This is a genomic window from Pseudomonas sp. GW821-FHT09A09, assembly GCF_059418405.1.
Genome location: NZ_JBWKPU010000027.1, coordinates 1 through 90,509 on the forward strand (window position 1 = coordinate 1; position 90,509 = coordinate 90,509).

The window sequence follows — 90,509 nt, forward strand, 5'->3', positions numbered from 1 at the left end:
CCCCCCCCCCCCCCCCCCCCCCCCCCCCCCCCCCCCCCCCCCCCCCCCCCCCCCCCCCCCCCCCCCGTGCTCCTACAAGTGGGCGTTGTGTGTCAGATCGCGGCGAAGCGCTTGTCCAGGTAATCGATGATCACCTTGGAGTCGTACATCCAGGTGGTCTGGCCGTTCTCTTCGATGCGCAGGCACGGCACCTTGATCTTGCCGCCTTGCTCCAGCAGGGTCTGGCGGTCCTGCTCGTTGTTCTTGGCGTCCTTCAACGCTACCGGCACATTCAGGCGGTGCAGGGTGCGGCGGGTCTTCACGCAGAACGGGCAAGCGTGGAACTGGTACAGGGTCAGGTCCTTGGCAGCCTCGTTCACCTGTGCCTGCTGTTCGGCAGGGCGCTGTTTTTTACGTGGACGGGTCAGGAAGTCGCCCGCGATGATGACGTGGCCGAGGCCCACTCGAAGTGCTTTGACGAACATGGCTTGAACCTCTTGCCCAGAACAGAAGGGGCCGCAGCTTACAGCAATTCTGCGGGCGAAAAAAAACCGGCAATGAACGCCGGTCTTTTCCTGCCCCGCCGATTACTTGATCAGGCTGAGGAATTCGCTGCGGGTGGCCGCGTTTTCACGGAACTCACCGAGCATCACCGAGGTGATCATCGACGAATTCTGCTTCTCGACACCGCGCATCATCATGCACATGTGCTTGGCTTCGATCACCACGGCAACGCCCAGGGCACCGGTCACCTGCTGGACCGCATCGGCGATCTGGCGACTGAGGTTTTCCTGGATCTGCAGGCGGCGGGCGTACATGTCGACAATTCGCGCGACCTTCGACAGGCCCAGCACTTTGCCGCTCGGGATATACGCCACGTGGGCCTTGCCGATGAACGGCAGCAGGTGGTGTTCGCACAGCGAGTACAACTCGATGTCCTTGACCAGCACCATTTCGCTGTTGTCGGAGCTGAACAAGGCACCGTTGGTGACTTCTTCCAGCGTCTGTTCATAACCGCGGCAGAGGTACTGCATCGCCTTGGCGGCACGCTTTGGCGTGTCGAGCAGGCCCTCGCGGGAAACGTCCTCGCCGAGCTGGCCGAGGATCGCGGTGTAATTCTGTTCCAGGGACATGAAACTACCTGTGGGATTTTCGCAAAGCGCAAGGTTACGGTGGCGGACACATCGCTGCAAGCCTGACGATGGCAGTTGTTACTCGTCGCGGCCTTCCATCATGGTGCGCTTGAGCATCACATACACCGCACCCGCGCCGCCGTGGCGGGCCTGGCACGAGGTAAAGCCGAGCACCTGGGCATGCTGGCGCAGCCAGGTGTTGACGTGACTCTTGATCATTGGCCGCTTGCCATCGAGCCGCACGGCCTTGCCGTGGGTGACGCGCACGCAGCGGATTTCGAACCTAGTGGCTTCGGCCAGGAACGCCCACAGGGTTTCCCGGGCTTTCTCCACGCTCATGCCGTGCAGGTCCAGGCTGCCCTCGAACGGGATCTGGCCGATCTTGAGCTTGCGCATCTGGCTTTCCTGTACGCCATCGCGGGCCCACATCAGCTCGTCTTCGGGGCCGACGTCGATCACGAACTGGTCCGACAGGCCATCCACCGTGGTGGCATCGGTGCGCACGGTCGCGGCCTGGCGCAGCTTGGCGATCTGCGCGCGGTCAGCCTTGGGTTTACCGGTGTCGGCACGGTCGTGCTTGATCGGCTTGACGCCGCGCAGCTCGTTTTTGAACAGGGAAAAATCGTCGTCTTGCATGTCAGCCTCCGCGAAGGGCGGGCAGTTTACCTAAATCGCGGCGGCCGGGGCGCAGGAAACGCTATCCAAGCGCCATCAGTCGTGCTTTTTCATCAGGTGCGAAGCGATGTTGAGTGACAACGGCTGGCGCATTTTCCGACGGCTACGGCGCCACAACCACACGCCCAACCACAGCACCAACAGCCCGATCGCCAACAGGATAGCCGAACCGCCAGGGCTGGCGTTCAATTCGCCCAGGGCGGGCGAGTGACCCAACAAACCGGCGCCACCAGCGCCAGCCATCAACAAACCTACAATCGCCAGCAGCGCGGCAAAGCCCGCCACCAGGCGCAGACGCCAGTTGCTCGGGCCCTTGGGGCGCAAGCGACGAGCATCAAAACCATCGGATATCTTCATTCCGACCTTTCCTCCAGGGTATCGGCCCTTCGACCGGACAATACACAGGTTGTTCCGGGGGGAGGGGTAAATGCGCCAAAGTGAGAAGGCTTTGCGGATGAGCGGGGCCGTAAACAGGCCGCGCCGCTCACCGGAAGGTCGATCAGATCAGATCTTTGGTCAGCGCCAGGGTGGCGAAGTTGTCGGCCATGATGGCCATTTCGGTCTGTTGCACGTGCTCGGCGCTCAGGATGCCGCCTTTGTAAGGCAGGTCGCGGGTGGCGCAGGCGTCTTCCACCAGGGTGCAGCGAAAGCCCAGGTTCTTGGCGGCGCGCACGGTGGTGCTGACGCTGGAGTGGCTCATGAAACCGCACACGATCAGGTCCAGGGAGCCAAGGTCTTGCAGGTGTTTTTCCAGGCCGGTGCCATGGAACGCGCTGGGCAACAGCTTGCCGATGACGGTTTCGTCACCTTCGGGTTCCAGGCCGGGAATGAACTGACCGCGCTCGCCCTGGGGGTCGAACAGGCCGCCCACGGTACCGAGGTGGCGCACATGCACGATGGGGCGTCCGGCGTTACGTGCTGCAGCGACCAGCTGCTTGATGTTGCCAACCGCCGCATCCATGCCCGAGAGGGCGAGTGGGCCGCTGAGGTATTCCTTCTGGGCGTCGATGATCACGAGGGTCGCATGGTTCAGGTTGGCTGCTGCGTAACCGCGACCGCTGAGTTGAAACATCGTCTTTGGAACGGACATTCTGGGGCTCCTGTGAGGGGGGCTTTTGCGACATTGTCCACTGGCTGAGCGGTTCTGTGAACCGCTACCATCGTAAGGTACGCCGTTGTTGACGTGCAGCCATGTCAAGTGGGCGGCTTGTTTAGCGCAATGATGGCAAAATGGATGAAATCCGACGGATGGCGAAGGGTTTTCGTACATCGAAGGGACAGGCGAAGGCTGTTAGAATCGCCAGTCGTTTTTTCCAGGAGTTCTCCCCCGTGATCACATCCCGCCTGCGCACCTTGCGCGACCACATCCGTTGGGCTGTCAGCCGTTTCCATGGGGAAGACCTGTTTTTCGGCCATGGCACCGACAATGCCTGGGACGAAGCCCGGCAATTGGTGCTCGGTGCCTTGCACCTGCCTTGGGAAATTGCTGACAGCTACCTGGACTGCAACCTCGAAGAAGAGGAAATCTCCCACGTGCAGCGTCTGCTGCATCGTCGTATCCATGAGCGCGTGCCCACCGCCTACCTGCTGAAAGAGGCGTGGTTCTGCGGCCTGTCGTTTATTGTCGATGAACGCGTGTTGATCCCGCGCTCCCCGATTGGCGAGCTGATCGAAAACCGCTTCGAGCCTTGGCTGGGGCAACCGCCCGCGCGCATCCTCGACCTGTGCACCGGCTCCGGTTGCATCGGTATTGCCTGCGCCTATGAGTTCCAGGACGCCGAAGTGGTGTTGGGGGACTTGTCCTTCGAAGCGCTGGAAGTGGCCAACCAGAACATCGAGCGCCATGGCGTCGATGAGCGCGTCTACACCGTACAGGGTGATGGCTTCGATGGCCTGCCGGGCCAGCGTTTTGACCTGATCGTGTCCAACCCGCCGTATGTCGATGCCGAAGATTTCGCCGACATGCCCGACGAATACCAGCACGAACCGGAACTGGGCCTGGCCTGCGGCGATGATGGCTTGAACCTAGTGCGGCGCATGTTGGCCGAAGCGGCAGACCACCTGACCGAGAAGGGCTTGCTGATCGTTGAAGTGGGCAACAGCCAGGTGCACGTCGAGGCGTTGTACCCGGAAGTGGACTTCGCCTGGCTGGACTTCCAGCGCGGCGGTCACGGCGTATTCATGTTGACGGCCGAGCAGTGCCGCCAGCATCAGGCCATCTTCGTCACCCGCATTTAACCAAATCGCAAGGTAGAAACGCGGTCACTGTGGGAGCTGGCTTGCCTGCGATAGCGATGGTGAATTCACTGCCGCTATCGCAGGCAAGCCAGCTCCCACATGGTTGACCGCATTTCAGCCGCTGTCAGCGGTGCGTGGCAATCCAGATCAACAGCCCCGCCTGAAACACGGTAAACGCCACCAGGCAGGTGATGGTAAAGCGCAAGCCGCTGTCTTCACGCTTGAACTTGGTGACCTTTTCCTCTTCCTTGCGCAGCTTCACTTCCTGCTCTGCCAGGTTCTGCTCGGCCTGTTGCAGCATCTGCGCGGCTTCGAGGATCTCCACGAACTGCAGCTTCTCGGTGTTCCAGCTGTCCAGCACATCGCTGACCTTGCCCGGCTGTACGTTGCCCTTGAGGTGCTGCACATCGGCGTAAGCCACATCAAACCCCTGGATACGCAGGAAGTGATCACGGCGCAGGCGCGTGGCTTCGTTTAGCGCGTCCTTATTGGCCAGGTCCACGCCGTCGACGCGGTAGTGGGACCATTTCTTCTTCGCCCACGCCGCACCTTGTGCGACCAGGAAGCGGCCGATACCACGGTTGGCGGGTTCGATTTCCAGGCTGTTGCCCGGGCCGAAATGCACGCGATGGGTGTCGTGGTCGACCCAGATGTCCAAGTGGTTCTGCTCGCGGCGCACCCGTTGCCCTGGCAGTTGAATCACCATGCGCAACAGGCTGTGGCGTTTATCGTGGCGCTCGGCGTAGCCGAACTGCACAAAGCGCAGCGGCCGCACGCCGGTGGCGCGGTCAGTGGCCAGGGGCGCCAGGCGCAGCATCTTGAAATGCTCGGCCTGCACGTCCGCCCACGGCAAGGCGGCCGCGTCGTTGGCCTCGGTTTTTTCAGCCGGGGTTTCGGCGGTCGGTTCCGGTGTTGCTTCAGTGGTTGTCATGCGGCGCGATCCTGTCCAAGCCCAGCGAGTCGGCAGTCTTTTTACTGTCGACACTGGGCTTATCGGCCGCTTTCTCCAGGACTGGAGGCAAATAGTCGCTTAACGGGGCCCAAGTCCGCCGATAAAGCGCACCACCCGCTCACCCAGCTCTGCGGCGAGAGGTAATTGCGGGTCGTTGTAGGAGGCCAGTTGTTGCTTCACGTCGTTGGGCACGATGCGCATCACGTGGTTCATGCCTTCGATTACCGCCAACTGCGCATCGGGCTTGGCCTTTTTCAGTTGCCGGGCATCGCCCACGCCCACCTGGATATCGTTGGTGCCCTGGAGGATCAGTGCCGGCATCTTCAACTTCGCAAAGGCCTCGGAGGGATCGGCGCGAAACAGGCTGATCAGATAAGGCTGTACGCTCGGCCGGAATATCCCCTCCAGCGGGCCGGGGACATCGGCGTCCACCTGGCCAGCCTTGAGGTGGTCGAGGATTTCATTGCTGCGCAGCAGCAGGGCAGGGGGCAGGTGGTCGGCCAACTGCTGGCGGATCACCTGGTCGACCGGGCGGGCGCTGCCTGACAGCGAAATGACCCCGGCCGGATCGAGTTGCGGCGCGGCAAGGGCCGCCACCAACGCGCCTTCACTGTGGCCCAGCACAATCAGCGGGCCCATGCGTTTGTCAGCCTTGAGCAGCTTGCCCCAGGCCACGGCGTCAGCCACATAGGCGTCGAGGGTCAGGTTGCGTTCGTCCGGGGTGGCGGCCAGGCTGGCGGCCACCCCGCGCTTGTCGTAGCGCACGCTGGCGATGTTATGCCGGGCCAGTACCCAGGCCAGGCGTTTGAGGCTGTCATTGCGTGCGCCGTCGGCGCTGTTGCCATTGCGGTCCGTGGGGCCGGAACCGGCGATGATCAGCACCACCGGCACGGGCTTGTCGGACTGGGGCAGCAGCAACGAACCAAACAGCTCGCCACTGCCGGTGTCCAGGCTGATGGGGCGTTGCAGTACAACGGGGGAGGCGGCCTGGGCCACGGCGGCAAACAGGGTGAGGGTGAACAGCAGAACTCGCAGCATCATCGCGCCATTATGAGAAAGGTGCCGGTTGGACAAAGGTCTACCGGTAAGGTTTCGAGGATGAACTACTCGGTTAGCCTGCGTATACTGGCCGCCTTAAGTTATTACGGTTGACTTGATTCAACTGATTTCACGGAGCGCCCTGCATGTCCGGCAATACCTTCGGCAAACTGTTCACTGTCACCACCGCGGGCGAAAGCCATGGCCCGGCGTTGGTCGCCATTGTCGACGGCTGCCCGCCGGGTCTGGAGCTGTCCCTGGACGACCTGCAGCGTGACCTCGACCGCCGCAAGCCCGGTACCAGCCGCCACACCACCCAGCGCCAGGAGCCCGACGAAGTCGAGATACTCTCCGGCGTGTTCGAAGGCCGCACCACCGGTTGCGCCATCGGCCTGCTGATCCGCAACACCGACCAGAAGTCCAAGGACTACTCGGCCATCAAGGACCTGTTCCGCCCGGCCCACGCCGACTACACCTACCACCACAAATACGGCGAGCGCGATTACCGTGGCGGTGGCCGCAGTTCCGCGCGCGAAACCGCGATGCGCGTGGCTGCGGGTGCGATTGCCAAGAAATACCTGGCCACCCAGGGCATCGTGATTCGTGGCTACATGAGCCAGCTGGGCCCGATCGAAATCCCGTTCAAGACCTGGGACAGCGTCGAAGACAACGCCTTCTTCAGCCCCGACCCGGACAAAGTGCCGGAGCTGGAGGCCTATATGGACCAGTTGCGCCGCGACCAGGACTCCGTCGGTGCCAAGATCACCGTGGTGGCCGAAGGCGTCAAACCCGGCCTGGGTGAACCGATCTTCGACCGCCTGGACGCCGAACTGGCCCACGCGCTGATGAGCATCAACGCGGTCAAGGGCGTGGAAATCGGCGCCGGTTTCGCCTGCGTGTCCCAGCGTGGCACCGAGCACCGTGACGAGCTGACCCCGGAAGGTTTCCTCAGCAATAACGCGGGCGGCATCCTCGGTGGCATTTCGTCCGGCCAGCCGATCGTGGCGCACCTGGCGCTCAAGGCCACGTCGAGCATCACCACGCCGGGTCGTTCGATCGATGTGCACGGCAACCCGGTGGACGTGATCACCAAGGGCCGTCACGACCCCTGCGTGGGCATCCGTGCCACGCCGATTGCCGAGGCGATGATGGCCATCGTGCTGATGGACCACCTGCTGCGCAATCGTGGGCAGAATGCGGATGTGCGCGTGAGTACGCCGGTGCTGGGCCAGCTGTGACGGTTCGGCTGTGACAGCCCTTCCATACTGGCGCCTCTCCAGCTTCTACCTGTTCTACTTCGCCCTGCTGGGGGCGACGGCGCCGTTCCTGGCGCTGTACTTCGATCACCTGGGGTTCTCCAGCGCGCGCATTGGCGAGCTGGTGGCCATCCCCATGCTGATGCGCTGCGTGGCGCCGAACCTGTGGGGCTGGCTGGGGGATTACACCGGCCGGCGCCTGGCCATCGTGCGCTTCGGCGCGGTGTGTACCCTGGCCAGTTTCTCGCTGATCTTCGTCAGCAAGACCTACGCCTGGCTGGCGCTGGTGATGGCGCTGCATGCGTTCTTCTGGCACGCGGTGCTGCCGCAGTTTGAAGTGATCACCCTGGCCCATCTGCACAAGCAGGCCTCGCGCTACAGCCAGGTCCGGCTGTGGGGCTCCATCGGTTTCATCCTCACCGTGGTCATCATGGGCCGGCTGTTCGACTGGCTGAGCCTGGACATTTACCCGGTGGTGGTCGTGGTGATCATGGCCGGCATCATCGGCGCCAGCCTGTGGGTGCCGAACGCGCAGCCCGCCACCCACGGCAACCGCCTGGCCGGTGACGGTTTTCTCAAGCAATTGCGCAGTCCTGGCGTGCTGGCGTTCTACGCCTGCGTGGCGCTGATGCAACTGAGCCACGGCCCGTATTACACCTTCCTGACCCTGCACCTGGAACACCTGGGCTATAGCCGTGGCGTGATCGGCATGCTCTGGGCGCTGGGGGTGGTGGCCGAAGTGCTGATGTTCCTGGCCATGAGCCGCATCCTCAATCGCTTCTCTGTGCGCAGGGTGTTGCTGGCCAGCTTCCTGCTGGCCGCGCTGCGTTGGCTGTTGCTGGGTTCGTTTGCCGAACACCTGTGGGTATTGCTGCTGGCGCAAGTCATGCACGCCGCGACGTTCGGCAGCTTTCATGCGGCGGCGATTGCCTTTGTGCAACGCAGCTTTGGCGACCGCCAGCAAGGCCAGGGCCAGGCGCTGTATGCCGCACTGGCCGGCACCGGTGGCGCGTTAGGCGCCCTGTATGCCGGTTACAGCTGGAACCTGCTGGGGCCGACCCTGACATTCAGTATCGCCAGCGTCGCGGCCCTGGCGGCCGCCGTTATCATTGGCCTGCGCTTGCAAGAGCCGAATAGAGGAACCGTGCAATGAGTTATGTCGCCGTTTATCACATCGCCACGCCTGATACCCCGAACAAGGTGCTCACCCACTTCGACGATATCGTGTCGACCCTGGCCGAGCACGGCGTGCGGTTCGAGCGCTGGCAACCCAGCCCGATAGAAAAGGGCGCCAGCGCGGCTGAAATGATCGCGGCCTACCAGCCGCAGATCGATGCCTTGGGCTACCGCTCGGTCGAGTTGCTGAGTGTCACGGGAGACCACCTGCAGGCGGCCGAAATGCGTGCCCAGTTCCTGGATGAGCGTCGCTACCCTGAAGACGATGCGCGTTTTTTCATTGCCGGTCAGGGGCTGTTTTGCCTGCATGTAGGTGACTATGTCTACGCGGTGCGCTGCGAAAAGAACGACTTGCTGGTTGTCCCGGCCGGTCTGCCGCACTGGTTCGACATGGGCGAAAACCCGCACTTTGTGGCGTTGCGCTTGTTTGATTCCGCGCAGGGTGGGGTGCCCGTCCTGACCGGTGACGCCATTGCCTCAGCGTTTCCTGGTTTGGACGACTAAGCATAAGCGTAAAAATGATCAACCCCGGCAGGTTGGAAGTTGCTGTGGGAAGAAGCCTAGTTATCTGTAAGGTGCAGCTGTTTATTCGAGGTCCTACGTTTTCACGCCATCGGTTATGTAACTCTCTCTTGCCTCAATGTTTATAGCGCCTGTCAATCGGAGTAATCCGAAGATGGGCGGGGCGTCCGCTAATAATAAGGAGAGAGTAATGAATGGCCCCGAGGAGTCATGCCGTGCACTGGGTGCTGTACCCATGGCGATCAGAAGACGCCTGAGCTTGTCTGGCAAACCCCTTACACCGACCGAACTGGTCATCCTGCGCTGGGCTTCGGAAGGGAAGACCGTCTGGGAAATCAGCCAGATTCGCGCGATCTCCGAAGCCACCGTGAAATTCCACCTGCGTAATATCTACGGCAAGCTGGAAGTCACCAACCGGGTTCAGGCGATGAACGAAGCGGCCCGCCTGGGCCTGTGCTGAGGGCATGAAAAAGGGCCGCGACGCTCAACGGCGTCGCGGCCCTTTTTTGTGGCGGATGCTTAAGCCGAATGGTAGGTCGGCAGGGCAAAGCGGTTCTGGCTTTGCAGCATGGAAATCTGTGGCAGGTCACTGGCTTGCTCGGCCAGGTCGCGGCGAATGGCGCTGATCACCCAAGTCAGTTGATCGGCCGTGTGCAGTTGTTGGTACGAGATCGAACGCTTGACCTGTTTGCCTTCGCTGTTGCGCAGGGTCAACAGGATGCCACCGTCTGGACGTGGCTGGGTGGTGACGTCGTACTGGGAGAATACAGAAGCGAATTTATCTTGGATCAGGCTCATGTCTATCAGCTCCGTTGGCTCAAGTTGGCAAGCATGGAGAGATAGGTGCAGTGATTGTGCCAGTATTTGGTTTTCTATAAAAACCTTATAAAACAGTAACTTATAAAAATAGATGATTTTCGTTTTCGTGCAAATTGCATGAAGGGCCATCGTGCATCCTGCATTTTGCGTTATCCGGGCCGCGCTTTATCCCATGACGCGCCGACGTCCTTCATGGATATCGACTGCCGGCTGCGAGGGTAAATTCCATTTAAATGAAGGCGTGGCACCGGGATACAAAACTTTTCAAATCCCACATGTACAGCCCAAGAATGGCTGGCGTATTTTCCTTCAAGACATCCGGCCTTCTGCCTACAGATGGGTCGCTGTTTCTGGATCATACGAAGAATAAGAAAAAGGACGTTCCTCCATGAGCCATCCGCAAAACGACATGATCACGTGGGGCATGATGCTGCGTAAGGTGCCCGCCATTGTTCGCGCCCTGCCACGGGTGGTGCGCGGCATGCGCGCGGCGAATGTCACCGACCCCGCGCAACCCTGTGGCCTGGGCTGGCAGTTTGAACAGGCCACCCTGCGCAACCCGGATGGCATTGCGTTGCTGTCTGCCGACCGCCAGCTCACGTACCGTGAAGCCAATCAACGCGCCAATCGCATCGCCCATTACTTGCAGGCCCAGGGCATGCAAAAGGGCGATGTCGTGGCGTTGTTCATCGAGAACCGCCTCGAATTGCTGCTCAACGTGCTGGCGGTGGCCAAGTTGGGCGGCATTTGCGCGATGCTCAACACGGCGCAGACCCAGGCGGCACTGGTGCACAGCCTGAACCTGGTGAGCCCGGCGGCGATTGTGGTAGGCGCGGAACTGGTGGCGGCCTATGAAGCTGTGCGTGAACAGGTGCAGATTCCCGCCGAGCGCACCTGGTTTGTCGCGGAGCAGCAGGACAACGCATTACCCCACGGTTACATCGACCTGATGACGGCCAGCGCCGAGTGCCCGGTGGATAATCCTTCCAGCACCGCGCAGATCTTTTTCAACGACCCCTGCTTCTATATCTACACCTCCGGCACCACTGGCCTGCCCAAGGCCGGCATCATGAAGCACGGCCGCTGGACCAAGACCGCGGTCAGTTTCGGCAGCATCGCCCTGGACATGGGGCCAGAGGACGTCCTTTATTGCACCCTGCCGCTGTACCACGCTACTGGCCTGTGCGTGTGCTGGGGCTCGGCGATTGTCGGCGCCTCGGGGTTCGCCATCCGGCGCAAGTTCAGCGCCAGCCAGTTCTGGGAGGACGCGCGCAGGTTCAAGGCGACGACTCTCGGTTATGTCGGCGAATTGTGTCGCTACTTGCTCGACCAGCCCGCCAGCGAAAAAGACCGTGATCACCGCGTGACCAAGATGGTCGGCAACGGCTTGCGCCCTGGGGTGTGGGCGCAGTTCAAGGCGCGGCATGGCGTCGAGCATGTCTGCGAGTTGTATGCCGCCAGCGACGGCAATATCGGCTTCACCAATATTTTGAATTTCGACAACACCGTCGGCTTTTGCCTGCAACACTGGGCGCTGGTGGACTACGCCCACGACACGGGAGAGCCGATCCGTGGCAGCGATGGTTTCATGCAGAAAGTGAAGAAAGGCGGGCAGGGCTTGCTGCTGGCCCGGATCGATGAAAAGTCACCCTATGACGGCTACACCGACCCGGAAAAGAACCGCAAGGTGATCCTCACTGACGTGTTCGAGAAGGGTGACCGCTACTTCAATACCGGCGACCTGGTGCGCAGCATCGGCTTCGGCCACGCGCAATTTGTCGACCGGCTGGGGGATACCTATCGCTGGAAGGGCGAAAACGTGTCCACCACGGAAGTGGAAAACGTCTTGCTGCAACATCCGCAGATCGCCGAAGTGGTGGCCTATGGGGTGGAGATCGAAAACACCAATGGCCGCGCCGGGATGGTTGCCATCACGCCCAGCGAGTCCCTGGCTTCACTGGATATGCGCGAGTTGCTGCAGTTCGCCCACGGCCAGTTGCCGCACTATGCGGTGCCGCTGTTCCTGCGCATCAAGGTGAAGATGGAAACCACCGGCACCTTCAAGTACCAGAAGGTCAAGCTCAAGGAAGAGGCGTTCGACCCGGAGAAGGCCGGTAATGACCCGGTCTACGCGTGGTTGCCGGGTTCGGACTGCTACGTACCGGTGACCGGTCAACTGTTGGCGCAGATCCAGGCTGGCCACTTTCGTTACTGAAAGCAGCCTTATTGATTCTGCCTATGGCCGCTTTTGACAAAAAAGCCATGACAGGTGGGAACTCCCTCGCGACACTGGGCGCCATATACAGCACTAGACAAGGAGCCCCCACATGTCAGACCAAGCCAAACAGATGACTGAAGATGAAGCCGCCGAATTTGCCGAACAGGTCTTCGACGTGGCCCGCCGCGGCGACGCAGCCATGCTCGCGGCGTTGCTGGCCAAGGGCTTGCCCGCCAACTTCCGTAACCACAATGGCGACACGTTGCTGATGCTCGCGGCCTACCACGGCCACGCCGATGCGGTGAAAGTGCTGCTGGAGTTCAAGGCCGACCCACAGATCGCCAACGACAAAAACCAATTGCCGATGGCCGGTGCGGCGTTCAAAGGCAACCTGGCGGTGGTCAAGGCGCTGATCGAGGGCGGCGCACCGGTGGACGCGGCGTCTTCCGACGGGCGCACCGCATTGATGATGGCGGCGATGTTCAACCGAGTTGAAATGGTCGAATATCTGCTCGCCCAGGGCGCCAACCCCAAGGCTGCCGATGCCCAGGGTGCCACTGCGCTGGCTGCGGCCCAGACCATGGGTGCAGTGGATACGGCGGCGCAGCTGCAGAAACTGGTGTAGGCTACGCGCCCTCGAAAACCAGCCCGTCACAGGATCGCCATCATGAAAACCGCCCTCGTCGAACTCATCAGCAAAATCAGCGCTGGCGTCATGGGGGCGGAGGAAGTGGCGCGCATCGCCGATGAAGCGGCGCAGGCCTACGCAGACCCTGCGGCGTTTCTGGCGGCCAACCCGGATATCAACTACGACGACACCTTCCCGATTCCGTTGGGGGAGTGGGTGGTGGTCGGCAGCCTGCCCGACACCGTGCTGTTCCAGGCCGATACCTATAGCGACCTGTTCGCCCAGATCGTCGCCTCGTTCGGCCCTGGTGTCGCCTTCAACCTCAAGCCCAAGCAACTGGCCAAGACCGAAGACCTCACGGCCCTCAACCGTATCCAGATCCAGATGAGCGCCCTCAGCCCTGAAGACGGTGGCTACGTGCTGCTCAACTTCAGCCAGTTGCTGGATGACGAGATCCAGGCCGTGCTGGTGTACGGCAACGACCTGCCGCGCGTGCTGGAACTGTGTGCCGAAGTGGGTATCAAGGGCGAGCCGTCTTTGGAAGCGTTGCGCATTGCCCTGCACGTCTGAAATAAAACGGAACCCTGGCCAACGCTGAACATCCTAAGCAAACAAGCACCCACTTAGGAGCGACACCATGGGTTCCACTTTTAATGGTCTGATCGGGCTGATCATCCTCGCGCTGGATATCTGGGCGATCATCAACGTGTTCAAAAGCGGCGCGAGCACGGGCGCCAAAGTGCTGTGGATCCTGCTGATCCTGTTGTTGCCGGTATTGGGCCTGATCATCTGGGCCATTGCCGGGCCGCGCGGTAACGTTCGGATCTGATCGTGCCCTTGTAGCAACTATGCAAATAGTTGCTACATCCCTTCTTATATGTGGATTTTGTGTGTCGAAATATTCGCTGCACAGAATTTTCACATCTTATCCAAGACAATTCTGCGGCTCGATCACCCAGCCAAGGCTTTAGCTTGCGGGCTATTAAAGCCCGGGCAGCGGTGTCCGTTCAGTAATTAATAGCGTTGATGCCATTGATCGGGCACCATTTGCGCCACCGCGTTAACCGCCTACCCCAGCCAGCCTGGGCGAGGGACGGACGCCACTGCATTATTTCGCAACTTAAACTTCCAATGGGTCCTGAAACGACATGGCAAACCCGGACGCCCTGAGTCAGCAGCGAGCTTCTAATCGCCTGCTGCAACCGACCGTCAAATCCCATCTGGCTTACACGCTGCTCTGCGCACTGGTCATGATGGTGATGTTCTCCCTGCTGCGCCTGGCGCTGCTGGTCTACAACCGCGAGATGATCCTCGACACACCGGCCTCGACATTCCTGGAAGCATTCGCCAACGGCCTGCGCCTGGATATCCGCCTGGTGATGTACGTGCTGGTGCCGCTGCTGCTGGCCTTGTTCAGCGTGCGGGCCATGGCGGCACGTGGGTTCTTCCGTTTGTGGCTGACCGTCGCGTCCAGCATTTGCCTGTTCCTGGGCCTGATGGAAATGGACTTCTACCGTGAGTTCCACCAGCGCCTCAATGGCCTGGTCTTCCAGTACGTGAAGGAAGACCCGAAAACCGTGATGAGCATGCTCTGGTACGGTTTCCCGGTGGTGCGCTACCTGCTGGCGTGGGCCTTGGGTACGCTGATCCTGAGCATCGCCTTCAAAGGCGCCGACCGCGCAACGCGCCCCCGTGGCCCGTTCAGCGGCGGCAGCATCGGCACGCGCCAGGTGGCCCCTTGGTACACCCGTATCGCGGTGTTTGTGGTCTGCCTGTTGATCGCCGTGGTCGCCATCCGTGGCACCTTGCGTCAGGGTCCGCCGCTGCGTTGGGGTGACGTCTACACCACCGACTCGAACTTCGCCAACCAACTGGGCCTCAATGGCACCCTGTCGTTGATTGCTGCGGCCAAGTCGCGCTTCTCCGAAGAACGTTCCAACATCTGGAAGGCCACCCTGGAGCAGCCGCTGGCCACCCAGACCGTGCGCGACATGTTGCTGTTGCCGACGTTCGAGAAGCTGGTGGATACCGACACCGCTGCCGTTCGCCGTGACTTCACGCCACCGGCCGAGAAGACCCTGCCGATCAAGAACGTCGTGGTCATCCTGATGGAAAGCTTCGCCGGTCACTCGGTGGGCGCCTTGGGCCGTCCGGGCAACATCACGCCGTACTTCGACAAACTGTCCAAGGAAGGCCTGCTGTTCGATCGCTTCTTCTCCAACGGCACCCACACCCACCAGGGTATGTTTGCCACCATGGCGTGCTTCCCAAACCTGCCGGGTTTCGAATACCTGATGCAGACGCCGGAAGGCAGCCACAAGCTGTCGGGCCTGCCGCAGCTGCTCAGCGCGCGCAAGTTTGACGACGTGTATGTCTACAACGGCGATTTCGCCTGGGACAACCAGTCGGGCTTCTTCAGCAACCAGGGCATGACCAACTTCATCGGCCGCAATGACTTCGTCAACCCGGTGTTCTCCGACCCGACGTGGGGCGTGTCCGACCAGGACATGTTCAACCGTGGCCTGGAAGAGCTGAAGACCCGTGGCGAAAGTGGCAAGCCGTTCTATGCGCTGTTGCAGACCCTGTCCAACCACACCCCGTATGCCTTGCCGACGCCTTTGCCGGTCGACAAGGTCACTGGCCGTGGCAGCCTGGACGAGCACTTGACCGCCATGCGCTACTCCGACTGGGCCCTGGGCCAGTTCTTTGAAAAGGCGCGCAAAGAGCCGTACTTCAAGGAAACCCTGTTCGTGGTGGTGGGTGACCACGGTTTTGGTAACGAGCAGCAGATTACCGAGATGGACCTGGGCCGCTTCAACGTGCCGATGCTGATGATCGCACCGGGCATCCAGGAAAAATTCGGCCAGCGTGACCACACCGTGGGCACCCAGATCGACATCGTGCCGACCATCATGGGCCGCCTCGGTGGCGAAACCCTGCAACAGTGCTGGGGCCGCGACCTGCTGAACCTGCCGGAAGGCGACAAGGGCTTCGGTGTGATCAAACCGTCGGGCAGCGACCAGACCGTGGCCTTGCTCACCGGTGACCGTGTGCTGGTACTGCCTAAGGAAATGCCGCCCAAGCTGTGGGAATACGAACTGGGTGAAAACCCTACCGGCAAAGTGATTCCTGAATCGCCGGACGAGGCTGCCCTCAAGCAGAAACTCGAGTCGTTCCTGCAGACTGCCACCAAGAGCCTGTTGGATAACACCGCAGGTGTGGTTGATGGCAAGCCGGACTAACTAACCGGCAATAAAAAAGAGGCCTCTTGGAGGCCTCTTTTTTTTTGCTCATTTTTTAATGGACGAACTGGCGTTTATATCCGGCCAAGCAACAACAGCACCAACAGAACCACCAGTACGACACCGAGGATACCCGACGGGCCATAACCCCAGTTACGGGAGTGTGGGAATACCGGCAGGCCACCGACCAGCAGGAGGATCAGGATAATGATCAGAATGAGGCTCATGGTTTATCTTCCTTATAGGCCTTCTGCAAAGACCGGTTATTTAAAGTCAGGTCCGTTTATTTACGGACGCCTTAACAACTCCGACTCTGGCCATTCGCAGAAAATTCACTATTTTTTTAAAGCATTTCGCAAACATGCTTATTTCTTTTAATGCGTTCCCAACTTCAGCTGCCTAGTTGAAAAAGATTGAACTTAGGCTATAGAGCGTCCTCGCACCCGGGCGCCGGTTTGCCTGAGGCATTCATCAATTGGATGGTACGTGGGTGCAGGAAAAACCTTCGCTACACTGCCGATCACTTCTTCTGTGAACCACAAGGCAACTTCCTATGCAAAATCGCATGATGATCACTGGCGCCGGATCCGGCCTGGGTCGCGAAATCGCTCTGCGCTGGGCCCGCGAGGGGTGGCAGTTGGCCTTGTCGGATGTCAGCGAGCCTAGCCTGCAGGAAACCCTGAAGCTGGTTCGCGCAGCCGGTGGCGATGGTTTTGTGCAGCGTTGCGACGTGCGCGACTACAGCCAGCTCACGGCGTTTGCCCAGGCTTGCGAGGTCAAGCTCGGCGGCATCGATGTGATTGTCAACAATGCCGGTGTGGCCTCGGGCGGCTTTTTCGCCGAGTTGTCCCTGGAAGACTGGGACTGGCAGATCGCAATCAACCTGATGGGCGTGGTCAAGGGCTGCAAGGCGTTCCTGCCGCTGCTGGAAAAGAGCAAGGGGCGCATTATCAACATCGCGTCGATGGCGGCCCTGATGCAGGGCCCGGCCATGAGCAACTACAACGTGGCCAAGGCGGGTGTGGTGGCGTTGTCGGAAAGCCTGCTGGTGGAGCTCAAGCAACAGGAGGTGGGTGTGCACGTGGTCTGCCCCTCGTTCTTCCAGACCAACCTGCTGGACTCCTTCCGTGGGCCAACCCCTGCAATGAAAGCCCAGGTGGGCAAGTTGCTGGAAAGCTCGCCGATCTCGGCAGCCGATATCGCCGACTACATTTATCAGCAGGTGGCACAGGGCGAGTTCATGATCCTGCCCCACGAGCAGGGCCGCATGGCCTGGGCGCTGAAGCAGAAAAACCCGCAGTTGCTGTACGACGAGATGACAACCATGGCGGACAAGATGCGCGCCAAGGCGCAGGCTGCTAAAGCCTGATTGAGGTGCGGTCTGTCAGGTAAATTACCTGGCGGTGTAGGCGGGGGCTGTTTTTGTCGCAAGGCATTGATGACCCCTACCTGAGCGCGCATGGTCAAGGTCCTGTCATTGAAAAAGGACAACCGCCATGCTGGTTTTAAGCCGTGCCGTAGGCGAAGTCATCTCCATCGGCGATGACATCACGCTTCACATTCTCGAGTTGAACGGGCCCCAGGTGAAGTTTGGTGTGGAAGCACCGACCGGGGTGCACGTGCACCGTGCCGAGGTGTATCAGAAAATCCTTGAGCGCCAACGCGCCGCCAGCCATCCAGCGGCGGTGCCCAACCCCTGAAACCGTTGTCAGTCGAACAGATGCTTGGGCACATCGTGCTTGAGCATCAATTGGCACTGCTCGCTTTCAGGGTCGAATACGATCAGTGCCTGGCCTTTGGTCAACGCCTGGCGCACGCGTAATACGCGAGTTTCCAGAGGCGTTTCGTCGCCATTGTCAGTGCCGTCGCGGGTGACGAAGTCTTCGATGAGGCGCGTCAGGGTGTCGACTTCAAGTGCATCGTGGGGAATCAGCATACAAGCCTCGTGGATAGAGTCCCGGCGATCCTACTGCGCCGGGGCTCTTGTGACCAGCCGTTGCCCGCGTCAGGACTTCTGCCCGACCAGGCTGTCCACCGACGGCACCCGTGTATCGCTCTCCATTTGTGTCTCATGTTCCAGCTGATGGCTGAACCGGTCCAGGGAGCCCTGGGCGGGCTGCGCATCGCTGGCGAACACGGGCGGGCTGAGGATGTAGGCACCCAGCAAGCGGCTCAATGCCGCCAGGCTGTCGATGTGCGTGCGCTCGTAACCATGGGTGGCATCGCAACCGAACGCCAGCAAGGCGGTGCGGATATCGTGGCCGGCCGTGACCGCCGAGTGCGCATCGCTGAAGTAATAACGGAACAGGTCACGGCGTACCGGCAGTTCGTTATCCGAGGCCAGGCGCAGCAGGTGGCGGGACAGGTGATAGTCGTAAGGCCCACCAGAATCCTGCATCGCCACGCTGACCGCATGTTCACTGGAGTGCTGGCCGGGGGCGACCGGGGCGATGTCGATGCCGACGAACTCACTCACGTCCCACGGCAAGGCGGCCGCTGCACCGCTGCCGGTTTCCTCGGTGATGGTGAACAGCGGGTGGCAGTCGATCAGCAAGGGTTCGCCGCTGTCGACGATCGCCTTGAGCGCCGCGAGCAGGGCGGCCACGCCGGCTTTGTCATCCAGGTGACGGGCGCTGATATGCCCGCTCTCGGTGAATTCGGGCAGGGGGTCGAACGCCACATAGTCGCCGACGCTGATGCCTAGGGAATCACAGTCGGCGCGGGTGGCGCAGTAGGCGTCGAGGCGCAATTCCACGTGGTCCCAGCTCACCGGCATTTCATCCACGGCGGTGTTGAATGCATGCCCGGAGGCCATCAACGGCAGCACGCTGCCACGGATCACGCCGTTATCGGTAAACAGGCTGACGCGGCTGCCCTCGGCAAAGCGGCTTGACCAGCAGCCCACCGGCGCCAGGCTCAGGCGCCCGTTGTCCTTGATGGCGCGCACGGCGGCGCCGATGGTGTCCAAGTGTGCCGACACGGCGCGGTCGGGGCTGTTTTTCTGGCCCTTGAGGGTGGCGCGAATGGTGCCGCGCCGGGTCATTTCAAAAGGGATGCCCAGTTCTTCCAGGCGTTCGGCGACGTAGCGCACGATGGTATCGGTGAACCCGGTGGGGCTGGGGATGGCGAGCATTTCCAGCAGGACTTTCTGCAGGTAGGTGAGGTCGGGTTCTGGGATGGTTCGGCTCATAAAGACTCCTGTTGGCTTGTCAGGATGCAGTGCCTGTAAAGGCCTCATCGCGGGCAAGCCCGGCTCCCACAGGTGATCGCATTCCAATGTGGGAGCTGGCTTGCCTGCGATGGGGCCAGTGCAGGCACCCCACCTCTCAAGCAGTCAGCTAACTGTGGGGAAACAGCAGGTCCACAAACCGCTCAGCCGTAGGCTGCGGCTCATGGTTGGCCAGTCCGGCCCGCTCGTTGGCTTCAATAAACACGTACTCGGGTTGATCGGCGGCCGGCACCATCAGGTCCAGGCCCACCATGGGGATATCCAGCGCACGGGCGGCGCGCACGGCGGCGTCCACCAGCGTGGGGTGCAGGATCGCGGTGACGTCCTCCAGGCAGCCGCCGGTGTGCAGGTTGGCGGTGCGGCGCACGGCCAGGGTCTGGCCACGGGGCAGGATGCTGTTGTAGTCGTAACCCGCCGCGTGGAGCGTGCGCTGGGTTTCGGCGTCGAGGGGGATCTTGCTCTCGCCATCGGTGGCCGCCTGGCGGCGCCGGCTCTGGGCCTCGATCAACGCGCCGATGGAGTGGTGGCCGTCACCGGTCACCTCGGCTGGGCGGCGGATGGCGGCGGCGACCACTTCAAAACCGATCACCAGGATGCGCAGGTCCAGGCCTTCGTGGAAGCTTTCCAGCAGCACCCGGCTGTCGAACTGCCGCGCTGCCTCGATGGCCTTCTGCACCTCTTCGATACTTTGCAGGTCCACCGCAACGCCTTGGCCCTGTTCGCCGTCCAGCGGCTTGACCACGATGCGCTGGTGCTCATCGAGAAATTCCAGGTTGTCATCGGCACTGCCCGCCAACTGCTGCGACGGCAGTTTCAAACCGGCGGCCTTGAGCACCTTGTGGGTCAGGCTTTTGTCCTGGCACAGGGTCATGCTGATGGCGCTGGTCAGGTCGCTCAACGACTCACGGCAGCGCACACGGCGCCCGCCGTGACTCAGGGTGAACAGGCCAGCGTCGGCGTCATCCACTTGCACATCGATGCCACGTCGATGGGCTTCCTCGACGATGATCCGCGCATAGGGGTTGAACCCCGCCTTGGGGCCGGGGCCGAGAAACAACGGCTGGTTGATGCCGTTCTTGCGCTTGATCGCAAAGGTGGTCAGCGCACGAAAACCGAGCTTGGCGTAAAGGCCCTTGGCCTGGCGGTTATCGTGCAACACCGACAGGTCCAGGTAGCTCAGGCCCCGGCTCATGAAGTGCTCCACCAAGTGGCGCACCAACACTTCACCGACGCCTGGGCGCGTGCATTGCGGGTCGACCGCCAGGCACCACAGGCTGCAACCGTTCTCCGGGTCATGGAAGGCTTTCTGGTGATTGAGGCCCATCACGCTGCCGATCACCGCGCCGCTGTCTTCGTCTTCGGCCAGCCAGTACACCGGGCCACCTTGATGGCGCGGCGTGAGGCGTTCGGCGTCCACCGGCAGCATGCCGCGTCCCTGGTACAGCTGGTTGACCGCTGCCCAATCCGCCTCGGTCTGCACTCGGCGAATGCGAAAACCGCGAAACACCCGGGTGGCCGGGCGGTAGTCGGTAAACCACAGGCGCAGGGTGTCGGAGGGGTCGAGAAACAGTTGCTGAGGGTCGATCCCCAGGATCTGCTGGGGCGCGGCCACGTACAACGCGATATCGCGCTCTCCGGGCTGCTCGTTGAGCAGCTCCTGGGCCAGGCTCGCGGGGTCGGGAAAGGTGTGCCCGATCAGCAACCGGCCCCAGCCGCAATGCACGGCAATCGGTTGGTCACTTGAAGGGCTGCCATCTTCGGCGAGCCGGGCTTGCAGGCGCTCATAAGACGGCGCCTGGCCCTTGAGCAGGCGTTGGCTGTAAGCCGCTGCATGGGGTTTCATCGATCAGATTCCTTGTTCACTGAGCCACAGGTTCAGCGCCGCCAGTTGCCACAGCTTGGAGCCGCGCAGCGGAGTCAGTTGGCCTTGCGGGTCGGTGAGCAGACGGTCGAGCATCGCAGGGTTGAACAGGCCACGATCCTGGCTCGGGTCCAGCAGCAGTTCGCGCACCCAGTTCAGGGTGTCGCCCTGCAAATGCTTGAGGCCCGGCACCGGGAAGTAACCCTTTTTGCGGTCGATGACTTCACTGGGAATGACCCGGCGCGCCGCTTCTTTCAAGACCTGCTTGCCGCCGTCAGGCAGTTTGAATTTACCGGGTACGCGGGCCGACAGCTCCACCAGGCGGTAGTCCAGGAAGGGCGTTCGCGCTTCCAGGCCCCAGGCCATGGTCATGTTGTCGACGCGTTTGACCGGGTCGTCCACCAGCATCACCGTGCTGTCCAGGCGCAACGCCTTGTCGACCGCAGCGTCCGCGCCGGGCATCGCAAAATGTTCACGTACGAAGTCGCCAGCGGCGTCATTGGCGGTCAGCCATTTAGGCGCGACGGTGGCGGCGTAGTCGTCGTAACTGCGATCAAAGAATGCCTCGCGGTACGCCGCATACGGGTCGCTGGCGCCGTCCACCTGCGGGTACCAGTGGTAACCGGCGAACAGCTCATCGGCGCCCTGGCCGCTCTGCACCACCTTGCAGTGCTTGGCCACTTCCCGCGACAGCAGGTAGAACGCGATACAGTCATGACTGACCATCGGCTCGCTCATGGCGCGGAAGGCAGCTGGCAGTTGCTCGATGATCTCGCTTTCGGCAATCCGCAACTGATGATGGCGCGTGCCGTAGTGCTTGGCGATCAGGTCCGAATACTGGAACTCGTCGCCGCGTTCGCCACCGGCGTCTTCAAAGCCGATGGAGAAGGTCGACAGGTCTTCCACGCCGACTTCGCGCAACAGGCCGACGAGCATGCTCGAGTCCACACCACCGGACAGCAACACGCCGACATCCACCGCCGCACGTTGGCGGATGGCCACGGCTTCGCGGGTGCTGTCCAGCACGCGGTCGGTCCAGTCTTCCAGCGTCAGGTGTTTTTCGTCCTCACGCGGACCGTAGGGCAGGGTCCACCAGGTTTTCTGCTCGGTCTTGCCGCTGGCGTCGATGCGCATCCAGCTGGCCGGTGGCAGTTTTTCAATGCCCACCAGCAGGGTGCGCGGGGCCGGCACCACGGCGTGGAAGTTCAGGTAATGATTCAGCGCCACGGGGTCGAGGATCGGGTTGATGTCGCCACCCTTGAGCAATGCCGGCAACGCCGAGGCAAAACGCAGGCGCTGGCCGGTGCGCGACAGGTACAGCGGCTTCACGCCGAGACGGTCACGGGCGATGAACAGGCGCTGGGTGTCACGCTCCCAGATGGCAAAGGCAAACATGCCGTTGAGCTTGGGCAGCAGGGCTTCGCCCCAGGCGTGATACCCCTTGAGCAGCACCTCGGTGTCGCCACCGGAATAGAAGGCGTAGCCCAGGGCTTCCAGCTCTTCTCTCAATTCCGGGAAGTTGTAGATGGCGCCGTTGAAGGCCAGGGACAGGCCCAGGTGGGCGTCGACCATCGGTTGGGCCGAGCCGTCCGACAGGTCCATGATTTTCAGGCGTCGGTGGCCCAGGGCAATCGGCCCTTGGGCGTGGAAGCCCCAGGCGTCGGGGCCACGGGGGGCCAAATGATGGGTGATGCGCTCAATCGCAGCCAGGTCGGCCGGTTGGGCATCGAAACGTAATTCTCCAGCTAATCCGCACATAAATTCCTTACCGGTTTTTCCGTTGGGGAGGGGTCAACACTCAATACGCCCCGAAGGGCGCGTACCCAGAAACTGACCCAGTGCTATCCGTGGAGTTTTAGACCGATAAGTTATAAGGCAAATAGCCGTAACCTCCTGTTGGTCGGTCTTTGTCTGGCGGGGGCTGCGGCGACATGGCGGTAAATAACGCCAGTTAGCATGGAAAATCCGGGTTGATCGGCTGGCTCAATGCGGGGTTATTCGAATCTGTTTTCCGGCACTTCGCGCTTATCTTGATCCACCATTATTCAACGCAAAGGAAGACGTTGCTGATGGCGCATAAACGCGAATCACGGGATGCCGAAAACACCGTGAGCCCGGCTGAAATGGAAGCCGCCCTGTTGGAGATGACCGGTGACCTGGGCAAGGCACGAGTGCTGCAAGCCACCCTCCCACAATGGCTGCTGGGGGCCAGACCCACGACGTTGCAGGCGATCAAACGCACCCATCGGGACGGGCGGGAGACGTACCAGCGGGCGCAGAACGTGTTTGAACGCCTGCAGCCGCTCGATAGTTTTTGCATCAAGCAGCTGCAAGCCTTTTTGGTGAGCAAGGGTGTGACTGGCGTGGATGTAGAACGTGACAAGCTGGAGCTGCCCAAACGCAGCTTGTCGGGCGTTGGCGCAGACCTGGGTGGCGCCCTGCAAACCACTGTTACCCTTGAAACACTGAGCCTGGTGCAGGCGGCCATGCGCAATTTTTCCGAGGACCAGGCTCAACCTGGCGGCCTGTCGGCTTCGGCGCTGTTGCGCAGTGCGGCTACCGGGCAGGCGATCGTCGGTATGACGGTGAACGAGTTTGTCGGGTATTGCCGTGAGCTGGATCTTGGCTGTGCGTACCAGGCCCATATACGCAGCGTTTTTAACCTGCGCGATCCGGGCGCCATCACCCCGGGTTTCAACCCGGTTGCCTTGGACCTTGGCGAGTCTAAATGCCTTGATCTGCAGATTGACCTGCACATCGCCTATGCCAAGGGGTATCTCAGCGAGCCGACTTACGCCTGGTTGCTCAACGTGATCAAGGCTGACCAGCCGGCAGATGAGTCGCTGCATGCGATGCCGGAGGGTGAGTCGTGGGTCTGGCAAGGCCTGAATATTGATGGTGCCTGCCTCTGGAGTGTCATGCTGTTCAGCGCAGAGCCTTACGGCCAGTTACCCGTCAAGGGGTTTGTGGTCTACATGCCCAACGAGCCGCTGCGACCGTGGTACGAATACGCGCGTCTGGAGGACTTCACGTCCTATCTGAGCCTGATGTTACGGGCGCAGTCTTATCGAAAGGCATTGGGTGCTTATCTGGACGAGTCTGAGCGCCTGGCGTTTTTCCAGCGCTACGAGGAGAAGCATCAGGTTGGCCCTTTGCGGGTGATTCCGGTGCAGGTACGCGTATCGGAGTTTCAGTTTCAGGCCTGTCTCGGCAAGCTCCAGCTCGACGCGCAGGTGCTGGCTGTGCCCAAGGCACAAGTGGACGAAGACGCCTGGCAGCGACGCTTGCAAGCGTATCTGGACATCGGGCTGAACCTGCTCAACGTCGCCGGGTTCGTGGTCCCGGTACTCGGCCAGTTGATGATGGGCGTGGCGATCGGTCAACTGCTAGGCGAGGTGTTTGAAGGGATTGAGGATTGGGCCCACAGTGACAAGGACGAAGCGCTCGGACACCTGTTCAACGTGGTGGAAAATATCGCAGGCATGCTGCTGTTTGCTGCCGGCGGAAAAGTGGTCGGCACCCTCAAGCGCCAGCTCACGGGCTCTTCGCAGTTTTTTGAAAAAGTCGAGCCCATCGCTCTGCAGGATCAGCGCCAGAGGCTGTGGCGCTCACGGCTGGCGCCCTACAGCCAGCCTTCGGAGATTTTCCAGCGGGGCTGGCGGGCCGACGCAAGGGGCATTTATCAGGTCAACGGGAATGCTTACGTCAATATCGACGGGGCGCTTTATGCGATCAGCTTCGACCCAACCATGGGCAAGTGGCGTGCGCTGCACCCGCGACGGCCTGAGGCTTGGCGCCCACCGCTGGAACATAACGGGCAGGGCGGCTGGCAGCACGTATTCGAGCGCCCGCGAAATTGGCATTCGCCCCTGTACAACCTGGGGCGAATCGACCCGGCGCTGATCGCGATGCCGACAGATCAATTGAACAACCTCGCGACCATCACCGAGCTGGAACTGGCCGATGTGCAACATCTTGCCACGGAGCATGAAGCGTTGCCCGAGCGGGTTCAAAACGCCGTGGCGCGCTTGCGCCTGCACCATAAAATCGGCGAGTTGCGCTACGGTCTAGAGCATAACGTGCACCCCGACGCTTCGACCGCTCGCGCGCAAATGCTTGCTTTGCCTTTGATGCCAGGATGGCCTCAGGGGCGTTTTTTTGAAGTGCTCGACGAGCAGGACAACTTGCTCGAAAGCCTGTCGCACCTTGCCCCTCTGGACTATGAGGACATGAGCATTCATATCACCGAGCAACAGGTCAGGGATGGCCAGGTGATGGAGGTGTTGTTGCAAGCCCTCAGCGCTGAAGAGCGTACTCACTTGCTGGGGGAAACGGTTGAGCTGGAGCAGGCACCTGCGCTGCTTCGCAAACGGCTGCTGGAGACGGTCGACACCCGGCATGCGGCGGTGCACCGTCGCCTGTATGAGGATTACGAAGGCATTGCCCGCGGTGAACTGGTGCCCTTGGTCGCGCGGTTTCCCCAGTTGCCACGTCGAGTGGCCTGGGAGCTGGCCACCAACGCCCGCACGGTGGATCGCAAGATCCTGCGCGAGAGTGGGCGCGTGCCGTTGCACCTGGCCCGCAAGACCCAGCTTGCCCTGGACCAGTTACACGAGGACCAGGCGCTGATGGGGTTGTATTGGCCATCGCTGGCCAACGAGGGGACGCGCCGTATTGCGCTGGGTACCCTTGAGTGTTTGCAGGGCTGGCCGCAGGACTTGGCGTTCCAGGTGCGTGAGGGGCGCTTGGACGGGCGCTTGCTTGACCAGGTGGGGCCTGCCGACGCGTCCGTGCGACGCACCATTGTCCAGTCTGCCGAAGGGTTCCAGGCTTTTGACGATCAGGGGCACGACTTGGACGCGTTGGCCAGCGGCCCGGATGGGTTGTACCAGGCAATCGTGGACTGCCTGTCGCGTTCCCAGCGCGCCACCTTGCGGCTGGTGGGCACCCAGACTGGCAGCCGTTTACGCGGCCAGTTGAGGTTCAAGTCCCAGGATGAAAGGTACCGCGTGAAGGGCTACCTGTGGCCCGAGCGGGGCATGCCTGAAGCGGCGCCGTCATCGTGTGTCCAGGCGCAGGTAGGCCCACCTGCAACGCATCCGCCGGCGCTGGTGCACAAGCTGAAAAAGCTGTACCCGCTGTTGAGCGACCTGGAGATCTCCCGGCTTATCGAAGGCGCGGGCCACGATCACTTGTCCAGGGCGACGAAGGTGGAAGCCCTTGAACATGATTTTTCGTCACTACGCCGTGCGCTGAAAACCTGGAGTCATCAGAAGCCAGCGGGTAACGCCGAGGCCATTGCGCCGTGGGACCACCATCTCAGCCGGCGGCAGGCCACGAAATTGATCGAGCAATGCTGGCGGCACATGATCGTGGCGCGTGACGAGCGCGGCCTGCGCGTGCCGAGCCTGGAACTCGACGGCATGCTGTTGGGAGGCTTGCCCACGTTGCCGTCGAACATTCAATTCGATCATGTTCAGCGCTTATCCCTGCGAAACATGCGCCTGGACGATGGCGTTGCTTATTTTCTCAAGCACTTCAATGGCTTGCACACCCTCGACCTGACGCAGAATCACATCACCCGACTGCCCGAGGTACTCGGTCATATGCCGCAGCTCACGCGCCTGCACATGGCAAACAACCAGCTGCAATTGACCGAACACAGCCTTCGCAACCTGGCTGAATTGCGCAACCTGCGCTCGCTGAACCTGAGTGACAACCCGCTGCTGGATGTACCGCACGTGGGCAAAATGCTTGATCTGCGCGAGCTGCTGTTGCGCAACTGCAAGCTCAGTGACTTTCCTGAGGAATGCGCTCGGTTACCGTGGCTTGAACAGGTGGATTTGCGCCAGAACGAAATCAAGGTATTGCCTGACTGGCTGTTCAACATGCCCCGACGATTTACCAGCGTGTTCAATTTGCGCCTCAACCCGTTGTCATTCGCCAGCCAGCGGGCGCTCAAGAATTATCGACGTTCTATTGGCACGGGCATGGGGTTTCTAGAGGACGACCTTGCACGCCTGAGTGAGCAGAAAGCCCGCGAGCTATGGCTGTGTGAGAGGGGCGTGAGCGATCACGCTGAAAAGGACCGAGTGTGGCGAGGGCTTGTGGACGAGCCGGGTTCCGACGGTTTGTTCAAGTTGCTCGCGGAATTGGGCGGCACCGCCGATGCGCGCTTTGTGCGTGAAGACCTCGATCGGCGCGTGTGGCGTGTCTTGATGGCGGCCGCCAACGACGAGGATTTACGCGAGGAGGTGTTCCAGCGTGCCGCGACACCGCTGCGTTGTGATGACGCGGCGGCCAGCAGTTTCAGCGCCCTGGAGGTCCTCACGGAGATCAGCGACGCCACGCGCTTGATCGAAGGGCGGGTGCTGACCGCCAAACCGCTATTGAAGCTTGCCCGGGGCTTGTTTCGACTGGATCAGTTGGAAAACATCGCACGGCGTCACAGCGACAGTAACCCCGCGGTGGACCCACTGGAAGTCAGCCTCGCGTACCGTACCGGGCTGGTTGATCGCTTCCACCTGCCCGGCCAACCCTTGCACATGCGCTTTGCACGCCTGGGCGGTGTGACGCCTAGCGCGCTGGACGCTGCCGAGGCACAGGTCAAGGCGGCGGAGCTGTCACCCAGCCTGTTGAATTACCTGGTGGAATTGCCATTCTGGAATGACTACCTCAAGCGTACCTTCAACAGCCGATTCGAGCGTTTGAATGAGCCCTATAGCCAGCGCGTGAACACCGTGTTCGACCAAAGCCTGACGTTGAGTGACGTCGATTATCGTGACCAGATGAACCTGATCCTGGGCGAGCAGGAACAGGCGCAAGCGGCGGAAATCCGGCGCCTGAGCGAGGATGCCTTGCGCTTTGATGAGCTGGGTATCTGTCCGCTGGCCTGAAGACAATCAGCCCGTCTTCCCACGGATCAACGCACGCACGGCAAAGCGGTTCGGATGACAGGCCTCGGCGACACTGGCGGCCACGGGCAGCGGTTCGTCATTGATCCAGGCTGCCAGCAACTCGCCGCACAACGGCGCGGTGATCAGGCCGCGTGAGCCGTGACCGCTGTTGACATACAGCCCGTCGAGCCAGGGGCAGGGCGTGTCCGGTACTTGCCGGGCGTCCTTGCGCAGCACGCCGTAGGCCTGGTCAAACGCCTCGCGATCCGCCAGCGGGCCGACGATGGGCAAGTAGTCCGGGCTGGTGCAGCGAAAGGCGGCACGGCCCTGCAGGATCGTCGGGTCCAGCGTTTCGGCCTGCAGGCGCTCGGCCAAGTCTGCCGAGATGTCCTGGAGCAACGCCAGGTTGCCGGCGTGCTCGGCGGCCGTGGGCGTGAGGTCATCGCTCTTGAAGTCGAAGCTGGCGCCCAGCGTGTGCTCGCCCAGGCGCGGCGGTGCCACATAACCCTCGGCACACACCACCGTGGTGAGCGCTGCGCTGTCAGCTGTTTGCGGCAGGCGGGTGATCTGCCCACGAATGCGCTTGAGGGGCAGGTCGGCAAATCGCTGGACCTCGGCGGCGCCGGCCAGTACCACCACGGCGGCGCTGGCCAACAGGCGATCACCGTCCCAGGCTTGCCAGTGGTCATCGACTTTGCGCAGGTCGAGTACCTCATGGTGCGGCAGCACGCTGATACCGGGCTGACCGGCTTGCCATTCACACAGCGCGGGCGGGTGCACCCAACCGCCTTCGGGGAAGAACAGGCCGCCGTGCGCCAGGACGATACCGGCTTTGGCCTGGGCCTGCTCGCGGTCGAGCAGGTGCAACAGGTCGGGTGCGAATGCCTCGGCAAGTTGGGCCTGGCGCTGGCCTTCCTTGGCATCGAACGCCAGTTGCAGCACGCCGCAGCCATCCCAGTCCACACCGCGGTGCAGGTGTTCCAGCAGGCGACGGGTATAGCCGAAGCCCGCGACGATCAGCTGCGACAGCGCCGTGCCGTGGGCTGACAGCTTGAGGTACAGCACGCCCTGCGGGTTGCCCGACGCTTCCTGGGCCAATGCCGGGTGGCGCTCCAAAATGCTTACCCGCCAACCACGTGCTGCCAGGCTGGCGGCACTGGCGCAACCGGCCAGGCCCCCGCCGATGACCATCGCATGGCGTTCGCCTTGGGGCGCAGGCGGTCGTGCGAACCACGGCTTGGCCTGCGCAGGCGCTGGAGTATCGGCCGGCCAGCCGAGGAATTCGCCGCGCAGGATCTCCCACTTGTGGCCGATGCCCGGCGTGCGCTTCATTTTGAAACCGGCAGCGTTGATCAAGCGGCGAACCCAGCCGGTGCTGGTGAAGGTGCTGATGGTCGAGCCGGGGGCTGCGAGGCGCGCCAGTTCGGCAAACAGCTCGGCGGTCCACATCTCGGGGTTTTTGGCTGGGGCGAAACCATCGAGAAACCAAGCGTCGATGTGCGCGTCCAGTTGCGGCAATTGCTCCAGCACGTCGCCGATCAACAGGGTCAGGGTCACGCGGCCGTTATCCAGCACCAGGCGTTGGAAGCCTTGGTGAATGGCAATGTACTGCGCCAGCAATTGCTCGGCGAAGGGTTGCAGCTCGGGCCAGAGGGCGAGGGCGCGTTGCAGGTCGGAATGGCTCAGCGGGTATTTTTCAACGCTGACAAAATGCAGGCGCGCGCCGGCCACCGCGTGTTGCTCAAACAACTGCCAGGCACACAGGAAATTCAACCCGGTGCCGAACCCCGTTTCACCAATCACCAGCCTCCCGCCCACCGGCAAGGCGGCAAAGCGCTCCTGCAAGCGGTTCTGTTCAAGGAACACATAGCGGGTTTCTTCAAGGCCCGACTGGTCGGAGAAGTACACGTCGTCAAACACCCGCGAGTGCGGGCGGCCTTGTTCGTCCCAGTCGAGCTGGGCGTGGTTGATGGGGTTCATGGGCGGCTCGGCAAAATCAAGGCGGCCATTCTAGCTGATCAATGGGCTTTGAATTGACCCACGGCAAGCGAGGGTGGAATTTCCTCCCGCGTGTTGTTGCCCAATCCGCTAGTCTTGATCCATCTTCACACGGAGCTGCCCATGTTCGAATCCGCCGAAATCGGTCACGCCATCGACAAAGACACCTACGACGCCGAAGTGCCGGCGCTGCGCGAAGCCCTGCTGGAAGTGCAGTACGAGCTGCAACAGCAGAAGCGCTTCCCGGTGATCATCCTGATCAACGGCATCGAAGGCGCCGGCAAGGGCGAGACCGTCAAGCTGCTCAATGAATGGATGGACCCGCGCCTGATCGAGGTGCGCACCTTCGACCAGCAGACCGACGAAGAACTGGCCCGCCCACCGGCGTGGCGTTATTGGCGGCAGCTGCCGGCGAAAGGGCGCATGGGCATCTTTTTCGGCAATTGGTACAGCCAGATGCTGCAAGGCCGGGTGCACGGGCAGATCAAGGACGCGCGCCTGGACCAGGCCATTGCCGGCGCCGAACGCCTGGAAAAGATGCTCTGCGATGAAGGCGCGCTGATCTTCAAGTTCTGGTTCCACCTGTCCAAGAAACAGATGAAGGCACGGCTCAAGGCCCTGGCCGACGACCCGCTGCACAGCTGGCGCATCAGCCCGCTGGATTGGCAGCAATCAGAAACCTACGACAAGTTCGTGCACTTCGGTGAGCGCATCCTGCGCCGCACCAGCCGCGACTATGCGCCTTGGCATGTCATCGAAGGTGTGGACGCCCATTATCGTGGGCTTACCGTGGGCAAGCTGCTGCTGGAAGGCCTGCAGAATGCCCTCAAGCTGCCCAAGGGCAAGGCCAGCGGCATGAACCCGGCGCCGCTGATTGCGTCGGTGGACAAAAAGAGCCTGCTCGACAGCCTGGACATGACCCTGCGCCTGGAGAAGGACGACTACGAAGAACAGCTGATCACCGAGCAGGCGCGCTTCTCTGGCCTGATGCGCGACAAGCGCATGCGCAAGCACGCTTTGGTCACCGTGTTCGAAGGCAACGACGCGGCGGGCAAGGGCGGGGCGATTCGCCGAGTGGCGGCGGCGCTGGACCCGCGCCAGTACCACATCGTGCCGATTGCTGCGCCGAGTGAAGACGAGCGTGCCCAGCCTTACTTGTGGCGGTTCTGGCAGAAAATTCCGGCGCGGGGCATGTTTACTGTGTTCGACCGCTCCTGGTACGGCCGCGTGCTGGTGGAGCGCATCGAAGGCTTCTGCACCCCGGCCGACTGGATGCGCGCCTATGGCGAGATCAACGACTTCGAGGAGCAACTACGCGATGCCGGGGTGATCGTGGTCAAGTTCTGGCTGGCCATCGACAAGGACACCCAACTGGAACGTTTCCAGGCTCGCGAGGAGATTCCGTTCAAGCGCTTCAAGATCACCGAAGACGACTGGCGCAACCGCGACAAATGGGACGACTACCGCGCGGCCGTCGGCGACATGGTCGACCGCACCAGCACCGAAGTGGCGCCCTGGACCCTGGTGGAGGCCAACGATAAGCGCTGGGCGCGGGTCAAGGTCTTGCGCACCATCAACCTGGCGCTGGAAGAGGCGTTCGCCAAATCCGACAAGCACGACAAGAAGAAAAAGAAATAACCCGTGGCCCGTCATCATGGGTTTGCATATCCGGGGTGAATGATCGTCGCGGTTGCCGGGAGCGGGATCTATCCTCGATCCATCTCCTGACAACCACAAGATCGAGGTAGCCCATGCGTGAAGTAGTGATCGTCGACAGCGTGCGAACCGGCCTGGCCAAGTCCTTTCGCGGCAAGTTCAACCAGACGCGCCCGGATGACATGGCGGCCCATTGCGTCAACGCGTTGCTCACCCGCAACGGCATTGACCCGGCGACGGTGGAGGACTGCATCGTGGGTGCCGGCTCCAACGAAGGCGCCCAGGGCTACAACATCGGGCGCAACGTGGCGGTGCTCTCGCAATTGGGCACCGGTACGGCCGGGATGACCCTCAATCGTTTCTGCTCTTCGGGGCTGCAAGCGATTGCCATTGCGGCCAACCAGATTGCCTCGGGGTGCAGCGATATCATCGTTGCCGGCGGTGTGGAATCCATCAGCCTGACCATGAAAAGCGTCAACACCGATAACCTGATCAACCCGCTGCTTAAAGAGCAGGTGCCGGGTATCTACTTCCCCATGGGCCAGACCGCCGAGATTGTCGCGCGCCGCTACAACGTCAGCCGCGAAGAGCAGGACCTGTACGCCCTGCAAAGCCAGCAGCGCACGGCCCAGGCCCAGGCCGATGGCTTGTTCAACGATGAAATCGTGCCCATGGCCGTCAAGTACAAGGTCGAGGACAAGAACACCGGCGCCGTGCAAGTGCTCGACGGCGTGGTGGATCGCGATGACTGCAACCGCCCCGACACCACCCTGGCCAGCTTGCAGGGCTTGAAGCCCGTGTTTGCCGAAGACGGCTCGGTGACGGCGGGCAACTCTTCGCAATTGTCCGACGGCGCTTCGATGACGTTGGTCATGAGCCTGGAAAAGGCCCTGGCCCTGGGGCTCAAGCCCAAGGCGTTTTTCCGCGGCTTTACCGTGGCCGGCTGTGAGCCGGACGAGATGGGCATCGGTCCGGTGTTTTCGGTGCCCAAGCTGCTCAAGGCCAAGGGCTTGCAGGTGGCGGACATCGACCTGTGGGAGCTCAACGAAGCGTTCGCGTCCCAGTGCCTGTATGCGCGTAACCGCCTGGAGATCGACAACGCCAAGTACAACGTCAACGGCGGCTCGATCTCCATCGGCCACCCGTTCGGCATGACCGGTTCGCGGCAGGTGGGGCACCTGGTGCGTGAGTTGCAACGGCGCAACCTGCGCTACGGCATCGTCACCATGTGCGTGGGCGGCGGCATGGGCGCGACCGGATTGTTCGAAGCGGTGCGTTGATCCGTTCCTGACGAAACCGGATCAAATTGTGGGAGCTGGCTTGCCTGCGATAGCGGAGTGTCAGACCAGAATACGTTGGCTTCAAACCGCTATCGCAGGCAAGCCAGCTCCCACATTTGATTTGCGTAATGCTGAAAAAAACGCTCGCCAGCGCCCCCCTTAGTCCCCCTAGAATGCCCCTTCCACTTCCTCTGGCATCTGGGGCATTCATGCACATCTCTTCCGGCCGCTGGGTCTACGGCTTTTGCTTGACCCTGCTGACCGCACTGCTCTGGGGCATCCTCCCGGTGAAACTCAAACAGGTCCTGCAGGTGATGGACCCGATCACCGTGACCTGGTTTCGCCTGATCGTCGCTGGCAGTTGCCTGTTCATCTACCTGGCGCTCACCAAACGCCTGCCCAGCCGCAAGGTGCTCGGGCCCAGAGGCGGTTGGCTGGTGGGCATGGCGGTGTGCGGCCTGGTGGGCAACTACGTGCTGTACCTGGTGGGCCTGAAAATGCTCAGCCCTGGCACCGCGCAGCTGGTGGTGCAGATGGGGCCGATCTTCCTGATGATCGCCAGTGTCTTTGTGTTCAAGGAGCGTTTCAGCCTGGGGCAAGTGGCCGGGTTGGTGGTGCTGGTCGTGGGGTTCGGCCTGTTCTTCAACCAGCGCCTTGAGGAAATGCTGACTTCGTTGGGCACCTACACCGCCGGTGTGTTGACCATCCTGCTCGCCACCACCATCTGGGTGTTCTACGCCCTGGGCCAGAAGCAATTGCTGACGGTGTGGAATTCGCTGCAGGTGATGATGGTGATCTACCTGTCGTGCGCCGTGTTGCTCACGCCCTGGGCCCACCCTCTGGAAGCCCTGGACCTCAGCCCGCTGCAAGGCTGGCTGTTGCTGGCGTGTTGCATGAATACCCTGGTGGCCTACGGCGCATTCGCCGAAGCGCTGGCCCACTGGGAAGCCTCTCGGGTGAGCGCCACCCTGGCCCTTACGCCGTTGGTGACCTTTGTCGCCGTGGCGCTGGCCGCCTGGCTGTGGCCGGACTTTGTGCAGGCCGAAGAGATCAACGCCCTGGGCTATGCCGGGGCGTTGGTGGTGATGCTGGGGTCAGCGACCGTGGCGCTGGCACCGTCGCTGATTGCCGGGCTCAAGGCCCGGCGTGTGCGCATGGCGTCTTAATTGCCCAGCATGTTTTCCGGGCGTACCCACTGGTCGAACTCTTCGTCCGTGAGGTAGCCCAGCTCCAGGGCGGCTTCGCGCAGCGTCAGCCCCTCGGCATAGGCTTTCTTGGCAATCTCTGCCGACTTGTCATAGCCGATATGCGGGTTGAGCGCAGTCACAAGCATCAGCCCGCGCTCCAGGTGTTCGGCCATCTGCCCAGCGTCGGGCTCAAGCCCGGCCACGCAATGCTCCTGGAAGTTATTGCAGCCGTCCGCCAGCAAGCGGATCGACTCCAGCAGGTTGTGGATGATCACCGGCTTGTACACGTTCAGCTGCAAATGCCCCTGGCTGGCGGCCATGCCGATGGTCACGTCATTGCCCAGTACCTGGCAGGCCAGCATCGACAGCGCTTCGCACTGGGTAGGGTTGACCTTGCCCGGCATGATCGAGCTGCCCGGTTCGTTGGCCGGCAATTTCACTTCGGCCAGCCCCGCGCGTGGCCCGGAGCCCAGCAGGCGCAGGTCATTGGCGATTTTCATCAGGGCCACCGCCAGGGTTTTCAGCGCGCCGTGCAGGGTCACCAGGGGTTCGTGGCCGGAGAGGGCGGCGAACTTGTTCGGCGCCGTGACGAACGGAAAGCCTGACAACGCAGCCAATTCGGAGGCAATGGCCTCGCCAAACCCGTGGGGCGCATTGAGCCCGGTGCCCACGGCGGTGCCACCCTGGGCCAGTTCGCACACGGCGGGCAGGGCGCTGCGGATCGCGCGTTCGGCGTAATCAAGTTGGGCAATAAAGGCTGAGAGTTCCTGGCCGAAGGTGATGGGCGTGGCGTCCATCATGTGGGTGCGGCCGGTTTTCACCAGGGTCATATGGCGCGCGGCCAGCTCGGCCAGGCCACCGGAAAGCGTGGCGATGGCCGGCAGCAAGCGCTGATGCACGGCCTGCACGGCGGCAATGCTCATGGCCGTCGGGAAGCAGTCGTTGGAGCTTTGCGAGCGGTTCACATGATCGTTAGGGTGCACCGGGCTCTTGCCGCCACGGGTCTTGCCCGACAGCTCGTTGGCGCGGCCGGCGATTACTTCGTTGGCGTTCATGTTGCTCTGGGTGCCGCTGCCGGTCTGCCACACCACCAGGGGGAACTGGTCGTCATGCTGGCCTGCGAGCACTTCATCGGCGGCCTGTTCGATCAGGCGGGCGATGTCGGCGGGCAGGTCGCCGTTGCGGTCGTTGACCCGTGCGGCGGCTTTCTTGATCAGGGCCAGGGCGTGCAATACCGCCAGGGGCATGCGCTGTTCGCCGATGGCGAAATTCACCAGCGAACGTTGGGTCTGGGCGCCCCAGTAAGCGTCATCCGGGACATGGACTTCTCCCAGGCTGTCGGTTTCGATACGGCTCATCGGGCACACTCCTTCAGGTCTGTTTGCGCAGTTTAGGCCGTGATCGACCGGGTGGGTTCCCTAAAAGACTTTTCATCGGGCAATCCAGGCCCGACAAGGCTCGGGGTTGAGCCATAAGGTTTTTTAGGCGCAGAATGGGCGCCCTTGGGGTCTTACCTCGCCTGCTAGAAAAGGAAACTCGATGACTCGTCTTCGTGCCATCTGTACCGCGGTTGCTCTGGTTTGCGCCAGCGGCCAGGTTTTTGCCGATACCGCCAGCCACAACGCCAGTGCCGAAGCCTTCCTTACCCTGGCCCATGCCGACAAGCTGGGTACCCCGGTGTACATGCAAGTGCAGCAAATGTTCGCCCAGCGTTTCGAACAAACCAAGGCGCCTGCCGCCAAGCAGTCCGTGCTGGACAGCTACCAGGCCAAGGCCAACGCCGCGCTGGACCAGGCCATTGGCTGGCCGAAGCTGAAGCCGGACATGGTCAAGCTCTACACCAGCAACTTCAGCGAATCCGAGCTCAAGGACCTGGTTGCCTTCTACCAGTCGCCACTGGGCAAGAAAGTCCTGGAAAAAATGCCGCAGCTGACTCAACAGTCGGCCCAGATGACCCAGGCCAAGCTGGAAAGCGCCGTGCCGGTGGTGAACAAACTGCTGGAAGACATGACCAACGAGCTGACGCCTAAAGCCGCCGCTCCGGCCAAGAAGAAGTAAGCAGGAATGACCATGCGACAGCGTATCGAAACGGCGCTTGCCGCCCTGGGCACCGACCACTTGAGCGTGCTGGACGAAAGCCACATGCACAGCCGTGGGTTGCAGACCCACTTCAAGGCCGTGCTGGTCAGCTCGCAATTCGAGGGGCTCAACCGCGTCAAGCGCCACCAGAAGGTCTACGCCACCCTGGGTGACCTGATGAGCGAGTTTCATGCGCTGGCGCTGCATACCTACACGCCTGAAGAATGGGCGAAAATCGACGCAGCCCCGGCCTCGCCGACCTGCGCCGGCGGTAGCAAGCACTGATCTGTAGGCGCCCGCTTGAGGGCGATCCTCACACCTCGGTGTGTCAGGTTCACCGCAAACGCTGGCAAGCCAGCTCCTACAGAGAGCGATGTTTTGTTAGAATCCGCAACGCGCCGCTTAGCCGGCGCGTTTTTTTTGCATCCGGTTCACCCCTTACGAGGGTAGCCACCTGGAGAGAACACCCATGACTCAACCGATTGTCGTGGCGGCACTGTATAAGTTCGTCACCCTCGAAGATTACGTTGCCCTGCGCGAGCCACTGTTGCAGGCGATGGTCGATAACGGCATCAAAGGCACCTTGCTGATCGCCGAAGAAGGCATCAATGGTACCGTTTCCGGCAGCCGCGAAGGCATTGATGGCCTGATCGCGTGGCTCAAGACCGACCCGCGCATGGTCGACATCGACCACAAGGAATCCTACTGCGACGAGCAGCCGTTCTACCGCACCAAGGTCAAGCTCAAGAAAGAGATCGTGACCCTGGGCGTCGAAGGCGTGGACCCGAACAAAAAGGTCGGCACCTACGTCGACCCGCAGGACTGGAACGCGCTGATCAGCGACCCGGAAGTGCTGCTGATCGACACCCGTAACGACTACGAAGTGTCCATCGGCACCTTTGAAGGTGCAATCGACCCGAAAACCACCAGTTTTCGCGAATTTCCCGACTATATCAAAGCCAACTTCGACCCGGCCAAGCACAAGAAGGTCGCCATGTTCTGCACCGGTGGCATCCGTTGCGAAAAGGCATCGAGCTACATGCTCAGCGAAGGCTTCGATGAGGTCTACCACCTCAAGGGTGGCATCCTGAAGTACCTGGAAGAGGTGCCGCAGGAAGAAACCAAATGGCAGGGCGACTGCTTTGTGTTCGACAACCGTGTGACCGTGCGCCACGACTTGAGCGAAGGCGACTACGATCAATGTCATGCCTGCCGCACACCGGTGAGCGTCGAAGACCGTGCGTCCGAGCACTATGTGGCGGGCATCAGTTGCCCGCATTGCTGGGATAAGCTGCCGGAGAAGACCCGTCGCAGCGCGATTGACCGGCAAAAGCAGATTGAGCTGGCCAAGGCCCGCAATATGCCGCACCCGATTGGCTTCAACTATAAGCAATCATCTTCCGAGGCCTGACCCATGCCCGCGCGCCTGCTCTATGTGATGGACCCGATGTGTTCCTGGTGCTGGGGTTTTGCCCCGGTGGCCGAGGCGTTGGTGGAGCAGGCCCAGGCGGCCGGCGTTGAGCTGCACCTGGTGGTGGGCGGCTTGCGCACCGGCAGTGGTGCGGCGCTGGAGCCGACCACTCGGCGCTACATCCTCGAACACTGGCAGGCGGTCACCGAGGCCACCGGCCAGCCGTTCAAACGCGAAGGCGCGCTGCCTGACGGTTTTGTGTACGACACCGAGCCTGCCTGCCGCGCGATCGTCACCGCACGCAGCCTCGCGCCGGATTGTGCATGGAAGCTGCTGGGGCTGATCCAGCGGGCGTTTTATGTCGAGGGCCGTGACGTGACCCTCGCCAGCGTGCTGGTGGAGTTGGCCGAAGAGGCGGGCATTCCGCGTATCGAATTTGCCGGCGCCTTCGACCGCGCCGAGCAGCATGCCGCCACGGCCGCCGACTTCACCTGGGTGCAGGACCTGGGCATTGCCGGTTTCCCGACGCTGCTGGCCGAACGCAATGGCCAGTTGGCCTTGCTGACCAACGGCTACCAACCGTTGTCCGAGCTGTCGCCGCTGCTGGGCCGATGGCTGGAGCGAGCAGCCTGTGCATGACCAGCCTGACCTCACTGAGCAGCCCAAACGCACTGATTGCCTGACCTGGGCGGAAATTCGCCGCCTGGCCCTGCGTCACAAGAAATCCCTGTGGATCGCCAATGGCGTCGCCGTGCTGGCGACCCTGTGCAGCGTGCCCATCCCCCTGCTATTGCCGTTGCTGGTAGACGAAGTGCTACTCGGCCACGGTGATGCCGCCCTGAAAGTCATGAACCACGCGCTGCCCCTGGGCTGGCAAAAAGCGGCGGGCTATATCGGCCTGATGCTGCTGGTGACCCTGCTGCTGCGCTGCGGCGCGCTGGTGTTCAACGTGGTGCAGGCGCGGTTGTTCGCGCGGTTGGCCAAGGACATCGTCTACCGTATCCGCGTGCGTTTGATCGAACGGCTCAAGCGCATTTCCCTGGGGGAATACGAAAGCTTGGGCAGTGGCACGGTGACTACGCACCTGGTCACCGACCTGGACACGCTGGACAAGTTTGTCGGCGAAACCCTCAGCCGCTTCCTGGTGGCGATGCTCACGCTGGTGGGCACTTCGGCGATCCTGGTGTGGATGCATTGGCAACTGGCGTTGCTGATCCTGCTGTTCAACCCGCTGGTGATCTACGCCACCGTGCAGTTGGGCAAACGCGTCAAACACCTGAAGAAACTGGAGAACGACAGCACGTCGCGCTTCACCCAGGCCCTGACGGAAACCCTGGACGCGATCCAGGAAGTGCGCGCCGGCAACCGCCAGGGCTTCTTCCTCGGCCGCCTCGGCCAGCGGGCCCAGGAGGTGCGTGACTACGCGATCAACTCCCAATGGAAGAGCGACGCATCGAGTCGCGCCAGCGGGCTGCTGTTTCAGTTCGGCATCGACATCTTCCGCGCGGCAGCGATGCTCACCGTGTTGTTTTCCGACCTCTCCATCGGCCAGATGCTCGCGGTGTTCAGCTACCTGTGGTTCATGATCGGCCCGGTGGAGCAACTGTTGAACCTGCAATATGCCTACTACGCGGCAGGTGGGGCGCTGACGCGGATCAACGAGCTGCTGGCGCGTGCCGACGAGCCCCAATATCCCGGCGGTGAAGACCCGTTCATCGGGCGCGAAACCGTCGGTATCGAGGTGCGTGGCCTCAATTTTGGCTACGGCGAAGACCTGGTGCTCGACCAGCTGAACCTGGCCATTGCGCCGGGCGAGAAGGTGGCGATTGTCGGTGCCAGCGGCGGTGGCAAAAGTACCCTGGTGCAACTGCTGCTGGGGCTCTACACGCCGCAGGCGGGCAGCATTCGTTTTGGCGGGGCGACCCAGCAGGCAATCGGCCTGGAGACCATTCGCGAGAACGTCGCCGTGGTGCTGCAACACCCGGCGCTGTTCAACGATACGGTGCGCGCCAACTTGACCATGGGCCGCGAACGCTCGGACCAGGCGTGCTGGCAGGCACTGGAAATCGCCCAGCTGGATGCTACCGTCAAGGCATTGCCCCTGGGCCTGGACAGTGTGGTGGGGCGCTCGGGTGTACGTTTTTCCGGCGGCCAGCGCCAACGCCTGGCCATTGCGCGCATGGTCCTGGCCGAGCCCAAGGTAGTGATCCTCGACGAAGCCACCTCTGCCCTGGACGCTGCCACCGAGTACAACCTGCACCAGGCGCTGGCGCGGTTTCTCAGTGGGCGTACTACACTGATCATCGCCCACCGGCTTTCAGCGGTGAAACAGGCTGACCGGGTGTTGGTGTTTGATGGTGGGCATATTGCCGAGGATGGCGACCATCAGCAGCTGATTGCCGACGGTGGCCTGTACGCCAAGCTATACGGGCATTTGCAGCAAGTGCGTTGATGCTGAGTTTGCAATGGTTTTGTGTGATTAGTACGAGAGTCTCCCCAGGAAATAGCGGCCTACCTGCTCCTTTAATACGGCGCGGGTGCTTGAATCGACGCGGTCCGTTTGGTCGGGCCGGGCGAATTCCGCCAAGGCTGTGCTGTCAGGAGCGTTAACCACTCGCCGTTTTTTGGTAGTGCTTGTGCAAGGGACCTCATGAAGCAAAAGCGGACTCTCGGAACGACGTTAAGCACGCCTCGACTATTGGGTATCGTCTGGCCCTTTATCGCGGTGGTGCTGTTCCAGGCATTATTGGGCTGCGTCAGCCTCTACGTGCTCTCGGCCGTGCGCGGTTATGTGGCGGGCGAAAGCCTGTGGTCCAAGGGCCAGAAAGACGCCATCTACTACCTGACGCTGTACGCCGACAACCGCGACGAAGCCACCTACCTCAAGTACCAGCAAGCCATCGCCGTGCCCCAGGGCGGGCATGAGCTGCGCATCGCCCTGGACCATTCCACGCCCGACCTGGCCGCAGCGCGCCTGGGCATTCTCAAGGGCGGCAACCACCCGGACGACGTCTCCAGCCTGATCTGGCTGTACCTCAACTTCCGCCATTTCAGTTACCTGGAAAAAGCCATTGAGCTGTGGACCGTGGGCGACGGCTACCTCGTGCAATTGGATGACCTGGCGAAGACCATGCACCGGGCGATCACGGCCAATCAAGTCAGCAGCGGCGACGTGCGAGAGTGGAAGGCGCGCATCATCGGCATCAACGACGGGGTCACCCCGGCCGCCAAGGCGTTCAGTGATGCATTGGGCGAAGGCTCGCGAGTCATCCTGAGGTTGCTGTTGATCACCAACCTGGCCACCGCCTTGGGCTTGATCGCCCTGGCATTGTTGCGCACCCACAAATTGCTGACCCAGCGCCATGCGTTCGCCGACGCCCTGCAGGTGGAAAAGGAGCGGGCGCAGATCACCCTCGAATCGATCGGCGACGGGGTGATCACCACCGACGTCGATGGCGCCATCGCCTACATGAACCCGGCCGCCGAGGCGCTCACCCACTGGAAGTCGGCCCAGGCCCAGGGCCTGCCGCTGGCGGCGTTGTTCAACCTGCTGGATGAGAACGCCGAGCCTGACGGCTTCACCTTGATCGAGCACATCATCAAGGGCCAGCTCAGTGGTGGCAGCGAGCATTCCAAACTGATCCAGCGCCTGGACGGCAGCACAGTCTCGGTGACCCTGGTGGGCGCGCCGATCCGCAGCGCCGGCAAAGTCAGCGGGGCGGTGCTGGTGCTGCATGACATGACCCAGGAACGCCAATACATCGCCAACCTGTCCTGGCAAGCGACCCACGACGCGTTGACCGGCCTGGCCAACCGCCGCGAGTTCGAGTTCCGCCTGGAGCAGGTGCTGCAGCAGGTGGGGCGTCAGCCGGGCGGTCGGCATGCGTTGATGTTCCTGGACCTGGACCAGTTCAAGCTGGTCAACGACACCTGTGGCCACGCGGCCGGTGATGAGCTGCTGCGGCATATCTGTGCGCTGCTGCAATCGGACCTGCGCGAGGGTGACACCCTGGCGCGGCTGGGGGGCGATGAGTTCGGCATCCTGCTGGAGAACTGCCCGGCGCCGGTCGCGGAAAAGATCGCCGAGAGCCTGCGCCATACCGTGCAAAGCCTGCATTTCGTGTGGAAGGGCCGGCCGTTCATGACCACGGTCAGTATCGGGCTGGTGCATATCTCGCAAGCGCCCACCACCCTGGAAACCTCGTTGCGCGCCGCCGACATGGCCTGCTACATGGCCAAGGAAAAAGGCCGCAACCGCGTGCAGGTCTACCATGCCGATGACTCGGAGCTGTCGCTGCGTTTTGGCGAAATGGCCTGGGTACAGCGCCTGCACATGGCATTGGAGGAGAACCGCTTTTGCCTGTATGCACAGGAAATCTCGCCACTGGGCCACACCGATGGGGGCGACGGCCATATCGAGATCCTGCTGCGCCTGCATGACGAGGCCGGCCGGATCATCCTGCCCGACAGTTTTATTCCAGCGGCCGAACGTTACGGCTTGATGACCTCGTTGGATCGCTGGGTGGTTGAGAACGTCTTCAAGATCATCGCCAACTGTATGCGTGAGCGCCCAGGCCGACCCATGGCGATGTGTGCGATTAATCTGTCAGGTATTACTATTGGCGATGATGATTTTCTCGGTTTTCTGCATGAGAAGTTTCAGGCTTATAACATTCCACCGACGATGATCTGTTTTGAAATAACAGAAACCAGCGCTATAGCGAATTTAGGTAGCGCGATACGTTTTATCAATGAACTCAAGGCGTTAGGTTGTCATTTCTCCCTTGATGACTTTTGTGCCGGTATGTCCTCATTCGCTTATCTCAAACATTTACCTGTAGACTTCCTGAAGATCGATGGAAGTTTCGTAAAGGATATGCTGGACGACCCGATTAACCGCGCGATGGTCGAAGTGATCAATCACATTGGCCATGTCATGGGTAAGCGCACAATTGCCGAGTTTGTTGAAACACCGCAAATCGAACAGGCTTTACTTGAGATAGGTGTGGATTACGCTCAGGGTTACCTGATTGAACGACCGCAATTGTTTACCTTTGATAGCTTGCAGTGTCGACCTGTGCGGCCGCAGCCTCTGCTGTTCAAGGCGCCCGGCACATTCCGCTGAAAACTTTGCTGGTCTGTACTATCACACTTAAAAAGGAGCCCTACAGTGATCGACACATTCAACAGAACCGGCCCGCTTATGGAAGCCTCGAGTTACCCCGCCTGGGCGCAGCAATTGATCCAGGACTGTAGCGAGAGCAAGCGCCGAGTTGTCGAGCACGAACTGTACCAGCGCATGCGCGACAACACGCTCAGCGCCAAGACCATGCGCCACTACCTGATCGGTGGCTGGCCCGTGGTGGAACAGTTTGCCTTGTACATGGCACAGAACCTCACCAAGACCAAGTTTGCCCGCCATCCTGGGGAGGATATGGCGCGCCGGTGGCTGATGCGCAATATTCGCGTGGAACTGAACCACGCTGATTATTGGGTGCATTGGGCGCGGGCACATGGTGTCAGCCTCGAAGAACTGCAGGCGCAGAATGTACCGCCTGAGTTGCACGCACTGAGCCATTGGTGCTGGCACACCAGCTCGGCCGATGCGTTGATCGTGGCGATTGCCGCGACCAACTACGCCATTGAGGGGGCCACTGGGGAGTGGTCCGCCGTGGTGTGTTCCACCGGTGTGTACGCGGCAGCCTTCCCTGAGGAAGACCGCAAGCGTGCAATGAAGTGGCTGAAGATGCACGCCCAGTACGACGATGCCCACCCGTGGGAAGCCCTGGAAATCATCTGCACCCTGGCCGGAATGAACCCGAGCAAGGCCCTGCAGGTGGAGTTGCGCCAGGCGGTGTGCAAGAGCTACGACTACATGTACCTCTTCCTGGAGAGCTGCATGCGCCTGGAGAAAGAAAAGGAAAAGACGCCCGTAGCCGTTCGCGAGCGCCAGGCGCGCGTGGCCAGCGAAGCGTGATGTAAGCGTGATGGCGGGGTGCTTACCCCGCCATTGCCAAGCGGTTGCGGCCTTCGCGCTTGGCCACGTACAGCGCGTTGTCGGCGCGGCGCAACAAGCTGTCAGCGGTCTCTGCCGCCAACAAGGTCGAGCAACCCAGGCTCACCGTCAATTCGATCCGTGTACCGTCCGCCCAATAATCCTGGGCTTGTGCCGCCTGGCGCAGGCGCTCACCGACCATCGCCGCCGCTTCCCGGCCGGTGTTCGACAGCAGGATCAGAAACTCTTCCCCGCCAAACCGAAACACCATGTCCACATTCCGCAACTGACCCTTGATCGCTCCCGCCACGGCGCGCAGCACGTTGTCGCCGGCGGCATGGCCGTGGGTGTCGTTGATTTTCTTGAAGTGGTCGATGTCCAGCATCAGTAAAGACAGCGGGCTCAGATGCCGACGTGCCATGTCGATTTCCCGTTGCAGGGTCTGGTCCATGGCGATGCGGTTGCCGGTTTCGGTCAAGGGGTCGCGCAGGGCGCTGCGGGTGGCGGCGCGGTAGAGCAGGGCGTTGCGCATGGGGTACAGCAAGGTGGCCAACAACGATTCGAGCTGCCCGAGTTCTTCTTCGACCAGGCGCTGGTTGCGACGGAAGATCAGCTCGCCCAGGTGCTCGCCTTCATGGCTCAAGGTGTAGCTCACCGAGTGATGGCCGCGATGGCCGAACTCCAGGCGCAGGTCGCTGGCTTCGTGGCGATAATGCAGGGCGTCCAAAGGGACAAGGCGTTGGATCTCGCGGAAAAACAGGCCGAGGATGCGCTCCGGCTCCAGGCTGGTTTGCAAGTGCAGGCCCAATTGCTGGCGCAGTTGAGCGATCGACGCAGGGCGGCGAATGGGGAGGAGGGAAGGCTGACCAAAGCCCAGGCGTTGCAATTTGGCACTGTCGAAGTCAATTGCGTGGGTCTGGGTCGGTGTTTTCATAAGCGATCGGCCTCTAAGCACTTACTGTCTTACAGGCTCGATGAGAGTGGCGAGTGCCAAGCGTCTTACTGTTCCTTCAGTTCCGTAAAACATTGGAAACAGTTTAAACCGCTTTGCCAAGGGTTATAACCCCTGGGTACTGCCGCACGTCTTGTCATCGCTTAACCTGCTTGGAAAAGGTTAGAGCGAGATTCATGCCAAATCGTTTCTCTGGAATAAAACGCCTTATAAATCAAGCGACTGTTTTCAATCTCGAAGACAGTCGCTGAAAGGTGACGCCAGTTATTTGGCAACTAAGCGGGCGGCCTTACTGTTTTTGGGGATCGAACTGTTTATCGCGGATAAACAACGCCGGGATCACACCACAAATAAAGTACGCACCGCCCATCACCAGGAAGCCCATGCCGATGGAGCCGTGGGACGCCAGGAAACCGATGGCCGCCGGCGCCACTGCTGCGCCAATACGCCCGATGTTGTAGGCGCCGCCCACTGCCGAACCGCGAAATTTCGCCTCGAAGCTTTCTGTCATGTAGGTAGCGTTCACACCGTAGGGAATCCCGTACAGGAAGCCGAACACCACCAGCATCCACAGGATGTTCTCGGGGCTCTGGTACAACACGATCACCGGCAGGAAGATCGCCGTGCCCAGGGCGCCGAAGGCGAACACGGTGCGGCGGCCTAAACGATCTGCCGCAAGGCCGGCGAGGATCTTGCCGAAAATCATCGCGGCATAAGTGCCGACCATGTAGCTGGTCATCGATTTGAAGTTCATCCCCAATTCGCTTTCCAGGTAGGACGGCATCCAGTTGTTCACGCCGTAGTAGCCGAACTGCAGGAAGCCTGCGGTGAGCGCCCACAGCAGAAACATGCGGCTGGCTTTCGGGTCGCTGAAGATCAGCTTGAACATGCCGTCGGGCTTTTTCAGCGTGGCCTGGCGCTTGCCGTTGGCTTTCTCTTTGGCGCGCTCGGCATTGGCGGTGATCCAGGCCTGGGGCTCCGGCACCAGGCGCTGCATCAGCACCGCCAGGATCACCGGGATGATTGCCACGTAGAAGAGCCAGCGCCAGCCGTGCTCAGGCAGGATCCAGCCCGCCAGCAACGTGGCGACGATGTAGCCCACCGACCAGCCGGCCTGCAAGGTGCCGAGTACGGTGGTGCGATAACGTGTCGGTACGTATTCGGCCATCAGGGTGTTGCACGCCACGTAGAGGGCGCCCAGGCCCAGGGAGGCGAAAAACCGTGTACTCGCGAACTGCCAATAACTGTGGGTCATGCCCAGCACCGCCGTGCCGACAGAGAACAGCACGATGCTCCACACCACGGTTTTCACCCGACCGAAACGGTCGCAGGCCCAGCCGCCGTAGATGCCGCCGATGGCCATGCCGGCCAGGGTGAAGCTGCCCAGGCTGCCGGCCTCGACACTGGTCAGGCCAAACTCAGCCTTGAGGCTGCTGAGGCTGTAAGACAGCAACATCAGGTCTGCACCATCGATCAACAGGCCGAGGAAGCAGAAGGCGAACACAACAATCCACAGTTTGCTTTTTGCAGGCGACAACGCGCCCGCCGATGCGGCGACTTCCATAGCGATACCTTGTTTGTAGTTGTTAGGGCATTGGGTATGGGTGAAGCGGTGAAACCTAGCGTTGCGCCGCGCGAATCATGTTGCGGGCAATCACCAACTGCTGGATCTGCGTCGTGCCCTCATACAGGCGGAACAAGCGCACATCCCGGTAGAACCGTTCGATGGCGTATTCGCTGATGTAGCCGGCGCCGCCATGGATTTGCACACAGCGGTCGGCGACGCGGCCGCACATTTCGGTGGCGAACATCTTCGAGCACGAGGCTTCGGTGCCGATGTCCTGGCCTTCATCGCGCTTGCGCGCGGCGTCCAGCACCATGCAGCGGGCGGCGTAGATCTCAGCCTTGCTGTCGGCGAGCATCGCCTGGATTAACTGGAACTCGGCGATCGGTTGGCCGAACTGCTTGCGCTCGATGGCGTAGTGCAGGGCGTCATTCAACATGCGTTCCGCAGCACCGACACTGACGGCGGCGATGTGCAGGCGACCCTTGTCGAGCACCTTCATGGCGGTCTTGAAGCCCACGCCTTCAACGCCGCCGATCAACTGGCTGGCGGGTACGCGCACATTGTCGAAAATCACGTCGCTGGTGTGGGCACCTTGCTGGCCCATCTTGTGGTCGCGCTTGCCCAGGGACAGGCCGGGGGTGTCACGCTCAACGATGAATGCGCTGATGCCACCCGAGCCTTTGATCGTCGAGTCTGTGCGTGCCATCACCGTGAAAATGCCGGCGTGGGGTGCGTTGGTGATAAAGCGCTTGGTGCCGTTGATCACGTAGTGGTCGCCATCGCGCACGGCGGTGGTTTTCAGCGAGGCGGCGTCGGAGCCGGAATCGGGTTCGGTCAGGCAGAACGAGCTGAGCAGATCGCCGCTGGCCAGCAACGGCAGGTAGTGCTCTTTTTGTGCGTCGGTGCCGTCTAGCAGGATGCCGATGGAGCCAATGCCATTGTTGGTGCCGAAGTAGGAACGGAACGCCGGCGAGGTGCGCCCCAGTTCAAAGGCGATGGTCACCTCTTCTTCCATGGTCAGGCCCAGGCCGCCGTAGGCTTCGGGAATGGTCAGGCCGAACAGGCCCATGTCCTGGAACTGGCTGACGATGTCCGCCGGGATTTCATCGGTCTCGGCGACTTCGTTTTCCCGTGGGATCAGCGCTTCGTCGACGAACTGCGCGATGGCGTCCACCAGGATATGAAGCGTTTGTGCGTCTCGGATCATGTGCATTCCTCAGCGGCCCGTTTGGCGGGCCTGTTATCGTCGATCTGCCGAGGCCATGCACCGGTCCAGCTAGCGGGTGGCGGCCTCGATGTTGTTCACCATGTGCTTGAGGCGTGGGCCGATGTCGTCTTCGAGTTTCTCCCGCGAGAGGTGGAAACTCGGTCCGCCACAGTTGAACGCCAGCAAGCCGTGTTGCGCGTGCCGCAGTGGTACGGCGATGGCGTTGACATCGCGGTGCCACTCACCGATCGACATGCAATAGCCGAAGTCGGTGTAGTCCCGGAAGGCGCGTTCCAGCCCCTTGCGGATGGTTGGCCACTCCTCCAGATGACGCTGGCGGATGTGGTCGAGAATGAACTCCCGCTCGTTTTCCGGCATCGCTGCCAGGCAGGCGCGGCCTGCTGAACTCAAGTGCAACGGCAACCGCGTACCGACCTGGCGGCGCATGGTCATGTTCGCTTCGCCCTGGACCACGTCCAGGTACACCGCATCGAGGCGGTCCCGAGTGGCCATCGCGACGGCGGCCTGGGCGTACTTGGCCATGGTCTCCATCAACGGGTGGGCCACGGCCCGTACCGACAGGTTCGACAACATGGCGTAACCGAAGGCCATCACGCCCACGTCCAGCTGATACCGACCCGACTGCGGCATTTGCTTGAGGTAACCCAAGCGCATCAGGGTGTGGGTCATCCGCGTGATCGTCGGCTTTGGCAGCCCGGTCTTGCGCGCCAGTTCCTGGTTGCCCAGCACACTCTCGCTCGGCGTGAAGCAGCGCAGCAGTTCCAGGCCGCGCGCCAGGGCGGTGACGAACTGGCGGTCCTTGTCTTCCTCCTCATCGCTGTTCATGGGGTCAATCAGCACATGCTCGAAGGCGGTGTGGCCTGCAGGCACTTCGGTGCTGTCCGCATCCAGGTTTCGACGGCGCATGGTAAGCCTCATTTTTTTATAAAATCAACAAAACAAAATAGTATTCCGCACAGCGAAACTAAGCAAATTTTTAAAGTGCGGCTCCAGTGACTGATAAAAACCTTAAAAACAAAGGCTTATAGGCCATTTACAAATGCGTTCAGGTTTTTACGTTTACACCCGCAGAGCCGATACCTATGATTATCGCTAAATACGGAATGTTATTTCGCATAGCGAAACTAATAGTGATCCAACTACAAGAACGTTGCAGCAGGAGTGAATGTGACCAGCGCAAACCCATCCGTGGTGACCCTCGACGTCCAGGACAATGGCGTGGCCGTGGTGCGTATCCACCGCCCCGACGTGAAGAACGCCCTCAATGCCCAGGTGCGCGAAGCACTGGCCGAGCACTTTCGTGACTTGGCCAAGCGCCGCGATGTGCGTGCCATCGTGCTCACCGGTGGCGAGCAATTCTTCGTCGCTGGCGCGGACATCAAGGAGTTCGCCAGCGCAGGCGCAATCGATATGTACCGCCGCCACACCGAGTACCTGTGGGAAGCCATTAGCCGCTGCCCCAAGCCGGTGATTGCGGCGGTCAACGGGTTTGCCCTGGGCGGTGGGTGCGAATTGGCGATGCACTGCGACTTGATTGTGGCCGGGGAGTCGGCGCGGTTTGCCCAGCCGGAAGTGAAGCTCGGCTTGATGCCAGGGGCGGGCGGGACCCAACGTTTGATTCGTGCAGTGGGCAAATTCCAGGCGATGCGCATTGCGCTCACCGGTTGCATGGTCTCTGCGCCGGAAGCCCTGGCCATGGGCATGCTCAGCGAGATGGTCCCTGACGATCAAACATTACCTCGCGCCCTGGAACTGGCCGCGCAGATCGCCGCGTTGCCGCCTTTGGCGGTGGAGCAGATCAAGGAGGTGATGTTGGCCGGCGCCGACTTGCCGCTGGAAAGCGCCCTGGTGCTGGAGCGCAAGGCGTTCCAATTGCTGTTCGACTCCAAGGACCAGAAGGAGGGCGCCGCCGCGTTCTTCGAGAAGCGCACGCCGCACTATCGGGGGGAATAAGCATGAGCCACACGATCAACACCTTGGGTTTGGTGGGCACTGGCGTCATGGGCGCGGGCATTGCGCAAATCGCTGCCCAGGCGGGCGTGACGGTGCGGTTGTTCGACGCGCGTGACGGGGCTGCGCAATCGGCGCGGGATAACCTCGGCGCGACCTTCGCCAAGCTGGTGGGCAAGGGCAAGATCAGCCAGGCGGCGATGGACGCGGCACTCGCCAACCTGCAGGTCGCTGGCGTGATCGACGACCTGAAGGATTGCGACCTCATCGTCGAAGCCATCGTGGAAAACCTCGACGCCAAACGCGGCCTGCTGCAGCAGCTGGAAGGCATCGTCCGCCCGACCTGCATCCTGGCCACCAACACCTCTTCACTGTCGGTCACGGCCATTGCCGCCGGTTGCCAGCACCCCGAGCGTGTGGCCGGGCTGCACTTCTTCAACCCGGTGCCGTTGATGCGCGTCGTGGAGGTGATCGACGGCCTGGCCACCGCGCCCGCCGTCGGCGATGCGCTGCTGGCGCTGGTCGCACGCACCGGCCATCGCGGCGTGCGTGCCAAGGACACCCCCGGTTTCATCGTCAACCACGCCGGCCGCGCCTACGGCACCGAAGCCTTGAAGATGCTCGACGAGGGCATTGCCGAGCGCGGTGATATCGACCGCATCCTGCGCGACGGCGCCGGGTTTCGCATGGGGCCGCTGGAGTTGCTGGACCTGACCGGGCTGGACGTGTCCCACCCGGTGATGGAGTCGATCTACAACCAGTTCTACCAGGAGCCGCGCTACCGGCCATCGGCCCTGACTCGGCAGATGCTGGTGGGCGGCCGCCTGGGGCGCAAGACGGGGCAGGGCTTCTATCACTATGAGAACGGCCAGCTCATCAATGGCCCGCTGCCTCAGCCGGTGCCCACGGTGCAGCAGCCACCCCCGGTGTGGATCGCCACCGAAAACAGCGAAGACTATGAGCGCCTGAGCGCCCTGGTGATCGACCTTGGCGCCCATCTGGAACACGCCGCGCAGCCTTCGCCCCAGGCACTGTGCCTGCTGGCGCCGTACGGCCGTGACGCCACCAGCGCCTGCGTGCGTTTTGATACCGACCCGGCGCGTACCTTGTGTATCGACCTGCTGACGGACCTGTCGCGCCACCGCACCCTGATGCAAAACCCGCTCACAGCCCCCGCCATGCGCGACGCTGCCCATGCCTTGCTGGCAGCAGACGGAGCAGGGGTGACGGTGATCGGCGACAGCGTGGGTTTTGTCGCCCAGCGCACCCTGGCGATGGTGGTCAACCTGGCCTGCGATATCGCCCAGCAGCGCATCGCCAGCGTCGACGATATCGACCAGGCGGTGCACCTGGGCCTGGGGTATCCACAGGGCCCGCTGGCCTGGGGCGATGCCCTTGGGCCGCGACGCCTCCTCACGATTTTGCAGCGCATGAGTGAACTCACCCACGACCCGCGCTACCGCCCCAGCCCCTGGCTGCGGCGGCGGGCGATGCTGGGTGTTTCCCTGCGCCATGAAGAGCCGACTGTCGGCTGATTTGCCAACCTCACAGGATAAGAACAATGGGTGCTTTGACAGGTTTGCGAGTATTGGATTTAAGCCGTGTGTTGGCCGGCCCCTGGTGTGGGCAAGTGTTGGCAGACCTCGGTGCCGAAGTGGTGAAGATCGAGCGTCCCCAAAGTGGCGACGACACCCGTGGCTGGGGCCCGCCCTGGATGAAGACCGACACCGGCGAGTCGTCCGGCGAGGCGTCGTATTATCAGTCGACCAATCGTGGCAAGTTGTCGGTGGCTATCGACCTGGCCAGCCCGGAAGGCCAGGAGCTGGTGCGGGCGTTGGCGGCCAGCTCCGATGTATTGATCGAGAACTATAAGGCCGGCTCTCTGGCCCGTTATGGCCTGGATTACGCGACCCTGGCCGAGATCAACCCGCGCCTGGTGTACTGCTCCATCACCGGCTTCGGTCAGACCGGCCCGCGTGCCGAAGAGCCGGGTTATGACTTCATTATCCAGGGCATTGGCGGCTTGATGAGCATCACTGGCGAGCGTGATGACTTGCCGGGCGGCGGTCCGCAAAAAGTCGGCGTGGCGTTTTCCGACCTGATGACCGGCCTGTATTCCACCGTGGCGATCCAGGCCGCGTTGCTCAGCCGCGAGCGCACCTGCGTCGGCCAATACATTGATATGGCGTTGCTGGATGTGCAGGTCGCCACCTTGGCCAACCAAAGCATGAACTACCTGGCCTCGGGCAAGGTGCCGCAGCGCTACGGCAATGCCCACGCCAATATCGTGCCGTACCAGGTGTTCCGCGCCGCTGACCGCGACTTCATTATTGCCTGCGGCAACGACAGCCAGTTTATCGCCCTGTGCCAGAGCATCGGTTTGCCGCATTTGCCGGATGACCCGCGCTTTCGCCGCAATGCCGACCGCGTGGCTCACCGTGAAGAGATCGTGGCGTTGCTCTCGGCGCATTTCCTCGGGCGCAGCGCCGATGAATGGGTGGCCTGCATTCACGCTTCAAAAGTGCCGGTGGGGGCGATCAATTCCATTGCCCAATCCCTGGAAGAGCCCCAGGTGATTGCGCGCAATTTGCTGGTGAAGATCCCCCACCCGCAGAACCCGGACTTCGCCATGGTCGGCAGCCCGATCAAGATGTCTGGCACGCCCGTGGAATACCTGCGGCCGGCGCCGAGGCTGGGGCAGCACACCGACGACATCCTCGGGCAGCGCTTGGGCTTGTCAGCCGAGCAACTGGCCCAACTCAAAGCCCGTGGGATCGTCGAGCAGCAGGGTTAGACCAGCGTCGAGCGGTCGATCTGCGCGATGGAGGTGACCCCGGTCAGGGTCATCGCCACGCGCATTTCCTTGGCGAAGATATCCAGCAGGTTTTCCACGCCGCTCTGGCCGTCGGCGGCCAGCGCGTAGGCGGTGGCGCGGCCCAGCAAGCACGCCTTGGCACCCAGGGCGAGCATGCGCACCACATCGAGCCCGGAGCGGATGCCCGAATCCACCAGCACCGTGAGGTCGTCGCCGACCACGTCGGCAATCGGCGGCAAGGCCTTGGCGGTGGAGAGCACGCCGTCCAGCTGGCGTCCGCCATGGTTGGACACCACAATGCCGTCGGCGCCGAAACTCACCGCGTCCTTGGCGTCCTGTGGATCGAGGATGCCCTTGATGATCATCGGGCCCTTCCAGAAATCACGGATCCACTCCAGGTCTTTCCAGCTGATGGACGCGTCGAAATTGTTCGCCAGCCAGCCGATGTAGTCTTCCAGGTGCGTAGGTTTGCCTAGGTACTTGGAGATGTTGCCCAGGTCGTGAGGGCGGCCCATCACGCCCACATCGAAGGCCCATTGCGGCTTGGTGACCGCCTGCAACATGCGCCGCGAAGCCGCGAACGGCCCGGACATGCCTGAATGGGCGTCCCGGTAGCGTGCGCCGGGTGTGGGCATGTCGACGGTAAACACCAGAGTGGTGACGCCCGCCGCTTGCGCACGCTCCAGCGCATTGCGCATGAAGCCGCGGTCCTTGAGCACATAGAGCTGGAACCAGATCGCCCGGGCACTTTGCGACGCCACCTCTTCAATCGGGCACACCGACACGGTCGACAGGCAGAACGGAATGCCCTTGTTCGCCGCCGCCTTCGCTGCCTGCACTTCACCGCGTCGTGCATACATGCCGGTCAGGCCCACGGGGCTGAGGATCACTGGCATGTCCAGTTCCTGGCCGAACAGCGTGGTCTTGAGGCTCAGGTTGTCGACGTTGCGCAGGATGCGCTGGCGCAGGCTGATCTCGGCCAGGTCCGAACTGTTCGCGCGCAACGTGTGTTCGGCGTAGGCGCCGCCGTCGATGTAGTCGAACAGAAAGCGCGGCAGCTTGCGCTGGGCAGCTGCGCGGTAGTCGGAGGCGGACGAGATGATCATGAACAGTGGCTCCACAAGGCAAGGTGGCTCAGGATAGGCAAACTTCTGGCATGATAAAAACAACTTTTATCGCTAGTAGTCAGTCGCGAAGGGAATACCGATGAACCTCAGAACATTACGCGCCTTTGTCGAGGTGGTGCGCCAGGGCGGCTTCTCCCAGGCGGCTGAAGTGGTGTCGTTGACCCAGTCTACGGTGAGCAAGGCGGTCAAGACCCTGGAAGACGAGCTGGGCGCGCCGCTGCTCAATCGCCTGGGGCATCGCAACGAACTCACCGCAGCCGGCGAAATTGCCTACCGCCGCGCCCTGGTGCTGCTCGCCGAGCGCAACGACCTAGTCGCCGAAATCAACGACCTGCGCGACCTCAAACGCGGCCTGCTGCGCATCGGCTTGCCACCGGTAGGCTGCGGCGTATTGTTTGCGGCGATGTTCGCCACCTACCGCAGTCGCTACCCGGACATCGAAATCGAACTCACCGAATACGGCAGCAAAAAACTGCGCGAATGCCTGGAAGCGGGGGAGATCGACCTGGCGGCGCTGTTGTTGCCTATAGATGAAGGCTTCGACTATCAGCCAGTGCGCAATGAACCGCTGATGGCCGTGCTGCCCGTGAGCCACCCACTGGCGCAGCGCACACGTATCGACTTCACCGACCTCGCAGACTCACCGTTTATCCTGTTCGAAGCCGGTTTTGCCCTGAACGCCAAGATCCTCGCCGCCTGTGAGCGCAAAGGTGTCACGCCCCGGGTGACCGCCCGCAGCGGGCAGATCGACTTCATCGTCGACCTGGTGTCCGCCGGGCTGGGCGTCGCCTTCCTGCCGCGCATGCTCGCCCACAAACATCAGCACCCGGGCATCGCCCTGATCCCCTTGGATGAACCCCACACCGACTGGCACATCGCCCTGGCCTGGCGTGCCAGCGCCCACCTGCCACCGGCTGCGCTGGCCTGGCTGGAGTTGGCCAGGGAACACCCGCTTTCAACCGGCCATCCGGATTAATCGACCGAGTTGCCAGAGAAAGCTTGACTTCCCCTTTTTAATCAGTAACATACGGCGCATTCCGCGATAGCTCAGTTGGTAGAGCAAATGACTGTTAATCATTGGGTCCCTGGTTCGAGTCCAGGTCGTGGAGCCAGATAGCGACATAAAGAGAAGCCTGCAGAGATGCAGGCTTTTTTTTGCCTAAAATTCCGTGCTTGTAGTGAGCGGGCTTGCCCCGCGCTGCGTTGTATCAGGTAGACAGGTGGCGTCTCAGGCAACGCGGCGCGGGGCAAGCCCGCTCACTACAGTTAGTAATGTGTACATCCAAGACGTCGAACCAAAAAGATCAAAGCCTGCAGAAATGCAGGTTTTTTTTGCCTTGGGTTTTATCAGTCCAGATTAAGTACCAAGGCCGAAACAAATTTGTACATTTTGTTGACGCCATCAAAACGCCACCATAAGATCGCCGCTCACTAATGGCACAACGCCATGTAGAGGGATCTAAACATGTGGCGTTCGGTACGTCGGACCAGGCTCAGCCTGCTGTCCGCTTTTTTTTGCCTGGGCACAGCCTGCTTGGCTCAGGGCGCAACTCCGCCGAACACGCCAGGCGTCACCGACCTGATCCGCGACCGCCAGGACCGCCTGCTCGAAGAGCAGCAACGCCGCCTCGACGAACTCAAAGACCTGCCCGGCAAAACCGCCGTCCCAGCCAAACCATCAGCACCTGCCGACACGCGCTGCTTCCCCATCAAAACCATCGAACTCACCGGCGCCGACGCCCTGTCCGAAGGCGAGCGCAACAGCCTGCTCAAACCCTACATCGGTCAATGCCTCGGCGTGCCGCAGCTCAACGAGTTGCTCAAGGTCATCACCGACCATTACCTGGGCAAAGGCCTGGTCACCAGCCGCGCCTACCTGCCGCAACAGGACCTCTCCAGCGGCAACCTCAAGGTGCAGGTGATTGAAGGTCGCCTGGAAGGAATGAAGGGCGAGCAGGGCAGCGGCATCAGCGATCGCCAACTGGCCATGACCTTCCCCGGCAAACCCGGCGACCTGCTCAACCTGCGTGAAATCGAGCAGATGGTCGACCAGTTGAACCGTCTGCCGTCGAACCAGGCGCAGATGGAATTGGCCCCCGGCAAGGCCGTCGGCGGCAGCGACGTGCTGGTGCAGAACGCCCCACAGAAACCCTGGCGCGTCGGCCTGTCACGCCACAACGGTGGTCAGCGCAGCACCGGCGAACAGCAGTGGGGCGCCAGCCTGGACTGGGACAACCCGCTCGGCCTGGCCGACCAACTGTCCCTGCGCGGCGGCCATGATGCGGTCAGCGACCACCAGAAAACCTCGCGCAACTCGATGCTCAATTACAACCTGCCCTTTGGCTGGTGGAACCTCAATTACAGCTACAGCGAGTCCGAGTACCGCTCCCTGGCCCAGGCCAGCAACTTCAACTTCAAGCAATCGGGTGACAGCCAGAACCACCAGTTGCGCCTGGAGCGGGTGGTCCACCGCGACTCGCTGAGCAAAACCTCCCTCAGCACCGGCGTGGCCTACCTGCGCACCAACAACTTCATCGAAGACAGCAAGCTGGCCCTGAGCAGCAACCGCTTGAGCGAAGCGCAGTTCGGCATCAACCATGGCCGACGCATTGGCGGCTCATTCCTCAACATCGACCTGGGCATGCAGGACGGCATCGGCGCGTTCGACGCCCAGGCCAATCACAACCCGCGCCCGGGCCAGCCGGATGCGCGCTACCGCAAATACACCGCGACGGTGAGTTACTTGTACCCGTTCAAACTGTGGGGCGAGTCGTTCAGTTTCAGCAGCCTGATGACCGGCCAGCGCAGCGAAGACGTGCTCTTCAGCCCACAACGCATGAGCCTGGGCGGGCAATCGTCGATTCGTGGCTACAAGGACCAGACCCTCAGCGGCGACAGCGGCGGCTACTGGCGCAACGACCTGCGCTGGAGCCGCCCGGTGACCTGGGCCTGGCTGCAACCGGTGCTCAGCGAATACGGCACCAGCCTTGGCTACGACCAGGGCGTGATCAGCCACGGCCGTTATAACGCCGAGCAGCATGGGCGCATGAGCAGCAACTCGGTCGACCTGTTTGCCCGCGGCCAGAACGTCGCCGCCACGGTGACCTTTGCACACTCTTTGGAAAGACCGGGGCCGATCACCGAGCGTGAAGCGCCGATCTATTTCCGTATGGATTTCTTCCTTTAAATATTTACCGCCTTCTGGGCATCGAGACATCACATGGACGTTCGCCAGTTCGCGTTCCTTGCGCGCCAACCTTCTGCGGCCCTGAAAAACCGCTCCACCTTCCTCGGGCTGCCTAAACGCGGGTTGGCATTGGTGCTGGCCAACGCCATGTTCTGGCAACCATTGTTGGCGCAGGCGGACGGCATTGTGGTCAGCGCACCCGGCACCAGCCTGGGCCAGGCAGCGAATGGCGTGCCCATCGTCAATATCGCGGCGCCCAATGCCAGCGGGCTGTCGCATAACCAGTTCAAGGACTACAACGTTGGCGCCAACGGGCTCATCCTCAACAACGCGACGAATCGCACCGAGTCCACGCAACTGGGCGGGATCATTCTCGGCAACAGCAACCTCAACGGTCGCGCCGCCAGCACCATCCTCAATGAAGTCAACGGCGGCAGCCCAAGCCAGTTACGCGGCTACACCGAAGTGGCGGGGCAGTCGGCCCATGTGATCGTCGCCAACCCTTATGGCATCACCTGCAACGGCTGCGGATTCATCAACACACCGCAGGCGACGCTGACCACCGGTAAAGCGGTGATTAGCAACGGCCAGGTGTCGGGTTATCAGGTCGACCAAGGCGGCGTGTCCATCGAGGGCGCCGGGCTTAACGCCAACAATATCGACCGCTTCGAAATCATCACTCGCTCGGCGAAGTTAAATGCCGAGATCCAGGCCAAGAACCTGACGATTATCACCGGCGCCAACGACGTCGATGCCAAGACCCTCAAAACCACGGCGCGTGCCGCTGACCCGGCGACCGCCCCTCAACTGGCCATCGACTCTTCGGCGTTGGGCGGTATGTACGCCGGCGCAATCAAGCTGGTCAGCAGTGAAGCCGGCGTGGGGGTAAAGCTCGACGGCAAGATGCTCGCCAGTGGCGGTGACATGCAACTGGATGCCAATGGTCACCTGAGCCTGGCGGAAACCTCGGCGACCGGTGCCGTCAACGTCAAGGCTGCCAGCCTGGAAGCCAAAGGGCCGGTCTACGCTGGCACCACCCTTGATGTAAAAACCCAAGGTGACCTGACCAGTCAGAATGACCTGGTCGCCCAAGACCGCATCACGCTCGCTGCCGGCGGCCAATTGACCAACAACGGCATTATCGAGGCCGGGGTCAATCCCGATAACACCCGCAACACTAACGCCGATATCAGCATAAGCGCACAGAGCCTCAACAATGCTGGCAAGCACATCATTGCCAGCCGTGACCTCGATATCACTGCGACACAAACCCTGAACAATCAGGGCGGGACGCTAAACGGCCAACGGCAAACGACGGTCACGGCTGGCACCTTGGATAACCAAAACAAGGGACGGGTATTCAGCGCAGCGCAACTCAAGCTGGCCGCTGGCACGGTACTCAACGGGCAGGGCGGCCTGATCAACAGCGTCGGCCCGCTCACGGCGACCATCGGTCATTTGAATAACACCGGTGGCGAGGTGTCCAGCAAGGGTGACACCACTTTGACTCTGGGCACGATGGACAACCTCACCGGTGTGGTGATGGCTGAAAACGCCTTGACCGTGACGGCCACAGGCGCGCTGAACAACCAGACTGGCCTGATCTCTGGTTGGCAGGGGCTTACGGTCAATGGCTCAAGCCTTGATAACCGCAACAACGGTACCGTCTCCAGTCGACAGGGCGATGTGAGTGTCACGCTCAGCGGTGCGTTGCTCAATAACCATGCCGGCGCGGTGGTCAGCCAGAAGGCTCTGACTGTCCAGGCCGATAGCCTCGACAATAGCGACCAAGGCGTGCTGTCCAGCGCGGCCGGGCAGCGTTTGACCGTCAATGGCTTGCTGAGTAACACACTGGACGGCTCGATCACCAGCGGCGCCGAATTGACGCTGCAAGCGATGGCACTGAACAACAGTGGGACGGTCAATGCCGCTGATGGACTGACGTTTACCGGCACCGACCTCGACAACAGCCACGGTACCTTCAGTGGCAAATCCGGCATTACCCTTGATCTGCTCGGTACCCTGACAAATACCAGTGGCAAGCTGTCCAGCGTCGGGCCGCTGCGGGTTCAGCGCAGTGCGCAAATCAACAACCAGAACGGCGAAATCAACAGCCAGGGTTTGTTGAGCTTGCTGACCGGTGGTTTGGACAATAGCCAGAAAGGCACCATTGGTGCTGATGACATGTTGCTGGTCAATGCCAGCGGAGCACTGGACAACAGCGTGGGCGGCCTGATTGGAAGTCGCGCTGGCGACTTGCGCATCGATGCTGCTCGCCTGAGCAATGGCAAAGGGTCGCTGCAGGGCAAGGGGGCGGTGAACCTGACGGTTACCGGCGATATCGATAACCAAAGCGGTACGGTGATCGCGCAGGAAGGCGATCTGACTGTGAAAGCTGCCGATCTCGACAACCGTGGCGGCACGCTGTCCAGCGTTAAAGGTGCGCTGGAAACTCACCTCGCCGGTGTTCTGAAAAACGGCTACGACCTGAGCACTAACAGCCAGGGTGGCACGCTCCAGGCCCAACGCCTGATGCTCAACGCGCTCGCGGGCATCAACAACAACGGTGGCCGCATCGCTGCCCTGGCCGGCGACGCGGTGCTTGATGTCGGCCCCCTGGGCAACATCGATAACCGCAATGGTGGGATCGCTGCCGGCAACCTGTTGCAGGTCACCGGTAATCATCTTGATAACAGTGGTGACCAGGGTGGAAAAATCAGTGGCAACCAGATCAGCTTCGATCTCCAGGGCAAGCTGAACAACCGCGAAGGCATCATCGAAAGCGGCAGCACCCTGTCAACCGCAGCGGCGAGTCTGGATAACCAGAATGGCCAGCTGCGCGCGCTGGGCAAGAGCTCAAAAACCGTCTTCGCCATTGGCGGTCTGCTTGATAACAGCAATGGCACTCTGGAAACAGCCAATACTGATCTGGGGCTCAATGCCGGTAGTTTCCAGAACCAAGGCGGCAATGTGCTGCACGTGGGCACAGGGATCTTCGGCATCTCCATGGCCAACCTCAACGATGTTGGCGGCCAGTTGGTCACGCACGGCAACCTGACCCTGGATGGCGACAGTTGGACTAACAGCAGTTCATTGCAAGCCAATCACCTGACTGTCAATGTCAACCACCTGACCCAGACGGCAACCGGGCAACTGTTGTCCACAGGAGGCTTGGATGGCCGGGGTATCAATTGGACCAACGACGGTCAGATCGGCACAGACGGCAGCGCAATGCTCGACCTGAGCGGCAGTTACGGCGGCAAAGGTCGCCTGAGCAGTGCAGGTGCTCTCGATCTGCATGCTGCGCTGATCAATCTGGACGCTGCCGGCAGTATCGCCGGGGGCGGGGCCAGCACCGTCAGGGTGGATGGCTTGCTGAACAACTACGGCCGGGTAACGTCGGCTGCCGACATGACCGTGAATGCGGCGGGCATCAATAACTACGGCACCCTGGGTAGCGCGCAAAAGCTCACTGTCACTACCGCTGCGTTGGTCAACGACCATGGATTGATCTTCAGTGGCGCCGATATGGGCTTGCGGGTTGACTCCTTAAATAACCTGGGTGCCAGTGTCTACAGCCTGGGCAACTTGAGTATTGATCGCGACGGTCAAGGCGCGCTGGCCAGCAGCATCGTCAACAGCTCTGGCTCGATTCAGAGCGATGGCAGCATGAGCCTGGCGGCGAGCACGATCCAAAACGTGCGAACGGTATTGACCACCAACAACCAGGGGATTTACACCGCATCGATTGGCGAAATCCAATGTATCGAGGGATACAACGCCGGGGACTGCAGCGGTAAGCGCAACCACGTCTGGCAAATCATCCAGCGCGACAAGTTCGAAGTGACACAGGCCAGTGCTGCATCGAGTATCACGGCAGGCACTAACCTGGCGATCCGGGGCGGCGACTTGCTCAACAGCAGCAGTACTATCGCTGCAGGCGGCGCTTTGAGCGCGACTGTCACCAATCTGGTCAACAGTGGCATTGAGACCGGTGAAACAGAAACGTCGCGTACGTTTCTGTCGGAACGCACCAACAACGCAGGTGGTCTGTACGCATCGGCTGCGTCTTTCAATAACTATTATTCGGTTCAAGGTGCAGGCTACAACCCCAATAACCTGGGTGGTTTGCTGGGCGCGATGAGCGGTTTTATCGGGCTCACCGAGAGTGAACTGGGCCAATTCCGAACCACCCGTACAATTGCCTCCAGCGATCAGAGTTATGCTGCTGTCATCCAGGCGGGAGGTGCGGTCAACGTCAACACCCAGAACGGTATCACCAGCAGTGTCGTACGCCCGAGCTATACCTATGTCGGCGCCGGGCCCCGCACCGACAACCTTGCCCCGGCCAACACATTCTCGACCCGTGTCACGGTCAACCAGCAGCTACCGCCCGACCTGGCACATCAACAGGTAAATCCTGTCAGCCTACCGGGCTTCTCACTGCCTGTCGGCGAGAACGGCCTGTTCCGCTTGAGTGGACAGACCAGTACGTCCCATCAATCCTCGGTACGTGTACCGGGCTTACCCGATACCTCCGTACGGTCCAACCCACAGAAGTACCTGATCGAAACCAACCCGGCACTCACTGACCTCAAGCAGTTCATGAGTTCGGATTACTTGTTGTCGAAGCTAGGTTACAACCCGGACGAAAGCGCCAAGCGGCTGGGGGATGGTTTCTATGAGCAAAAACTGATCCAGCAGGCCGTGACCGCCCGCACGGGCCAGCGTTTCATCGACGGCCAGACTTCCGATGATGGCATGTTCAAGTTCCTGATGAACAACGCCGTTGCGAGCAAAGACGCGTTGAATCTGCAGTTGGGGGTGTCCCTGACTTCAGAGCAGGTTGCGGCCCTGACCCATGACATTGTCTGGATGGAAAACGCGACGGTAAACGGTGAGCAGGTCCTGGTGCCGGTGCTGTACATGGCCAACGCGAATAACCGCCTGGCCGCCAACGGCGCATTGATTCAGGGCAGTGACGTAACCTTGATTGCCGGCAAGGAGTTAAACAATGCCGGCACCCTGCGTGCCAGCAACAACTTGTCGACCACGGCTGGAAGCGACTTGGTCAACAGCGGTTTGCTTGAAGCCAACAACCGCCTGACGGCCCTTGCGGGCAACAACCTCACCAACAAGGCGGGCGGGATCATCGCTGGGCGTGATGTGAGCATCACAGCCACGGGTGATGTGATCAACGAGCGCACGATCACGACTCATGAGAGCAGCACGGGCTACAAGAGCGAGCAGCGTGAGTTTGCTGACAATGCAGCGCGGATTGAAGCGAGCAACAACCTGGAGGTCAGTGCCGGGCGCGATATCAGCAACCGTGGCGGTGTGCTCAAAAGCGCGCAAGACACCACGCTCAAGGCTTCACGCGATGTGAATATCACCTCTGCCGAGCAAGTGGAGAGCAATACGCGGGGCGGCAGCCACAACGACAGGACGGTCACACAGAACGGCTCTAGCGTTACTGCTGGACGGGACCTTGTGATCGGCGCCGGGCGTGACTTGACTGCGGTGGCCAGTCAGATCGAGGCCAAGCGTGATGCGACGCTGTCTGCGGTGAACGATTTGACGCTGTCCTCGGCGGCAGATGAGCAGCATTCGTATGGCAAGACCAAGAAGGTCACTAGCCAGGAGGATCATACCCAGCAGGTGGCGACCCGTGTTTCCGCTGGCGGGAACGTTGTGTTGACGGCGGGCAACGACTTGGGTTTGACCGCCAGTAACGTCAGTGCGGGAAATGAGGCGTACCTGAGTGCTGGCGCTAATTTGACACTGCAGACTGCGGCCAATGAAGACTACAGCTTCTACAGCAAAGTCAAAAAAAGCTCGTCGGGTAAAAAGAGTCGACTGGATGAGGTTGCCAGTACCACCAACATGGCCAGCTCGGTCACCAGCGGGACGAACAGCACGCTGGTCGCTGGTAAGGATCTCCTTATCAAGGGCAGCGAGGTCGCCGCTGACAAAGGGGCCGCAAAGTTGGTTGCGGGTAATGATGTGCAGGTTGTTGCGGTCACTGACTCCAACAGTGCTCGGCATGAAAGCAGCAAGAGTAAAAGCAGCTGGGGTGGGCTGAAGTCGAGCAAGGTTCAGGACGCGGTTGCCGAGACGCAGACCGTAGCAAGGGGCAGCATTATCTCGGGTAATACCGTGGATGTAGCTGCTCTGCACGATGTCACGGTGAGAGGTTCCGGATTGGTCAGCACTCAGGACCTGAATGTGCGGGCCGGTCGTGACCTGGTGATTGATGCGGCTCAAAACACATTCACACACGACGAAATGCACAAGCAAAAAAATCGTGACCTGACCGGTGTGTTGACGGCCAATAACCTGGGCGTTGACGACATCACTGGCAACCAACATCTGTCCATCAGCAGCCAGAACCATACTGGCCGGTCGACCCAGACGACATTGACCGGCAGCACTATTGGTTCAAGCCAGGGCAATGTGGCGCTCACTGCCGGTCGTGAGTTGAGCGTCATTGCCAGTGATCTGGTCAGTACCAAGAACATGAGCCTGACGGGGGCCAACGTCAATATTGCGGCTGGTATGGAAAGCGCCAGCCAGAGCAGTACCGATAAGTCCAGCAGCCTGGCAGTGGGCCGAGTGGTAGGCGGCGCTGTAGTGGATACCTTCAATTCCATTCGTGGCGCCATCCAGGCGGCAAACAATGCCGACGATCCCAAGCTCAAGGCAGTGAAGATGGCGCAAGCAGCGCTGGCTGCCTATAACCTGAACGGCATGGGGGATTCGGTTTCCGGGAGTATCAAGGATTACGCCAATAACAAAGGCAGTTCGTCCAGCAATGGCTCACTGATAAAAATCGGTACTGAAACGGCGCTGACTCACAGCAAAAGCACTAGCGACTATGCAAGCCAGACGGCCAAGCAGAGTTCGCTCAATGTGGGGCAGGCTCTTTCGATCGAGGCCACGGGAAAGGCACCGGGCACGCTGGGTGACATTCACGTCATCGGTAGCAGCCTGAAGGCGGCCGATACCGCGTTGACCGCCAAGAACAACATCATTCTGGAAAGCGCGCAGAACACCGCCGGTTGGGCAAACAACAACTCCAATAACAGAACGGCCATAGGCGCCAGCTTCAATATTGGTCAGCAGAACGGTTTTACCATCGACCTTGGCGCCCAGATCGCCAAGGGCATGGGGACCGGTAGTTCGGTCACCCAGGTCAATACCACGCTGGATAGTGGTGTGTTGACTTTGCATAGCGGTAAAGACACCACCCTTGACGGCGCGCAGGTGCGAGCCAAAAAGATTGATGCGCTGGTTGAAGGCAACCTGAATATCACTTCGCGCCAGGACTCTGAAACCGAGAAGACAAAGCAAGGCAGTGCGGGCGTGGGCGCCAGTATCTGCATTCCGCCGATCTGTTATGGCGCCCCGGTGACGGCATCGGCAAGCCTTTCCGCCGGCAACATGAAAAGTAACTACCAGGCTGTCACAGAACAGAGCGGTCTGTTTGCGGGCAATGGTGGTTACAACATCGTTGTTGGCGCCAACACCACGCTAAAAGGGGCAGTGATTGCCAGTGATGCGACGGCCGACAAAAACCTGCTCAGCACTGACCGATTGATCACCAGCGACATCAAGAACAAGAGCGAAATCAAGAGTACCTCTGCCAGTGTGAGCGGTTCCGCGAGCTATGGCGGTTCGGGTGGGTCGGCTGCTGCCTTGGGCGGGCTGTTCGGCATGTCGCTCAATGAGTCCGACAGTAGCAAGACTCGAAGCGCGGTCAGCGAAGGCACGATTATCGTGCGTAACGCTGAAGGGGCCAATGACCTGATTGGTCTGAATCGTGACACCGCCAACGCCAACGAAAAGCTTAATCGGCCGGACAAAAAGGCGATGGAAGAGCGCATGGAGCTGATTCGCAGTTCTGTGGAGTTGGTCAACGGCATCTCGGACGCAATTGCCACGGCTAAGATGAAGGCCGCTCAAGATTCGAACAGTGATGAATCGAAGGCAGCACGTCAGCAACTGCTGGAGAAGGGCAATGCCAATCCTACTCCCGATCAGATCGCCCAGCAGGTCAGTCAGAACTATGGCGTAGGTAGCAGCTTCAAGAAAGCGGCTCAGGCGGTGAGTGCTGTTGTACAGGGAGTGTTGGGCGGAAATATTGCTGGAGCGTTGGCGGGCGCTGCTGCACCGTATGTGGCTGAAAAAATCAAGCAGGCCACCGGGGATGACGATGCTGCGAACCTGATGGCGCATGCCGTTTGGGGAGCGGTACTTGCTAAAGCTCAAGGTAACTCTGCGTTTGCCGGCGCTGCGGGAGCAGGTATTGGTGAATACATTGCCAAGCAACTGTACCCGAATACGCCTCGTGATCAATTGACCGAGTCGGAAAAACAAACGATATCGGCACTCTCTACATTGGCCGGTGGGTTGGCTGGTGGATTGGCTGCTGGTGGCTTGGACAATGCAATTGCTGCCGCTGGCACCGCGAAAAATGCGGTAGAGAACAATCAGCTGAGTGTGATCGACGGCCTCTCTCTTGAAAAAATGCGACTGGAGTACAACGCGTCATGCGTGGGGGTTACGTCAACAGAATGCGCACAACTCGGGGCCGATATTGAGGCTCTGTTCAAGAAGGCCCAAAGCATACTTAAAGAAGAGCCCCTCAGCTTGGCAAGTGATGCGACATGGGACTCCAAGCAGGAGCACAAGCCTGGCGACATCGTCATGTGCAAGACATCTTTTACCTCGTTCTGTGTCGTCACAGACCAATTTGTCAAAACCGCTGACGGTGTTGAGTGGTATCTGAAGCCGGCAACTGTCGATCAGGCATTAGAGGGTAGGGCGAATCAGGAAAAGCTGACAGCTGATATGAAAGCATCGCTTCAGAAGGTCGCTGCTGATTCCTTCAGTGAAGGCTGTGGTGGGATGGGGCTAATTGGGATTGGATGCCAGCTTTCGATGGGGTTTGGTACCACCAACCCGATTACAGACACGAAGGCGACCACTGGCGAGCGAATTGCTTTTTTTGCGCAAGCGTTGCTGAATATAGTAGGGCTGAAAGCAGCGGTTGGTAGTGCGGGGGTAAAAGATACACTCGCCGGGGCGGGTGGTAACTGGAACGTTTTAGATGAGGCTTTTAGCCCTAATGTTGTGAAACAGACGACACCTACTGCTTGTGGAGCTGCTTGTGGGGAAATGCTTCTGAAAGATCGGGGAGTTTTGGCTTCTCAGATTGATCTGGGGACGGAACTAACCTCAATGAATTCGTTGGCAAACAAGCTGAACGGAGTTAGCTCTGGATGGGTCGGAAACGCAGTGGATACATCCAGCTTTTACGCGCTTAATAAAACGGGCTCTTGGAGCGCTATGATGTGGGATTCAGGGAGCAGAGTAGGACACTGGGTTGTTGTTAATGGTGTTGATGATGCAGGGCGTGTAATTGTCAGGGATCCTTTCAATGGGACTCAGTATAAAATGGATGTTGACAAGTTCAAGGAGGTCTGGAATGGGCATTCTGTCTACAAGCAGTAGTCTTGATGTTAAGTCAATTTTTTACTGCGGAGATACATGTGAAATTGTCTACGTATTTGAAGTTGATGGCGTTGATATCAGTTTTGAAGGGAAGCTGCGAAAGAATGGTGATATCAAAGGCATCGAATATGGCGACAAGCTGGAAAGTTTTTTAATGGATTTTATGCCGGTTGATCGTGCTGTATCAAAAAAACTATCTCTACTAACCTGGCGCTACGTAGAAGGTGAAAGCATCGAGTTTCCTGTCTCTTTAATATCGAGTAGCGCTAACGTAACTATTGTACCGAAGTGATTATGGAACCAGTTTGGTTGCCTGGCTCTAGGTAACGATCAAGTATGGATGACGCTTTCTAAAAATCGCTCGTATGCTGCGGATTCTAAGCGTTAAATGTACGGTGACTTCAAAGCACCTAGAGCTGACTATTTCTGTCTCCTTTTCCTACGGATCATTGATTCCCCCTGCTTTGACAAGCCAGCCCAACCCGACTAACTTTCCTGGCGTGACGCATTCATGCGACCCACGCTATGCAGCAATCCTATTTCTGCGCCACATTTCGTCGTGGCCCCGGTGCGTCTAACAGCCAGCAAATGACTGTTAATCATTGGGGCCCTGGTTCGAGTCCAGGTCGTGAAGCCAGATAGCGACATAAGAAGCCTGCAGAAATGCAGGCTTTTTTTTTTGCCTTGGATTTCGTCGAGCGATCTCAATCTTTCGCTTCGGGAGAGTGAAATGGGGAGCGGCAAAATCTGAGCGCGAGCTCGCGCAGCTGTGATCGAATCTGCTATTTGCACGACCTCGCGTTGGGAAACATTAGTATTGTTGTTGGATGCCTTAAAAGTTTCAGGGCAGGCTTCTGCAGGGGGGTAAGTGAAAATTTGGCCAAGATTCTGGTTTTTCGAAAGTTTCAGATTTATTGATTTTTATTTCTGTTAATCGCTCAGCTGGCTGAGTTATATCATCGGGCGGCGGGGAGTTAATAAGTTTATGCGGGCCTTTCTCCCAAGCACAAGCTTGACCTCAATGATGTGATTTCATATGGCAGACTCACATGCGAGTTAATTGCTTAATAGAAAGCTTTAGTTTCAACCGAAAGGGGCTGTCGAGGTGAGAGTCTGATATGGCAGGCCTAATGTTGTAGATTCTGTTATCTGAATTGTGATCGCAGGTATGGGGTTCTATGCTAATTAATAACTAAAATTCTTGCGGGTGGCGTTGTGCTACTATATATTGGTGTTTTGTGATTTTACGCTAAATCCAAGGAGTGGTACATGTCAAACGCAGCCCTCGTTGTTCGTGCAGTCAATCCACTATTGAAAGATATATACGAAATGGCCAAGAAAAATGTTCAAACTAAACTTGGCGCATGGAAGGCGGGTGGTGATTCGGAACAATTGGCTAGATATTACAGTAGGCTATGTACCGTTAAAACAATATGGTCGAGAGGGCAGCCCGTATTAATTGATGATTTTTACTTTCCCTCTAAAATTGAAGTTACGACTCTACAAAGGAAAAGTTTTTCGGGAGGACGTCGTAAACAGAATCTAGTTGAGCGGGTCTCAGACCTTCCTCCGGGATGCATTGTTGTTGAGGGTATTGTTGGTCAGGGTAAGTCAATATTTATGCGGCATCTTGCGCTCTCTGTGCTTAATGATGTGAGTGCAAAAAAATTGCCTCTATTTGTTGAGTTGAGAAGTATTGGCGATAAGACAAGTTTGTTGGATTTGCTTCTGCAGTCTTTAGCTGCTTTAGGGGCAGAGTCGCATGAGGACGTTTTTTGGTATTTAGCTAAGCAAGGAAAGTTGATTTTAATATTGGATGGTTTTGATGAGATAGAGCAGAAATATGTTTCTCGTGTGTTGGATTATATAAGTGACATCCGAATAGGTTGTCCAGAAATAAAACTGATTGTTTCATCTCGTCCTAAGAATGCAATCCAGTCGGCACCCGATTTTTCGGTGGTAAAGTTGTGTCCGCTTCAAGAGTCCGATCATGAGGAGTTTTTGAAGAAGCTTGGCGTTGAGTGTGTTCGAAGGGCCGAGTTGATGTCAGCGATTTCGCAAAGTTCAAAAGATATCAGGGAGGCCATAAGTACTCCTTTGATGATGTCGATAGTGGTATTGATATACGAAAGTGTTCATCAGATTCCTCCTTATTTGTCAGATTTTTTTAGTGCACTTTTTCATGTGGTGTTTACCCAGCACGACAGTTCAAAGCAGTCTTTTGAACGGGAGCACAACACTGGGCTTTCTGAAGCTGAGTTGCAAAAGTTATTTGAGGCTTTTTGTTTCTCTGTTACTCAGAAAGCTTATGGTAGAACTTTGTCAAGGGGGCGTTTTGATGAGTGCTTTTCTCAGGCGTTAACGTATGTGCCTAACGTAAAATGCTCTGTGGATGATTTTAGAGCGGATGTGATAGGTGTTGCATGCTTAATGCTGGAGGAAGGGGTCGGCGACGCTACTTTTCTTCATAAAGGCATCATGGATTTCTTTTCCGCGGCTTTTGTGGTTCGCTTAAAAGAAGGCGGTGCTGTCAAGTTTTATCATGTTGCCGCTAATAATTATTCTGCTTGGAAAGGGGTGTTACAGTTTTTGCATAAAATTGATGAACGGCGATATGTTGAATACTACTTTCTAAAAAAATTTTATGAGGATGTATCTGAGTTGTCGGTTGTGTTGGCGGAGGCAGATGAAAAAGAATTTATAAAATTTCTATCAGGGTTGTTTGAAATGATGCAGTTCACCAAAGAAGACATCACTTTGCGGATGAGATCTAAACCGATCCATAGAAGCGAAGTGTCTGAGCTTTTGGCTGAAAAGTGTATGGAGAATTTAGATAATGAAGAGATGTTGAGCGTTTCATTTGGTCGGTATCAGGAACTGGCGGTGGAAAACAGAGGGATCCAAATTGAGTTCGATGAAGAAAATCAAATAGTATCTTTTGGCATCGTGACAGCTCTTCGACTGTTTGGGACTGAAAAAATACGAGAAGCGTTGGGTGATGTCGAAGCAGAGCTCTCAGTGAGGCTTCAGAACGCCAAAGATTTTTTATGTGAGGACGAACAGCTTTCGGCTGTTATTGAAATGAGCTTAGATGAGTTTTCTTAAGTATTGTTATTTGATTCCGAGAGTCGTGTGCAGTCCCGAGCGTTAACCCTCGGCTGCACCCCCCCTTTTTAAGCACCTGCGTCCCAGAAGACGTATCTCCAGAAGTTTTCAACGAGATTTCAGTCGCACTCTATTCACAGCCCTTCCAACGCCCGCCACAACTTCCTCATCGTCGGGTTCTGATTCTCCACCGCGCAATACGAGCGAATCTCCAACCGCGTACTCCATTCCTCCCCACCGGCCCTTACCAACACCCCACGCTCCAATTCATCCACCACCGCACTCTGCGGCAGCCACGCCACGCCATAGCCCTCGATGGCCATGCGCATCAACAACATCGCCATATCCGCCTCATAACAGCGTTCCAGCACAACGGGTGACGGCCCGTTCTTGATCACGATTTCAGCCACACGCCCCAAAAAAGTCGTCGCGGTGTACGCCAAATGCGGCACCGGTTTGCCGGCCGTTCCGGGCAAGCGGTACAGCGGTCGACCGCGTTTATCCGGGGCGCACAGCGGAATAAAAGCATCGTGCCCCAAAGCCAGGCTGCCGAAGCGTTGCGGGTCGAGCAGGATCGGCGCCAGCGGGTGGTGGTAGACGATCATCAGGTCGCAGCTGCCTTCCTCCAGCGCGATCACCGCGTCATGAATATTGGCGGCCACCACGCGCGCATTGAACTGCTCCGTCTGGCGCTGGAACTGCGCCAGCCATTTGGGCAGGAAGGTCATCGACAGGCTGTGCCCCGCCGTCACCTGGATCGAGCGCCCGGGCATGCGTTCCACTTCGCGCAGGCTGGCGCGCAGGCGCATCAAGCCGGCGAGGGCGTCGCGGCTTTCGGTGCAGAAGGCTTGGCCGGCGGCGGTGAGTTGCACCGGGTAGGTGCCACGGTCGACCAGTTCGGCGCCCACCCATTCTTCCAGTGAGCGGATGCGCCGCGACAACGCCGATTGGGTCACGCACCGCACTTCGGCGGCGCGGGAGAAATTCTTCCACTCGGCGATGGCCAAGAGGTCGTCCAACCATTTGATCTGCATGCCCGGTCTCCAGGGTGTGAGCCTTGAGTGTATGCCGCCGCACCCAGGCCAGGCGTGGCTTTTCGCTAACTATTCCAAAAGCGCATAGGGTTAGCCGGATTACTCATCATGACCCCGCAACGCTGTCCCTAGAATTTCTGCCCATCACTCACACAACAAAAACCACATGAGGGCAGCACTGTGAAGCACAACAAACTTCCCCGTCGAATTGCAGCCGGCATCGCCCTGGGCGTGCTGGTGGGTTGGGCGTGTCATCACTTTGCAGGGAGCGAGCAGGGCGCCAAGGAGCTGGCCGGGTACTTTGCGATGGTCACCGACATTTTCCTGCGCATGATCAAGATGATCATCGCGCCGCTGGTCTTCGCCACGTTGGTGGGCGGCATCGCGAGTATGGGCAGTTCGCGCTCGGTGGGGCGTATTGGCCTGCGCGCGATGCTGTGGTTCGTCACGGCGTCGCTGGTCTCGCTGCTGCTGGGCATGGGTCTGGTCAACCTGTTCCAGCCCGGTGCGGGGATGAACCTGCAAGTGGTGCAAAACGCGGCGGCGGCGGTGCCGGTCAATACCGGTGACTTCAGCCTCAAGGCGTTCATCAGCCACGTGTTCCCGCGCAGCATCGCCGAAGCCATGGCCAACAACGAGATCCTGCAGATCGTGGTGTTTTCGCTGTTCTTCGGCTTTGCCCTGGCGGGTGTGAAGCGCGCCGGTTACACGCGCATCACCGACACCGTGGATGAGCTGGCCAAGGTGATGTTCAAGATCACCGACTACGTGATGGCCTTCGCGCCGATCGGTGTGTTCGCGGCGATTGCGTCGGCGATCACCACCAACGGCCTGGGCTTGCTCGCCGATTACGCCAAGCTTATCGCTGAGTTCTACTTGGGGATCGTCCTGTTGTGGGGGCTGCTGTTCACGGCCGGCTATTTGTTCCTCGGGCGCTCGGTGTTCACTCTCGGCAAGCTGATCCGCGAGCCCATCCTCTTGGCGTTTTCCACCGCCAGCAGCGAGTCGGCCTACCCCAAAACCATGGAAGCACTGGAGAAATTCGGCGCCCCCAAGCGCGTGTCCAGCTTCGTGCTGCCGCTGGGCTATTCGTTCAACCTCGACGGCTCGATGATGTACCAGGCCTTCGCGATCATGTTCATCGCCCAGGCCTACAACATCGACCTGAGCTTCACCCAGCAACTGCTGATCCTGCTCACGCTGATGATCACCAGCAAAGGCATGGCCGGCGTCGCCCGGGCGTCAGTCGTGGTGGTGGCAGCGACCTTGCCGATGTTCAACCTGCCCGAAGCCGGGTTGCTGCTGATCATTGGTATCGACCAGTTCCTCGACATGGCCCGCACCGCCACCAACGTGGTCGGCAACAGCATCGCCACGGCGGTGGTGGCGCAATCGGAGGCCGAAGAAGAGCCCGCCGAAGCGCCACAGGCGGTGCGCACATGAGCAGTACGCGACGGCTGGGCATCGTCGGCGGCCTGGGCTCGCTGGCCGGGGCGGACCTGTTCTACAAACTGGTCAAGTCGCGTGCGGTGCTGGAGGATCAGGGCCGCTATCACTTTCTGTTCGAGCAGCACCCGTTCAAGGACGTGCTGCTGCCGCTGGACCGCAACGCCAGCATGACGTCGCGCAAGTTCTACGTGTTCCAGGTGTGCAAGACCTTTGAAAACAGCGGCGTGGACGCGGTGCTGCTGCCGTGTTTCGCCAGCCAGACCTTTCGCGAGGAGATCCAGCAGGAGCTGGGCATCCCCGTGCTGGACATGATGCAAGCACTGGTCCGGCACATCACCCGCAGCGTTACACCTGGCACGCGCCTGGGCGTGATTGCGTCGGACTTCGTGCGCCACTGCGGCCTGTTTGAAAGACACCTCGGCCAGCACTTCAACCTGCTGTACCCCGACGCCGAGGCGCAGGCGGCCTTGATGGAAGCGATGTACGGCGTCAACGGCATCAAGGACGGCCACCTGGAAGGCGTGCCGCTGGAGGGCGTGTACCAGGCCTGCCTGTCCCTGCAAGAGCAGGGCGCCACGCTGATCGTGCCGGGCATGACCGAGCTGTCACTGGTCTGCGGCGACTTGCAGCGGCGCGGCATCAGCGCACTCGACATCAACCAGCTCTACGCCGACTTCGCCACCCAGGCCGACGGCCCGGCCCGCCAAGCGCCGTTCAAGCTGGGCATCGTCGGCGGTGTGGGCCCGGCCGCCACCGTGGACTTCATGGGCAAGGTGGTCGCCCACACGCCGGCCGGCAAAGACCAGGACCATATCAAGATGGTGGTCGAGCAAAACCCGCAGATCCCCGATCGCACCGCCAACCTGCTTCGCGATGAAACCGACCCGACCCTGGCGCTGTACGCCACCTGCAAGCGCCTGGAAAGCGCCGGCGCCCAGGCGATTGCGATTCCGTGCAACACCGCCCATGCGTTTGTCGAGCGCCTCCAGCCGCACCTGCGCGTGCCCATCGTCAACATGCTCAGCGAAACCGTGGAGTGGATCGCCCAGCACTACGGCAGCGGCCAGGCCGTCGGGCTGCTGGCCACCTCCGGCACGGTGCAAAGCCAGGTCTATCACCACGCGGCGCGGCGTTCGGGGTTGCAGTTGATCACGCCGGGTTTTGATTACCAGGCACTCGTCATGGAGGCGATCTACGGTGAGCGGGGCATCAAGGCGGGGTTTACCGACGGCATCTGCCGCGAGCAATTGCTGCTGGCGGCCGAGCATTTGTGTGAGCAGGGGGCGAAGGTGTTGATTCTCGGCTGCACCGAATTGCCGTTGGTACTGGCCCACAGTGAAGCGTTCGAGATCCACCCGCACCGCGTGGTGCTGGTGGACCCCACCACGATTCTCGCGCGCCAGTGCATCCGGCTGTCACAGGTGAGCGTTGCTCGATAGGCGTTGCGTCCTTATCCCCGTCGTACTGACGCTGCCTCTATAACTGGCTGACGTTCATGCCCCTCCCACTTGGCAATCACCAACGGCGCCAACGCATTGCCCAACACGTTCAACGCCGTGGTGGGCATTTCCATCAAGCGATACACCCCAGCGATAAACGCAATGCCTTCCAACGGCAGGCCGGCGCTGGCCAGGGTGGCCGAGAGAATCACGAACATGAAGCCCGGCACCCCGGCCGCGCCTTTGGAGGTGAGCACCATGGTCACCACCAGCAAGGCCTGGTCGCCCAGGCTCAGTTCGATACCGTACAACTGCGCGACGAACAACGTGCCGATGCCCAGGAACAACGAGGCGCCGTCCAGGTTGAACGAGTAACCCACCGGCACTACAAAACTCACCAGCGAGGGTGGCACGCCGTAGGTTTCGAGCTTTTTCATCAGCTGTGGCATCACCGCGGCCGAGCTGGCGGTGGAGAAGGCCAGGGCCAGTTCGTCCTTGATATGGCGCATCAAGGCAAACAGGTTGATCCCGAACATCCGTGCAATCAGGTTCAGCACCACTAGCACAAAAAACACGATGGACACGTAGCTCACCAGGATCAGCTTGGCCAACGGCAGCAACGAGCCAAACCCGAAGTTGGCCACGGTCACCGCGATCATGCCGAACACGCCAATCGGTGAGTAGGCCATGATCATCGAGGTGACCTTGAACATTGCATCGCTAATCCCACGCAACAGCGCGATCACCGGGTCTTTGCGTTCGGCGGGCAAACGCGACACGCCCAGGCCGAACATCACCGCAAAGAACAGCACCGACAACAGGCTGCCCTGGGCCATGGCGCTGATCACGTTGTCGGGGATGATCCCGACGATGATCTGGCCCAGGCTATGCCCGGCGCCGCTGCTGGTGGGCAGGCTGATAGTGGCGGCGTGCAGGCTGGAAAGCTCGGTGCCGGCGCCGGGCTTGAGCAGGTTGCCCAGCACCAACCCGACGATGATCGCCAGGGTGGTGATGCAGAAGAAATAGCCCAGGGACCTGACCCCGATGCGGCCCAGGGATTTGCCGTCACCGTGCCCGGCAATGCCCACCACCATGCAGGAAAACACGATCGGCACGACGATCATCTTCATCAGCTTGATAAAGATGTCGCCCGCCGGTTGCAGCACGTTGTCCACCAGCCATGGGCGGGACTCGGGAAAGCGGTGCAACAGGGCGCCGATGGCGATGCCGGTGAGCAAGCCGATAACGATTTGCCAGACCAGCGCGATGCGGGGCGTGTGCATAGGAATGCCTCATTTGCGATCAATGATTTTTAAGTTGTTGTTCTAGGCAGTCGAAAGGCGGCCGTGGTGGGCCGCCGGGTGCAGCGAGAAGCCGTCAGCGCAGGTCGTGGCATGCGTCTTTGAGACGACGGCATCCTTCTTCGATCACGTCCAGGGCGCTGGCAAACGACAAGCGTACATACGGCGACATGCCGTAGGCCGCGCCGCTGACCGTGGCCAGGCCGTAGTCACGCAGCAGGTAATCCACCAGTTGCGTGTCGTCCTCCAGGCGGTCGCCCGCCGGGGTGAGCTTGCCCATCAACGCGCTCACATTGACGAACACGTAGAACGCACCGTCCGGTGGGGTGCAGCTCACCCCGGGAATGTCCGCCAGCAAGCCCAGCATGTGCGCACGGCGTTGCTGGTACTGCGCACGCATGTCGGCGATGGGGGCCTGCTCGCCGGCAAAGGCGGCCACGGCGGCGGCCTGGCTCAGGGAGCTGGGGCAGGTGGTGGTTTGCGACAGCAGCTTGGCGATGGCCGAGATCAACCACGCCGGGCCGGCCCCAAACCCCAGGCGCCAACCGGTCATGGCGTAGCCCTTGGACGCGCCGTTGACGATCAGCGTGCGCGGCTTGAGGTCGGGCGCCAGGCGCGTCAACGGTACATGCCGGGCGTCGCCGTAGACAAAGTGCTCGTAGATCTCATCGGCCATGACCAGCACATGGGGATGGCGCCGCAGCACGTCGGCCAGCGCCTTCAGTTCGGCCTCGCTGTACACCGCGCCGCTGGGGTTGTTGGGGCTATTGAGGATCACCCATTTGGTGCGTGGGGTGATCGCCTGCTCCAGGGTGTCGGGCGCGAGTTTGAAGCCCAGGCTTTCATCGCCGGGGATGATCACCGGCGTGGCATCGTTGAGGCGCGCGATGTCCGGGTAGGACACCCAATACGGCGTGTGCACGATCACTTCGTCGCCACGGTTCAGGGTGGCGGCCAGCGCGTGATAGATGATGTGCTTGCCGCCGCAGCCGGCCACGACTTCGTCCAAGCCGTAGACCAGGCCATTGTCCCGGGCGAGCTTCAGGCAGATGGCCCGGCGCAGGGCCAGGGTGCCGGTGGTCGGCGTGTAGTGGGTGTCGCCACTGTGCATCGCCAGGCTGGCCGCTTGCAGGATGTGCGGCGGGGTGTCGAAGTCCGGCTCGCCCACGGTGAAGTTGACGATGTCACGGCCCTCGGCGCGCAGCTCGCTCACCAGGGCATTGGCGGCAACGCTGGGGGAGGGCGCAATGCCCAAAACGCGGTCGGAAAGAAATGCAGTGCTCATCAGGGTGTCCTTCAGTCCGCCAGGCCGGCGTTGGCCAGCACCTTGTCGATCCAACTCTGGCGCACCGCGCCGGTGGCGATTTCGGCTTTCACCGCTTCTTCATGCTCGGCGTGTTGCCCGGCGCGGCGCAGCACTTCGGCGGCATCGGCCTGGGAGAACGCCACCAGGCCATCTTCATCGCCCACAAGCAGGTCGCCCGGGTTGATCAGCATGCCGCCGATGGACACCGGCACGTTCACCTCGCCGGGGCCAGTCTTGTAAGGGCCGGTGTGCACCACCGCACGGGCGTAGCAGGGCGTGTCGTCGAAGCTGGCGACGTCGCGGATCGCACCGTCGATCACAAACCCGACGCAGCCGCGTTGCTGGGCGTAGAGCTTGACCAGTTCGCCGATCACCGCGTTGTTGGTGTCGCCCTGGCCGTCCACCACCAGCACGTGGCCGGGTTGCATCATGCTCATGGCTTTGTAGATCAGCAGGTTGTCGCCGGGGCGGGTCTTTACGGTGATCGCCGTGCCCACCAGCTTGCCGGTGCGGTTGTAGCGCGTCAGGCCACGGGCGCCGATGTGCCGGCCCAGGTTGTCGCTGATGTGCGGCGTGACCACGTGGGCGAACGCCTCCACCAGTTCGGCCGGGGCCATCGGTGCGTTGGGAAGGATGCGGGAACCGGGCAAGGACATGGCAAATCTCCAGAATCGTTGGATAGCGACGGGCTATGGCCAAATCTTAGGAGCGATGAACGGACAGTTTTAGCGATATTTTATGATGTGTTAGCATCGCTTTTTATCATGAGTTGGCCGGCATGATCACCTTCAAGCAAATCGACGCGCTCTACTGGATTGCCGAACTGGGCAGCTTCGAAGCGGCGGCGAACAAGCTGAACATGTCGCAGTCGGCAATCTCCAAGCGCATCCAGGAGCTGGAAGAAACCTTCGATGTGGAGATTTTCGACCGCAGCAAGCGCAATGCGCGGCTGACCGAAAAGGGCGGCGAACTGCTCGACTACGCCCGCGACCTGCTCAACAGCCGCGACCAGTTGCTCGAACGGGTCAGCGCGCGCAACGTGCTGGTGCGCCGGTTTCGCCTTGGGGTCACCGAGCTGACTGCGCTGACCTGGCTGCCGGCCCTGGTGGAGGCGCTGCGTCAGGCGTACCCGAAGGTGCAGATCGAACCGTCGGTGGAACTCAGCAGCGAACTGTTCCGCAAACTGGAAAGCGATCAACTGGACCTGGTGATCGTGCCCGACGCCTACAGCGACTCACGCTTTCACAGCACCCCGCTGCAAAGCGTGGACAACGCCTGGATCTGCTCGCCCGGGCTGATCCCTGACGCCGACCCGGTCAGCCTGGAAACCCTCGCCAGCTACACCGTGCTCACCCAGGGCTCGCAGTCGGGCACCGGCTTGATCTATGAGCGCTGGATGGCCACCCATAACGTGCAGATGCCGCGCACGCTCACCAGCCACAACCTGCTGGTGCAGGTGGGCTTGGCGCTGTCGGGGATTGGCGTGAGCTACCTGCCCAAGGCGTGCCTGTCCCATCTGATCGAACAAGGTTCGCTGCGTGCGTTGGTCACCGAACCGGAATTGCCGAGCGTGCGTTATGTGGCGTTGCACCGGGTCGATCGCCAGTTCGGCTTGAACCAGGACGTGGCGCAGATGGCCCAGGCCTGCTGCGATTTCTCGCGGCTGTTGCTCTAACGGCTGGCATCGCCCTGGGTCGACTGGCGCGCCAGGTCGGCCAGGGTGTCAATCAGCGCGGTGCGCCCATGTTTGAGAAACGCCAGGTGATAGTTCACCGCAGCCGGTGGCACTTCCAGCGCCACCTCCTGGAATTCCCCGCGCTCGATCTCGTCCACGAACAAACCCCTCGGCAAACAACTGATGCCAACCCCCGCACGGATCAACGCCAGCAGCGCGAACAGGCTGTTGCTGCCGTACACGTGGTTGAACTCGATACCCTCCTGGGCAAACAGCTGCTCGCAGCGTTGGGTGATCCCTGAGTCCGGGCCTTGCACGATGATCGGCCACAGCGCCAGTTGCTTGAGGGACAGCGTGGTGCCTTCGGGGAACAGGTGCGGCGGTGCCAGCCAGGTGAAGCTGATCGATTGCAGCGGGATTGAGGCCATGGCGGCGGTGACGTAGTCCTGCGGGATCACGACCAGGTCCAGGTCACCGTCGAGCAGCTTGCGTTGCAGGCGTGCGGACAGGTCCACGTCCGGGTGCAGGCTGATGTCTGGCAGCTGGGCCTTGGTGCGCGCAACGAAGTCGGTGAACCAGGTGATGGTCACCAGTTCCGTCAACCCCATGCGCACGGCGCGCTGTACCTGGTGGGCGGCGCCGCGCAAGGCGTCCAGCTGGGCCAGGCTGGCGATCAGGCCTTCGCTGGCCTCCAGCAATTCGGCGCCCTTGGCGCTCAGTTGCACCTTGTGGCTGCCGGGTTCGAACAGCGGCAGGCAGGCTTGTTTTTCCAATTCCTGCAGGCGCTTGGTGGCGGCTGACTGGGTGATGAACAGGCGCGTGGCGGCCCGCTGCAAGGTGCCGAGCTTGAGGGTCCAGTAAAAGGTTTCGATCTGCTTGATGTTGATCATGCCGGGCGCCCATAAGCCTGTTGCAGGTCGCAGTGCTCGCCGAGCAGTTCCATCACATGCCGGTGAAACGGGCTGTAGCTGTCGGCCCGCGCCAGCGCCACATAGGGCGTGGTGGGCAGCGGCGGCGTCACATCGAGCTTCACCAGCTGCCCATTGAGCAAGTAGGGCGCGGCGGTGATGTCGGGCAGGTAGGTCACGCCCAGGCCGGACACGGTCAGGCCGATCAGGGCCGCCAGGCTGCTGCACGGGATGTGCGCGCTGGGGCTGGCCTGGTGCGTGGCGAGCCAGCTGTCCACCAGCAGGCCGGAGCCCGACAGCCGGCCCTGGGCGAGCAGGGTGCAATGGCTCAAATCTTCCAGGCTCAGGGGCTGCTGGTGATCGAGCAAGCCCGGTGCGCAGAACCAGTTGTTGCGCACCTCATCGAGTGCCACCTTGATCAGGCCATTGCTGCTGAACGCATCCGGCACCACGATCACATCGACCTGGCCGGCCATCAGCAAGCCATGCAGACGCACGCTGAGGTCGACCTCCGGCTCGATGCGCACCTTGGGGTAATGGCTGGAAACCGCCTTGATCAAGCGCGGCAGCCAGGTCAGGGCGCTGAGTTCGGTGATGCCGATGCGCAACCTACGGCTGAGCACCTGCGGGCTGATCAGGCAACTGTTGACGATGTCGCGCTGCAACAGCACGTCGCGGGCCTGGGCCACCACCGGTGCGGCCAGCGCGGTGAGCCGGGCGCCACGGCCGCTGCGGTCGAACAGCGCAAACCCCAGCCAGTGCTCCAGTTCCTGGATCTGCCGGGAAATGGCCGACTGCACCTGGCCCAGGCGATTGGCCGCACCGTCGAAGGTGCCGTGGTCGACCACGGCAATCAGCGCTTCCAGCTGTTTGAAGGTAGGCACAGGATGAACTCCATCTGGTTTTGGAATGTTTTTAGTTCACGGAATATCTCTATGTCTACTTAAATTTCCTCGGCACTATCCCGCTCACGGCCTACTGGCGTGAGGGTTTCTTCACGGCGTACCGACCATAACTCCAAGAAAGATCGGTGAAGAAATGAAAGCTGACTCCAAATCCACCAGCCGTTTCCGCTGGGTCGTGGCGGCGCTGTTTTTCCTGGCCTACATGGTGGCCGGTGCCGACCGTGCCAACATCGGCGTGGTGGTGCCCTTCATCAAGCAGGAATACCACCTGAGCAACACCGACATCGGCGCCCTGGCGAGCCTGTTCTACCTGACCTACGCCATCGTGCAGATCCCCGCCGGCTACCTGTTCGGCCGCTACGGCATCCGCCAGCTGCTGACCGGTTCGCTGGTCCTGACCTCCCTGGCCACCTTGCTCATCGGCTTCACCTCCAGCGTGCTGCAGCTCAAGCTGGCGCGGGCGTTGCTGGGGGCGGCGGAAGGGCCGATCAACATCGGCATCGTGTCGATCATCAACCGCTGGTTTCCGCCGAGCGAAAAGGGCCTGGCCACGGGCATCTTCATGTCGTCGATCAAGGTGGCGCCGGCCATCGTGCCGCCGCTGTGTGCCTACATCGTGCACCTGTACGGCTGGCGCGAAGTGTTCTTTTTCTTCGCTATCCCGGGGTTCTTCGTGGCCCTGTTGTGGTGGTGGCTGGTCAAGGACGATCCGGCCGACAGCCCGCACTGTTCGGCCAGCGAGTTGCAGCATATCCAGGGCAGCCAAGCCCAGGGCGCGGCCTCGGTCCAGCCGATGGTGCGCATCCCGGCGTGGTTCGACCGGCTGATCCGCACCCGCCAGGTGCCGCTGCTGGCCGACAACAAAAGCATCCTCGCCTCATGGAACGTGTGGGCCTGTGCCATGGGCTACTTCCTGATGGTCGGCATCACCTATTCGATCATGACCTGGGTGCCCACCTACCTGATCACCGTCAAGCAGTACTCGGTGTTGAAGATGGGCATGGTGGCCTCCGCGCCGTGGGTTGGCGCGATCATCGGCAACCTGCTGGGCGGCTGGCTCTCGGACCGGGTGTTCGACCGTCGGCGCAAACCGGCGATGCTGATCGGTTCGCTGGCCACGGTGCTGATGATGGTCGTGCTGCTCAACGCGCCCAGCGACCCCGTGCTGTTGTCGGCGGTGTTCCTGCTGGCGGGCATCCTGCTCAACATCGGCTACTCCACGTTCCTGGTGTACCCCATGGGCCTGGCCACCAAGGAGCGTGTGCCGTTTGCCGCGTCCATCGTCAATACCGGCGGTTCCCTGGGCGGTGCCTTCACGCCGTTCGTGGTCGGCTTGTTGCTCGATCATTTCAATTGGGACTACGTGTTTGGTTTTCTCGGCGTGAGCTCGCTGATCACCTTCGCCATCGTGCTCACCATGGTCGAACCACGCCCTTCAACTGCTGCCAACCCACAAGCCTAGGAGCCCGGATGAACCGAGTGATGCAGGTGTGTCGCCTAGATTTCTGGATCAACCCCGTCTTTGACGAAATGATCCAGGCCACCCCCCAACTGGCGCTGCAGGTGCTGCCGCGCCAGGGCGACGATGCACGTACCCTGGCCGCCTTGCGCCAGGCCCACGCCTACCATGTCTCGGCCGCCAAGGACGAGTTGCCCAGGCACTGGTTTGCCGGCCCGGCGTTGATCGAGCAGTGCCCGGCACTGCTCTGCGTGTCGTCGGGCGGCGCGGGGTTCGACACGGTGGACGTCGCCGCCTGCAGCCGTGCGGGCATTGCCGTGATGAACCAGGCGGGTGCCAATGCCCACTCGGTGGCCGAGCACACCTTTGGCCTGCTGCTGGCGGTGGTCAAGCGCATCGTCGAGTCCCACAACACCCTGCGCCACGCCACGGGTTTCAGTCGCGAAGACCTGATGGGCGAAGAGATCCATGGGCGCACCCTCGGCCTGATCGGGCTGGGGGAAATCGGCCGGCGCGTGGCGACCATCGCCCGCGGTTTTGGCCTGGAGGTGCTGGCCTACGACCCCCACCTGCGCGATGAGCAGATGCAGGCCCATGGCGCGCAGCCGGTGACCTTGGCCGAGCTGTTGCGGCGCAGTGATGTTGTGTCCCTGCATTGCCCGCTGGATGCCAGCACTCGCCACTTGATGGGCGCCGAGCAGTTCGCCGCGATGAAGCGGGGGGCGGTATTCCTCTCGACTGCCCGGGGTGGCATCCATGATGAAGCGGCGTTGTACGTGGCCCTCAAGAACGGCCATTTGAGCGGCGCCGGGCTGGATGTGTGGGCCTGTGAACCCCCGCCCCAGGATGCACCGTTGATGAGCTTGCCCAATGTGGTCGCGACGTTTCACACGGCAGGCGTCACCCACGGTGGCCGGCGCAATGTGGCGCGCTCATCGGCGGCGCAGATCGCGGCGTTGCTGCGTGGCGAGCGCCCGCCCCATCTGCTGAACCCCGAGGCCTGGGAGCTGATCCGCGAGCGGGTAGGGCGTGTGCTGGGCGCCTGATAGGCATATTTTTAAAGTATCCAAACCACGTTATTTAGATATTTTTAATAGGTGGACAGCACTGATAGGCTCTTAAAAAAACAAGAGAAGTGCCCGGTCATGTTCATAAGCCTGCCCACCGCCCTGAAACCCTTCACCGCCGTTTTGGCGTCCCTCGCCCTGATGGGCACCCTGAGCAGTTGCGCCAAGGTCGACGTGCACAGCGAAGGCGTCGACAAGCCTGAAGCCGATGCCCGCCAGGTCTTGCGCCTGGGCCACGATGACAGCGCCTACCCGTTTCCGATCTACGCCAACGCCGACCTCTACAACCCGCCCAAGACCCTGGAGCGTGCGGTGGTGATTTTGCACGGCGTGCAGCGCGACGCCGACCAGTACTTCAACACCGGTCGCAAGCTGCTGGGCAACGCCCGTCTGCCGAGCACCACCACCTTGTTGCTGGCGCCGAATTTCCTCACCCCCACCGATTCAGGCGTGAGCAATGACATGCCGCTGTGGCCACGGGACAAGTGGATGCACGGCATCGAATCGCAGTTCGGGCGCAAAGGCATTCCAGCCTTCCAGGTGCTCGACGATGTGGTCGGCTACCTGTCCGATCGCCAGCGATACCCGGCGCTCAAGGAAATCGTGATGGTCAGCCATTCGGCCGGCGCGCAACTGATGCAACGCTACGCGGTGATGAATGACCTCGACGCCAGCCTCAAGGCCCACGGCCTGACGATCCGCTACGTGGTCGCCAGCCCCTCGAGCTACGTGTACTTCGACGAAAACCGTTTGCAGGACGGCGTGTTCAAGCCGGTGGTGAGCATCATGTGCCCCAGCTACAGCCGCTATCGCTATGGCCTCGACAATGCGCCCGCCTACCTGCAGAACCAGCACCTGACGAACCGCCAAGTGTTTGCCCGCTATGCCGCGCGCGATATCACCTACCTGGTCGGTGCCCAGGACAACAACCCCACCAGCCGTGTGCTCGACAGCTCCTGCGGGGCCAATTACCAGGGCGACACCCGGCTTGATCGGCAATTGAATTTCGTCAGCTACGAGCAGTTCTTGTCGAACCAATGGCAGATCCCCTTGCGCCATCCCCAGCACACGATTCCCGGTATCGGCCACAACGCGGCGCGCCTCTTGGGTGACAAGGCGGTGGCGCGAATGCTGTTTCCCTGAGCTCCACGCTGTTTGCCCAACGCTGCGTCTCGATAAAAACAATAAGAGAACTGTATGAGCCCAACTCTCCCCACTGCCCGGGTGCCACGCGCCTGGGGGCCTGGCGCATTGTCGCTGCTGGCCGCCGCCCTGATCGCTGCCCAGGCCCAGGCCGACACGCTGCCGTCGTCGGGCACTCTGTTCGATAACAGCCGCTCGGTGCTGCGTCCCACCGACAATGCCCAGCCGGCCACCCCCGGCAGTGTGCGCATCGAAAGCCAGGACGATACGCCCGTGCCCAAGGCGGGCAACTCGACGGTGCAAGTGCAGGTCAAGCGCTTCGTGGTCACCGGCAACCGCGAACTCAGTGATGCCCAGTTGCAACCGGTGCTGCTGCCCTACGCCGGCAAGACCCTGGACCTGGATGGCCTGCGTGACGCCGCCGCGCAGGTTACGGCGTTGTACCGGGCGCGGGGTTACCTGGTGGCGCGTGCCTACCTGCCGGCCCAGGACATTCAACATGGCCAGGTGACCATCGGCGTTTCCGAGGGCGTGATCGGCCAGGTCAGCGCGTTGCCGGACGCCAATGTGCGCTTGCGCCCCGAAGTGCAGCAGCAGTTCATCCATGCGCTGCCCTCCGGCACCATCATCCGAGAGCAAGACCTGGAGCGTGTGTTACTGCGCCTGTCGGACATCACCGGCGTGGCCGTGCACGCGATCCTGCGGCCGTCGCAGCAGCCTGGCGCCGCCGACATTGTGCTCAAGCTCAGCGAGATGACCGCCTGGACCGCCCGCGCCGCCATCGATAACTACGGCAACTACTACACCGGCAGCAACCGCCTGACTTCCAGCGTCAGCCTCAACGACGCCCTGGGCCTTGGCGACAGTTTTACCGCCACTTCGCAGAACTCCTTCGAAGGCCTGAACATCAAGGGCATCGGTTACCAGCAACCGCTGGGCGCCACCGGGATCTCGGTGGGCGCCAACTACGCCGAGCTGGAATACAGCATCGGCAAGAACCTCAAGGGCCTGGATGCCGACGGCACCGCGCAGGTGTCTTCGGTGTTCATCAACAGCTCGCTGCTGCGTTCGCGTGACAGCAATATCAGTGTCAACCTGGCCGAAGATCACCGGCGCTTCGAAGACTCCGCCGGTGGTTTTACCGTGAACAAGTCGGCGGTGTTTCGCAGCGCCACGCTGTACGGCAACTGGCGCGATGACTGGCAAGGCAGCAACACCTGGAGCCTGGCCTACGGCATCGGCGACCTGGATAAAAAAACGCCGGCCGACGCCGCGTTGGACGCGCTCACCGCCAACGCTGCCGGGCACTACAAGAAGGCCAACCTGAGCTTCAGCCGCCTGCAATACCTGGGCAATGGCTACTCGCTGTTTGGCTCGGTGACCGGGCAGTGGGCCGACAAGAACCTCGACTCCTCGGAAAAACTCAGCCTTGGCGGGCCTAACGGTGTGCGCGCCTATCCTGTCGGTGAAGTGGCCGGCGATGAAGGCGTGCTCGGCCGCCTGGAGCTGCGCAAATACCTCGGGCGCTTCAACGGCGCTATCGCCGAGGGCACGTTGTTTGCCGATGCGGGCAAGGTCACGGTCAACCAGAACCCGTGGGACGCCAGTGAAAACACCCTCACACGCTACGGCTACGGCGTGGGCTTGAACCTCTATCACCGCGACCTGGTGATGAACACCAGCCTGGCGTTCTCCCCGGGTGCCGACCCTACCAGCGATGACCGTGCGGCCAAGCGCCTGTGGTTCTCGATTTCCGGTTCGCCCCAGGCGTTCGCCGGGCTGGCCAGCGACATCGGCTCCAAGGGCGAAGACTTCGAAGTGGCCGAGACCGACACCGTCATTTACGGCAACTTCGGCATCGTCCCGGAATACGTCGACCGCCACGGCTCCACCCCGGCAGCACCGGCTGACCAGAGCCGCCTGGCCACGCCGAACGGGCGCAACATGGCGAGCTTCTGGCGCGCCCGCGACAACGTGTCCGCCCTCGGCGTGCACGGCGGTTATGGCCTCAGCGATGACTGGAAGCTGCTGTGGCAACTGGAATACGGCATCTCGATGAACTACACCGCGAGCAACGACAAGTCGGTGAACCCGTCGGCATCGCCGAGCACCAAGCTGCGCAACACCGGTGCGGCGTTCAATAACACCGACTACGGCACGTTGCTGTATGGCGTGTGGGACATGCCGATGAAGGAGTCCACCACCACCCTGGACCCGTTCAACGGCAAGACCAGTGCGGCGTACTTCAACATCATCGGCTCGCCGGGCTTCAGCGCCGGCCTGTCGACCAACGTCAACGGCCCGCAGAGCTACAACGACACGGCGGTGAATGGCGACGCGGCGTTCAACCGCCGCCAGGCCGGCGTGGTGGAATACTGGACGCCGGAGTGGAACGGCCTGCAACTCAAACTGGCCTATTCGAACAACGGCATGAGCGCCGCCAGTGATGTGGACAAAGGCTATGTCTACGGCAGCAGCCTGACCTACAACAACGGCGGCTTCACGGCGGTGTTCGCCACCGAACGGCACATCAACTACTTCGGCATTGCGGATCTTGGGCGCAACGCGCGCGGGCTGGGCAGCAGTACCCACGTCACCGATGGCACCTCGTCGGATGATTTCAGTTTCCGCTACGGGCTGGCCTACGACTTTGGCGCGACCAAGCTGTCGCTGATCGCCGATGACCTGTCCTATTCCGAAGACGGCGTGATCAACACCAGCACCACCACCAGCGACCTTTCCAAGTACCGCCGCCGGGCCTACCTGGTGGGGGCGTCCCACAAGATCGGCCCCTGGACCCTGAAGGCCAGCTACGGCAAGGCCTTGCCCGGCAAGTGCGAGATGATCCGCGCCACCCCGGTGGAGTGCGACACCCACGGCATGGGCGCCACCCAGTACGCCATTGGCGCCAACTACAAGCTGACCAAGCGCATCGACCTGTTCACCCAGTACGTGCTGCTCAAGAACAACTCCCTGGCCAACTACAACTTCGCCCTCACCGGCGTTACGGCGGCCAGCGGCTACTCGCCCGGCGCGGGCACCACCATCAGCGCCGTCGGCACTGGCATCAACTATTCGTTCTGAGGAGAAGGCTGTGAGCAAACCACAATTCCAAACCGCGCTGCCTGTTCTCAAACCCTTGAGTTTCGCCGTGCTCTGCGCGCTCTACAGCCTGACGCCGTTGCCCGCGCTGGCGCTGGACAGCAACGCGTTGCCCACCAATGGCCAAGTGGTCGCTGGCAGCGGCACCATCAGCAGCAACGGCAATGTGATGACCGTGCACCAGGGCAGCGACCGCCTGATCACCACCTGGGACACGTTCAATATCGGCAGCGCCGCCCAGGTGAATTTCCTGCAGCCGGGGGCGTCGTCGGTAGCGCTGAACCGGGTCACCGGCAGCGACGGTTCGCAGATCCTTGGGCACCTGAATGCCAATGGCCAGGTGTTCCTCATCAACCCCCAGGGCGTGCTGTTTGGCGCGGGGTCGATGGTGGATGTGGGCGGGCTGGTGGCCAGTTCGCTGAACATTTCCAACAGCGACTTCATGGCCGGCAAGTACGTGTTTTCCGGGCCCAGCGGTGGCGCGGTGATCAACCAGGGCACGATCAGTGCGCGGGATGGCGGCAGTGTCGCGCTGCTGGGCAGCCAGGTGCGCAACGAAGGCACGGTGGTCGCCAAGCTCGGTTCGGTGGTGTTGGGCGGCGGGGAAAAAATCACCCTGGACTTCACCGGTGACGGCCTGATCAACGTCGAGGTCAACGACCCGGCCATCGGCGCCAGCGTGATCAACCGCGGGCTGCTCAGTGCCAACGGCGGTGCCGTGGCCATGACCGCCCGCGACTCCCAGGCCATGCTCAGCAATGTGGTGAACAACGAAGGCGTGATCGAAGCCCGCAGCCTGCAACAGCGCAATGGCCGCATCATTCTCGATGGCGGTGACAGCGGGGTGGTGGTCAACAGCGGCGTGCTCGATGTGTCGGGCAAAAACGCCGGCGAGCGCGGCGGCAACGTGACCATGACCGGCCAATACGTGGGCCTGTTCGACAGCGGCCGTATCGATGCCGACGGCGATATCGGCGGCGGCACGGTGTTGATGGGCGGCGACTACCAGGGCAGCGGCAACCTGCACCAGGCTGACAGCACCTTCATGGGCAGCGATGCACGCATCAACGCCAATGCGTTGAGCCAGGGTGACGGCGGCAAAGTGATCCTCTGGTCCAGGGACAGCACGCAATTTTATGGCGGCATCAGCGTGCGCGGTGCCGGCAGCCAGGGGCGTGGCGGGCTGGTGGAAACCTCCGGGCACGCGCTGGATGTGATGGGCGTGGTCGACCTCAGCGCGGTGTCGGGGCAGGGCGGCACGTGGCTGATCGACCCGTTCAACATCAACATCACCCGCACCGCCAGCACCGGCACGTCCAGCAGCACGCCTTTCACGCCGAACGCGGGGGCCAGCTCCAACCTGAGTTCGGCGACCCTGAATGCTTCGTTGTCGGAAGGCGCGAACATCCTCGTGACCACCTCTTCAGGGGCGGGCACGTCCGGCGATATCAACGTGCTGGACAACGTCAAGGGCGTGGGCAACGCGACCCTGACCCTGCAGGCGCACCGCAATATCGTGATGACCAACACCAGCATCAGCAATGGCACCGGCAAGACGCTTAACGTGTCGTTGGTCTCCAACTTCAACAACAGCGGCAACGGCTCGGTGGCCCTGAGCAACGCGAGCATCAGCACCAATGGCGGCAACCTCACCCTCAGCGGCGCGGTAGACCCGGCGACGTCCTGGGCCAGCACCAACGTCAGCAATGGCGTGGGTATTTCGTTGACCAACGGCACGCGCATCAGCACCAGCGGCGGCGATATCACCTTGCGCGGCGCCACGTCCGCCAGCCTGGCCGCCGGTTCTACCGCGACGGCGATCAACATCAGCCGCAGCACCCTGGACGCCGGTGGCGGCAACATCAGCATCACCGCCGTGCAGGCCAGCAGCACGGGCAGCGGCGATGCCTTTGTGCTGACCGGTGGCAGCACTATCGTGACCTCGGGTGGGGGCTCCATCACGGTGGAAAGCACCAACCTGGGCAGCGGCAACGGCACGCGGATCTTCAGCACCAGCAACACCATCGCGGCCACCGGCAGTGGCAATGTCACCCTGCGGGGCAGTGCGGTGTCGGGCAGTGGTGTGCTGGTGTGTTCGACGGCGGCGTCATCGACCCAAACCCTGAGCGTGGGCAGCGGCACCTTGACGGTCCAGGGCGCTGCGGCGTCGGGCCGTGGCGTATTCCTGGCGGCCTCCACCACCGGCGCGGTGACACTCAGCGCGGGTGTGGGGGGCGATATTGTGGTTGATGGCCGCAGCGCCGGCGACTCCGGCACCGTGGTCAATTCCACGGGCACCGGTTCGGTGATCAACCTGACGACCCTGGATGGCAACCTGTCGCTGAGCGGGACGGCAGGCGCGGCTTCTGCTGCGCCGGGCTTGAGTATTCGCAGCGGCGCGTCGGGGGCGGGCAATGGGGTGAATATCCTGTCGAACAGTGGCGATATTCGCCTGCAAGGCACTGCGCTGGGCTCGGGGGCGGGGCTGCAATTCACCGCCACCAACGCCCGCGGCTTTAACAACGTAATGACCGCTGGCGGCGGCGACCTCACCGTCACCGCGCGCAGTGCCAGCGGTGCGGCGTTGAGCTTCGACAATGGCACCAACACCCTGCAAGTGGTGGACGGTACCCTGCGCCTGGACCTCGACACGCCGTCGGGCAATTACCTCAATCAGGGCAACGGCACGTCCTCGATCCTGGCCACCGGCAGTGGCGCGGTGCTGATCAGCCGTGGCGGGCTGATCCACAACAGCCTGCTGGACACCTCCTCCGAACCGACGCGCCAGTATCACCAGAGCCAGATGGTCGGCGACACCTGGCGCCAACCGCTGACCGGCGACTATCACCTCACGCCGCTGGGCAGCGCTGCCGACCAGGTGAACATCGACGTGGCCCAGGGCACCGCACCATGAACGAACCGGTGTTTTCCCTCGAAGCCTTCGAGTACCTGTGCTACAGCCGCGACCACGAGGGCGGCGCCCGTGAACTGGTGCGCCTGCTGCAATTGATCGACCGCAACTACGGCAAGCTGTCGGAGCAATTCTCCCTCAGCGTGTCGCCCGCGCTCACGCCCGGCGAGCTGGAAAGCCATGTGCTCACGCGGCTGACTTGCGCGATTACCGCATTGTTTTCCGACCCGGGCTTCAGCATCAGCCCGGGTGGGTTCGGCCAGTTGATCAACCTGCAGCGCTGGCTGTCTTCGTTGTTTGCCGCCAGCGCCTTTATCAACGCCGACCACATCCTGCGCTCGCTGAATTTGCTCGGGCCAGGGGGCAACGGCTACCGCATCGCCGAACAGGACCTGGTGAAGTTCTGTCTGCTGTATTCGCCGGAGTCGCAATTGCCGCTGGATGTGGAACTGCTGTGGGCACAAAACCCAACGCTCGCAGCCGCGCTGTTCATGGCGTTGATGTCGCCGCGTTTTCTCGGCACACCGGCTGCGCATTCCAAGCGCGAGGCGCTGCTGGCCTGGTTGCCTGGGCGCCTGGAGCAACTGGATAGCCTGGATACCTTGCCGCTGAACGTGCTGCACGACGTGTACATGCATTGCAGCTACGCCGACTTGCCACAACGCCACCGCATCAAGGCGTCGATCAACACGCTGATCGAACGCAAGCTCGACAGCGTGGGCATTCGCAGCGTGCCTATGGGCGTTGCGCCAGCACGTGAAAAACCGTTGATGCTGGTGTTGCTGGAATGGTTCTCCGGTGGGCATTCGATCTATCGCACCCACTCGTTGACGCTGGAAGCGGCACGGCGAGATTTTCACGTGGTGGCGGTGGGGTACGCTGCCAATGTGGATGCCCTGGGCCGCGCCGTGTTTGATGAATTCATCGAATTGCGCGAGCCCGACGACCTGTTTGCCTGCCTGCGGCAACTCACCAGCCTCGCTGCCGCACGCCAGCCCGACGTGTTCTACATGCCCAGCGTCGGCATGTTCCAGATCACGATGTTTGCCAGCAACCTGCGCTTTGCGCCTTTGCAGGTGGCGGCGCTGGGGCATCCGGCCACGACCGCGTCACGGCACATCGACTGCATCAGCGTCGAGTCGGATTTTGTCGGCGACCCGGCGTGCTTCACCGAGCGCCTGCTGCAACTGCCCGCCAATGGGCAGCCCTATCGGCCCTCCGCCATCGCGGTCGACTTGCCGGCTGCCGTGCGCGAAGACACGCCCTGGGTCAACATCGCCGTCGCCGCCACCACCATGAAACTCAACCCGACCTTCCTGCGCGCCTGCCAGGCGATTGCCGTGCGCACCTTGCACAGCAGCGGCAAGCGCGTGCGTTTTCATTTTTTGGTGGGGCAGGCCCAGGGCTTGCTGTTCCCGCAACTGGTGCGGTTGATCGAGCGCTACGTCGGCGACGCCACGGTGTACCCGCACCAGCCTTACGCCGACTACATGGCCACGCTCAATGGCTGCGATATGTTTCTCAGCCCGTTCCCGTTCGGCAACACCAACGGCATCATCGACGCCTTTACCGTGGGCCTGCCGGGCGTGTGCAAGACCGGGCCGCAGGTGTTCGAACATATCGACGAAGGCCTGTTTCGCCGGGTGGGGTTGCCGCAGTGGAGCATTGCCCGCACCCATGAAGACTATGTGGAGGCGGCGGCGCGGATGGCGGGCAGCTTTACCGAACGCAGCGCCCTGTATCGACACCTGGAAAGCAGTGATCCACTGGGCGTGCTGTTCAACGGTGACCCCCACGCCCTGAGCGCCGCGCTATTGACGGCTGTAGTGGGGGGGGGGGGGGGGGGGGGGGGGGGGGGGGGGGGGGGGGGGGGGGGGGGGGGGGGGGGGGGGGGGGGG

The 90,509-nt window shown here is 61.1% G+C and carries 66 protein-coding genes and 2 tRNA genes; 42 read left to right on the forward strand and 26 right to left on the reverse strand.

All coding sequences use genetic code 11. The features are described 5' to 3' along the window. Window positions 1–92 precede the first annotated feature (92 nt). The 5 genes from AC07OV_RS21505 to AC07OV_RS21525 all read right to left on the reverse strand — a co-directional run bounded on the left by AC07OV_RS21505 (window position 93) and on the right by AC07OV_RS21525 (window position 2,877). A complete protein-coding gene (locus AC07OV_RS21505) occupies window positions 93–464 on the reverse strand; it encodes a glutathione S-transferase N-terminal domain-containing protein (protein ID WP_176998075.1) in 372 nt (123 codons plus the stop codon). 102 nt (window positions 465–566) lie between these two features. Then, window positions 567–1,112, reverse strand: a complete 546-nt coding sequence (gene folE / locus AC07OV_RS21510; RefSeq protein WP_003204506.1) for a GTP cyclohydrolase I FolE — start codon at window positions 1,110–1,112, stop codon at window positions 567–569. A gap of 78 nt (window positions 1,113–1,190) precedes the next feature. Beyond that, entirely contained in the window at window positions 1,191–1,748 is a 558-nt protein-coding gene (locus AC07OV_RS21515) for a Smr/MutS family protein (protein WP_495092927.1), read from the reverse strand. Between the two features lie 75 nt (window positions 1,749–1,823). Next, window positions 1,824–2,144, reverse strand: coding sequence for a hypothetical protein (locus tag AC07OV_RS21520; RefSeq protein WP_176998076.1), 321 nt, complete (start codon window positions 2,142–2,144; stop codon window positions 1,824–1,826). Window positions 2,145–2,286: 142 nt separating this feature from the next. Beyond that, window positions 2,287–2,877 carry a cysteine hydrolase family protein gene (locus AC07OV_RS21525; protein WP_494997371.1) on the reverse strand — a complete coding sequence of 197 codons (591 nt, stop codon included), beginning with the start codon at window positions 2,875–2,877 and terminating at the stop codon, window positions 2,287–2,289. A 239-nt stretch (window positions 2,878–3,116) separates the two neighbouring features. On the opposite strand from AC07OV_RS21525, the gene prmB reads away from it, so the two are divergent. After that, window positions 3,117–4,025 carry a 50S ribosomal protein L3 N(5)-glutamine methyltransferase gene (gene prmB, locus AC07OV_RS21530; RefSeq protein ID WP_495092928.1) on the forward strand — a complete coding sequence of 303 codons (909 nt, stop codon included), beginning with the start codon at window positions 3,117–3,119 and terminating at the stop codon, window positions 4,023–4,025. A 124-nt stretch (window positions 4,026–4,149) separates the two neighbouring features. Here prmB and AC07OV_RS21535 read toward each other — a convergent pair whose 3' ends face one another. Both AC07OV_RS21535 and AC07OV_RS21540 read right to left on the reverse strand, forming a co-directional pair. Continuing rightward, complete coding sequence (locus AC07OV_RS21535) at window positions 4,150–4,956, reverse strand: hypothetical protein (protein WP_176998079.1); 807 nt, start codon at window positions 4,954–4,956, stop codon at window positions 4,150–4,152. A gap of 99 nt (window positions 4,957–5,055) precedes the next feature. Further along, window positions 5,056–6,018 (reverse strand): alpha/beta hydrolase, encoded by a 963-nt coding sequence (locus tag AC07OV_RS21540; RefSeq protein ID WP_494997372.1) that lies wholly within the window; start codon window positions 6,016–6,018, stop codon window positions 5,056–5,058. A gap of 143 nt (window positions 6,019–6,161) precedes the next feature. Here AC07OV_RS21540 and aroC point away from each other — a divergent pair, with 143 nt between their 5' ends. From aroC to AC07OV_RS21560, 4 genes are all read left to right on the forward strand, one after another. Then, on the forward strand, window positions 6,162–7,253 hold the full coding sequence (aroC, locus tag AC07OV_RS21545; RefSeq protein WP_494997373.1) for a chorismate synthase: 1,092 nt from the start codon (window positions 6,162–6,164) through the stop codon (window positions 7,251–7,253). A gap of 10 nt (window positions 7,254–7,263) precedes the next feature. Next, window positions 7,264–8,424 carry an MFS transporter gene (locus tag AC07OV_RS21550; RefSeq protein WP_495092929.1) on the forward strand — a complete coding sequence of 387 codons (1,161 nt, stop codon included), beginning with the start codon at window positions 7,264–7,266 and terminating at the stop codon, window positions 8,422–8,424. Beyond that, window positions 8,421–8,951 (forward strand): 1,2-dihydroxy-3-keto-5-methylthiopentene dioxygenase, encoded by a 531-nt coding sequence (locus AC07OV_RS21555; RefSeq protein ID WP_176998082.1) that lies wholly within the window; start codon window positions 8,421–8,423, stop codon window positions 8,949–8,951. The genes AC07OV_RS21550 and AC07OV_RS21555 overlap by 4 nt, the downstream gene beginning before the upstream one ends. 208 nt (window positions 8,952–9,159) lie before the next feature. Next, a complete protein-coding gene (locus AC07OV_RS21560; protein WP_176998083.1) occupies window positions 9,160–9,429 on the forward strand; it encodes a response regulator transcription factor in 270 nt (89 codons plus the stop codon). 59 nt (window positions 9,430–9,488) lie between these two features. Here AC07OV_RS21560 and AC07OV_RS21565 read toward each other — a convergent pair whose 3' ends face one another. Continuing rightward, window positions 9,489–9,767, reverse strand: a complete 279-nt coding sequence (locus tag AC07OV_RS21565; RefSeq protein WP_048721059.1) for a DUF3509 domain-containing protein — start codon at window positions 9,765–9,767, stop codon at window positions 9,489–9,491. 409 nt (window positions 9,768–10,176) lie between these two features. Between AC07OV_RS21565 and AC07OV_RS21570 the strand changes: the two genes are divergently transcribed. From AC07OV_RS21570 to AC07OV_RS21590, 5 genes are all read left to right on the forward strand, one after another. Then, complete coding sequence (locus AC07OV_RS21570; protein WP_495092930.1) at window positions 10,177–12,003, forward strand: long-chain-acyl-CoA synthetase; 1,827 nt, start codon at window positions 10,177–10,179, stop codon at window positions 12,001–12,003. A gap of 112 nt (window positions 12,004–12,115) precedes the next feature. Further along, entirely contained in the window at window positions 12,116–12,631 is a 516-nt protein-coding gene (locus AC07OV_RS21575; protein WP_176998085.1) for an ankyrin repeat domain-containing protein, read from the forward strand. Between the two features lie 42 nt (window positions 12,632–12,673). Then, on the forward strand, window positions 12,674–13,204 hold the full coding sequence (locus AC07OV_RS21580) for a hypothetical protein (protein WP_176998086.1): 531 nt from the start codon (window positions 12,674–12,676) through the stop codon (window positions 13,202–13,204). 67 nt (window positions 13,205–13,271) lie between these two features. Then, a complete protein-coding gene (locus tag AC07OV_RS21585) occupies window positions 13,272–13,463 on the forward strand; it encodes a PLDc N-terminal domain-containing protein (protein ID WP_003172956.1) in 192 nt (63 codons plus the stop codon). A 319-nt stretch (window positions 13,464–13,782) separates the two neighbouring features. Next, entirely contained in the window at window positions 13,783–15,876 is a 2,094-nt protein-coding gene (locus tag AC07OV_RS21590; protein ID WP_494997376.1) for an LTA synthase family protein, read from the forward strand. Window positions 15,877–15,950: 74 nt separating this feature from the next. Here AC07OV_RS21590 and AC07OV_RS21595 read toward each other — a convergent pair whose 3' ends face one another. Further along, window positions 15,951–16,103, reverse strand: coding sequence for a DUF3309 family protein (locus tag AC07OV_RS21595; RefSeq protein ID WP_015885095.1), 153 nt, complete (start codon window positions 16,101–16,103; stop codon window positions 15,951–15,953). A gap of 326 nt (window positions 16,104–16,429) precedes the next feature. On the opposite strand from AC07OV_RS21595, the gene AC07OV_RS21600 reads away from it, so the two are divergent. Then, on the forward strand, window positions 16,430–17,245 hold the full coding sequence (locus AC07OV_RS21600) for an SDR family oxidoreductase (protein ID WP_495092931.1): 816 nt from the start codon (window positions 16,430–16,432) through the stop codon (window positions 17,243–17,245). A 127-nt stretch (window positions 17,246–17,372) separates the two neighbouring features. Continuing rightward, window positions 17,373–17,576, forward strand: a complete 204-nt coding sequence (gene csrA, locus AC07OV_RS21605; protein ID WP_494997378.1) for a carbon storage regulator CsrA — start codon at window positions 17,373–17,375, stop codon at window positions 17,574–17,576. A gap of 8 nt (window positions 17,577–17,584) precedes the next feature. Here the strand turns inward: csrA and AC07OV_RS21610 are convergent, their stop codons facing one another. From AC07OV_RS21610 to AC07OV_RS21625, 4 genes are all read right to left on the reverse strand, one after another. Next, the gene (locus tag AC07OV_RS21610) at window positions 17,585–17,812 is read right to left on the reverse strand and encodes a YheU family protein (protein WP_176998090.1); all 228 of its coding nucleotides are present in this window, start codon (window positions 17,810–17,812) and stop codon (window positions 17,585–17,587) included. A 69-nt stretch (window positions 17,813–17,881) separates the two neighbouring features. Continuing rightward, window positions 17,882–19,066: an osmoprotectant NAGGN system M42 family peptidase gene (locus AC07OV_RS21615; RefSeq protein ID WP_494997379.1), complete on the reverse strand. Its 1,185-nt coding sequence runs from the start codon at window positions 19,064–19,066 to the stop codon at window positions 17,882–17,884. A 148-nt stretch (window positions 19,067–19,214) separates the two neighbouring features. Next, a complete protein-coding gene (gene ngg / locus AC07OV_RS21620; protein ID WP_495092932.1) occupies window positions 19,215–20,948 on the reverse strand; it encodes an N-acetylglutaminylglutamine synthetase in 1,734 nt (577 codons plus the stop codon). 3 nt (window positions 20,949–20,951) lie between these two features. Continuing rightward, window positions 20,952–22,724 (reverse strand): N-acetylglutaminylglutamine amidotransferase, encoded by a 1,773-nt coding sequence (locus tag AC07OV_RS21625; RefSeq protein WP_495092933.1) that lies wholly within the window; start codon window positions 22,722–22,724, stop codon window positions 20,952–20,954. Between the two features lie 311 nt (window positions 22,725–23,035). Between AC07OV_RS21625 and AC07OV_RS21630 the strand changes: the two genes are divergently transcribed. Next, window positions 23,036–27,862, forward strand: coding sequence for an NEL-type E3 ubiquitin ligase domain-containing protein (locus tag AC07OV_RS21630; protein ID WP_495092934.1), 4,827 nt, complete (start codon window positions 23,036–23,038; stop codon window positions 27,860–27,862). A gap of 6 nt (window positions 27,863–27,868) precedes the next feature. On the opposite strand, the gene mnmC is transcribed toward AC07OV_RS21630, so the two are convergent. Then, window positions 27,869–29,842 carry a bifunctional tRNA (5-methylaminomethyl-2-thiouridine)(34)-methyltransferase MnmC2/FAD-dependent 5-carboxymethylaminomethyl-2-thiouridine(34) oxidoreductase MnmC1 gene (mnmC, locus tag AC07OV_RS21635; RefSeq protein WP_494997383.1) on the reverse strand — a complete coding sequence of 658 codons (1,974 nt, stop codon included), beginning with the start codon at window positions 29,840–29,842 and terminating at the stop codon, window positions 27,869–27,871. Between the two features lie 141 nt (window positions 29,843–29,983). Between mnmC and pap the strand changes: the two genes are divergently transcribed. The 3 genes from pap to AC07OV_RS21650 all read left to right on the forward strand — a co-directional run bounded on the left by pap (window position 29,984) and on the right by AC07OV_RS21650 (window position 33,962). Beyond that, window positions 29,984–31,498: a polyphosphate:AMP phosphotransferase gene (gene pap / locus AC07OV_RS21640; protein WP_176998096.1), complete on the forward strand. Its 1,515-nt coding sequence runs from the start codon at window positions 29,984–29,986 to the stop codon at window positions 31,496–31,498. 113 nt (window positions 31,499–31,611) lie between these two features. Next, complete coding sequence (locus AC07OV_RS21645) at window positions 31,612–32,796, forward strand: thiolase family protein (protein WP_176998097.1); 1,185 nt, start codon at window positions 31,612–31,614, stop codon at window positions 32,794–32,796. A 209-nt stretch (window positions 32,797–33,005) separates the two neighbouring features. Then, window positions 33,006–33,962, forward strand: a complete 957-nt coding sequence (locus AC07OV_RS21650) for a DMT family transporter (RefSeq protein ID WP_176998098.1) — start codon at window positions 33,006–33,008, stop codon at window positions 33,960–33,962. On the opposite strand, the gene AC07OV_RS21655 is transcribed toward AC07OV_RS21650, so the two are convergent. Next, on the reverse strand, window positions 33,959–35,341 hold the full coding sequence (locus tag AC07OV_RS21655) for a class II fumarate hydratase (protein ID WP_176998099.1): 1,383 nt from the start codon (window positions 35,339–35,341) through the stop codon (window positions 33,959–33,961). The genes AC07OV_RS21650 and AC07OV_RS21655 overlap by 4 nt on opposite strands. A gap of 181 nt (window positions 35,342–35,522) precedes the next feature. Between AC07OV_RS21655 and AC07OV_RS21660 the strand changes: the two genes are divergently transcribed. The 7 genes from AC07OV_RS21660 to AC07OV_RS21690 all read left to right on the forward strand — a co-directional run bounded on the left by AC07OV_RS21660 (window position 35,523) and on the right by AC07OV_RS21690 (window position 43,450). Next, window positions 35,523–36,041: a DUF2059 domain-containing protein gene (locus AC07OV_RS21660; protein WP_010567461.1), complete on the forward strand. Its 519-nt coding sequence runs from the start codon at window positions 35,523–35,525 to the stop codon at window positions 36,039–36,041. Window positions 36,042–36,047: 6 nt separating this feature from the next. Beyond that, window positions 36,048–36,347, forward strand: coding sequence for a BolA family protein (locus AC07OV_RS21665; protein WP_495092935.1), 300 nt, complete (start codon window positions 36,048–36,050; stop codon window positions 36,345–36,347). Window positions 36,348–36,531: 184 nt separating this feature from the next. Continuing rightward, window positions 36,532–37,473, forward strand: a complete 942-nt coding sequence (gene trhO, locus AC07OV_RS21670; protein WP_176998100.1) for an oxygen-dependent tRNA uridine(34) hydroxylase TrhO — start codon at window positions 36,532–36,534, stop codon at window positions 37,471–37,473. 36 nt (window positions 37,474–37,509) lie between these two features. Beyond that, window positions 37,510–38,112: a DsbA family protein gene (locus tag AC07OV_RS21675; RefSeq protein ID WP_176998115.1), complete on the forward strand. Its 603-nt coding sequence runs from the start codon at window positions 37,510–37,512 to the stop codon at window positions 38,110–38,112. Beyond that, the gene (locus AC07OV_RS21680; protein ID WP_495092936.1) at window positions 38,105–39,925 is read left to right on the forward strand and encodes an ABC transporter ATP-binding protein; all 1,821 of its coding nucleotides are present in this window, start codon (window positions 38,105–38,107) and stop codon (window positions 39,923–39,925) included. Before AC07OV_RS21675 ends, AC07OV_RS21680 begins: the two co-directional genes overlap by 8 nt. Window positions 39,926–40,123: 198 nt before the next feature. Next, window positions 40,124–42,598: an EAL domain-containing protein gene (locus tag AC07OV_RS21685; protein ID WP_495092937.1), complete on the forward strand. Its 2,475-nt coding sequence runs from the start codon at window positions 40,124–40,126 to the stop codon at window positions 42,596–42,598. Between the two features lie 78 nt (window positions 42,599–42,676). Then, window positions 42,677–43,450 carry an iron-containing redox enzyme family protein gene (locus AC07OV_RS21690; protein ID WP_218172755.1) on the forward strand — a complete coding sequence of 258 codons (774 nt, stop codon included), beginning with the start codon at window positions 42,677–42,679 and terminating at the stop codon, window positions 43,448–43,450. Window positions 43,451–43,472: 22 nt separating this feature from the next. Here AC07OV_RS21690 and AC07OV_RS21695 read toward each other — a convergent pair whose 3' ends face one another. From AC07OV_RS21695 to AC07OV_RS21710, 4 genes are all read right to left on the reverse strand, one after another. Next, entirely contained in the window at window positions 43,473–44,402 is a 930-nt protein-coding gene (locus AC07OV_RS21695; RefSeq protein WP_495092938.1) for a GGDEF domain-containing protein, read from the reverse strand. 307 nt (window positions 44,403–44,709) lie between these two features. Beyond that, on the reverse strand, window positions 44,710–45,984 hold the full coding sequence (locus AC07OV_RS21700; RefSeq protein WP_495092939.1) for an MFS transporter: 1,275 nt from the start codon (window positions 45,982–45,984) through the stop codon (window positions 44,710–44,712). 55 nt (window positions 45,985–46,039) lie between these two features. Beyond that, window positions 46,040–47,194, reverse strand: a complete 1,155-nt coding sequence (locus AC07OV_RS21705) for an acyl-CoA dehydrogenase family protein (RefSeq protein ID WP_494997388.1) — start codon at window positions 47,192–47,194, stop codon at window positions 46,040–46,042. A gap of 69 nt (window positions 47,195–47,263) precedes the next feature. Continuing rightward, window positions 47,264–48,121, reverse strand: coding sequence for an IclR family transcriptional regulator (locus AC07OV_RS21710; RefSeq protein ID WP_495092940.1), 858 nt, complete (start codon window positions 48,119–48,121; stop codon window positions 47,264–47,266). 261 nt (window positions 48,122–48,382) lie between these two features. On the opposite strand from AC07OV_RS21710, the gene AC07OV_RS21715 reads away from it, so the two are divergent. The 3 genes from AC07OV_RS21715 to AC07OV_RS21725 are packed head-to-tail and all read left to right on the forward strand — an operon-like array spanning window position 48,383 to window position 51,959. Further along, the gene (locus AC07OV_RS21715) at window positions 48,383–49,168 is read left to right on the forward strand and encodes an enoyl-CoA hydratase (protein ID WP_495092941.1); all 786 of its coding nucleotides are present in this window, start codon (window positions 48,383–48,385) and stop codon (window positions 49,166–49,168) included. Window positions 49,169–49,170: 2 nt separating this feature from the next. Then, complete coding sequence (locus AC07OV_RS21720) at window positions 49,171–50,700, forward strand: 3-hydroxyacyl-CoA dehydrogenase (RefSeq protein WP_495092942.1); 1,530 nt, start codon at window positions 49,171–49,173, stop codon at window positions 50,698–50,700. Between the two features lie 26 nt (window positions 50,701–50,726). Further along, window positions 50,727–51,959 (forward strand): CaiB/BaiF CoA transferase family protein, encoded by a 1,233-nt coding sequence (locus AC07OV_RS21725; RefSeq protein ID WP_495092943.1) that lies wholly within the window; start codon window positions 50,727–50,729, stop codon window positions 51,957–51,959. On the opposite strand, the gene lldD is transcribed toward AC07OV_RS21725, so the two are convergent. Further along, window positions 51,956–53,086 carry an FMN-dependent L-lactate dehydrogenase LldD gene (gene lldD, locus AC07OV_RS21730; protein ID WP_176998111.1) on the reverse strand — a complete coding sequence of 377 codons (1,131 nt, stop codon included), beginning with the start codon at window positions 53,084–53,086 and terminating at the stop codon, window positions 51,956–51,958. The two genes, AC07OV_RS21725 and lldD, sit on opposite strands and share 4 nt — an antisense overlap. A 100-nt stretch (window positions 53,087–53,186) precedes the next feature. Here lldD and AC07OV_RS21735 point away from each other — a divergent pair, with 100 nt between their 5' ends. The 7 genes from AC07OV_RS21735 (at window position 53,187) to AC07OV_RS21765 (ending at window position 68,912) form a co-directional block, all read left to right on the forward strand. Continuing rightward, entirely contained in the window at window positions 53,187–54,083 is an 897-nt protein-coding gene (locus AC07OV_RS21735) for a LysR family transcriptional regulator (protein ID WP_495092944.1), read from the forward strand. A gap of 60 nt (window positions 54,084–54,143) precedes the next feature. Continuing rightward, window positions 54,144–54,219, forward strand: a tRNA-Asn gene (locus tag AC07OV_RS21740). Between the two features lie 353 nt (window positions 54,220–54,572). Further along, on the forward strand, window positions 54,573–56,294 hold the full coding sequence (locus AC07OV_RS21745; protein WP_495092945.1) for a ShlB/FhaC/HecB family hemolysin secretion/activation protein: 1,722 nt from the start codon (window positions 54,573–54,575) through the stop codon (window positions 56,292–56,294). Between the two features lie 33 nt (window positions 56,295–56,327). Next, window positions 56,328–65,807 carry a two-partner secretion domain-containing protein gene (locus AC07OV_RS21750; protein WP_495092946.1) on the forward strand — a complete coding sequence of 3,160 codons (9,480 nt, stop codon included), beginning with the start codon at window positions 56,328–56,330 and terminating at the stop codon, window positions 65,805–65,807. Further along, the gene (locus AC07OV_RS21755) at window positions 65,782–66,099 is read left to right on the forward strand and encodes a hypothetical protein (protein WP_494997394.1); all 318 of its coding nucleotides are present in this window, start codon (window positions 65,782–65,784) and stop codon (window positions 66,097–66,099) included. The genes AC07OV_RS21750 and AC07OV_RS21755 overlap by 26 nt, the downstream gene beginning before the upstream one ends. 261 nt (window positions 66,100–66,360) lie before the next feature. Continuing rightward, window positions 66,361–66,444: transfer RNA gene (locus tag AC07OV_RS21760), tRNA-Asn, on the forward strand. Window positions 66,445–67,076: 632 nt separating this feature from the next. Further along, on the forward strand, window positions 67,077–68,912 hold the full coding sequence (locus AC07OV_RS21765) for an NACHT domain-containing protein (RefSeq protein WP_495092947.1): 1,836 nt from the start codon (window positions 67,077–67,079) through the stop codon (window positions 68,910–68,912). Window positions 68,913–69,046: 134 nt separating this feature from the next. Here AC07OV_RS21765 and AC07OV_RS21770 read toward each other — a convergent pair whose 3' ends face one another. Further along, the gene (locus AC07OV_RS21770) at window positions 69,047–69,946 is read right to left on the reverse strand and encodes a LysR substrate-binding domain-containing protein (protein WP_176998601.1); all 900 of its coding nucleotides are present in this window, start codon (window positions 69,944–69,946) and stop codon (window positions 69,047–69,049) included. Window positions 69,947–70,126: 180 nt separating this feature from the next. Here AC07OV_RS21770 and AC07OV_RS21775 point away from each other — a divergent pair, with 180 nt between their 5' ends. Further along, on the forward strand, window positions 70,127–71,389 hold the full coding sequence (locus AC07OV_RS21775) for a dicarboxylate/amino acid:cation symporter (RefSeq protein WP_495092948.1): 1,263 nt from the start codon (window positions 70,127–70,129) through the stop codon (window positions 71,387–71,389). Then, window positions 71,386–72,834 (forward strand): cysteate racemase, encoded by a 1,449-nt coding sequence (cuyB, locus tag AC07OV_RS21780; RefSeq protein ID WP_495092949.1) that lies wholly within the window; start codon window positions 71,386–71,388, stop codon window positions 72,832–72,834. Before AC07OV_RS21775 ends, cuyB begins: the two co-directional genes overlap by 4 nt. 11 nt (window positions 72,835–72,845) lie before the next feature. Here the strand turns inward: cuyB and AC07OV_RS21785 are convergent, their stop codons facing one another. The 3 genes from AC07OV_RS21785 to AC07OV_RS21795 form a co-directional block, all read right to left on the reverse strand. Next, window positions 72,846–74,117 carry a cation:dicarboxylate symporter family transporter gene (locus tag AC07OV_RS21785; protein ID WP_495092950.1) on the reverse strand — a complete coding sequence of 424 codons (1,272 nt, stop codon included), beginning with the start codon at window positions 74,115–74,117 and terminating at the stop codon, window positions 72,846–72,848. A gap of 94 nt (window positions 74,118–74,211) precedes the next feature. Further along, complete coding sequence (locus AC07OV_RS21790) at window positions 74,212–75,420, reverse strand: pyridoxal phosphate-dependent aminotransferase (RefSeq protein WP_495092951.1); 1,209 nt, start codon at window positions 75,418–75,420, stop codon at window positions 74,212–74,214. Window positions 75,421–75,431: 11 nt separating this feature from the next. Beyond that, window positions 75,432–76,097, reverse strand: coding sequence for an RraA family protein (locus AC07OV_RS21795; protein WP_176998606.1), 666 nt, complete (start codon window positions 76,095–76,097; stop codon window positions 75,432–75,434). 122 nt (window positions 76,098–76,219) lie between these two features. On the opposite strand from AC07OV_RS21795, the gene AC07OV_RS21800 reads away from it, so the two are divergent. Then, window positions 76,220–77,116, forward strand: a complete 897-nt coding sequence (locus AC07OV_RS21800; RefSeq protein WP_259173921.1) for a LysR family transcriptional regulator — start codon at window positions 76,220–76,222, stop codon at window positions 77,114–77,116. Here the strand turns inward: AC07OV_RS21800 and AC07OV_RS21805 are convergent. Both AC07OV_RS21805 and AC07OV_RS21810 read right to left on the reverse strand, forming a co-directional pair. Then, window positions 77,113–78,006, reverse strand: a complete 894-nt coding sequence (locus AC07OV_RS21805) for a LysR family transcriptional regulator (protein ID WP_495092952.1) — start codon at window positions 78,004–78,006, stop codon at window positions 77,113–77,115. The genes AC07OV_RS21800 and AC07OV_RS21805 overlap by 4 nt on opposite strands. After that, window positions 78,003–78,908: a LysR family transcriptional regulator gene (locus tag AC07OV_RS21810; RefSeq protein ID WP_495092953.1), complete on the reverse strand. Its 906-nt coding sequence runs from the start codon at window positions 78,906–78,908 to the stop codon at window positions 78,003–78,005. Before AC07OV_RS21810 ends, AC07OV_RS21805 begins: the two co-directional genes overlap by 4 nt. Before the next feature lie 154 nt (window positions 78,909–79,062). Between AC07OV_RS21810 and AC07OV_RS21815 the strand changes: the two genes are divergently transcribed. The 6 genes from AC07OV_RS21815 to AC07OV_RS21840 form a co-directional block, all read left to right on the forward strand. Beyond that, the gene (locus AC07OV_RS21815) at window positions 79,063–80,391 is read left to right on the forward strand and encodes an MFS transporter (RefSeq protein ID WP_495092954.1); all 1,329 of its coding nucleotides are present in this window, start codon (window positions 79,063–79,065) and stop codon (window positions 80,389–80,391) included. An 8-nt stretch (window positions 80,392–80,399) separates the two neighbouring features. Then, window positions 80,400–81,434: a hydroxyacid dehydrogenase gene (locus AC07OV_RS21820; RefSeq protein ID WP_495092955.1), complete on the forward strand. Its 1,035-nt coding sequence runs from the start codon at window positions 80,400–80,402 to the stop codon at window positions 81,432–81,434. A 99-nt stretch (window positions 81,435–81,533) separates the two neighbouring features. Continuing rightward, on the forward strand, window positions 81,534–82,598 hold the full coding sequence (locus AC07OV_RS21825; protein WP_494997406.1) for a hypothetical protein: 1,065 nt from the start codon (window positions 81,534–81,536) through the stop codon (window positions 82,596–82,598). A 54-nt stretch (window positions 82,599–82,652) separates the two neighbouring features. Next, window positions 82,653–85,682 carry a porin gene (locus AC07OV_RS21830; protein WP_495092956.1) on the forward strand — a complete coding sequence of 1,010 codons (3,030 nt, stop codon included), beginning with the start codon at window positions 82,653–82,655 and terminating at the stop codon, window positions 85,680–85,682. A gap of 10 nt (window positions 85,683–85,692) precedes the next feature. Beyond that, complete coding sequence (locus AC07OV_RS21835; RefSeq protein ID WP_495092957.1) at window positions 85,693–88,614, forward strand: two-partner secretion domain-containing protein; 2,922 nt, start codon at window positions 85,693–85,695, stop codon at window positions 88,612–88,614. Next, the coding region (locus AC07OV_RS21840; RefSeq protein ID WP_495092958.1) for a hypothetical protein at window positions 88,611–90,509 on the forward strand (1,899 nt) is incomplete at its 3' end. The genes AC07OV_RS21835 and AC07OV_RS21840, both read left to right, overlap by 4 nt.

Coding starts and splice junctions, on each gene's coding strand:
- AC07OV_RS21820 (WP_495092955.1), top strand. CDS start 80,400: ATGAACCGAGTGATGCAGGTGTGTCGCCTAGATTTCTGGATCAACCCC.
- AC07OV_RS21695 (WP_495092938.1), bottom strand. CDS start 44,402: ATGAAAACACCGACCCAGACCCACGCAATTGACTTCGACAGTGCCAAA.
- AC07OV_RS21515 (WP_495092927.1), bottom strand. CDS start 1,748: ATGCAAGACGACGATTTTTCCCTGTTCAAAAACGAGCTGCGCGGCGTC.
- AC07OV_RS21830 (WP_495092956.1), top strand. CDS start 82,653: ATGAGCCCAACTCTCCCCACTGCCCGGGTGCCACGCGCCTGGGGGCCT.
- AC07OV_RS21615 (WP_494997379.1), bottom strand. CDS start 19,066: ATGAGCCGAACCATCCCAGAACCCGACCTCACCTACCTGCAGAAAGTC.
- AC07OV_RS21535 (WP_176998079.1), bottom strand. CDS start 4,956: ATGACAACCACTGAAGCAACACCGGAACCGACCGCCGAAACCCCGGCT.
- AC07OV_RS21725 (WP_495092943.1), top strand. CDS start 50,727: ATGGGTGCTTTGACAGGTTTGCGAGTATTGGATTTAAGCCGTGTGTTG.
- AC07OV_RS21565 (WP_048721059.1), bottom strand. CDS start 9,767: ATGAGCCTGATCCAAGATAAATTCGCTTCTGTATTCTCCCAGTACGAC.
- AC07OV_RS21560 (WP_176998083.1), top strand. CDS start 9,160: ATGAATGGCCCCGAGGAGTCATGCCGTGCACTGGGTGCTGTACCCATG.
- AC07OV_RS21660 (WP_010567461.1), top strand. CDS start 35,523: ATGACTCGTCTTCGTGCCATCTGTACCGCGGTTGCTCTGGTTTGCGCC.
- AC07OV_RS21720 (WP_495092942.1), top strand. CDS start 49,171: ATGAGCCACACGATCAACACCTTGGGTTTGGTGGGCACTGGCGTCATG.
- mnmC (WP_494997383.1), bottom strand. CDS start 29,842: ATGAACCCCATCAACCACGCCCAGCTCGACTGGGACGAACAAGGCCGC.
- AC07OV_RS21645 (WP_176998097.1), top strand. CDS start 31,612: ATGCGTGAAGTAGTGATCGTCGACAGCGTGCGAACCGGCCTGGCCAAG.
- AC07OV_RS21750 (WP_495092946.1), top strand. CDS start 56,328: ATGGACGTTCGCCAGTTCGCGTTCCTTGCGCGCCAACCTTCTGCGGCC.
- AC07OV_RS21655 (WP_176998099.1), bottom strand. CDS start 35,341: ATGAGCCGTATCGAAACCGACAGCCTGGGAGAAGTCCATGTCCCGGAT.
- AC07OV_RS21625 (WP_495092933.1), bottom strand. CDS start 22,724: ATGTGCGGATTAGCTGGAGAATTACGTTTCGATGCCCAACCGGCCGAC.
- AC07OV_RS21705 (WP_494997388.1), bottom strand. CDS start 47,194: ATGATCCGAGACGCACAAACGCTTCATATCCTGGTGGACGCCATCGCG.
- lldD (WP_176998111.1), bottom strand. CDS start 53,086: ATGATCATCTCGTCCGCCTCCGACTACCGCGCAGCTGCCCAGCGCAAG.
- AC07OV_RS21600 (WP_495092931.1), top strand. CDS start 16,430: ATGCAAAATCGCATGATGATCACTGGCGCCGGATCCGGCCTGGGTCGC.
- aroC (WP_494997373.1), top strand. CDS start 6,162: ATGTCCGGCAATACCTTCGGCAAACTGTTCACTGTCACCACCGCGGGC.
- AC07OV_RS21735 (WP_495092944.1), top strand. CDS start 53,187: ATGAACCTCAGAACATTACGCGCCTTTGTCGAGGTGGTGCGCCAGGGC.
- AC07OV_RS21755 (WP_494997394.1), top strand. CDS start 65,782: ATGGGCATTCTGTCTACAAGCAGTAGTCTTGATGTTAAGTCAATTTTT.
- AC07OV_RS21650 (WP_176998098.1), top strand. CDS start 33,006: ATGCACATCTCTTCCGGCCGCTGGGTCTACGGCTTTTGCTTGACCCTG.
- AC07OV_RS21595 (WP_015885095.1), bottom strand. CDS start 16,103: ATGAGCCTCATTCTGATCATTATCCTGATCCTCCTGCTGGTCGGTGGC.
- AC07OV_RS21825 (WP_494997406.1), top strand. CDS start 81,534: ATGTTCATAAGCCTGCCCACCGCCCTGAAACCCTTCACCGCCGTTTTG.
- AC07OV_RS21710 (WP_495092940.1), bottom strand. CDS start 48,121: ATGCGCCGTCGAAACCTGGATGCGGACAGCACCGAAGTGCCTGCAGGC.
- AC07OV_RS21575 (WP_176998085.1), top strand. CDS start 12,116: ATGTCAGACCAAGCCAAACAGATGACTGAAGATGAAGCCGCCGAATTT.
- AC07OV_RS21815 (WP_495092954.1), top strand. CDS start 79,063: ATGAAAGCTGACTCCAAATCCACCAGCCGTTTCCGCTGGGTCGTGGCG.
- folE (WP_003204506.1), bottom strand. CDS start 1,112: ATGTCCCTGGAACAGAATTACACCGCGATCCTCGGCCAGCTCGGCGAG.
- AC07OV_RS21745 (WP_495092945.1), top strand. CDS start 54,573: ATGTGGCGTTCGGTACGTCGGACCAGGCTCAGCCTGCTGTCCGCTTTT.
- AC07OV_RS21585 (WP_003172956.1), top strand. CDS start 13,272: ATGGGTTCCACTTTTAATGGTCTGATCGGGCTGATCATCCTCGCGCTG.
- AC07OV_RS21685 (WP_495092937.1), top strand. CDS start 40,124: ATGAAGCAAAAGCGGACTCTCGGAACGACGTTAAGCACGCCTCGACTA.
- AC07OV_RS21610 (WP_176998090.1), bottom strand. CDS start 17,812: ATGCTGATTCCCCACGATGCACTTGAAGTCGACACCCTGACGCGCCTC.
- AC07OV_RS21505 (WP_176998075.1), bottom strand. CDS start 464: ATGTTCGTCAAAGCACTTCGAGTGGGCCTCGGCCACGTCATCATCGCG.
- AC07OV_RS21570 (WP_495092930.1), top strand. CDS start 10,177: ATGAGCCATCCGCAAAACGACATGATCACGTGGGGCATGATGCTGCGT.
- AC07OV_RS21770 (WP_176998601.1), bottom strand. CDS start 69,946: ATGCAGATCAAATGGTTGGACGACCTCTTGGCCATCGCCGAGTGGAAG.
- AC07OV_RS21700 (WP_495092939.1), bottom strand. CDS start 45,984: ATGGAAGTCGCCGCATCGGCGGGCGCGTTGTCGCCTGCAAAAAGCAAA.
- AC07OV_RS21765 (WP_495092947.1), top strand. CDS start 67,077: ATGTCAAACGCAGCCCTCGTTGTTCGTGCAGTCAATCCACTATTGAAA.
- AC07OV_RS21785 (WP_495092950.1), bottom strand. CDS start 74,117: ATGCACACGCCCCGCATCGCGCTGGTCTGGCAAATCGTTATCGGCTTG.
- ngg (WP_495092932.1), bottom strand. CDS start 20,948: ATGAAACCCCATGCAGCGGCTTACAGCCAACGCCTGCTCAAGGGCCAG.
- AC07OV_RS21525 (WP_494997371.1), bottom strand. CDS start 2,877: ATGTCCGTTCCAAAGACGATGTTTCAACTCAGCGGTCGCGGTTACGCA.
- AC07OV_RS21790 (WP_495092951.1), bottom strand. CDS start 75,420: ATGAGCACTGCATTTCTTTCCGACCGCGTTTTGGGCATTGCGCCCTCC.
- cuyB (WP_495092949.1), top strand. CDS start 71,386: ATGAGCAGTACGCGACGGCTGGGCATCGTCGGCGGCCTGGGCTCGCTG.
- AC07OV_RS21590 (WP_494997376.1), top strand. CDS start 13,783: ATGGCAAACCCGGACGCCCTGAGTCAGCAGCGAGCTTCTAATCGCCTG.
- pap (WP_176998096.1), top strand. CDS start 29,984: ATGTTCGAATCCGCCGAAATCGGTCACGCCATCGACAAAGACACCTAC.
- AC07OV_RS21800 (WP_259173921.1), top strand. CDS start 76,220: ATGATCACCTTCAAGCAAATCGACGCGCTCTACTGGATTGCCGAACTG.
- csrA (WP_494997378.1), top strand. CDS start 17,373: ATGCTGGTTTTAAGCCGTGCCGTAGGCGAAGTCATCTCCATCGGCGAT.
- AC07OV_RS21555 (WP_176998082.1), top strand. CDS start 8,421: ATGAGTTATGTCGCCGTTTATCACATCGCCACGCCTGATACCCCGAAC.
- AC07OV_RS21540 (WP_494997372.1), bottom strand. CDS start 6,018: ATGATGCTGCGAGTTCTGCTGTTCACCCTCACCCTGTTTGCCGCCGTG.
- AC07OV_RS21580 (WP_176998086.1), top strand. CDS start 12,674: ATGAAAACCGCCCTCGTCGAACTCATCAGCAAAATCAGCGCTGGCGTC.
- trhO (WP_176998100.1), top strand. CDS start 36,532: ATGACTCAACCGATTGTCGTGGCGGCACTGTATAAGTTCGTCACCCTC.
- AC07OV_RS21675 (WP_176998115.1), top strand. CDS start 37,510: ATGTGTTCCTGGTGCTGGGGTTTTGCCCCGGTGGCCGAGGCGTTGGTG.
- AC07OV_RS21690 (WP_218172755.1), top strand. CDS start 42,677: ATGGAAGCCTCGAGTTACCCCGCCTGGGCGCAGCAATTGATCCAGGAC.
- AC07OV_RS21795 (WP_176998606.1), bottom strand. CDS start 76,097: ATGTCCTTGCCCGGTTCCCGCATCCTTCCCAACGCACCGATGGCCCCG.
- AC07OV_RS21520 (WP_176998076.1), bottom strand. CDS start 2,144: ATGAAGATATCCGATGGTTTTGATGCTCGTCGCTTGCGCCCCAAGGGC.
- AC07OV_RS21665 (WP_495092935.1), top strand. CDS start 36,048: ATGACCATGCGACAGCGTATCGAAACGGCGCTTGCCGCCCTGGGCACC.
- AC07OV_RS21805 (WP_495092952.1), bottom strand. CDS start 78,006: ATGATCAACATCAAGCAGATCGAAACCTTTTACTGGACCCTCAAGCTC.
- AC07OV_RS21630 (WP_495092934.1), top strand. CDS start 23,036: ATGGCGCATAAACGCGAATCACGGGATGCCGAAAACACCGTGAGCCCG.